Annotated in this window: 118 protein-coding genes (1 of these 118 running past the window's edge); 52 read left to right on the top strand and 66 right to left on the bottom strand. The window is 32.6% G+C overall.

Translation table 11 applies throughout. The annotated features are described in order from the left end of the window. Positions 1 to 120 precede the first annotated feature (120 nt). Both Q0739_RS10045 and Q0739_RS10050 read right to left on the bottom strand, forming a co-directional pair. Positions 121 to 870 (bottom strand): uroporphyrinogen-III synthase, encoded by a 750-nt coding sequence (locus Q0739_RS10045; RefSeq protein WP_298238596.1) that lies wholly within the window; start codon positions 868 to 870, stop codon positions 121 to 123. 22 nt (positions 871 to 892) lie between these two features. Then, complete coding sequence (locus Q0739_RS10050) at positions 893 to 1540, bottom strand: DUF4271 domain-containing protein (protein ID WP_298238597.1); 648 nt, start codon at positions 1538 to 1540, stop codon at positions 893 to 895. A gap of 116 nt (positions 1541 to 1656) precedes the next feature. On the opposite strand from Q0739_RS10050, the gene Q0739_RS10055 reads away from it, so the two are divergent. Genes Q0739_RS10055 through Q0739_RS10065 form a run of 3 tightly spaced genes read left to right on the top strand, consistent with a single transcriptional unit; the run spans position 1657 to position 4278 of the window. Beyond that, the gene (locus Q0739_RS10055) at positions 1657 to 2382 is read left to right on the top strand and encodes a polyprenol monophosphomannose synthase (protein WP_298238598.1); all 726 of its coding nucleotides are present in this window, start codon (positions 1657 to 1659) and stop codon (positions 2380 to 2382) included. A gap of 7 nt (positions 2383 to 2389) precedes the next feature. Next, entirely contained in the window at positions 2390 to 3736 is a 1347-nt protein-coding gene (locus Q0739_RS10060; RefSeq protein WP_298238599.1) for a dihydroorotase, read from the top strand. After that, complete coding sequence (locus tag Q0739_RS10065; protein ID WP_298238600.1) at positions 3733 to 4278, top strand: DUF4296 domain-containing protein; 546 nt, start codon at positions 3733 to 3735, stop codon at positions 4276 to 4278. Before Q0739_RS10060 ends, Q0739_RS10065 begins: the two co-directional genes overlap by 4 nt. On the opposite strand, the gene Q0739_RS10070 is transcribed toward Q0739_RS10065, so the two are convergent. Continuing rightward, a complete protein-coding gene (locus Q0739_RS10070; RefSeq protein ID WP_298238601.1) occupies positions 4238 to 5248 on the bottom strand; it encodes an NAD-dependent epimerase/dehydratase family protein in 1011 nt (336 codons plus the stop codon). The two genes, Q0739_RS10065 and Q0739_RS10070, sit on opposite strands and share 41 nt — an antisense overlap. An 87-nt stretch (positions 5249 to 5335) precedes the next feature. Here Q0739_RS10070 and tyrS point away from each other — a divergent pair, with 87 nt between their 5' ends. Next, positions 5336 to 6634, top strand: a complete 1299-nt coding sequence (tyrS, locus tag Q0739_RS10075) for a tyrosine--tRNA ligase (RefSeq protein WP_298238602.1) — start codon at positions 5336 to 5338, stop codon at positions 6632 to 6634. A gap of 104 nt (positions 6635 to 6738) precedes the next feature. Here tyrS and Q0739_RS10080 read toward each other — a convergent pair whose 3' ends face one another. The 3 genes from Q0739_RS10080 to Q0739_RS10090 all read right to left on the bottom strand — a co-directional run bounded on the left by Q0739_RS10080 (position 6739) and on the right by Q0739_RS10090 (position 9985). Further along, on the bottom strand, positions 6739 to 7719 hold the full coding sequence (locus tag Q0739_RS10080) for an acyl transferase (RefSeq protein ID WP_298238603.1): 981 nt from the start codon (positions 7717 to 7719) through the stop codon (positions 6739 to 6741). Positions 7720 to 7802: 83 nt separating this feature from the next. After that, the gene (locus Q0739_RS10085) at positions 7803 to 9530 is read right to left on the bottom strand and encodes a T9SS type A sorting domain-containing protein (protein ID WP_298238604.1); all 1728 of its coding nucleotides are present in this window, start codon (positions 9528 to 9530) and stop codon (positions 7803 to 7805) included. Positions 9531 to 9643: 113 nt separating this feature from the next. Next, entirely contained in the window at positions 9644 to 9985 is a 342-nt protein-coding gene (locus Q0739_RS10090; RefSeq protein ID WP_298238605.1) for a T9SS type A sorting domain-containing protein, read from the bottom strand. Positions 9986 to 10176: 191 nt separating this feature from the next. Here Q0739_RS10090 and Q0739_RS10095 point away from each other — a divergent pair, with 191 nt between their 5' ends. Then, positions 10177 to 10857, top strand: a complete 681-nt coding sequence (locus tag Q0739_RS10095) for a response regulator transcription factor (RefSeq protein ID WP_298238606.1) — start codon at positions 10177 to 10179, stop codon at positions 10855 to 10857. Next, entirely contained in the window at positions 10857 to 11900 is a 1044-nt protein-coding gene (locus Q0739_RS10100; protein WP_298238607.1) for an ATP-binding protein, read from the top strand. The genes Q0739_RS10095 and Q0739_RS10100 overlap by 1 nt, the downstream gene beginning before the upstream one ends. Here the strand turns inward: Q0739_RS10100 and Q0739_RS10105 are convergent. Then, complete coding sequence (locus tag Q0739_RS10105) at positions 11883 to 12929, bottom strand: glycosyltransferase (RefSeq protein WP_298238608.1); 1047 nt, start codon at positions 12927 to 12929, stop codon at positions 11883 to 11885. The genes Q0739_RS10100 and Q0739_RS10105 overlap by 18 nt on opposite strands. A 144-nt stretch (positions 12930 to 13073) precedes the next feature. On the opposite strand from Q0739_RS10105, the gene trmB reads away from it, so the two are divergent. The 3 genes from trmB to Q0739_RS10120 are packed head-to-tail and all read left to right on the top strand — an operon-like array spanning position 13074 to position 14722. Then, the gene (gene trmB, locus Q0739_RS10110; protein WP_298238609.1) at positions 13074 to 13748 is read left to right on the top strand and encodes a tRNA (guanosine(46)-N7)-methyltransferase TrmB; all 675 of its coding nucleotides are present in this window, start codon (positions 13074 to 13076) and stop codon (positions 13746 to 13748) included. Between the two features lie 3 nt (positions 13749 to 13751). Then, positions 13752 to 14381 (top strand): LysE family transporter, encoded by a 630-nt coding sequence (locus Q0739_RS10115; protein WP_298238610.1) that lies wholly within the window; start codon positions 13752 to 13754, stop codon positions 14379 to 14381. Between the two features lie 2 nt (positions 14382 to 14383). Continuing rightward, positions 14384 to 14722, top strand: coding sequence for an MGMT family protein (locus tag Q0739_RS10120; RefSeq protein WP_298238611.1), 339 nt, complete (start codon positions 14384 to 14386; stop codon positions 14720 to 14722). Here Q0739_RS10120 and Q0739_RS10125 read toward each other — a convergent pair. Further along, positions 14717 to 15106, bottom strand: coding sequence for a hypothetical protein (locus Q0739_RS10125; protein ID WP_298238612.1), 390 nt, complete (start codon positions 15104 to 15106; stop codon positions 14717 to 14719). The two genes, Q0739_RS10120 and Q0739_RS10125, sit on opposite strands and share 6 nt — an antisense overlap. Positions 15107 to 15405: 299 nt before the next feature. On the opposite strand from Q0739_RS10125, the gene Q0739_RS10130 reads away from it, so the two are divergent. The 4 genes from Q0739_RS10130 (at position 15406) to Q0739_RS10145 (ending at position 17638) form a co-directional block, all read left to right on the top strand. Then, positions 15406 to 16542, top strand: coding sequence for an Mrp/NBP35 family ATP-binding protein (locus Q0739_RS10130; RefSeq protein ID WP_298238613.1), 1137 nt, complete (start codon positions 15406 to 15408; stop codon positions 16540 to 16542). A gap of 3 nt (positions 16543 to 16545) precedes the next feature. Further along, positions 16546 to 16791, top strand: a complete 246-nt coding sequence (locus tag Q0739_RS10135) for a NifU family protein (protein WP_298238614.1) — start codon at positions 16546 to 16548, stop codon at positions 16789 to 16791. A gap of 120 nt (positions 16792 to 16911) precedes the next feature. After that, complete coding sequence (locus Q0739_RS10140) at positions 16912 to 17241, top strand: 2Fe-2S iron-sulfur cluster-binding protein (RefSeq protein ID WP_298238615.1); 330 nt, start codon at positions 16912 to 16914, stop codon at positions 17239 to 17241. A gap of 55 nt (positions 17242 to 17296) precedes the next feature. Further along, positions 17297 to 17638 (top strand): DUF1508 domain-containing protein, encoded by a 342-nt coding sequence (locus tag Q0739_RS10145; protein WP_298238616.1) that lies wholly within the window; start codon positions 17297 to 17299, stop codon positions 17636 to 17638. 7 nt (positions 17639 to 17645) lie between these two features. Here Q0739_RS10145 and Q0739_RS10150 read toward each other — a convergent pair whose 3' ends face one another. The 14 genes from Q0739_RS10150 to Q0739_RS10215 all read right to left on the bottom strand — a co-directional run bounded on the left by Q0739_RS10150 (position 17646) and on the right by Q0739_RS10215 (position 32203). Then, positions 17646 to 18545: a metallophosphoesterase family protein gene (locus tag Q0739_RS10150; RefSeq protein WP_298238617.1), complete on the bottom strand. Its 900-nt coding sequence runs from the start codon at positions 18543 to 18545 to the stop codon at positions 17646 to 17648. A 20-nt stretch (positions 18546 to 18565) separates the two neighbouring features. Continuing rightward, positions 18566 to 19372 (bottom strand): SGNH/GDSL hydrolase family protein, encoded by an 807-nt coding sequence (locus tag Q0739_RS10155; RefSeq protein ID WP_298238618.1) that lies wholly within the window; start codon positions 19370 to 19372, stop codon positions 18566 to 18568. A gap of 275 nt (positions 19373 to 19647) precedes the next feature. Then, complete coding sequence (locus Q0739_RS10160; RefSeq protein ID WP_298238619.1) at positions 19648 to 20691, bottom strand: transporter; 1044 nt, start codon at positions 20689 to 20691, stop codon at positions 19648 to 19650. 155 nt (positions 20692 to 20846) lie between these two features. Continuing rightward, complete coding sequence (locus Q0739_RS10165; protein ID WP_298238620.1) at positions 20847 to 21173, bottom strand: hypothetical protein; 327 nt, start codon at positions 21171 to 21173, stop codon at positions 20847 to 20849. A 138-nt stretch (positions 21174 to 21311) separates the two neighbouring features. Further along, a complete protein-coding gene (locus Q0739_RS10170) occupies positions 21312 to 22490 on the bottom strand; it encodes an acyl-CoA dehydrogenase family protein (RefSeq protein ID WP_298238621.1) in 1179 nt (392 codons plus the stop codon). A 108-nt stretch (positions 22491 to 22598) separates the two neighbouring features. Then, positions 22599 to 23312: a methyltransferase gene (locus tag Q0739_RS10175; protein WP_298238622.1), complete on the bottom strand. Its 714-nt coding sequence runs from the start codon at positions 23310 to 23312 to the stop codon at positions 22599 to 22601. A 142-nt stretch (positions 23313 to 23454) separates the two neighbouring features. Then, positions 23455 to 23979 (bottom strand): ribosome maturation factor RimM, encoded by a 525-nt coding sequence (rimM, locus tag Q0739_RS10180; protein ID WP_298238623.1) that lies wholly within the window; start codon positions 23977 to 23979, stop codon positions 23455 to 23457. 29 nt (positions 23980 to 24008) lie between these two features. Further along, a complete protein-coding gene (locus tag Q0739_RS10185) occupies positions 24009 to 25778 on the bottom strand; it encodes a DNA mismatch repair protein MutS (RefSeq protein WP_298238624.1) in 1770 nt (589 codons plus the stop codon). A 121-nt stretch (positions 25779 to 25899) separates the two neighbouring features. Further along, positions 25900 to 26865: a T9SS type A sorting domain-containing protein gene (locus Q0739_RS10190; protein ID WP_298238625.1), complete on the bottom strand. Its 966-nt coding sequence runs from the start codon at positions 26863 to 26865 to the stop codon at positions 25900 to 25902. A 63-nt stretch (positions 26866 to 26928) separates the two neighbouring features. Next, positions 26929 to 27504, bottom strand: coding sequence for a tail fiber protein (locus Q0739_RS10195; protein WP_298238626.1), 576 nt, complete (start codon positions 27502 to 27504; stop codon positions 26929 to 26931). A gap of 212 nt (positions 27505 to 27716) precedes the next feature. Then, positions 27717 to 28412, bottom strand: a complete 696-nt coding sequence (locus tag Q0739_RS10200; protein WP_298238627.1) for a zinc metallopeptidase — start codon at positions 28410 to 28412, stop codon at positions 27717 to 27719. 80 nt (positions 28413 to 28492) lie between these two features. Then, the gene (locus Q0739_RS10205) at positions 28493 to 28753 is read right to left on the bottom strand and encodes a SemiSWEET transporter (RefSeq protein ID WP_298238628.1); all 261 of its coding nucleotides are present in this window, start codon (positions 28751 to 28753) and stop codon (positions 28493 to 28495) included. An 18-nt stretch (positions 28754 to 28771) separates the two neighbouring features. Next, on the bottom strand, positions 28772 to 29263 hold the full coding sequence (locus Q0739_RS10210; protein WP_298238629.1) for a hypothetical protein: 492 nt from the start codon (positions 29261 to 29263) through the stop codon (positions 28772 to 28774). Positions 29264 to 29266: 3 nt separating this feature from the next. Next, positions 29267 to 32203, bottom strand: coding sequence for a class I tRNA ligase family protein (locus Q0739_RS10215; protein ID WP_298238630.1), 2937 nt, complete (start codon positions 32201 to 32203; stop codon positions 29267 to 29269). A gap of 342 nt (positions 32204 to 32545) precedes the next feature. Between Q0739_RS10215 and Q0739_RS10220 the strand changes: the two genes are divergently transcribed. From Q0739_RS10220 to Q0739_RS10240, 5 genes are all read left to right on the top strand, one after another. Next, positions 32546 to 33424 carry a permease-like cell division protein FtsX gene (locus Q0739_RS10220; RefSeq protein ID WP_298238631.1) on the top strand — a complete coding sequence of 293 codons (879 nt, stop codon included), beginning with the start codon at positions 32546 to 32548 and terminating at the stop codon, positions 33422 to 33424. A 69-nt stretch (positions 33425 to 33493) separates the two neighbouring features. After that, positions 33494 to 33748, top strand: coding sequence for a DUF3098 domain-containing protein (locus Q0739_RS10225; protein ID WP_298238632.1), 255 nt, complete (start codon positions 33494 to 33496; stop codon positions 33746 to 33748). Next, the gene (uppP, locus tag Q0739_RS10230) at positions 33748 to 34542 is read left to right on the top strand and encodes an undecaprenyl-diphosphatase UppP (protein ID WP_298238633.1); all 795 of its coding nucleotides are present in this window, start codon (positions 33748 to 33750) and stop codon (positions 34540 to 34542) included. Before Q0739_RS10225 ends, uppP begins: the two co-directional genes overlap by 1 nt. A 1-nt stretch (position 34543) precedes the next feature. Continuing rightward, a complete protein-coding gene (gene truB, locus Q0739_RS10235; protein WP_298238634.1) occupies positions 34544 to 35284 on the top strand; it encodes a tRNA pseudouridine(55) synthase TruB in 741 nt (246 codons plus the stop codon). A gap of 47 nt (positions 35285 to 35331) precedes the next feature. After that, entirely contained in the window at positions 35332 to 36060 is a 729-nt protein-coding gene (locus tag Q0739_RS10240; protein ID WP_298238635.1) for a hypothetical protein, read from the top strand. Here Q0739_RS10240 and Q0739_RS10245 read toward each other — a convergent pair. Further along, positions 36044 to 36661 carry a thioredoxin family protein gene (locus Q0739_RS10245; protein ID WP_298238636.1) on the bottom strand — a complete coding sequence of 206 codons (618 nt, stop codon included), beginning with the start codon at positions 36659 to 36661 and terminating at the stop codon, positions 36044 to 36046. The two genes, Q0739_RS10240 and Q0739_RS10245, sit on opposite strands and share 17 nt — an antisense overlap. Positions 36662 to 36791: 130 nt before the next feature. On the opposite strand from Q0739_RS10245, the gene Q0739_RS10250 reads away from it, so the two are divergent. Further along, positions 36792 to 37355: a DNA-3-methyladenine glycosylase I gene (locus Q0739_RS10250; RefSeq protein WP_298238637.1), complete on the top strand. Its 564-nt coding sequence runs from the start codon at positions 36792 to 36794 to the stop codon at positions 37353 to 37355. Between the two features lie 83 nt (positions 37356 to 37438). Here the strand turns inward: Q0739_RS10250 and aat are convergent, their stop codons facing one another. The 3 genes from aat to Q0739_RS10265 all read right to left on the bottom strand — a co-directional run bounded on the left by aat (position 37439) and on the right by Q0739_RS10265 (position 39455). Next, entirely contained in the window at positions 37439 to 38068 is a 630-nt protein-coding gene (gene aat / locus Q0739_RS10255; protein ID WP_298238638.1) for a leucyl/phenylalanyl-tRNA--protein transferase, read from the bottom strand. A 96-nt stretch (positions 38069 to 38164) separates the two neighbouring features. Then, positions 38165 to 38542, bottom strand: a complete 378-nt coding sequence (locus Q0739_RS10260; RefSeq protein ID WP_298238639.1) for a DUF3127 domain-containing protein — start codon at positions 38540 to 38542, stop codon at positions 38165 to 38167. 43 nt (positions 38543 to 38585) lie between these two features. Then, positions 38586 to 39455 (bottom strand): flavin reductase family protein, encoded by an 870-nt coding sequence (locus tag Q0739_RS10265; RefSeq protein WP_298238640.1) that lies wholly within the window; start codon positions 39453 to 39455, stop codon positions 38586 to 38588. A gap of 120 nt (positions 39456 to 39575) precedes the next feature. Between Q0739_RS10265 and Q0739_RS10270 the strand changes: the two genes are divergently transcribed. Beyond that, positions 39576 to 40730, top strand: coding sequence for a HAMP domain-containing sensor histidine kinase (locus Q0739_RS10270; RefSeq protein WP_298238641.1), 1155 nt, complete (start codon positions 39576 to 39578; stop codon positions 40728 to 40730). Positions 40731 to 40732: 2 nt separating this feature from the next. Further along, a complete protein-coding gene (locus Q0739_RS10275) occupies positions 40733 to 41083 on the top strand; it encodes a hypothetical protein (RefSeq protein WP_298238642.1) in 351 nt (116 codons plus the stop codon). Here the strand turns inward: Q0739_RS10275 and Q0739_RS10280 are convergent. After that, complete coding sequence (locus Q0739_RS10280) at positions 41078 to 41467, bottom strand: HIT family protein (RefSeq protein WP_298238643.1); 390 nt, start codon at positions 41465 to 41467, stop codon at positions 41078 to 41080. The two genes, Q0739_RS10275 and Q0739_RS10280, sit on opposite strands and share 6 nt — an antisense overlap. A 7-nt stretch (positions 41468 to 41474) precedes the next feature. Beyond that, positions 41475 to 41948 carry a transcription elongation factor GreA gene (gene greA / locus Q0739_RS10285; protein WP_298238644.1) on the bottom strand — a complete coding sequence of 158 codons (474 nt, stop codon included), beginning with the start codon at positions 41946 to 41948 and terminating at the stop codon, positions 41475 to 41477. 255 nt (positions 41949 to 42203) lie between these two features. On the opposite strand from greA, the gene Q0739_RS10290 reads away from it, so the two are divergent. After that, a complete protein-coding gene (locus tag Q0739_RS10290) occupies positions 42204 to 42626 on the top strand; it encodes a hypothetical protein (protein WP_298238645.1) in 423 nt (140 codons plus the stop codon). A gap of 51 nt (positions 42627 to 42677) precedes the next feature. Here the strand turns inward: Q0739_RS10290 and Q0739_RS10295 are convergent, their stop codons facing one another. The 8 genes from Q0739_RS10295 to Q0739_RS10330 form a co-directional block, all read right to left on the bottom strand. After that, positions 42678 to 44933, bottom strand: coding sequence for a TonB-dependent receptor (locus Q0739_RS10295; protein WP_298238646.1), 2256 nt, complete (start codon positions 44931 to 44933; stop codon positions 42678 to 42680). A gap of 299 nt (positions 44934 to 45232) precedes the next feature. Continuing rightward, positions 45233 to 45640, bottom strand: a complete 408-nt coding sequence (gene arfB / locus Q0739_RS10300) for an alternative ribosome rescue aminoacyl-tRNA hydrolase ArfB (RefSeq protein WP_298238647.1) — start codon at positions 45638 to 45640, stop codon at positions 45233 to 45235. After that, the gene (locus Q0739_RS10305; protein ID WP_298238648.1) at positions 45640 to 47193 is read right to left on the bottom strand and encodes a DUF4301 family protein; all 1554 of its coding nucleotides are present in this window, start codon (positions 47191 to 47193) and stop codon (positions 45640 to 45642) included. Before Q0739_RS10305 ends, arfB begins: the two co-directional genes overlap by 1 nt. 2 nt (positions 47194 to 47195) lie before the next feature. Continuing rightward, the gene (locus Q0739_RS10310; RefSeq protein ID WP_298238649.1) at positions 47196 to 47759 is read right to left on the bottom strand and encodes an ATP-binding protein; all 564 of its coding nucleotides are present in this window, start codon (positions 47757 to 47759) and stop codon (positions 47196 to 47198) included. Further along, a complete protein-coding gene (pnuC, locus tag Q0739_RS10315; protein ID WP_298238650.1) occupies positions 47720 to 48352 on the bottom strand; it encodes a nicotinamide riboside transporter PnuC in 633 nt (210 codons plus the stop codon). Before pnuC ends, Q0739_RS10310 begins: the two co-directional genes overlap by 40 nt. Next, positions 48336 to 48596, bottom strand: coding sequence for a hypothetical protein (locus Q0739_RS10320; RefSeq protein WP_298238651.1), 261 nt, complete (start codon positions 48594 to 48596; stop codon positions 48336 to 48338). Before Q0739_RS10320 ends, pnuC begins: the two co-directional genes overlap by 17 nt. 79 nt (positions 48597 to 48675) lie before the next feature. Then, positions 48676 to 49401, bottom strand: coding sequence for a geranylgeranylglyceryl/heptaprenylglyceryl phosphate synthase (locus tag Q0739_RS10325; RefSeq protein WP_298238652.1), 726 nt, complete (start codon positions 49399 to 49401; stop codon positions 48676 to 48678). Continuing rightward, positions 49402 to 50028: a 4'-phosphopantetheinyl transferase superfamily protein gene (locus Q0739_RS10330; protein ID WP_298238653.1), complete on the bottom strand. Its 627-nt coding sequence runs from the start codon at positions 50026 to 50028 to the stop codon at positions 49402 to 49404. It lies immediately after the preceding gene. 132 nt (positions 50029 to 50160) lie between these two features. Between Q0739_RS10330 and ahcY the strand changes: the two genes are divergently transcribed. The 3 genes from ahcY to Q0739_RS10345 all read left to right on the top strand — a co-directional run bounded on the left by ahcY (position 50161) and on the right by Q0739_RS10345 (position 53645). After that, positions 50161 to 51477 carry an adenosylhomocysteinase gene (ahcY, locus tag Q0739_RS10335; RefSeq protein ID WP_298238654.1) on the top strand — a complete coding sequence of 439 codons (1317 nt, stop codon included), beginning with the start codon at positions 50161 to 50163 and terminating at the stop codon, positions 51475 to 51477. 282 nt (positions 51478 to 51759) lie between these two features. Further along, entirely contained in the window at positions 51760 to 52899 is a 1140-nt protein-coding gene (tcmP, locus tag Q0739_RS10340) for a three-Cys-motif partner protein TcmP (protein WP_298238655.1), read from the top strand. A gap of 5 nt (positions 52900 to 52904) precedes the next feature. After that, the gene (locus Q0739_RS10345; protein ID WP_298238656.1) at positions 52905 to 53645 is read left to right on the top strand and encodes a phage Gp37/Gp68 family protein; all 741 of its coding nucleotides are present in this window, start codon (positions 52905 to 52907) and stop codon (positions 53643 to 53645) included. 2 nt (positions 53646 to 53647) lie between these two features. On the opposite strand, the gene Q0739_RS10350 is transcribed toward Q0739_RS10345, so the two are convergent. Continuing rightward, positions 53648 to 53917: a hypothetical protein gene (locus Q0739_RS10350; RefSeq protein WP_298238657.1), complete on the bottom strand. Its 270-nt coding sequence runs from the start codon at positions 53915 to 53917 to the stop codon at positions 53648 to 53650. 95 nt (positions 53918 to 54012) lie between these two features. Here Q0739_RS10350 and Q0739_RS10355 point away from each other — a divergent pair, with 95 nt between their 5' ends. Next, on the top strand, positions 54013 to 54486 hold the full coding sequence (locus Q0739_RS10355; protein ID WP_298238658.1) for a DUF1569 domain-containing protein: 474 nt from the start codon (positions 54013 to 54015) through the stop codon (positions 54484 to 54486). A gap of 74 nt (positions 54487 to 54560) precedes the next feature. On the opposite strand, the gene rpmA is transcribed toward Q0739_RS10355, so the two are convergent. The 3 genes from rpmA to Q0739_RS10370 all read right to left on the bottom strand — a co-directional run bounded on the left by rpmA (position 54561) and on the right by Q0739_RS10370 (position 55891). Then, the gene (gene rpmA, locus Q0739_RS10360; protein ID WP_054728409.1) at positions 54561 to 54821 is read right to left on the bottom strand and encodes a 50S ribosomal protein L27; all 261 of its coding nucleotides are present in this window, start codon (positions 54819 to 54821) and stop codon (positions 54561 to 54563) included. 24 nt (positions 54822 to 54845) lie between these two features. Further along, complete coding sequence (rplU, locus tag Q0739_RS10365; protein ID WP_298238659.1) at positions 54846 to 55361, bottom strand: 50S ribosomal protein L21; 516 nt, start codon at positions 55359 to 55361, stop codon at positions 54846 to 54848. 80 nt (positions 55362 to 55441) lie between these two features. Beyond that, positions 55442 to 55891, bottom strand: coding sequence for a DUF4199 domain-containing protein (locus Q0739_RS10370; protein ID WP_298238660.1), 450 nt, complete (start codon positions 55889 to 55891; stop codon positions 55442 to 55444). 234 nt (positions 55892 to 56125) lie between these two features. Between Q0739_RS10370 and Q0739_RS10375 the strand changes: the two genes are divergently transcribed. Further along, positions 56126 to 56656 carry a heavy metal-associated domain-containing protein gene (locus Q0739_RS10375; RefSeq protein WP_298238661.1) on the top strand — a complete coding sequence of 177 codons (531 nt, stop codon included), beginning with the start codon at positions 56126 to 56128 and terminating at the stop codon, positions 56654 to 56656. Between the two features lie 160 nt (positions 56657 to 56816). Here Q0739_RS10375 and gldD read toward each other — a convergent pair whose 3' ends face one another. The 4 genes from gldD to mutY all read right to left on the bottom strand — a co-directional run bounded on the left by gldD (position 56817) and on the right by mutY (position 60367). Then, a complete protein-coding gene (gene gldD, locus Q0739_RS10380) occupies positions 56817 to 57401 on the bottom strand; it encodes a gliding motility lipoprotein GldD (RefSeq protein WP_298238662.1) in 585 nt (194 codons plus the stop codon). Further along, positions 57401 to 58705, bottom strand: coding sequence for a gliding motility-associated protein GldE (locus Q0739_RS10385; protein ID WP_298238663.1), 1305 nt, complete (start codon positions 58703 to 58705; stop codon positions 57401 to 57403). Before Q0739_RS10385 ends, gldD begins: the two co-directional genes overlap by 1 nt. Before the next feature lie 82 nt (positions 58706 to 58787). Next, positions 58788 to 59234 carry a single-stranded DNA-binding protein gene (gene ssb, locus Q0739_RS10390; RefSeq protein WP_298238664.1) on the bottom strand — a complete coding sequence of 149 codons (447 nt, stop codon included), beginning with the start codon at positions 59232 to 59234 and terminating at the stop codon, positions 58788 to 58790. Positions 59235 to 59323: 89 nt separating this feature from the next. After that, a complete protein-coding gene (gene mutY, locus Q0739_RS10395) occupies positions 59324 to 60367 on the bottom strand; it encodes an A/G-specific adenine glycosylase (RefSeq protein ID WP_298238665.1) in 1044 nt (347 codons plus the stop codon). Between the two features lie 141 nt (positions 60368 to 60508). Between mutY and Q0739_RS10400 the strand changes: the two genes are divergently transcribed. Next, positions 60509 to 60799: an HU family DNA-binding protein gene (locus tag Q0739_RS10400; RefSeq protein WP_019386001.1), complete on the top strand. Its 291-nt coding sequence runs from the start codon at positions 60509 to 60511 to the stop codon at positions 60797 to 60799. A 317-nt stretch (positions 60800 to 61116) separates the two neighbouring features. Continuing rightward, positions 61117 to 62661: a ribonuclease E/G gene (locus tag Q0739_RS10405; protein ID WP_298238666.1), complete on the top strand. Its 1545-nt coding sequence runs from the start codon at positions 61117 to 61119 to the stop codon at positions 62659 to 62661. Between the two features lie 48 nt (positions 62662 to 62709). On the opposite strand, the gene Q0739_RS10410 is transcribed toward Q0739_RS10405, so the two are convergent. The 7 genes from Q0739_RS10410 to Q0739_RS10440 all read right to left on the bottom strand — a co-directional run bounded on the left by Q0739_RS10410 (position 62710) and on the right by Q0739_RS10440 (position 71362). After that, positions 62710 to 63519 (bottom strand): head GIN domain-containing protein, encoded by an 810-nt coding sequence (locus Q0739_RS10410; RefSeq protein ID WP_298238667.1) that lies wholly within the window; start codon positions 63517 to 63519, stop codon positions 62710 to 62712. 58 nt (positions 63520 to 63577) lie between these two features. After that, positions 63578 to 65923 (bottom strand): TonB-dependent receptor, encoded by a 2346-nt coding sequence (locus Q0739_RS10415; protein WP_298238668.1) that lies wholly within the window; start codon positions 65921 to 65923, stop codon positions 63578 to 63580. Then, entirely contained in the window at positions 65920 to 66750 is an 831-nt protein-coding gene (locus Q0739_RS10420) for a CPBP family intramembrane glutamic endopeptidase (protein WP_298238669.1), read from the bottom strand. Before Q0739_RS10420 ends, Q0739_RS10415 begins: the two co-directional genes overlap by 4 nt. 178 nt (positions 66751 to 66928) lie before the next feature. Next, a complete protein-coding gene (locus Q0739_RS10425) occupies positions 66929 to 68053 on the bottom strand; it encodes a helix-turn-helix domain-containing protein (protein WP_298238670.1) in 1125 nt (374 codons plus the stop codon). Positions 68054 to 68288: 235 nt separating this feature from the next. Further along, the gene (locus Q0739_RS10430) at positions 68289 to 69320 is read right to left on the bottom strand and encodes an aldo/keto reductase (protein ID WP_298238671.1); all 1032 of its coding nucleotides are present in this window, start codon (positions 69318 to 69320) and stop codon (positions 68289 to 68291) included. Positions 69321 to 69584: 264 nt separating this feature from the next. Beyond that, positions 69585 to 70541 carry an OmpA family protein gene (locus Q0739_RS10435; RefSeq protein WP_298238752.1) on the bottom strand — a complete coding sequence of 319 codons (957 nt, stop codon included), beginning with the start codon at positions 70539 to 70541 and terminating at the stop codon, positions 69585 to 69587. Positions 70542 to 70579: 38 nt separating this feature from the next. Further along, positions 70580 to 71362: an exodeoxyribonuclease III gene (locus Q0739_RS10440; RefSeq protein WP_298238672.1), complete on the bottom strand. Its 783-nt coding sequence runs from the start codon at positions 71360 to 71362 to the stop codon at positions 70580 to 70582. A 274-nt stretch (positions 71363 to 71636) separates the two neighbouring features. On the opposite strand from Q0739_RS10440, the gene Q0739_RS10445 reads away from it, so the two are divergent. After that, the gene (locus Q0739_RS10445) at positions 71637 to 75059 is read left to right on the top strand and encodes a hypothetical protein (RefSeq protein ID WP_298238673.1); all 3423 of its coding nucleotides are present in this window, start codon (positions 71637 to 71639) and stop codon (positions 75057 to 75059) included. On the opposite strand, the gene Q0739_RS10450 is transcribed toward Q0739_RS10445, so the two are convergent. From Q0739_RS10450 to Q0739_RS10470, 5 genes are all read right to left on the bottom strand, one after another. Further along, entirely contained in the window at positions 75056 to 75868 is an 813-nt protein-coding gene (locus Q0739_RS10450; RefSeq protein ID WP_298238674.1) for a M28 family peptidase, read from the bottom strand. The two genes, Q0739_RS10445 and Q0739_RS10450, sit on opposite strands and share 4 nt — an antisense overlap. 225 nt (positions 75869 to 76093) lie before the next feature. Beyond that, positions 76094 to 76834, bottom strand: coding sequence for a succinate dehydrogenase/fumarate reductase iron-sulfur subunit (locus Q0739_RS10455; protein ID WP_298238675.1), 741 nt, complete (start codon positions 76832 to 76834; stop codon positions 76094 to 76096). A gap of 10 nt (positions 76835 to 76844) precedes the next feature. Next, entirely contained in the window at positions 76845 to 78860 is a 2016-nt protein-coding gene (locus tag Q0739_RS10460; RefSeq protein ID WP_298238676.1) for a fumarate reductase/succinate dehydrogenase flavoprotein subunit, read from the bottom strand. Between the two features lie 3 nt (positions 78861 to 78863). After that, positions 78864 to 79550: a succinate dehydrogenase cytochrome b subunit gene (locus Q0739_RS10465; protein WP_298238677.1), complete on the bottom strand. Its 687-nt coding sequence runs from the start codon at positions 79548 to 79550 to the stop codon at positions 78864 to 78866. A gap of 114 nt (positions 79551 to 79664) precedes the next feature. Next, entirely contained in the window at positions 79665 to 80528 is an 864-nt protein-coding gene (locus Q0739_RS10470; RefSeq protein ID WP_298238678.1) for a hypothetical protein, read from the bottom strand. 164 nt (positions 80529 to 80692) lie between these two features. On the opposite strand from Q0739_RS10470, the gene Q0739_RS10475 reads away from it, so the two are divergent. Continuing rightward, positions 80693 to 81985: an aminopeptidase P family protein gene (locus Q0739_RS10475; RefSeq protein WP_298238679.1), complete on the top strand. Its 1293-nt coding sequence runs from the start codon at positions 80693 to 80695 to the stop codon at positions 81983 to 81985. Positions 81986 to 82059: 74 nt separating this feature from the next. Here the strand turns inward: Q0739_RS10475 and Q0739_RS10480 are convergent, their stop codons facing one another. Then, the gene (locus tag Q0739_RS10480; protein ID WP_298238680.1) at positions 82060 to 83382 is read right to left on the bottom strand and encodes an aspartate kinase; all 1323 of its coding nucleotides are present in this window, start codon (positions 83380 to 83382) and stop codon (positions 82060 to 82062) included. A gap of 97 nt (positions 83383 to 83479) precedes the next feature. Between Q0739_RS10480 and Q0739_RS10485 the strand changes: the two genes are divergently transcribed. The 3 genes from Q0739_RS10485 to Q0739_RS10495 all read left to right on the top strand — a co-directional run bounded on the left by Q0739_RS10485 (position 83480) and on the right by Q0739_RS10495 (position 85237). Then, positions 83480 to 84136, top strand: a complete 657-nt coding sequence (locus Q0739_RS10485; protein ID WP_298238681.1) for a hypothetical protein — start codon at positions 83480 to 83482, stop codon at positions 84134 to 84136. Beyond that, the gene (locus Q0739_RS10490) at positions 84133 to 84909 is read left to right on the top strand and encodes an alpha/beta hydrolase (RefSeq protein WP_298238682.1); all 777 of its coding nucleotides are present in this window, start codon (positions 84133 to 84135) and stop codon (positions 84907 to 84909) included. Before Q0739_RS10485 ends, Q0739_RS10490 begins: the two co-directional genes overlap by 4 nt. 61 nt (positions 84910 to 84970) lie before the next feature. Continuing rightward, complete coding sequence (locus tag Q0739_RS10495; protein ID WP_298238683.1) at positions 84971 to 85237, top strand: hypothetical protein; 267 nt, start codon at positions 84971 to 84973, stop codon at positions 85235 to 85237. Between the two features lie 285 nt (positions 85238 to 85522). Here the strand turns inward: Q0739_RS10495 and thiL are convergent, their stop codons facing one another. After that, positions 85523 to 86569, bottom strand: coding sequence for a thiamine-phosphate kinase (thiL, locus tag Q0739_RS10505; protein ID WP_298238685.1), 1047 nt, complete (start codon positions 86567 to 86569; stop codon positions 85523 to 85525). Between the two features lie 176 nt (positions 86570 to 86745). Between thiL and Q0739_RS10510 the strand changes: the two genes are divergently transcribed. The 16 genes from Q0739_RS10510 (at position 86746) to Q0739_RS10585 (ending at position 101909) form a co-directional block, all read left to right on the top strand. Continuing rightward, complete coding sequence (locus Q0739_RS10510) at positions 86746 to 87999, top strand: choice-of-anchor B family protein (protein WP_298238686.1); 1254 nt, start codon at positions 86746 to 86748, stop codon at positions 87997 to 87999. An 18-nt stretch (positions 88000 to 88017) separates the two neighbouring features. After that, entirely contained in the window at positions 88018 to 89355 is a 1338-nt protein-coding gene (locus Q0739_RS10515) for a hypothetical protein (RefSeq protein WP_298238687.1), read from the top strand. Then, positions 89348 to 90118, top strand: coding sequence for an MbnP family protein (locus Q0739_RS10520; protein WP_298238688.1), 771 nt, complete (start codon positions 89348 to 89350; stop codon positions 90116 to 90118). Before Q0739_RS10515 ends, Q0739_RS10520 begins: the two co-directional genes overlap by 8 nt. 7 nt (positions 90119 to 90125) lie before the next feature. Beyond that, the gene (locus tag Q0739_RS10525; RefSeq protein ID WP_298238689.1) at positions 90126 to 91193 is read left to right on the top strand and encodes a cytochrome c peroxidase; all 1068 of its coding nucleotides are present in this window, start codon (positions 90126 to 90128) and stop codon (positions 91191 to 91193) included. 140 nt (positions 91194 to 91333) lie between these two features. Continuing rightward, positions 91334 to 91663 (top strand): iron-sulfur cluster assembly accessory protein, encoded by a 330-nt coding sequence (locus Q0739_RS10530; protein WP_298238690.1) that lies wholly within the window; start codon positions 91334 to 91336, stop codon positions 91661 to 91663. A gap of 17 nt (positions 91664 to 91680) precedes the next feature. Further along, on the top strand, positions 91681 to 93129 hold the full coding sequence (gene sufB / locus Q0739_RS10535; protein ID WP_298238691.1) for a Fe-S cluster assembly protein SufB: 1449 nt from the start codon (positions 91681 to 91683) through the stop codon (positions 93127 to 93129). Between the two features lie 113 nt (positions 93130 to 93242). Next, positions 93243 to 93659 carry a hypothetical protein gene (locus tag Q0739_RS10540; protein ID WP_298238692.1) on the top strand — a complete coding sequence of 139 codons (417 nt, stop codon included), beginning with the start codon at positions 93243 to 93245 and terminating at the stop codon, positions 93657 to 93659. Positions 93660 to 93760: 101 nt separating this feature from the next. Then, positions 93761 to 94513: a Fe-S cluster assembly ATPase SufC gene (sufC, locus tag Q0739_RS10545; protein ID WP_298238693.1), complete on the top strand. Its 753-nt coding sequence runs from the start codon at positions 93761 to 93763 to the stop codon at positions 94511 to 94513. Positions 94514 to 94656: 143 nt separating this feature from the next. After that, on the top strand, positions 94657 to 95970 hold the full coding sequence (gene sufD, locus Q0739_RS10550) for a Fe-S cluster assembly protein SufD (protein ID WP_298238694.1): 1314 nt from the start codon (positions 94657 to 94659) through the stop codon (positions 95968 to 95970). Between the two features lie 165 nt (positions 95971 to 96135). After that, the gene (locus tag Q0739_RS10555) at positions 96136 to 97350 is read left to right on the top strand and encodes a cysteine desulfurase (RefSeq protein WP_298238695.1); all 1215 of its coding nucleotides are present in this window, start codon (positions 96136 to 96138) and stop codon (positions 97348 to 97350) included. Between the two features lie 176 nt (positions 97351 to 97526). After that, positions 97527 to 98588 carry a zinc metalloprotease gene (locus Q0739_RS10560; protein ID WP_298238696.1) on the top strand — a complete coding sequence of 354 codons (1062 nt, stop codon included), beginning with the start codon at positions 97527 to 97529 and terminating at the stop codon, positions 98586 to 98588. A gap of 79 nt (positions 98589 to 98667) precedes the next feature. Further along, complete coding sequence (locus Q0739_RS10565; RefSeq protein WP_298238697.1) at positions 98668 to 99459, top strand: META domain-containing protein; 792 nt, start codon at positions 98668 to 98670, stop codon at positions 99457 to 99459. 40 nt (positions 99460 to 99499) lie between these two features. After that, positions 99500 to 99922 (top strand): SufE family protein, encoded by a 423-nt coding sequence (locus Q0739_RS10570; protein WP_298238698.1) that lies wholly within the window; start codon positions 99500 to 99502, stop codon positions 99920 to 99922. 77 nt (positions 99923 to 99999) lie between these two features. Beyond that, on the top strand, positions 100000 to 100326 hold the full coding sequence (locus Q0739_RS10575; RefSeq protein ID WP_298238699.1) for an SUF system Fe-S cluster assembly protein: 327 nt from the start codon (positions 100000 to 100002) through the stop codon (positions 100324 to 100326). 62 nt (positions 100327 to 100388) lie between these two features. Beyond that, positions 100389 to 100895 carry a DUF2480 family protein gene (locus tag Q0739_RS10580; RefSeq protein WP_298238753.1) on the top strand — a complete coding sequence of 169 codons (507 nt, stop codon included), beginning with the start codon at positions 100389 to 100391 and terminating at the stop codon, positions 100893 to 100895. Between the two features lie 69 nt (positions 100896 to 100964). After that, positions 100965 to 101909 carry a DUF3078 domain-containing protein gene (locus tag Q0739_RS10585; protein ID WP_298238700.1) on the top strand — a complete coding sequence of 315 codons (945 nt, stop codon included), beginning with the start codon at positions 100965 to 100967 and terminating at the stop codon, positions 101907 to 101909. 154 nt (positions 101910 to 102063) lie between these two features. Here the strand turns inward: Q0739_RS10585 and hflX are convergent, their stop codons facing one another. Beyond that, positions 102064 to 103281 carry a GTPase HflX gene (hflX, locus tag Q0739_RS10590; RefSeq protein WP_298238701.1) on the bottom strand — a complete coding sequence of 406 codons (1218 nt, stop codon included), beginning with the start codon at positions 103279 to 103281 and terminating at the stop codon, positions 102064 to 102066. A gap of 74 nt (positions 103282 to 103355) precedes the next feature. On the opposite strand from hflX, the gene Q0739_RS10595 reads away from it, so the two are divergent. After that, a complete protein-coding gene (locus Q0739_RS10595; RefSeq protein WP_298238702.1) occupies positions 103356 to 104324 on the top strand; it encodes an endonuclease/exonuclease/phosphatase family protein in 969 nt (322 codons plus the stop codon). Between the two features lie 43 nt (positions 104325 to 104367). On the opposite strand, the gene Q0739_RS10600 is transcribed toward Q0739_RS10595, so the two are convergent. Genes Q0739_RS10600 through Q0739_RS10610 form a run of 3 tightly spaced genes read right to left on the bottom strand, consistent with a single transcriptional unit; the run spans position 104368 to position 109036 of the window. After that, positions 104368 to 104745: a hypothetical protein gene (locus Q0739_RS10600; protein ID WP_298238703.1), complete on the bottom strand. Its 378-nt coding sequence runs from the start codon at positions 104743 to 104745 to the stop codon at positions 104368 to 104370. Positions 104746 to 104805: 60 nt separating this feature from the next. Continuing rightward, positions 104806 to 106218, bottom strand: a complete 1413-nt coding sequence (locus Q0739_RS10605; protein WP_298238704.1) for a DUF5689 domain-containing protein — start codon at positions 106216 to 106218, stop codon at positions 104806 to 104808. A gap of 13 nt (positions 106219 to 106231) precedes the next feature. Continuing rightward, positions 106232 to 109036, bottom strand: a complete 2805-nt coding sequence (locus Q0739_RS10610) for a carboxypeptidase regulatory-like domain-containing protein (RefSeq protein ID WP_298238705.1) — start codon at positions 109034 to 109036, stop codon at positions 106232 to 106234. 125 nt (positions 109037 to 109161) lie between these two features. On the opposite strand from Q0739_RS10610, the gene Q0739_RS10615 reads away from it, so the two are divergent. Beyond that, positions 109162 to 110211, top strand: a complete 1050-nt coding sequence (locus Q0739_RS10615) for an endonuclease/exonuclease/phosphatase family protein (RefSeq protein WP_298238706.1) — start codon at positions 109162 to 109164, stop codon at positions 110209 to 110211. Positions 110212 to 110244: 33 nt separating this feature from the next. Here Q0739_RS10615 and Q0739_RS10620 read toward each other — a convergent pair whose 3' ends face one another. The 4 genes from Q0739_RS10620 to pgi form a co-directional block, all read right to left on the bottom strand. After that, positions 110245 to 110685 (bottom strand): hypothetical protein, encoded by a 441-nt coding sequence (locus Q0739_RS10620; RefSeq protein ID WP_298238707.1) that lies wholly within the window; start codon positions 110683 to 110685, stop codon positions 110245 to 110247. Positions 110686 to 110784: 99 nt separating this feature from the next. After that, entirely contained in the window at positions 110785 to 112455 is a 1671-nt protein-coding gene (locus Q0739_RS10625; RefSeq protein ID WP_298238708.1) for a choice-of-anchor J domain-containing protein, read from the bottom strand. 6 nt (positions 112456 to 112461) lie between these two features. Beyond that, complete coding sequence (locus tag Q0739_RS10630) at positions 112462 to 115011, bottom strand: carboxypeptidase-like regulatory domain-containing protein (RefSeq protein WP_298238709.1); 2550 nt, start codon at positions 115009 to 115011, stop codon at positions 112462 to 112464. 177 nt (positions 115012 to 115188) lie between these two features. After that, positions 115189 to 115343 carry the 3' end of a glucose-6-phosphate isomerase gene (gene pgi, locus Q0739_RS10635; RefSeq protein ID WP_298238710.1) on the bottom strand. The gene runs 1465 nt beyond the window's last position, so the window shows 155 of its 1620 coding nt (coding positions 1466-1620); its start codon lies beyond the right edge, outside the window; the stop codon is at positions 115189 to 115191.

Here is a 115343-nt window from a genome sequence, read left to right on the forward strand (position 1 = left end):
ACTCAGCTCGTTTTTGTAAAACTTTGCTGAGTTTTTTTATTCTATTTTTATAAATCAACTTACTTCTGAAAGTGCCTCAAAATTTTGAAATCGCTTTTTATATATTTTAAGTTAAAAGAATTACTTCCCTTTATTTACTTTATCAATATACTTTTTTAAAGCCATAGTCATTGATGGTGTTTCAGGTGTTGGTGCTGCAATATCAACACGCAAGCCTTTTTCCTTAACAGCTTTAATTGTTGTATTTCCAAATACTGCAATACGCGTTTCATTTTGTTGAAAATCTGGAAAATTCTGAAACAATGATTCAATACCAGAAGGGCTAAAGAACACCAAAACATCGTAATAAACATCGGCTAAATCAGACAAATCACTTACTACCGTTTTATAGAATGTGGCTTGTTTCCAATCTACACCAAGTCCATTTAATATTTCAGGAACTGCAGGCTTCACTTTATCTGTATTAGGTAATAAGAATTTTTCATCCTTGTATTTCTTAATTAAAGGAGAAAGTTCAGCAAAAGTACGTTTACCAACATAAATTTTTCGCTTTCTATATACTACGTATTTTTGCAAATAATAAGCAACCGCTTCAGACTGACAGAAATATTTCATTGAGTCTGGAACTTTAAAACGCATTTCTTCAGCAATTCTAAAAAAATGATCTACCGCATTTCTACTCGTCAAAATAATTGCTGAGTAGTTATTTAAATCTATTTTTTGATGTCTAATTTCTTTAGCAGAAACACCTTCAACATGAATAAATGGTCTAAAATCAATCTTCACCTTTTGTTTTTCTTGTAAATCGAAATAAGGAGAATTTTCTATTTTAGGCTCGGGTTGCGATACCAAAATCGTTTTCACTTTCATATGCAGCAAGTAGTTTGTTCAATTAATTCGAAACAAAAACCTTATATAAAATGATATAGGGCGCGATTTCGAGAGCGCAAAGATACAAAATAAAATAAAATAAGTTGTTTTTTATTAAACTTTGATGCGTTTTAAATGAAGTAATTAGCCCAATAATATTAACAGTTAATAATAGAACTCCCATTACATAAAATAAAATTAATGTTGGTTTTAATGTAAAGATTAATAGTGCATTAATTGGCAACAACAAAAGACCTAAATAATTTTTGTAAGTAATTTTTTGAAATAAATATTCATCAATTAATTTATCAATCTCAAAAAGGCTACCAACTAATCGTTCTACCAAAACTTTTATTAAAAAAAAGGCTCCGATACCAAATGTTAACTTAAACAAGAAGTTTATTGATACAACTGTAGTATCTGTTAGATATTGGAATATGATAAACACAAAAATCCCTGCAGAAACAATAAGGTTTGTAAACAATAAAGCATCAAACTTATCGAAAAATTTCTGCTCTCTCGCATATATTTTGAGGTATTTAGTACGTCCAAACACAAATACAAAATCGTAAAATCGCTTGGAAGAGACTAATTTTGCCATGGTAATTATCACTAAACTAGCAACAATTAATACCGTAAACAATTCATTTGAAGAGACAGCGCGAATCATGGGTTAAAATTATTATAAATATTTAATTCAGGCTTAATTATTAAGGAATATTTAAAATAAATAATCGCCTAATAGTTTACATTTGCTAAAATTATTGGTTTTAACCAAACAGACCCATGCAGAACACTGTTGTTATTATTCCAACATATAATGAAGTTGAAAACATAGAGGCTATTATAAAAGCAGTGTTTTCAGAATCTGATGAGATTCATATTCTGATAGTTGACGATAATTCTCCAGACCTAACAGCCTTAAAAGTAAAAGAGTTACAAAAGGATTTTCCTGACAGATTATTTTTAGAATCTCGTAACGAAAAATCTGGATTAGGCACAGCATATATTCATGGTTTTAAATGGAGTTTAAAAAGATTGTATCAGTACATATTTGAAATGGATGCCGATTTTTCGCATAACCCAAAAGATTTAATTCGTCTTTATAATGCATGTAAAAATGATGGCGCAGATTTAGCCATTGGGAGTCGTTACGTTACAGGTGTTAATGTAGTTAATTGGCCTATGAGTCGTGTTTTAATGTCTTATTTGGCTTCAAAATACGTACGCTTAATTACAGGAATGAAAATACACGATACGACTGCAGGATTTATTTGTTACAAACGAAAAGTTCTCGAATCACTTAATTTAGAAGCAATTAAATTTATTGGTTATGCATTTCAAATAGAAATGAAATTTAAAACCTATTTAAAAGAATTTAAAATTGTTGAAGTACCAGTTATATTTACAGATAGAACTAAAGGAGAATCTAAGTTAAGTTCTGGAATAATTTCTGAAGCTATTTTTGGCGTTATTTCAATGAAAATAAAAAGTATATTTAAGAAAAGCTGAAAAGAAGATGAAGTTAAAAACCACACTTATAAAAAATGCCAATATTGTTAATGAGGGTAAGGTTTTCAATGGTGATATATTAATTGAAGGTGAGTTTATAAAAGAAATTAGCGACTCCATAAGTGCTAAATCTGCCGATGTTTATGTAATTGATGCCGAAGGTAAATATTTATTACCTGGCGCCATAGACGATCAAGTTCATTTTAGGGAACCTGGATTAACACATAAGGCCAATATTAAAACAGAATCGAGAGCAGCTATAGCAGGTGGCATTACTTCGTTTATTGAAATGCCTAATACAAATCCACAGACCACAACTATTGAAAAACTAGAAGAAAAATTTGAAATAGCCTCTAAAACCTCAGCTGCCAATTACTCATTTATGTTTGGCGGCACCAACGATAATTTAGATGAAATATTAAAAGTTGACCCAAAATCTGTTGCGGGATTAAAGTTATTTTTAGGCTCTTCTACAGGTAACATGCTGGTTGATGACCCTGCAGTTCTTGAAAAAATATTTAAGAGTACCAATATGGTTATTTCGGTTCATTGTGAAGATGAAGCAACCATCAAAAAAAACCTCAAGGAACATATCGAAAAATACGGAGAAGATATTCCAATTAGCAAACACCCTATTATTCGAAGTGAAGAAGCTTGTTATTTATCTTCATCAAAAGCTATCGAGCTTGCGAAAAAAACAGGAGCGCGGTTACATGTTTTTCACTTATCTACTGGAAAAGAAACAAAGTTATTCTCTAATAAAATACCTTTAAAGGATAAAAAAATAACTGCCGAAGTTTGCATTCATCATTTATGGTTTTCGGACGCGGATTACGATAAAAAAGGCACATTTATTAAATGGAATCCTGCCGTAAAGACGAAAAAAGATAGAACTCAATTACTCGAAGCCTTATTGGATGATAGAATTGATGTTATTGCAACAGACCATGCCCCGCATACATTAGAGGAAAAAAATAATAATTACACAAAAGCTCCTTCTGGAGGGCCATTGGTACAACATGCGTTACCAGCTATCTTGGAAATGTTTCATAAAGACAAAATTTCAATAGAAAAAATTGTTGAAAAAATGTGCCATAATCCAGCTATTTTATTTGAAATTGAAAAAAGAGGATATTTAAAAGAGGGATATTATGCCGATATGGTATTAGTAGATTTAAATAACCCTTGGACAGTTACAAAAGAGAATATCCTATACAAATGTGGATGGTCTCCTTTTGAAGGTACTACCTTTAAATCTAGAATAACACATACTTTTATAAACGGTAGCATGGTTTACAATAACTTTAAGTTTTACAACACAAATGCTGCTAAGCGATTAACTTTTAATAGATGATTTTAAAACGATTTACCATACTTTTAGCTGTGCTTGTTATAGCATCAAGTTGTTATAATCTTAAAGGACCTAAAAAACCCAAGAATTTAATTTCTAAGGAGCAGATGATTAATATTTTAATAGATATTAGATTGTTGTCTTCTGCAACTGGTGCCAACAAAAAAGTATTAGATAATCATAATATTATTCCTGAAGCATACATTTACAAAAAATACAAAATTGATAGCTTACAATTTAACTTAAGCAATAATTATTATGCCTATCATGTTGAAGATTACGATGATATTTATGCCAAAATACAGGATAGTCTTAAATACTTAAAAGAATTTTTTACTGAGCTAGAGAAAAAAGAACTTAAAGAACAAAAAGAAAAAGATTCAATCAAAGCTCTTATGGTTAAAGATTCCATAATTCAAATTAAAAAATTAGATTCAATAAAAACTTTTCTAAAAAAAGATTCATTAAGACAACAATCAATACAAAAGAAACTTGATAAAGGGCTTATTCAACCTGTTTCAGATAGTGTAACCCAACAGCAGTAATAGTACTATCTATAGATTTAAAATTATAATTTAATCTCGATTTAATTTTTTCACTACTATAAAACCCTTCGGTTTGTAATGACCTTGCAATATGCCTTGTAAGTTTTCTTTGTTTTCCTGTTATTTTATGTTTCAACCAATCTAATTTCCAAACCAAATTTAACAACCAAGAAGCGGCTAATTTTTTAGGTGGTTTGGTATTCACAGAAATAGCAAGACCTTGTAAAAAATTTTTATAAGACCAATTCTCGGCAACTAGTAAAAAACGTTCGTTTTTAATATCGCTTTTCAAGAGTGTTACCATTATAGACACAACATCTTCAACAGCAACAAGTCCTAGTTTTCCACTAGTATAAAATTTTAATCCTTTATAAGCTCTTTTAAACAAACTTCCTGAGCCATCGGTCCAAATACCTCCACCTAAAATAACTCCTGGATTAACAATAACAACATCTAATCCTTCTTGGGTTGCACGCCAAACTTCCATTTCTGCACCGTATTTAGTTATAGCATAGACATTATTATCTTCATCTGGATTCCAATTTGTATCCTCTGTTATTGGTTTATTATTTAATTCTTTCCCTAAAGTAGCTACCGAGCTAACATAACACAGTTTCTTAACATTGTTGGCTAAACAAATATTAACGATATTGGCAGTACCTTCAATATTTGTACGTCTCAATAAATGATATTTATCTGGTTCAAAAGAAACAAAAGCGGCGCAATGATAGGCATAATCAATATTTTTAAAAGCTTCGGTCAATGCAGGAACATCTAAAATATCAGCTTTAACCCAATCTATTTTTTTAAATACACTTTCAACATCTTCAGTATAACAAGAAAAAACACTTTTAACATTCTTAAGTTTATTATCGTTCCTATAAATAGCTCTTACCTTTTCATTGGCTATAACTAGCTTATAAAGTAAATGCGCTCCAACTAAACCCGTGCTTCCTGTTACTAAAATCATACAACTAATGTAAAGAATTATTCAGAATGAGTGAGTAATTATACTTGTATTTTTATATTTGCCCTAGTTTATAAAAGATCCTATAAAATGATTAAGAATTTTGTTGAAGAATTAACTTGGAGAGGTATGATTCATACCGTAATGCCTGGAGCAGAAGAACATTTAATGGAAACTATGCGTAGCGCCTATATTGGGTTCGACCCTACTGCAGATTCTTTACATATTGGAAATCTTGTCCCTATTATGTTATTAGCGCATTACCAAAGGTGCGGACATAAACCCGTTGCATTGGTAGGCGGAGCTACTGGTATGATTGGCGATCCTTCGGGAAAATCTAACGAGCGTAATTTATTAGATGAAAAAACATTGCGTCACAACCAAGAAGCTATAAAAAATCAATTGGCTCATTTTTTAGATTTTGAAAGCAATTCTGAAAATGCAGCTGTTTTAGTGAATAATTACGATTGGATGAAAGACTTTTCGTTTCTTGAATTTATTCGCGATGTTGGAAAACACATTACTGTAAACTATATGATGGCCAAAGATTCTGTTAAAAATAGAATTTCTGCAGAAGAAACATCGGAAGGCATGAGTTTTACAGAATTCACTTATCAATTGGTTCAAGGCTACGATTTTCTTCATTTATATAAGGCCAACAATTGTACTATTCAAATGGGTGGTAGCGACCAATGGGGAAATATTACAACTGGAACCGAATTAATAAGGCGTATTGGCGGTGGCAAAGGATTTGCTATAACCTGTCCATTAATTACAAAATCTGATGGTTCTAAATTCGGAAAATCTGAAGGTGGTAATGTATGGCTAGATGCCAATAGGACATCTCCTTATAAATTTTATCAATATTGGTTAAATTCTAGCGATGAAGATGCTGAAAAGTACATTAAGATTTTTACATTTTTAAATGAAGAAGCTATTAATAGCTTAATTAAAGAGCATGCTGAAGCACCTCATTTAAGAGTTTTACAAAAACGTTTGGCAGAGGAGTTAACAACAATGGTACACTCTAAAGAAGATTTAAATAATGCAGTAAAAGCGAGTAGTATTCTATTTGGAAAATCAACTAGTGACGATTTAAAAGCGCTCAATGAGCAAACGTTTTTAGATGTATTTGATGGGGTACCTCAAACAGAAATCTCTAGCGCAGATATTGAAGAAGGATTAGACATTATAGCCGCATTAGCTGAAAAAGGCGGATTTTTAAAATCCAATGGAGAAGCGCGTCGCGCTTTAAAAGAAAACTCTATTTCTGTAAACAAGGAAAAAGTAAAAGAAGCCCATAAAATTACTGCAAAAGACTTGATTAATAATAAGTTTGTATTGTTACAGCGAGGAAAGAAAAACTACTTTGTATTATCTATAAAATAAAGAAAAGCCTGATTTAAAAATCAGGCTTTTAACTAACCAACCAACTAAAAAAATTAATTTTTCTTTTTCTTAGCGATTATATAGTCGTAATGTTTTTACAAACCTTACAACACCATTAAATTACATCCTCGAATATCTGAATTATCAAAGCGTCCAACAATTTCAAAAGAACCATCTTTATATACTTTGCCTAAATCTTGAGTAGCAATAAAAGAGCAAGAATTAATATTTGCTAAGTCAATAATATTAATGCCACCTGTTTGTTCATAATTCTGAATGCTTAAAGCATCCTCGGTATCTCGAGTTAAAACCCGCATCCATTTCGGGCAGTTAAAAGCACCCTCCCCCTTTGAATATGCCTGACTTAAAAGCTCTGTCATTCCATATTCACTATGGATAGTTTCAACACCAAAACCCTCTTTTAATTTATCATGAAGCTCTGCGCGAATTAATTCTTTCCGCCTTCCTTTCATTCCACCTGTTTCCATAATTATGGTGTTTTTTAAATTGAATTTATATGATTCAACTAAATCTAATAAGGCAAAAGAAACACCAATTAATAATATTTTTTTACCAATGGAATCAAGTTTCTTTAAAGTACTTGTTAACTCAGATAAATTATTCAAATAGAATCCGCTATTAGCAGAATGTGATTGTTTAATAAAATTATCGACCATGTAGATTAGTGACGAACCTTCTCTCTCTAAATATGAAGGCAAAAGCGCTAAAATGGTATAGTCTTCAATGTTGCCATAAAAATGTGCAAATCCTTCCGTAAAACTATGCTTGTATAACTCAAGGTTGGTTACATAGTGTTTACTTGTAGTACTTCCCGTTGTACCAGAACTAGTGAAAGTAGCCTCAATGGATTCTTTAGAACTTAAAACATTATGCGTTTTGAAAAATTGTATTGGTAAAAACGGAATGTCCTTTATTGTTTTTACATCACTTGGATCTCGATTAATTAAATCGCAGAAAGACCGATACACTTTGTTGTTTCTAAACTGAAATTTAAAAACCTCAAGAGCCATTTTCTCAAAGTCGCTTTTAGTTTTTATTTTGAATATGGCTTGGGTATCTATCATAAAATATACAATAACACAAAAGTAGCTAAATAAAAAAGCGTCGCCAATAGGCAACGCTTTTAAAATATTGATGAAAATTCTATTTATTGAATAACTAGTTTCTTAGTGGAGATAGAATTATCTTGAGATGCTTTTAAAATGTAAACTCCAGACTTTAATTTAGAAACGTCTAATCGATTATTTTCTAAAGATTCATTTATAACTTGCTTACCAAGAATGTCGTAAATTTTTACTACCATTTTAGAGTTGCTTTTGCTTGAAATGCTTACATATCCTAAACTTGTTGGGTTAGGATACATATTAAATGCCTCTATTTGGTTTTTATTGGTTGATAATGACGAGCAATCTGATAGCACTAAACTTCCAAGGTCTGGACAGCTAGTATCATAAATTCCAATATCAGATAATGTCCATGAAGAAAAGGTGTCACTATCTAAATATTGAATGCCTATATATACACTTGATCCTGCAGAAGGTATACTTATGTTATAATATCCTTCACTACCACTAGAAATAGTTTGTGCTAAAGACCAGGTAGTAATACTACTATCAGGGCAACCACCATATGCATTAGTATAATAAACTGATAAATCAGTACCACTAAACCCTTCATCTGAGTTAAGAACTAATTCTGTTCCAGCCGCACTTGACATATCTAAGGGTCCAAAAACTAACCAACTATCAGTTGTTACTTCTGTACAGCCACTACAGAAACCATTAATCGAATAAGATCCAGGATTAAAAAACCAGTTATCCCCATCTTCATTAGCCGTGATTTGAACAATTTCAAATTCATTGGGGCCTGTTAAATCATAACATGATGTAGGCAGACATTCTGTAACTGGAATAGCACCAGAAGATGTTCTCCCATCACAAAGACCGTTGTCTAACGTTACATCCCAGCTATCACCTTCAGAAAGTCCAGTAATTGTTATAGTCCCGTCTGAAACACTAGCTGGAGCATCACCTCCAATCGAACCTCCAGAAGTTGTAGATAATGTAATTGAGGCATCAGAACCAGTATAAGGAATATTTACTGTTACACTATCAGAATCTCCTGTTGTAGTAGCATTACAAGTATAAGTTGCGTCTCCAAAAGTGACACCACACGAAACAAATCCATCAACAATTCTAATGTTATCAATAGAAATATCTTCATCTCCTGCTCCTAAATCTTCAAAAACCAATCTGATGTCAACAACATTACCTGTTAATAGTGGCACAGCAAATTCTGAAAACACATCCGTTAATGCAGTCCCGTCTCCAATACCATCTAAGTCAGTATCTTGAAGAGGCGCTGAAACATTAGAGCCAGATGTTCCAGTAGTAGCAAATTGTAGTACTTTAGTGAATGACCCCGAATTATCGTAATCAACTTCAATATAAAATAAATCTCCTCCATCCCAATCGAAATTAGAATCACTCGGTTGATCTTCAGCCAAAAGAATAGCTAAGGTAAGGTCAGTATAAGTTGAAATATCAACATCATCAAAAAACAAAGTTTGTGTTGTAGACCCTCCACTGCCAGTACTATTCGCAGCGTCTAAATCCATAGCAGCAAAACCAAAATCATTATGCTGTCCTAAAACACTATAAAATGTACCAACAATTAAATCAGCAGCATCTTCTGCTGTATTATTAAAATTAGTTCTTCCAAAAAAATCTCCAGAACCGTCACTAAATTCAGGAATTGAAGTTGAATATCTGGATCCGTTACCATCAGTTTCAAAAGATTCTTCAAAAACTGTTGTCTGCCCAAAAGTAAGCCCCGATATTAAAAATGTAAAAAATAAAATGTAAAGTTTTTTCATGATTATAAAAATTATTTAAAGAATTAGTCACTCTAAAAATAATAATACTTTTTAATATAAAACTAAAAAAACAGCCAATTAGGCTGTTTTTTTAGAATGTAATAACTTTATCCTTACTTTATTACCAATTTTCTAGTTTCACTAATACTATTTTCTGTAATTTTTATAAAATACACACCTGTGGATAATCGAGAAATATTAAGTTCTCTACCATTTAAAACGGTTGCATAAATTTTCTTCCCAATAACATTAAAAAACTCTATTTGTTTTATACTATTATATCTTGTGGTAATATTAACAAACTGTCTATTGTTGGTTACTGGATTTGGATAAATAGAAAGTGCTTCTATTTTTTGTGTATCAGATTCTTTTCCATTAAAATCTTGTGCAAATACTTTGGGAATTGCAAAGAATGATAAAGTAAAAAATAAAATAAAAACGTAGTTTTTTATCATAGTAGGATTTTATAAGCTAAAGTTAATAAATAATTACAAAAGTTATATCAAAATAAATAATAAAATTATTCTTTTCCTTACAAAGGTTAATAGAGTGTTACCATATTGTTATTTGTTGTAACATTTCTAAAAATTAGCCTTATAAGTTTTATATTTACTTTTGCAATAGTTATAAACTATCAAATTTTATAATGGATAAAAAGGATATAAAAATATTATTAGTCGATGATGAAGCAGATATTCTGGAAATAGTAGGTTATAATCTATCAAGTGAAGGCTACCAGATTATTACTGCAGAAAATGGCTTAGAAGGTTTAAAAAAAGCTAAAAAAGAATTACCTCAATTAATAATTTTGGATGTTATGATGCCAGAAATGGATGGTATTGAAGCATGTGAGCAAATACGGAAAGTACCTAATTTAAAAGATACCATAATTACATTTTTAACGGCAAGAGGCGAAGATTATTCGCAAGTAGCTGGTTTTGATGCTGGCGCCGATGATTATATAACCAAACCTATAAAACCTAAAGTTTTAGTTAGTAAAGTAAAAGCACTATTAAGACGTTTTAAGGAAGATGCGGTTACTAGTACTGTAAAAATTGGAAATCTTGTTATTGACAGAGAAGAATATAAAATAAGCCTGAAAGGAGAAGAAATAATTTTGCCAAGAAAAGAGTTTGAGTTACTGTCTTTATTAACATCAAAACCAGGAAAAGTTTTTAAACGCGATGAAATTCTTGATAAGGTTTGGGGAAATGAAGTTATTGTTGGAGGAAGAACTATTGATGTACACATTAGAAAACTGCGCGAAAAAATTGGTGATAAAAGTTTTAAAACAGTAAAAGGAGTTGGCTATAAGTTTGTAGAATAATGCAACCTAAATTTAAGAAAACATATAGATTTGCGGCTAAAACGTCGTTATATATTACTTTGTGTGTAACACTCTTAATGAGTGTTTTTTTATATTATTTTTTTGAAATAGATTGGCAGCTTTTATCACTACTTACTATAATAATCTACCTAACTTCATTCATTCTTATCCAGTTCCGTATCGAGCGCTTTATTTATAGAAGAGTAAAAAAAATATACGACGATTTAACACTTTTAGAATCCACAACGCTATCTAAAAGCTCTATTACCACAGATATGGGTACACTTACCCAAGAAATAGACAGATTTGCTCGTGACAAAAAATTAGAGATTGAAACTTTAAAAGTACGCGAACAATATAGAAAAGAATTCTTTGGAAATGTATCTCATGAATTAAAAACGCCATTATTTACGGTTCAAGGTTATATCTTAACCCTTTTAGATGGCGCAATGAATGATGAAAAAATACGAGAGAAATATTTAAAACGAGCCAGTAAAGGTGTTGAAAGATTAAGCTACATAGTAAAAGACTTAGACATGATTACAAAACTTGAAGTAGGTGATTTAAGTTTAAAATTGGTGAAGTTTGACATAGTAGAACTTGTTAAAAATGTTTTCGAAATGTTTGAAATGAGCGCCAGTAAAAACAAGGTAACACTTACTTTCGATATGGATTATCCCAATCCTATTTTTGTAATAGCAGATAAAGAACGTATACAGCAAGTATTAACTAATCTCATAGTTAATTCAATAAAATATGGAAATCAAAAAGGTACTACAGAAGTAAGTATTGAAAACCTAATAAAAAACAAAGTTATTGTTAGAGTAACAGATAATGGCGAAGGCATCGAAAAAGCCAATATCCCACGCCTTTTCGAACGTTTTTATCGTGTAGATAAAAGTGGCGCACGTAGCGAAGGTGGCTCTGGCTTAGGACTATCGATTGTTAAGCATATTATTGAAGCACACGACGAAAAAATTTATGTAGAAAGTGAATATGGTGTAGGCAGTGAATTCTCATTCACTTTAGAAAAGGCTAAATAGCTCTTTAAAATTTAAATTAGCTTCTATTAATTCAAGCCCTTTAAAATCATCAACTTCTTTAAGTTTTTCTATTCGAAATTCATCTTGGGTACAACTAGGAACCAAACCTAATTCTGTTAATCGTTTTGCTAAATACTCCTGTTCAAATTGTCCTGGAGTTGGAATAAAAAAAGCTTTTTTTTCTAATTTGGCTAAATCCATTATAGTTGTATAACCCGACCTTGAAATAATAAGAGCACTTTCATTTATTGTTTTTTCTAATTCTTCAGAAGTCATAAAATTATAAATAATCATATTTCCTTTTACCTCATAAGTTTGTTCGTCTTGCATCATCCCTCTTATAAAAACAACTTTCCTTTTATATTTTTTTAGCTCTAGTAAAAGTTTTTCTTCTAACAAGGCACGCTGTGGTTCTGGTCCAGATAACAATACCAGTAAATCATTTTTAATAGGTAAACTAAATTTTGAAAACCGACTTAAAGGGCCTAAATATTTCGTTGGCATATCAAAACCATCAGTATGTCCTAGTTTACCACTTAAATTAATATCTCCTTCACTATCTGGAATCCAGCATTCATCAAACTTACTAATAAATTTTTGATGTATTTTTGTGCTTATCCAAGTGGTGTTTCCACTTAAAACATTTAATTGATGTGTAATAATTACCGATGGTATTTTATTACTGCAAACTCCTAACCTATTGTCCGAAATGATTGCTGAAATATTATAGGTCTCTATAATAACCTTAGTAGCTTTCTTTTCATTATTAATAGCCCTTAATAACTTAGGAGAATTTTTAAGTAATTTTAGTTTAAAATATTCTCCAGACCTTGTATAAGTAACATTATAAAACGGAAGCTCTATAGAAATTAGTTGCGGAAACTCCTTTTGCAAAAGCAATAAAGCAACACCATTGCTAGCAAGTATTGGCTCGAAACCACAATCAAGTAAAGCCTTAATAATAGGAATACAGCGTGTTGCATGACCCAAACCCCAATTAAGAGGCGCAACTAAAATTCTTTTCTTCATAAGCCTATATCTAGAACAAAATAAAAGGTTTTAAAACCAATAAATTAGTTTTCGATAAATTCAAAGGTAAGCATATAAGCACTCTTATATATTTCCTTAATTTTACCAAAAATATTATACATAACAAAAAGTAGTTAATATACATTGGGAAGCAAAAACAAACTTAGAAGATTTAAAGAAAATGAAACGTTTGCTAACGTATTTCAACCAACACGTGATGAATTAGTTAATGCTAATTTCAACTTTAAAGGTCATTGGCAAAAAAACGTTTTTAAAAATAATAACGCTTTAGTTTTAGAATTAGGTTGTGGAAAAGGCGAATATTCTGTGGCTTTGGCTAAAAGATATCCTCATAAAAATTTCATTGGCATCGATATTAAAGGTGCTCGTTTTTGGCGTGGTGCTAAAACTGCAATTGAAGAAAATATTCCAAATGTTGCTTTTCTTCGTACCCAAATTGAATTAATTGACCACGCATTTGCAGAAAATGAAGTAGATGAAATCTGGATTACTTTTCCAGATCCTCAAATAAAATACAAACGCACAAAACATCGCATGACAAATGCTGAATTTTTAAAACGCTATAAGAAGATTTTAAAATCTGATGGTGTTGTAAACTTAAAAACTGATAGTGAGTTTATGCACGGCTATACACTTGGGCTGCTTCATGGTGCTGGACACGAAGTGTTATACGCGAATCATAATGTTTACAAGCAAGAAGGAAGTCCAGAAGAAGTGACGAGTATTCAAACTTTTTATGAATCGCAATATTTAGAACAAAACAAACCAATTACTTATATTAGATTCAAAATTAAATAATAGGTGGACATAACTTTTATTTTCTTATTAGGTTTATTTTTTGCTTTTATAGGTGTTATTCCTCCTGGGTTGTTAAATATGACTGCTGCTAAAATAAGTTTAAAAGAAGGTCATTCTAGAGGCATCATGTTTTCAATAGGTGTTTGTGTTATTGTTTTTTTTCAAACTTATATTGCCTCTATTTTTGCACGTTATTTAAGTAAGCACCACGAGATTGTCGATATTCTGCAGCGAGTAGCTTTAATAATTTTCATTTTAATAACTGTTTATTATTTATTAATTGCAAAATCAAATCCTAAGCAACAGGTAGAACCTAAAATAAGAAGTAAACACAGTCGCTTTTTTCATGGTGTTTTCTTATCTGCAATAAATGTTTTTCCTATTCCATACCAAGCTTATATGACGATTACACTTGCGTCCGTTGGTTTGCTTTCTTTCGACCAAACAAGCATTATATCTTATGTTTCGGGAGCTACAATGGGTACATTTGTTATGCTATATATGTATATATTTTTCTTCGATAAAGTAAAAAGTAAATCCTTTACATCTCAAAAGAATATGAATCGAATTATTGGAGGTATAACAGGTATTATTTCTATTATTACCCTAGTTAATATTATAAGAGAATTCTAAAAATGAAACCTGAGACTCTTAATTTCTTTGATAAGGTATACGAAGTAGCAAAACAAATTCCTTATGGCCGTGTAACAAGCTACGGTGCCATTGCAAAATACCTTGGAGCAGCAAAAAGTGCTCGTATGGTTGGATATGCTATGAATGGTTCTGTAGGCAAAGATGTTCCAGCACATCGAATAGTTAATAGAAAAGGTTTGTTAACTGGAAAACATCATTTTAATGGTACAAACTTAATGCAACAACTTCTAGAAAGTGAAGGGATAAAGGTTGTTAATAATCAAGTTCAAGATTTGAATACTGTCTTTTGGGATCCAATTTCTCTACAAGAAAAATTATAAAGCTTTAAAAACAGGCTTAATAACCAAAGGCACTTTTTCGTCTGTAGATAGTTTTAAGATATTTGAAAGTAGATTTGTTTCATTTTTAAATAGTGATTTTTTTAACAATTGCATTTCTTCTTCCATATTCTCTCGTATTTGTTTTTTTAGCTTATCTGTAAAAGACAGATTAAATACTTTTTTATAAAGGAAAATATGATTTGAAAGAATGACCTCTTCATCGCTAATGCTAACAGCGACCTTATTTTTTTCATCTATTAAATAATACTCATCAGATATTGGAGAAATCAATTTTTTTATTTCTTTGTTTTTCGAAAAATTATTAACGATGTCAACAATATACTGAGCATCCTCTTTCAATGGTTTTTTCTTAAATGTAAACATGATATTCTAGTTTAATTGATCTGTATGAATCAATATGTTTATACCTTTAAGAAGCAACATGCATGCTAAAGTCACAAATATCAAGGGTTTTTCGTTGAAATCATTCAAATTATAGCTAAACAGCATGTTTGACTTGTATTATAGTTTTACCTGATTTTAAACAAAATACGCTAAAATAAGCTCTACAATCAGCATATAATTTACACCAATGTTTTCATAAATAAAAGTTGTTGGACCACCAAGAATAATATGGTTTTAATGTATATATTTGCATTTTAGAATGATTCTTAATAAATATAATGAAGCTCAATAAACAAGATATATTAAAGGCTCTAGAGTCTATTACAGTGCCTGGAGAAGGACAAAATATGGTTGAAAGTGGTGCCGTTAAAAATGTGATAACATTTGGTGATGAAGTTATTGTAGATATCACCATAAAAAATCCAAGTTTACAAGCAAAAAAACGCACAGAGGTTGATATTTTAAAAACTATTCATGAAAAAGTTTATGAAAAGGCTAAAATAACTGTGAATATAAAAGTTGATGCCCCTGCAAAACCTAAAGCAAATGTTATAAAAGGAAATCCAATACCAGGGATTCAAAATATTGTTGCTGTGGCTTCTGGAAAAGGAGGTGTTGGAAAATCAACAGTTACTGCAAATTTAGCAGTTACTTTAGCTAAAATGGGCTTTAAAGTTGGTGTTTTAGATGCCGATATTTATGGGCCATCAATTCCTATTATGTTCGATGTTGAAACTGAGAAACCTTTAGCTGTTAATATTGGTGGAAAATCTAAAATGAAACCCATAGAAAATTATGGTGTAAAAGTTTTGTCAATAGGATTCTTTACGCAGCCAAATCAAGCAGTAGTTTGGCGTGGTCCCATGGCAGCTAAGGCACTAAATCAAATGATTTTTGATGCTCATTGGGGAGAACTAGATTTCTTGTTACTCGATTTGCCTCCTGGAACGGGAGATATTCATTTAAGCATTATGCAATCGCTTCCTATTACGGGAGCTGTAATAGTAAGCACACCCCAAAATGTAGCTTTAGCCGATGCTAAAAAGGGGGTAGCCATGTTTCAACAAGAAAGTATTAATGTCCCTGTTTTAGGAATTATAGAAAACATGGCTTATTTTACACCAGATGAGCTTCCAGATAATAAATATTATATCTTTGGTGAAAAAGGTGCTAAAAATTTGGCTGAAGATTTAAAGGTTCCTTTCTTAGGAGAATTACCATTAGTACAAAGTATTCGTGAGGCAGGAGATATAGGTCGTCCTGCAGCATTGCAAACAGCAACAGCTTTAGAACATGCATTCGAAAAATTAACTCGAAATGTAGTAGAAGAAGTTGTAAGACGTAATGATGATTTGCCACCAACCGAGGCTATTAAAATAACAACTATGGCTGGATGTTCAGCAGTTAAAAAATAGAATATGACTTCAGAAGAATTAAAACTTAATGTTGAAAAAGCTTTGGATGAAATTCGCCCATTTCTTCAAAGTGATGGAGGTGATATTTCATTATTATCTATTGAAGAAAACAATACCCTAGTTAAAGTTCAATTACTAGGTGCATGTGTTGGCTGTAGCGTAAATCAAATGACTTTAAAATCTGGAGTAGAAATGACTATAAAAAAATACGCACCTCAAATAGAACAAGTTGTTAATATTGAAATCTAATTTCTTTTTTTAATTCCTACTAAAATAATAGACAATCTTATTTCTAAATAATTCAGAAAGCTTAAATTTGCGGCACGAATTATGACATGCATTTTATAGTAAATGCTCAAAACACAAATAATGCAGGATATAAACATAAAAATTACAGATAGAGATGGTGTAACCCACGATGTAGTTGCGCCAACAGATATGGCTATGAATTTAATGGAAGTTGTAAGGTCTTACGAACTTGCTCCCGAAGGAACTATTGGAGTATGTGGTGGTATGGCTATGTGTGCTTCTTGCCAATGCTATGTTTTGAGTGAAACTAAATTACCAGAAATGAGTGATGACGAAGAAGCGATGCTATCTGAAGCCTTTGATGTTAAAGATACCAGCCGATTAGGCTGCCAAATACAAATCACTCCAGACATGGAAGGTCTAGAAGTCGAACTCGCTCCAGAAAGCTAAATACAAGTGACATTTTAGATTAATTTGGGTCTAAAATTTAAACATATTTGTTTAAATGACTCAATTCAAAATATTCAGGGATAAATTAGGACGCTACAGGTTTTTGTTTAAACCAAATAGCGAGCTAATCACCTTGACTAGCGAGCCTTATAACTCCATTTCTCTTTGCCTTCAAAATATTCGTTTTTTTAAAAAACACGCTTTTAACGATAGCTATTTCGTAAGACAAAAAGCTAGTTGTGGTAGTCACTATTTTACTTTTGAAAAACTATCTAATAGTGAATTAATTGCAACAAGTGAAAGCTTCTTAACTTTTAATGCAATGGAAAATATGATTACTTTCGTAAAAACTAGCGCCAAAGCAACAAAAATTGACGACTTTGTTTATGCAATATAAAAGTCTATTAAGATGTTTGGTAATCAATTAACTTACTTGGCCCTTCTAGAAGAACTCTAACAATTTGAAGTGTGCCATCTTCTTTTGTCGCAATTTGCCATTTAATTAATGAAATAGCTCCATTTTCAATCTCAATACCAGTAATGCTTCGTGGGTGCACACAGCTACCATCATTAAAAAAAGCAATATCTCCAGGTTCAGGAAAACGTGGCCTGTGGGTGTGTCCAACAATAGTCATTAAATTATTGTTTTCGGAAATCCATTTTTTAGTTCTACGTTCCACTTTTATTAGTTCTTTGTAGTTTTTAGCAGGACTTGTAGGGTCTGCAATTCCCATAACATTTAAGGGTTTCCAAAGTACACGAACCATAAACCGACTCCATTTCCAAAACAAGAAATTCCACCAATCTGCTTGATGCCCGTGGGTTAAAAACAACTCCTGTCCCGTCATGCAATGTTTCAAAACAAGCCCTTCATGGTATTTTATATCGCCAAAAAGTTCAACATCTTCTCCAACTTTTGCATCAAAATAAGTGGATAAATGTTTTTTTACATAATCTGGATTGCGATACACCATATCATGATTTCCCCATATCATATGCAATCTATCGCCCTTATGAAATAACTTCATAAGCATATACACATTTTTATGGGCATTTAAAATAGATTCAAAGGATAGGTTTTCCCAAAGCTCATCGCCATCACCCAATTCGCAGTACTGAAAGCCTTCTGCGTAATAATGCTTTAAGGCATGGAAATAGATATTTCTGTTATTGGCAAAATCATCAGCAAAACTATTATCGCCTCTATGGCAATCGCTAAAGAGAATAAATTTACTATCGCCATCAAAATCGATGACTTTAGCATTCTTGTAGGCGTTATCTAATCTTTTTTTGGATGAGAGCATCTTTTTTAAGTTTTAAGCTACTAGTCCTTAAGTTTGTCTAGGGCTACAGGTAAAATACGTTCAACAAATTTTGAATATGCTAATTTAGATGGGTGTAATCCGTCGCTAGCAACAAGTGCTGTATTCTCTAAGCCCATTCTTGTTATATCTGTAATATTTATATAAGAGATATTATTTTCGGTACAATAATTTTTAGCAAAGGTGTTGTAGGTGTCAATTTCAGCAGAAATAATAGGGTTTCCTCTTCCAAAAGGCGTATAAGCATAGTCAGGTATAGAAATAACAAGGACTTTGCTTTTTCTGTTTGCAGCAATACTTATAGCGGTATTTACTAATTCTGGAAACTCAGTTTCATATAATGAAAAGGGTTTGCCTTGATACTGGTTATTTACACCAATTAAAAGGCTTACTAAATTGTAATCATTAACGATATTTTCGTTATCAATGGCATTAATTAAACTTGTAGTTGTCCAACCAGTACGCGCTATAACTTTTAATTCAAAGGAAGTGTCAGACTCAAATTTAGTAACTAAGCTGTCTTTTAGCTGCTCAGGAAATCTACAGGTATCACAAACACTTGCGCCAATAGTATAACTATCGCCTAAAGCCAGTATTTTATAAGTTATTTGGGTTTGTTCTTGGTCGTCTCCATCATCACTATCATCTCCTTCATTACCATCCCCATTGTTATCATCGTTTTCTTCCTCAGTATCTGTAGGAGGACTTTCTTCCTCTATCTGTTCTATAATATCAATTCTATTTTCATTAACGTTACAGGTAAATAGCAAGCTAAAAAGTAGAATGAAAATAGGTGTCTTGTTTTTCATCTTTTTGATATAAAGATACAACTTCAATTTATGAGAATCAAAATCATAAAAAACGCCCCTTAAAAAGAGGCGTTTTATAGTTTTTGGAACAAAAAGGCGATTAATCAAAAAGAATTCCTCGACGCTCTGCGTCGGGGTTTCCATTGAAATTGTCATTCCCGTGAAAACGGGAATCTAAATATAAAATTTCGATTTTTGACCATTAAAGGTCAAAATGAAACGAACGAAATAACCCTATGGCTCTGCCTCGGGGATAGTTCGTTTCAAGAAATTTTTTATTGAAAGGCGTACTGCATCCCAAATGTTAAATTATAATTCTGTTTAAGTTGAATACCATTTAAGTCTTGGTAAAACGGTGTGGTAATTTCGGTAGCAAACCTTAAACCTTTTAAGCTACCATTAGCTACTAAATAATTTAGCCCAAATCCAGAATTTACAAAAGTCCCTCCAGAGTTTGTAGTATCAGCTGTAGTAACCATCATTGGGTTTAGTAATGAACTAGAACCGTTAATTTCATCAATAATAACGCCTTCTAATCGTACTGAAACACTTAAGTTGTTTCCAGCTTTAGCAGCAATCCAGTTGTTTAATTTATAACGATTTCCAAATTTATAATCTTGGTCATTATCATTTATATTAATCATTCCTGTAATTTGGTGTCCCCAAGAAAACGTATCACATTGGCCTAAATATGTTAACCCTAAATTAGCACCAAAAGAACCAGTTCCTAGTTGCATAGGGTAAGGTAGTTGTACTGCATTACCCATAGAAACAGGAAGCACATTTTTTTCTTCAATACTGCCTGTTGGTATAGAAACACCTACTTGAGCATGCAATGCTTTTCTGTTCTTATTAAAAATGCTGTATAAAGCATTTACAGAAACATCCCCTAAGCCTGAAGTATTCGTTTTAAACTGATTGCCATTACGCATTTGTAAAGTCATATCGTTTTCTAAATAGTTAGCCATAACCATTAAAGTGATTTTATCTGAAGGGGCATACATAACACCTAACATATGCATATTCATTACCATGTCTAAAGGGGCTACCATATAATTAGCATGCGCATCAGTGGTTGCAGCATCATCTGTACCTTGTCTTAATTGGCGCATGTCCATAGTCATGTAACGGTAAGAGAACATTAATTCGCCTTTATGGTGCGTATGGTCTCCCATTACAGAAATTGGCGCATGTCCATCTGGTCTGCTAGATGACCATTGGTTTGATTCTGATTTCGATTTGTTTTGCTTGTGCTGCTCATGTTGCGCGTATGTAAATGTAGTTGCAATACACAGTATTGCAATGATTATATGTTTCATTGAGTATTTAAATTAATTGTAAGTGTAATTATTTGGGCGTTACCACAAGGGTCGCGCTATCCATTTGTAGTTTTGGCTCGATGCTCGCCTCGCCAAAAGCTATCATTACTATCGCTAACGCAAAGGCGTCATAAATATATAATGTAGTTGTAAAATTAAACTAAATCTGGTGGTTGAAACGCACTATTATTATAGCTGAAATCGTAGATTTTTTGATAAAAATAATTTTGATTTTTTACTGAAGCACTATATGATAAAGCATTTGGTATTTTTAAAATAGTAACAAAACCGATAGGATAATTTTCTAATGAAATTGATAAAGCAGATAAAGGCTCTTGTTCTTGTTGCTTTTTAATTTGTTTTACTAAGTGGCATTTACCATTACATTGTAGTTCGGGTTTGTCTTTATTAATACATAAAAACTCAGCTATATAGTCTTGATTAAGCACATATTCAACATATGGCTGAATAGGTCTTAACATGGCAATTAAGTATAAAAAAACTAATAATATAGCAGTTACTCTGTGCAACGATCTAATTTTGGGCAAATATAGATTAAGTTGATAAACTAAAAACCGACTTGTACTCTATTTTTTTGAGGATATTAAATAACTTTCTACTTACTTAAAAGCATTAAGCCCCGTAACATCCAATCCTGTAATTAATAAATGGATATCATGAGTGCCTTCATAAGTAATCACACTTTCTAAATTCATAGCGTGTCGCATGATAGAATACTCTCCTGTAATTCCCATACCTCCAAGCATTTGTCTCGCTTCTCGTGCAATATTAATAGCCATATCCACATTATTACGTTTTGCCATAGATATTTGAGCCGAAGTGGCGGTACCATTTTCTCGCATTACACCTAATCTCCAAGCTAAAAGTTGTGCTTTTGTAATTTCGGTAATCATTTCAGCAAGTTTTTTTTGTTGCAACTGAAACTGTCCAATAGGCTTCCCAAATTGCATACGCTCTTTGCTGTATCGTAAAGCAGTATCGTAACAATCCATAGCGGCGCCAATAGCACCCCAAGCAATACCGTATCTTGCAGAATCCAAACAACCTAAAGGCGCACCCAAACCAGATTTGTTTGGTAGCAAATTTTCCTTAGGAACTTTAACATTATCAAAAATAAGCTCGCCTGTTGCCGATGCACGAAGCGACCACTTATTATGTGTTTCTGGCGTAGAAAACCCTTCCATATTACGTTCAACAATTAATCCGTGTATTCTACCCTCTTCATTTTTAGCCCAAACCACAGCAATTTCACAAAAAGGCGCATTACTAATCCACATTTTAGCGCCATTTAATAAATAGTGGTCTCCTTTGTCTTTAAAATTGGTAGTCATGCCTCCTGGGTTGCTTCCGTGGTCAGGTTCTGTTAAACCAAAAGAACCAATCCATTCTCCAGATGCTAGTTTAGGTAAATATTTATTGCGTTGAGCTTCGTTGCCATATTTCCAAATAGGATACATGACTAAAGACGATTGTACAGATGCTGTACTACGTACTCCAGAATCCCCACGTTCAATCTCTTGCATAATCAACCCATAACTGATTTGGTCTAAACCTGCCCCACCATATTCCATAGGGATGTATGGTCCAAAAGCGCCAATCTCTGCTAATCCACCAATAATTTGCTTTGGGAATTCTGCTTTTTGAGCATATTCCTCAATGATAGGAGAAACATCGCGTTTCACCCATTCTCGGGCAGCATCACGCACTAATTTATGCTCGTCTGTAAGTAACTCGTCTAGGTTGTAATAATCGGGTGCTTCAAATAAGTCTGGACGCATAAAGATTGAATTTAAACGTGTTTTAAATAAAATAATTAATGAAATTAGATATTTATTATCAAATTATCATTTTTAACGCTCAAATTTAATTAATCTTTATTGATTTCATTACATTTTCAAATAGAAATCTTTAGTCAAATTGATGTAATCTTCAGTGTATTGATGTCTTTCGGTTTCAATTATTAAAGATTCAGTAATTATTTCACTTTCGTGGAAAGAGAACTCGATGAGACTTCGTTTTATTTCTGAAGTCGGATTGCCTTTAATATGAAGTTTTCTATTTTGGAATAACTTGTAGTTTGAAGCTAGGTTTGAAAAATGAGATTCTTCTTTAAAAGGAATAACAACAGTAAAAATACCATTTTTAGAAAGCAATTTAGAAACACTTTCTAAAAGATGTTCAAAAGGCATGGCGTCTTGAAAGCGTGCTAAATCTCTTTGTTCGTTGTCTGTTTTGTAATCTTCACTATAAAAAGGAGGGTTACAAACTATTAAATCATATTTATCTTCAATCTCATTTACAAATTCTTTTAAAGAAGCATGGTAACAGAATAATCTATCTCCCCAGGAGGATTTCTCAAAATTATCAACACACTGCTCATAGGTATTATCATCTATTTCAATTGCGTCAATTAGTTCAGCATGACTTCTTTGAGCTAACATTAAAGATAGAAGCCCTGTACCAGCACCAATATCTAAAACAGAAAACAGATTGTCCTTAACAGAAGCCCAAGCACCCAATAATACACCATCGGTGCCAATTTTCATGGCACATTGGTCTTGATTAATGGTGAATTGTTTGAATTTGAATGGTTTTATCATAGTAAATTCCAAATACGAAATTCCAAAATCCAAGTATCTCTAGGATTTGTTTGTTGTTGTCATTCCTGCGAAAGCAGGAATCCATATTTTTATTTTAAGTTCAATTTATAAGATTCCTGCCTTCGCAGGAATGACAAATAATTTACAGATATAAATCTATCAACCCCTCAGGTGTTTCAACAAAAATGGTTTTATTATTTCGATCAACTTTCAAAATAAATTCATCATTCATAGGAATTAATATTTCAACACCATCTCTATCAATCTCAAAAAGCGATTGTGCAGTAGCATCATTTATAGCTTTAATAACTCCTACTTTACCAAAGTTTTTATCCTCAACTTTAAAACCAATAACTTCATGAAAATAAAATTTATCGCCTTCTAACTTTGGTAATAAGTCTAATGGTAAATACAAACCACTCTTCATAATAGCATCGGCATCTGCTTCTGTATCTACATCTTCAAACTTGATACGTAATAACTCCGATTTATGCAATTGTGAGCTCTCAACAAAAAACGGCACCAGATTATTTCTTAGTTCTAAAAAAATAGCATCCAAGTGTTCGTATATATCTGGTTGATCGGTATCTAATTTAGCAAGTACTTCTCCCTTGAAACTATATTTTTTCACGATTTTACCTAAGTAAAAACAATCTTCTATTTTCATTTAATTAATCAATTAACTTTACAAAAGTATTAAACAATATTCATCTTCTTTAAAAGAAACGATGCATTCATATTTTGACAAATTCCTTTTTTTAATTTATAATCAAAATGAAGTTCATCGTTAATAATTTCGGCATCAAAATAATAATTCTTAACAGCATCTAACGCATTCTCAATTTCACACAAACTTAAATCGTGGGTTGCTATTATTCCTGTAGCATTTGAAGCCACTAATTTTTCAACAAATTTTTTAGAACCAATGGCCTTATCTGTGCTATTTGTTCCTTTTAGAATCTCGTCTAAAACAATGAAATAAGGTTCTTGCTCAATAGCATCTACAATATGTTTTAAACGCGTCAATTCTGAAAAGAAATACGAACTATCATCGGTCAAAGAATCTGAAGTTCGCATACTAGTTATTAATTTAACTGGTGTATAATTGCTCGTTTCTGCACAAATTGGCAAGCCCACATTAGACAAAACAATATGTAATGAAACTGTGCGTAAAAAAGTACTCTTCCCTGCCATATTAGCACCTGTAACTATAAAAAATTGTTCCTTGTTTATTAATAAGTCACTACTTATCCTTTTTTCTTTATCTAACAAAGGATGTCCTAAATTTTGAGCATTTATAACAGCTTGATTTTTGGCTATTTTTGGGAATACATAATCGGGATGATTAAATGCATAATTACCTAAGGAATTATATGCATCGAAAAAAGATACGACTTCAAACCAATCGGATACTTTATCTTCATATAGCGCAATCCAATTCTCAATTTGGTAGCTATTCTTGATATCGGTTAAAAACAATCCATTACCAAAAATGGCACCAATTAAATTATTTCTATTATCTAGCGCATCCAAAGCCTTTGAAAATTGCTTAAAAATATCTGATGCTTTTTTATCTCCAGATTGAATCTGTTGCTGTTTTTGATTCAATAAATCTGAAGAAAAAGATTCGTTTTCTATTAGGTCTAATAAATTGGCATATTGCCTAAAAGTATCTCGAACCTTATCTGTATTTGTAGCCAACAGGCTTATCTTTTTAAGATAAATACCCGTAATCCCTAAGCCAAGTAGTAGCCAATAAGCAATTAATGATGGTATGCTTATAACCTCTAATATTGTTAGTACGATAATGATGATTGATGCTACCCCAAAAGCCGTTGGCATCCAAGACATGGCTTTAGGCAAAAATGTTTTATGTGCTTTTAACCAACTAATAATTTGCTTTGCGGGTGTTTCAACAATAACCAAATTAGAGGTTGCCGAATAATATTGTCGCCATTGAGGTTTTGAAGCCAATTCCTTTATAGCGCTTTGTCGTAAATCAATATCATTAATGTTATTAGCTTTTAACGCTTTGGCTAAAACGTTAGTTCCTTCTTTAATGGTTGTTCTATTTATAAACTGAAAAAACGACCCACGACCAAACAAATCGATATCTAAGGAATAAAAGTGGTTAGGGTCTTGAAATTGCAAACCCTGATCTCTGTCAAGAAAATTACCAGACGCCACTTTAATTTCATCTTTATTTATATCCACAAGCGCTTTATTAAAAGCTCTTAGTCTTTTAATATCGGTGTATTTTGATAATAAATAAATAAATACTGAAACCCCTACAACTCCTATTATTAAAGCAATTTGCCACCATTGAAAAAGTAGATAAACACCAAACCCTGTAACTATAAAAACACTCAAACGAAGGAAACTTAGTACTGTCATTTTTTTATAAAGACGCTGCGCTTCAGATTGGTATTTTTCTAAATGCTTATGGTAATAGTCTATAAAATTCATTCTGATGATGATTGGGTGTAAAGAAACAAAAAAGCCCTGAAATACTTCAGAGCCTATTTAAAATTATACTTATTGTTTTTAATGCCTTGGCAAAAAACAGTTAATTCAAGTGCCTTAAAAATTAACTTTTAATAAACTTTTTAGTGATTATGCGATTACCTCCTTCTATTTGTAAGAGATACAAGCCGTTGCTTAAAGATTCAACATTGATAGGAAAGTTAAAGTTTTCTTTAACTTCTTTAATCATTTTCCCTCTAATATCCACAATCTTGATAGAAGCTAGATTAATGTTCTGTGAAAATTTAATTTTTAACTGACTGGATACTGGATTTGGATATACAGTAATAGCTTGTACTAAACTATTTAGGTCTTCAACCCCAAGTATTTGCACAAAGTCACAAACAGGCGTAGATTGATTATAAGCGGTATCGTTATTTGTTTCCCAGTTACTAGCTGTGTTTAAAAGTGTTCTTAAAGTAGCAACATCTGTAAAATTACTGCAATTCCCTGTAGATACCCTAGCATTATCTACTTCTGGGTTTATTGAAATTGAATTTGTCCCATCTGTAAATACAGAAGGCTTAGCAGAAGTTGTTGCCGATGTGGCATCAGCGTCCCAACTACCATTCATATGAATGGCTGCTATAAAACCTGATTGATTAGCGTTAGATGTTGGTATATTAGCAGGATTATAAGCAAATATTTGGTCTCCACCTGTTGCCAAACTTAAAGCCGAACCTGTTAAATTTCCTGCTAGCAGACCATCTTGATCCCTTGCTTCAAAAGGGTCGGCACTTATAATAATCTGAGTGCCTTCTGCATAATTACTAGTAAATTCTAAAGTACATGTGTTTTCTCCAGACCTAAATCCTCCCGTTGAAAACCATCCATTTTCTGTAAAGGCAATTTGCTCTTTATCTAATACATTTCGCAAAAGCACAATAGTAAAAGCATCCACTGGACCTGAAGGGGTATTAGTACTCGTTTCACAACCATAAGCTGAAAATGCGATATCTCCAAGTGACCATTGTGCATTTAGGTTAAAGGTTAAAGTAAAAATAAATAGAAAAAATATTTTTTTAATCATGATATAAAAGTTTAAAGGTTAAAAAATAAAAGATGCATTTTAATACATTTTTTATTTATTAAATTAGTTTCGAGGAGGATAAATACCGTTTATACAAATGCAGTAATTAAGCGCTAAAAATGGTTGCATATTGTTTATAGGTTCACCTACCCCTGTATTGCTTGTTAGCATACTTCCGCTAACTGGTGCGTTAAATGCAGAAAGTGACGTATCTGCTGCACTACTAGCTGCGTAAGCTCCCGAATTATTTGCCAAAATATTCCCTTCTGACTCATCAGTAGTACCATCATCATTTACAGCAGGAATACTAACACCTGCATTAATGTTTTTCCCAGTAAAATCTATATTATGACTATGTGTAGGCATTTGTGTTATATTTAACACATTAGTTTCACTGCCTCCTTTAGCACCCAGCTTATGATTTGACAAACCTGGACCTGTACCCTGATTTATAGGTGTACGCCCTCTTAAGTCTGGTAACCCAAATGTGGTTCTTCCGTCTCCACCATATGTGGTTCCTAATAAAGAAAATAGTGTTTGATATTGCGATATTGGTAATAATTGCCCATTACAAGGCAACCAATCTCTAGGCGTAAAACCAAATGCAAATGCTTGAACAGTTCCAATGTACTCTTCCATAAAATTAGATTTTAAGTTAAACAAAAAATCTATTAAATAGCATTAGGGAGGAGAGAAGTCACTAATATAGCTTTTTTATTTCACAGTTCAAAAGTTTTTCTTACAAATTACAAAAAATACTAAATATAGTCTATGTTTGTAAACAGCGTAACTCTTTTAAACAAAAAAAGCCCTGAAATACTTCAGAGCTTATATGTTTTATCAATTAGTTTTTAATCTCTTCCTCCAAATACTTGAAGTGCCCAATACACTAGAGATGCCAGTGCACCTAAAGCTGCTACAAGATATGTTCTTGCCGCCCATTTAAGCGCATCTTCGGATCCAGCATATTCTTGCTGAGATACCATGTTTTTATTTTTTAACCAAGCTAGAGCACGATTACTAGCATCGTATTCTACAGGCAATGTGATAAAACTAAATAAGGTTGCAAAACCCATCATGACTAAACCTGCAACAGCTACGTAATAACCAAAACCAAGTCCTGCAGCGGCTCCTAACATTAATCCACCTATAACGACCCATTGAGACATTCCCGAAGTTACGCTTACTACTGGCACTAATGCAGAACGCATCTTTAACCATTCGTAAGCTTGAGCGTGTTGCACTGCATGTCCGCACTCGTGAGCCGCCACTGCTGCTGCTGCTGCGTTACGTTGATTGTAAACCGACTCACTTAAATTAACTGTTTTGTTTTTTGGGTTATAATGGTCTGTTAATTGACCTGGTGTAGAAATAACCTCAACATCATTAATACCATGATCTGCTAACATTTTTTCGGCAATTTCTGCCCCACTCATGCCATTACGTAGCTGAACTTGTGAATACTTTTTAAACTTACGCTTTAAAGTGCTACTCACTAACCAGCTAACTAAGGTAATAGCTCCAATTAATATATAATATCCTATCATTTTTTAAATTTTTAATTCTGAAATAAATATAGCAATAATTACACCAATATTTAACGCTGAAAGTTTGTCAGTCGTATTAATTAATTCTTACCGTATTTAATTTTAAAATAAAGCAATAGAAAAGAAGAGACAACTGTTATAATATTTGCAAAAATCATAGATGGGCTTTCCAATAAAATACCATATACCAACCATGCTACTATACCAATAAAAAAGATTATAAGCATGGGTAATGACAAGCTAGAAACGTCTTTTGTTTTCCAAGTTTTATAAACTTGTGGTAAAAATGCTCCTGTGGTTAAAATGGCTGCAATAAAGCCTATAATTTCTGTATAATCCATACTATATAAATATGGTATCTAACCAAATTCATTATATGGGTCGTAAGGTACACCAGTAAATTCTAAAACATCTATGTCGCCATCATCATCATAATCTACTTCAACTTGATAAATAAACTTAGCACTATCAACATCTATAATTTTATAAATAAGCACCAGTACCTCCCCAAAATAGAGACTTATTTCATCCCCATTTAACTCCCATTCTAAACCGGTTGATGACAATGCACACTCCGCGCAAATATCGCAATTTGTAACAACCCGTTCTTCAAAATCAAATTCTTTCCCTTCAGAATTATAGAACTGAAACAAGTCTTTTTCACAACCATCAGTATGTTGGTATTGAAATACCTGATCGTTTATTTTTACAGTATCATAAGCCCATGAGCCAATTATAGCTTCCAGAAAATAAGCTTCTCTTGGATCTGTTTCCTGTTCATTACTAGTATCATCACTAGACGAGCAAGCTAAAAAACTAAAAACAATAAAGTAATATGCTATTTTTCTCATTTGTTATCCTACAATATTTACAATCTTCCCAGGCACCACAATCACCTTTTTAGGGGTTCGACCTGCTAATTGTTCCTTTGTTTTTTCGTGTTCTAATACTGCTTCTTCAATGGCGTCTTTACTCATATCTAAAGGCAGTTCCATAGTAAAACGCATTTTTCCATTAAATGAAATCGGGTAATTCTTGCTGCTTTCTACCAAATGGCTTGCATCAAACTCTGGGAATGGTGCTGTTGAAATAGACTCGTTATACCCCAACTGACTCCATAACTCCTCAGCAATATGTGGCGCATAAGGCGAAATTAAAACCAATAAGGGTTCTAAAATATCCTTTGATGTGCATTTTTGAGCTGTTAATTCATTAACTGCAATCATAAAAGTGGACACCGATGTGTTAAACGAAAAGTTCTCAATATCCTCTTGAACTTTTTTAATGGTTTTGTGTAATGTCTTTAGATTGTCTTTTGTTGGTGTAGCGTCTGAAACTTTCAATCCGTTATCATCGGCATATAATTTCCAAAGCTTTTTAAGGAAACTGTGCACGCCAGTAATACCTGCGGTATTCCAAGGTTTGTATTGTTCTAAAGGGCCTAAAAACATTTCGTAAAGACGCAAACTGTCTGCACCATAATCTGTGACAATGTTGTCTGGATTGACAACGTTGTATTTGGATTTGGACATTTTTTCGACTTCGCGCTTTACTTTGAAAGTGCCATCTTCTTCACAAATAAACTCAGCATTTTTATATTCTTCTCTCCAGTTTTTGAAAGCTTCAATATCTAATTCATCGGATGAATTTACAAATGACACATCTGTATGAATTGAATTAAATCCGATTATGAGGTCTGGTTTTCCTATTTTATCTACAATCAAATTCACTGAATCAACAACTTTATTAGTATCCTTAGAACTAGAAATAATATCAGCTACCCCTTTCGAAACATAAACATTGGGATAATCATTAACTCTATAAACAAAAGCACTAGTCCCCAAAATCATTCCTTGGTTAATCAGTTTTTTAGCATACTCATCAACAGGGACAACGCCTTTATCAAACAAGAATTTTTGCCAAAACCGCGAGTATAATAAATGCCCTGTGGCATGCTCGCTTCCGCCTATATATAAATCTACATCTTGCCAATAGTCCATCGCTTCTTTTGAAGCCATTTCATTTTGGTTATCAGGATCCATATAGCGGTTAAAATACCACGAACTTCCTGCCCACCCTGGCATGGTGTTTAACTCTAATGGAAAAATCGTTTCGTTATCAATCAAATCATTTGAAACCACTTTATTATTTATGGTATCCCATGCCCAAACAGTGGCATTCCCTAATGGCGGTTCGCCAGTTTCGGTTGGCAAATACTTTTCAACTTCTGGGAGTTTTATTGGTAAATGTTCTGCATCAATCATTTGTGGCATCCCATTTACATAATACACAGGAAAAGGTTCTCCCCAATAACGCTGACGACTAAATACGGCATCACGCAAACGGTAATTGGTTTTTCCTTCACCTTGCCCCATTTGCTCCAATTCGTAAATAGCACGTTTGGTGGCTTTTTTATAATTCATCCCGTTAAGAAAATCACTATTTGCAATAACGGTTTTGTCTTTATCGGCAAAGGCTTCTTCAGAAATATCTACCCCTTCAAAAATATTAGGAATTGGAATATTAAAATGTTTTGCAAAATCATAATCACGTTGATCTCCAGATGGTACAGACATAACAGCTCCAGTTCCATACCCAGCCAATACGTAATCGCCTATCCAAATAGGGATAGGTGCTTTTGTAAACGGATGTTCTGCATAAGCCCCAGTAAAAGCTCCTGTTATGGTTTTTACATCTGCCATTCTATCGCGTTCGCTTCGTTTTGCTGTAGCTGCTATATAAGCTTCAACTTCGGCTTTTTGTTCTGGTGTTGTAATTTTTGAAACTAGATCGTGCTCTGGTGCTAAAGTCATAAAACTAACACCAAAAATTGTATCAGGGCGGGTTGTAAAAACTTCTATTTTATGAGATGCTTCGACAAGCTCAGCATGACTATCGTTTTCATTGTTGGCTAAAACATTAAACGATACACTAGCTCCTACCGATTTCCCAATCCAGTTACGCTGGCTCTCCTTTAAAGAATCGGTCCAATCAATTTTATCTAAACCTTGAAGTAAACGTTCTGCATAGGCAGAAATTCGCATACTCCATTGGGTCATTTTTTTTCTAATTACAGGATGCCCACCACGTTCTGAAACGCCATTTACTATTTCATCGTTTGCTAAAACCGTTCCTAAAGCTGGACACCAGTTTACCTCCGTTTCAGCCAAATAGGTTAAACGGTATTGCAATAAAATTTGTTGTTGCTTTACCGAGTCAAAACCGTTCCATGCTTCAGCAGAAAATGGTTCAATATTATCGTCACAAACAGCATTCACATTTGCATTCCCTTCCGAAGAAAAAATACGTTCTAATTCTGAAATATCTTCCGCTTTATCACTTTCATTATTATACCACGAGTTGAACAATTGAATAAAAATCCACTGCGTCCATTTATAATAACTTGGGTCTGAGGTACGCACCTCACGAGACCAATCGAATGAAAATCCTATTTGATCCAATTGACGACGATAGGTTTTAATATTTTCAGCGGTAGTAATTGCAGGGTGTTGCCCTGTTTGAATAGCATACTGTTCAGCTGGCAACCCAAAACTATCGTAACCTTGTGGATGCAACACATTAAATCCTTGATGACGTTTATAACGCGCATAAATATCGGAAGCAATATACCCCAACGGATGCCCAACATGCAAGCCCGCACCACTTGGATAAGGAAACATATCCAAAACATAATATTTTGGTTTATCGCTATTATTTTCGGCTTTAAATGTTTGGTTCTCTGCCCAATATTTTTGCCATTTGGCTTCTATCTCGTTGAAATGGTATTTCATTATAGTATTAATAAAGGTTCTTGTCATTGCGAAGGAGGTACGACTGTGGCAATCTTTTAGTTAAAAATTCAATAGAAAAGATTCCCGCGCTTCGCTCGGAATGACAGATTTTAAAAGCGCAAATTTAAACTTATTATAACAATGTTGAAAGTTTAAACGTTGTAATCCTGAAACATCAGTAATTATTTTAAATTTTGTATTTGAAAACAAAAAATTGCATTTAAATAAAAGGATTCCCGCTTTCACGGGAATAACAAATTCAATTGAAACCAAAAGACTTATGCCTTTTGAAGTTTCTTTTCATATACTTTATTATTTTTACAGCATTAATCCAACAACTTTATGAGTTCATCCTTTGAAAAGCACCAAAAACGAAAACTTGTTTCTTCATACTTTTCGGTTGTTTTAAGTATTGCCTTAGTATTATTCTTATTAGGATTATTGGGTCTTTTGGTACTTAATGCTAAAAAAGTGTCGGATCATTTTAAGGAGCAGGTAGTCGTAACTATCTATTTAAAAGATTCTGCTAAGGATGTTGAAAAAAAACAGCTTGAGAAAAGTTTAGCGATGTCTGATTATGTGAAGTCTACAGAATACGTGTCTAAAGAACAGGCTGCTGAATTTATGAAAGCTGAAAATGGTGAAGATTTTATGGATTTTGTTGGTTATAATCCGCTTCAAAACTCAATAGACGTGCATCTAAAAGCAGATTTTGTAACCTCTGAACAACTTGAAAAAATTTCTGCCGAAGCCCTTAGCAAAAACTTTGTAGATGAAGTTTCTTATGACAATGATTTAGTTAACCTTATGAACGATAACGTTAAAAAAATAAGCTTTTGGGTATTATTTATTAGTGCCATATTTACTTTAATAGCTGTTTTATTAATTAATAGTTCCATAAGGCTAGCGGTGTATTCTAAAAGATTTACCATTAAAACTATGCAAATGGTTGGTGCAACAAAGCAGTTTATTAGAAGACCTTTTGTTTGGAAAAGCATCAAACTTGGCATTATTGGTGCTGTTTTAGCACTTATTGGGATGGCTTTTGTACTATACTATTTAAACCGCACTTTCCCTGAGTTAGGTTTATTAAACAAACCTTTTTTGGTTGTTCTACTTTTTGTGTTCGTTTTTGGATTGGGTATTATTATTACTTGGATAAGCACACATTTTGCAACCCAACGCTTCTTGAATTTAAAAACAGACCAGTTGTATTATTGATTTTATAAAAACCTTAAGATTATCATATAAATAAATTGAGTTAATTTGCACTGTTGAATATCATATAAAATGGGAGAGAAAAAACGTAAAGAAAACACAAAACCAGTTTTTGTTTTTGGAAAGAAAAACTACAAATTTATGTTTATTGGTTTAGCTTGTATTGCCATTGGTTTTATATTAATGTCTGGAGGAGGAAGTGACGACCCAAATGTTTTTAACCCTGAAATATTTTCTTGGACACGTATTCGTTTAGCACCAACTTTAGTGTTGATTGGCTTTGGTATTCAGATCTATGCTATTTTATTGAATCCAGATAAGAAGTAATGGATATTTTAGACGCAATCATTCTTGGTATAATTCAAGGACTTACCGAATTTTTACCAGTCTCTTCTAGTGGGCATTTAGAATTAGGTAAAGCAATTCTGGGTGATAATTCTGTACCAGAAGAAAGCTTACTATTTACAGTAGTGCTTCATTTTGCAACAGCATTAAGTACTATTGTTGTTTTTAGAAAAGATATTTTAGATTTAATTAAAGGCGCTCTTAAGTTTAAATGGAATGATGATTTACAGTTTATTTCTAAAATTGCAGTTTCTATGATTCCAGCTGTTATTGTTGGTTTATTTTTTGAAGAACAATTGGAAGCACTTTTTGGCGGTAATATTCTATTGGTAGGCTGTATGCTAATTGTTACAGCCATTTTATTATACTTAGCAGACAAAGCAAAAGATACCAATAAAAAAGTATCGTTTAAAAATGCTTTTGTAATTGGAATTTCTCAAGCCATAGCTATGCTACCTGGAATTTCGCGTTCTGGAGCTACCATTTCAACATCGGTTTTATTAGGAAACGATAAAACTAAGGCTGCCCGTTTTTCATTCTTAATGGTTGTCCCATTAATTTTTGGAAAAATTGCTAAAGATGTATTAAGTGGTGATTTAACTTATGATTCAGGAAACTTTACAGCATTATCTATTGGTTTTATAGCCGCTTTTATTGCGGGTTTGTTTGCTTGTACTTGGATGATCGCACTTGTTAAAAAAAGCAAGCTCACTTATTTTGCTATCTATTGTGTTATTGTTGGTCTTGTTGCTATTTTATTTTCATTATTAAATTAACATGAAAACACTAGAAGACTACCAATCTGGTCAAGTTCTTTTAATAGATAAACCATTAAACTGGACCTCCTTTCAAGTTGTAAATAAACTGCGTTGGGAAATAAAACAAGCTTTTAAAATTAAAAAGATAAAAGTTGGGCATGCTGGTACCCTAGACCCATTAGCAACAGGATTATTAGTGCTTTGTACTGGTAAAATGACCAAACAAATAGATTCCTTCCAAGCACAGATTAAAGAATATACAGGCACTTTTGTAATAGGCAGTACGACACCTTCTTTTGATCTAGAAACAGAAATAAATGAACGCTTTCCAACAGAACATATTACAGAAGATTTAATAAAAAAGACCACAAAACAGTTTACTGGTGAAATACAACAATTTCCACCAATATTTTCTGCTATTAAAAAAGATGGCAAACGCTTGTACGAATTCGCTAGAGCTGGCGAAGATGTTGAAATAAAACCAAGAACGGTTCATATTTCAGAATTTGAAATTATTAAAATTGACACTTCGACGCAGTCTATCTTGAGCAAAGTCGAAGGGCTCAGTACTAGTTTAATAAATATTGAATTTAGAGTAATCTGTAGTAAAGGGACTTACATTCGTTCTTTAGCCAACGATTTTGGAAAAGCACTAAAATCTGGTGCACACTTATCTGCTCTTAGACGTACAAAAATTGGCAGCTTTAATCTCGATGAAGCCCTTAGTATAGAAGACTTTATAAGGACGCTAAAAGTCTAGATTCTATAATTTTACGTATATTTCGTGAAGAATTGCTATAAATAAACTTGGATTTGCACCTAACAGATCAACATAAAGCCCTACTTATAACGCTCCTAATATCGGGAACCGTTGTCATGTCTGTTTTTAATTTAAGTCTTAAAAAACAGAGTGAATTCCTTTCTGAAAGTTATTATGAAGTCGAGCCTGAGGAAGAATTAACAGAAGAAGAAGTTAAACTACTTGAAGCACTAGAAAAATTAAATGCTAGTAAAGCTGAAACCAACAATGCTTTTAATGAAACACAACAAAGCAAGCAGTTCGCCCAAGCATACAAACCCATTGCGCCTCCTGAAGACTACGAATATCCTAAATCGAACGCAGATAATTTAAGCGACGGTAGCAATCAAGAAACTAAAAAGCATGAACCTATAGAACCTAGCATAGATAAGGATAAGTTATCTTCTTTTGATAAGGTAAACGATTTGCTTAAAAAACAGCAAGACGATGGTAACAATGCTAAAAGTACTATTAGTTTTTCTTTAAAAGACAGAACAAAAGTTCATATACCTATTCCAATTTATCTGTGCGAAGTCGATGGTAAAATTGTTGTAAATATTACTGTAAATGCAAAAGGTGGTGTTACAGATGCTTATGTTAATACCTCCTCTACTTCTTCGAACGAATGTTTAATTGAGCATGCCTTGGAATATGCTAAAGAGTCTTTATTTAGTGCCGACCCTTCCAAAACATCCCAAATTGGCTCAATTACCTTTTATTTTATTGGCAAACATTAGGTTTTAGCTCACACAACATCTCTGTAACGTCTTCAATTATATTTTGACCTTTATCTTTATTATACCAATGCTGTAAATCCTCCTTAAACTCTGGAGTCAATTTGCCATACATAACCTTAAATCGATTAACATAACTTGTTGCTTCGCTTGGTCTTGGCCCGAAAGTATTTATAACCTCTCCCGAGGCATCATCAATCATAAGAAGTTTTGGAATAGCTCTATTACCATTAGTTAAAAAGGCTTCCATTAACTCTGGATTTTCATCTCTTAGAACTAATCTTAAATCAATATTACCTTTAAACTCAGCTAGCTTATTTAACACCGGAATTACATGTGCTGCATCACCACACCAGCTTTCAGTAATCACTAACCAGGTTACTTTTTCATCAAATACATTTAAACGAGCTTTTATTTCCTCAGAAAGTTTTACTGTTTTATCCCAACGCTTCATACGTCTATTGTTAAGCTTTGTGTAATTTGCTAAAGCCTCTGTTTTCTCTAAACCTGTAGTAGAATTTTCTTCGGCTAATTGCTTAACTAAATCTCGATATGCTTGATAAGATATACTTTTCTGCAAGCTATTTTTAACAATTGAACTCATAATCTTATTTTTTGACCATACAAAATTAGTATCTTGGTATTTCAATTAAGATGATATTTGTCATACTTAGTAATTAATACTTACTTTATTTAGATAACTGTTTTAAATGAGCTTATAACTTTTACTTATAATGAAAAAATATAGATGTAATTGGTGTATTGGCGACCCTTTATATGAAGCATACCACGATCAAGAATGGGGTGTTCCAGTTTACGATGATGCTACTCTTTTTGAATTCTTAATTTTAGAAACATTCCAAGCAGGTTTAAGTTGGATTACTGTATTACGAAAGCGCGAAAACTTTAGAAATGCATTTGATAATTTTGATTACAAAAAAATAGCCAATTACAACCAAGATAAAATTGATACCTTATTGCAAGATGCTGGTATTATTAGAAATAAACTCAAGGTAAAAGCGACTATCACCAATGCGCAATCGTTTATGAATATACAAGATGAATTTGGTTCTTTCAGCAAATATATTTGGGCGTTTGTAGATGGGAAGCCTATAAAAAATGCATTCAAAAATTTAAGTGACATTCCCGCAAATACACCCTTAAGCGACACCATTAGTAAAGATTTAAAAAAACGCGGATTTAAATTTGTTGGTACTACCGTAATTTATGCGCACATGCAAGCCACAGGTATGGTGAATGACCATGAAACTAGTTGTTTTAGATATGAAGAAATTTAATCTATTTAATATGCCTTTATAATTTAAACCCATTGAATGTTATATCGTAAAAGCTAAACCAAATCGTTATTTCTTAGACAATATCAAACTGATAAGTTCTCCAAAAATTCATCTCTAGAAATCTCCTCTGCCCCTAAACTCTCAAGATGATTGGTATAAACTTGACAATCTATTAATTTATAATTTGTATTTTTAATGAAAGTTATGAATCCAACTTTACTAGCATTACTTTCTTTTGTAAACATACTTTCACCACTAAATACATTATTGCCTAAATCTATGCCGTAGAGTCCTGCAACTAGCAAATCTTCTTTCCAAACCTCAACAGACTTTGCAAATCCTAGTTCATGCATTTTTACATAGGCTTCTATCATGTTTTCAGTTATCCAGGTACCAGTTTGTCCTTGTCTATTAACTTTAGAACATTCGGTTATAACCTCTTTAAAAGCTTTATTAATAGTTACTTTATAATCTTTAATTCGAAGCACTTGTTTCATACTTTTAGAAACTTTTAGTTTTTCTGGAAACAAAACAAAACGCGGGTCGGGAGACCACCACAAAATAGGCTCTTCTACTTCAAACCACGGAAAAATACCATTCTTATATGCTAGCAATAATCTTTCAATAGATAAATCACCACCAATAGCTAATAAACCATCTGGAGAAGCATTGTTAACGTGGGGAAACCATATATCTTTATCTAAATAGTGCAATTTCTAGTAAAATAAAAACCTCAATGTTTTTTGAATACAATGAGGTTTGATTTATTAGACCCTTCGACTACGCTCAGGGCGACATCTTTAAACTTATTAAAAAGGTAAATCGTCGTGATCTTCTTCTTTTAAATCACCTGCAGGTTCAAAAGCATCCATTGGTGGTACAGGTGGTAAATTATCAGCTCCAGCTTCTGCTTGTAAGGCCTCAATTCTCCAACCTTGAATCGAGTTAAAATACTTAGTTTCACCCTGTGGGTTAACCCATTCTCTACCTCTTAAATTAATATTGACTTTAACTTGTTGACCAACTTGATAGCTGTTTAATAAGTCTGTTTTATCTTGAACAAATTCCACCATTATATGCTGTGGGTATTGCTCCTCTGTTGTTACTACCAATTCCCTTTTTCTGAAACCATTTGCTCCAAACGTTTGCGTTTCACCAATTACTTTAATTCTTCCTTGAACTTCCATTTAATCTATTATTTAATCTTTATTTATACTGTTCGCTTATTTTTCAACTTAACAAAATATTCCAAGCATTTTCTACATCACCAAAACTTAAATAATTCTGCGCTAATTTATGTTTTTCTCTTTGTGTTGCATTTTTAATATTCGGGTAGTTACTAACAACATTTTCTAAAAAAGCATCAACTTTGTCTTGCTTTGGCAAAGCTTCAACATTTGCCAACATTCCCAAATCGTTCCCTGTTAGTATCATACTATTTCTAACATGCTCTGGCAAATTATCTACTCCTATTCCTAAAGTCGATAATGGCTTTGGAATTTCAAAAAACCCCTTATTGGCACGACTGTAATAACTACCTCCTGCTCTTGACACCAAATCTAATTTCTCTTGATTAATTACGCCGTTTGCGTCTAAAACGTCATTATCTATATGAAACTTTACAACTTCGCAAATTATTAAATTTCCGGCGCCACCCTGGGCTCCTAGTTTAATAATATCATTAACCTTACATTCAAACTGAACTGGCGATTCTGCTACTCGAAAAGGTTTTACCACATCCGATTCTAACATGGTTAGACCTGCTTTTTCAAATTCATTTACGCCCTCAGCATATTCTGTACTACTTAAAGACATTTGATGCACCAAATCATAATTAACAACATTTATAACGACCTCCTTAGTTATTTCGGCATTAAGTAATGTATGCTTTACCGTATTATCTTTTACTCGACGCGCTGGTGAAAAAATCATCACAGGCGGATTTGCACTAAACACATTAAAGAAACTAAACGGCGATAAATTAGGATTTCCATCAACATCCATGGTACTTGCAAAAGCTATGGGTCTTGGCGCCACAGAACTTAACAAATAACTATGTAATTTCCCCGTCGCTAATGCTTTAGGGTCGAATGATGTCATACCAATTTTTAATTTGAACAAATGTAACTAATATGCCATGTAACTAAAAACCGATTTACTAACAACTTGCACAATAATATTAACAGATTTGCATTATATTACATGTAAAAATTAATATTCATGATTTTCATAAAGTACAAAAACTCTTTACGTTGGGTAATGATAGCAATTTCATTTGTTATTGTATCGCTTATTTTATGGAATACGTATGAGTTCTTTCAGAATTTTAAGGCTGAAGAACGTGTGAAAATGCAAAATTGGTCTTTTGCTCAAAAAGAATTAAATAAAACCTCAAATTTAAATACTGATATTGGTGAACTTCCTATAGAAATTCTACAAAGCAATAAAACCACCCCAATGATTATAGTAAATCAAGATGGGGGCTATGACACTAAAAACATTGATGAAAAAGTTGCAAACGACTCTATTAAAATTCAAAAGCTTATTGATAAGTTTAAGAACGAATACAACCCCATTAAAGTAACTTATGACAATAAAGTACTGCAAACCATATACTATGGAAACTCTCCCTTGTTAAATAAGTTAAAATATTATCCTTTAGCATTACTGCTTATCATATTTCTTTTTGGTGCTGTTATTTATTTCTTTTACACGAGTAACAAAAATGCCATTCAAAACAAATTATGGTCTGGAATGGCAAAGGAAACAGCTCATCAAATAGGTACACCACTATCTTCTCTAATTGGTTGGACAGAAATATTAAAAAGCGAAAATGTTAACCCCAACTATATAACCGAAATTGAAAAAGACATTGATAGACTACAAACTATCACCGAACGTTTCAGTAAAATAGGCTCTGTAACAGCCCTAGAACCCATAGATATTGTAAAAGAAACTATTGATTCTTACGATTATTTAAAAACGAGATCTTCCAAATTAATTGAGTTTAATCTACTAACACCCAATGAAGAAATAAAAGTAAACCTCAACAAACAACTATACAGTTGGACTATAGAAAATTTAGTAAAGAATGCCATTGATGCTATGAAAGGTCGTGGAAAACTTACAGTTGAAATTGCTCAACTTGAAGACAATGTAAAAATTAATGTAACAGATACCGGTAAAGGTATTTTAAAAAAGAACTTTAATAAAATATTCGAACCTGGTTACACTACTAAAAAGCGAGGCTGGGGCTTAGGTTTATCTTTAACTAAGCGGATTATAGAAGATTTTCATAATGGTAAAATAAAAGTTTTACGGTCTGAAAAAAATAAAGGAAGTACTTTCCAAATCAGTCTTAAACGTGCAAATTAGTTATGTCTGAAAGGCTTATAAACATAAAAGAAGTTACTCTGAAAAATAACTGTCCCGAGTGCTACAGCAGTGATGGATTACGCTTAAATTTTAAGCAAAAAATAAAAGAAACTAAATTCTACAAATCCATTACTCCCGAAGTTATTAATGAACTTAATTGTATAACTTGCGACTCTGTTATTTACCCTGTACAATGGACAAATGATATTGAACGTGTAGTTGCCTATCAAAAAAGAGCTTTTACACCTAAGAAAGCTTCAACCTATCTAAAGAAAATGACTTGGATTGCTTTTTTAACTATTTTTATTGCCATAGCTTTAATAGTCTTTCTAATTCTCTATGTAGAATTATAAATGCGATTTAATTGTATCTGCAATTTGTTGAAACTCTTGCATACTCAATGTTACTTTTTGAATGAATCGAGCATCTTCCATAGATTGTAATGGAATTAAATGCACATGCGCGTGGGGTACTTCTAAGCCAATAACACTTATACCTATTCGTTTACAAGGAACTGCCTTTTCTAAGGCTATTGCTACTTTTCGAGAAAATGCCATCAACCCATTATAAGCAGTTTCATTTAAATCGAAAATTTTATCAACCTCCTTTTTAGGAATGCAAAGTGTATGTCCTTTAGCATTGGGGTTAACATCTAAAAATGCCAAAAAGTCCTCTGTTTCTGCAACTTTATAACAAGGAATTTCTCCGTTTACTATTTTAGTAAAAATAGACCCCATAATTTAATTATCTTGAAATTTCAATAATATCAAATTTCATCACGCCATTAGGCACTTGAATTTCAGCAACATCACCAACCGATTTCCCCAGCAATCCTTTTCCAATTGGGGAATTAACAGAAATTTTACCAGATGCTAAATCGGCTTCACCATCTGCAACCAAGGTATAATTCATTTCCATACCATTGGTTTGATTCTTTATTTTTACTTTAGATAGTACTAATATTTTAGAATTATCCATTTGAGATTCATCAATAACTCGTGCTCCTGCTAAGGCATCCTCAAGTTTAGAAATGCGCATTTCTAACATTCCTTGTGCTTCCTTAGCTGCATCGTACTCTGCATTTTCACTTAAATCGCCTTTATCTCTTGCTTCTGCAATGGCTCTAGACGCTTTTACGCGTTCTACATCTTTTAATTGCTTTAGCTCGTCTCTTAATTTTTTTAATCCCTCAGGTGTATAGTAAGATACTTTACTCATAACTTCATCGTTTACTTAATAAAAAGATTCCGAAACACACTTCAGTTAATTGTAGTGAAGAATTCGGAATAAAAAAATCCCGCTTACACGAGATTGTATAACAAAAGTACAAAATTTTAATGACATATTTAAGAATAGAAAAAAGTACTTTAGCTGCATTATCATAGAAGCGAAAAATGATATTAAGAAATAAACTTAACATTAATACCAATTTACTTTTTGTTGTAAATTGCACATTAAATTTTAAATAGCTAAATGAAATACTTTACTGTAATATTTGGAATAACATTTCTACTTTCATGCAGTAGTAATAGAGAAGAAAATGAAAATTGTAAATTTCTCTTTGATATTCCGATAAACGAAGTTATTAATTTAAACTTCTATCAAGAATTACTATTTTCAGGCAACTCTGTTAGAATTCCTAATGTAGGTAATGGAGGTATTATTATTGCATTCACTGGTGCCGATTATTTAGCTTGGGATGCTAGTGACCCAAATCATGCACAAAGTGCTTGTTCTGTACTTGAACCCTCTGGTTTAAATGCAACCTGTGGTTGTGAAGATAAGAATGAGTACAGCCTAGTAAACGGGCAACCCTTAAAAGATGGCACCTTACGATGTGTATTAAGAAATTACCGTGTGGAACAGAGCGGAAACACGCTTATAATATCTAATTAAAAAAGCGCAGTTAATTTTATAACTGCGCCTTAAATCCCTTCAAAATAAAGTTTAAAATTTTAGTGTCGCTCCAACCAAAAAGTTTGTTGTTGCTTGTGGGTAGTAAAAATTTTCGGTTATAGGCGCATCAAATGATCCTTCTGCTCTATAATAATAACTATAAGTATAACCATTAGACACGTATTCTGAATTAAACAAGTTATTTACTAACAGGTTTACCGCTATTTCTTTAATCCACTTAGGCTTAAATTTGTATGATAGGTTTAAGTTGTTTACAAAATAAGCATCAATACTTTTGCTATCATTAGAAGTGTTATCTAAATATTGTTTCCCCACATACTTAGACAATAACACAATGTTTCCGTTCTTAATTGGTGAAAAAGTTAATGTACTCCCAAAAATAACATTTGGCGAAAAAGAGATATCTGTATCTTCAAATTGGGTAACTACTGGTTCATAAGAAACCGTATTAAAGGTACTAGAATCATATTGAGTGTCATAAATTATATAATTAAATGCCTTAATTTTATTTTGACTAAAGGTAGCGTTTGCATCAATTCTAAATTGCTTAGAAACTTTATAACCTGCTTGCAATTCAATTCCAGCTCTATAACTCTTATCTACATTTTGTCTAATAGCATCACCAACATCATCCAACTCACCAGTTAAAACCAATTGATTATCATAATTCATATAATACAAATTGGCTGTAGTATAAAAAGTTGGTGTTTTAAGTTTGTAACCAAACTCAAAATCATGCAGTTTTTCTGATTTAGGGCGTATTGGGTTTTTAGTTAAATCGTCTCTATTTGGTTCTCTATTAGCAACAGCATAAGACCCATAAATACTATTATAATTATCTATCTTATAAGTTAAACCTAACTTAGGATTAAAAAAGTTATAAGATTCCTTTACATCAATGTTTAATAAATCTGAACTTGTCCCAACCGATTTATAATCTACTTTTCTGTATTGTAAATCTATTAATACGAATAAATTAGAACTCATATTATATTCAGCTTTTAAATATGTATTATAATCTTTTTTATCGCCAAAACTGAAATAATAATTACTTCTAACTGGAATTTCTGAAGGAAATGAATCCCAAATTACTTCTCCAAAATGATCTCCTTTATAAGTGTTGTAACCTCCACCAAGATAAAGGCTTAAATCATTTTTTCTATAGTTAAGTGAATACACTAATGCATAAAAATCATTATCAAGCCATCGCCTTCTTATAACATCACCTTCGTCTGAAGCGTTAGTACTATTTGGAAAATAATCCCCTAGATTTTCATCATCTTTATACTGCTCAAAATATCCTTTCCCTCTGGTATAATTTCCTGAAATATTAGCTGAAAAATGAGAGCTAAACTGATGAGAAGCGTGTAACTGATAATGTGTTTGCTGGTAGCTATCTACCTCATTATCATAAGTATAAAAATTATACGTTCTTCCAGAGTTTAATAAATTTTGAGTCTCAGTATTAGAGGGGAAATTTCTGTCGATAAATGCCTGAATTCCTGCTCTATCATTATTAACAACAGCTTCAGGTGTACCGTACCACGACTGGTAAGTCTCTTCTTTTCCACCAAACACAATAGCTTTTAATGATGTTTTTTTACTTAAAAACCCAGCTTCAAGATAATAGGAATTTAAGTCTGCTCTTGCTCTATCTATATAGCCATCACTTTGAATATTTGATAGTCTTCCTTCAGCATAAAAATTATTTTTAATTCCTGAACCGATACTAATATTATGCTTTCTAGTGCCAAAACTACCAACAGCATTGGTGGTGGTTGCATATCCATTAGTTGAAGGGTTTAAGGTTTTTAAATTCAAACTTGCTCCAAAAGCAGCCGACCCATTAGTTGATGTTCCTACTCCTCTTTGTAATTGTATATCTTCTACTGAAGATACAAAGTCTGGCATATTCACCCAAAATGTGCCTTGGCTTTCTGCATCATTATAGGGTATTCCATTAATTGTTACATTTACTCTGGTGGCATCGCTACCTCGCACACGGATTCCAGTGTAACCAACTCCAGCACCAGCATCACTTGTTGTAACCACAGATGGCAATTGGTCTAATAAAATAGGTAAGTCTTGACCTAAATTGATAGATTCCAGTTCTTCCTTGGTAATGTTTGTAAATGCAACAGGTGTTTTATCTTTAGCTCTAGTAGCAGAGAGTAAAACTTCATCAAGTTTTTCCGTTTTAGTTGAATCTTGTACTGTTTGATTTTGTTGTGCCTGAGCACTGACTGATAACACCAAAAGTGTTAAAAAAAGAAAAATGTTTTTCATTACGATTATGTTTATAATCGAATAAAAAGAGGTAATTATTCTTTGTTGTTAATAATTAGTTTTGAAGCAAAATGCTTCGTTTTCCTAGAGCCAATTGTAAAATCATCAAATTTGAAAATTCTTTGATTATAACTAAAAATGCTTATTAAAACACTTTTTTTGACTCGTATCCCTAAACAGCATTACCTGTTCTAGGTTCGTTGGGTATGATCTCAGCCGATAATAGGCACCCCTTTTTTGAGAACGCTGCAAATGTAATAACCAATTATCAATTATCAATTGTTAATTGGCAATTATTTTCAATCGATATCTGGTTTTTTCCTATTTGCCTTTCTCTGGGATAAAGATTTTTTATTCTTAAGTCGTTTCTCAATTATCGCCCTAGGTATTTTGGTTTTTTTACGCTTTTTAGGAATTATTAAAGATGTTCTTATTAATTCTAAAAAACGATTAATTACAATTTCTTTGTTTTTATGTTGACTTCTACTTTCTTGACATTGTAAAAGGAGAACACCTTCCTTTGTCAATCTACTTTGAAGGTTCTTATAAATGCGTTCTTTTTGTTCTTCATTAAAAACAATAGAATTAGTTAAATCGAACAAAAGTTCGATTTTTGAAGATACTTTATTAACATGTTGCCCACCGCTTCCTGAACTTCTTACAGCTTTAAATGTGAGTTCTTGCAATAAGGCTTCTTCATTAATCATTATAAAAATTGATGTGGTGCTTTTAGCAAATCGTTAACCGTTTTAACTGGGTTAAAAGTCATGAGCGGTACTTCAATAAAAATTGAATTCCAGTGCGCCATACTTCCATTCCATAAACCAGGGCGTTCAAGAGCTTTTATGTCTTGATCGAAAATGGATTTCTGAGTAATAAAATTGGCATTAGTATCTATAAATTCTTTTAAATCGAACAATTCGCCTTTATAGTTTTTTATACCACAAACAAAATCGGTGGGATTAAAATGGGTAGCATTTCTAACTATATTTTTTTGCGCTTCATTACTAAAATCCATTTGAGCAAATTCAACAACTTGCAAAGAAACATTTCCTTTTTTATCCTTTACCCAAAATGGTCCTCCACCAGGTTCTTTTTCATTTTTTACAATTCCTCCCACTCTAATAGGCCGATTAAGCTTATTTCTTAGATATTCTGCTTTCTTTTCTAATGAATATGATTGAAATTCATTTGAAATAATATGATTAAATCTATTAATTAAAAACTCTGATATTAAACTACATATTTCCTCATTTACACTCTCTTTATCAAGTTGATGTAAAAATTGGAAAACCTCCTTTTGGGCTTCAATTAAAACACCTGCTAATATTTTCTTATACTTGGCTAATTCTTTATGGTGCTTTGAAACTATAACATTATCAATGTTTTTAATAAAAATTAAATCATAATCTAATGCATTAAGATTTTCTAACAAGGAACCATGACCCGCAGCTCTAAATAATAACTCACCGCTAGAATCTCTATAAAGTTTATTATCTAAAGTAAGCGCAATAGTATCTGTCGATTTTTTTTGGTTTGAAAATGAAATATTAAAGCTCGTTCGTGTGTGTTCTTCTACATCTTCTTCAATATATTTAAATTCCTTATTAAACTCCTTACTATGATTTGGAGAAATAGTAAAATGAACATTTGCTATATTATTTGATGACGCATATAATGAAGCTTCATATAAGTGTTCTTCAAATGCAGTTGCTATATGATATTTATATCTGTGAAATGGCAATAATCCTTTTGGTAAAACGCTAAAATTTAAGCGATCTTGATTAATCATTGTTTTAATAAATTCCACACGTTTTTCATCATGCGAAAGGGTGTTAAAATTAGGAACATTCTCATGTATCTTATGAACGACCTCTTCAAAAAATGGCAATTTTTCTAAACCCGCAAAAAACACAGCAAGTCCAGAACCTTTATTTTTGTTTATATATCCATTGATGGTATCTTTAGTAATATCATAATCATTTAAAAACTTAAATAAAAACTTAAACATTCTTGTAGCAGCACCAGACGCAGGTACAAATTTTATTAAGGACAAACTATTTCGTTTGTCTTCAAAAACTTTAATATAATGATCCTGCTCATTGGTATCAAGCCTAAGAATGCCATTTCCAATTGAAGCTGCTTCAATTAAATGGGTAAAAGCCATTCCTCTTTTAATAATCTCTATCTGTTCATAAACCTGTTCTAAGGTTAAATCGTGATTCTGAATTTGTGCAATGTCGTTATCTGTAAAATTCAATACTAAATTTTTAAAAGCTTGTTAATATGATAAATAGCCGTTTCTAAACGTTCATTTTTACTTCCTCTTAGCAAAATGTAAGGTCTTTTGTTATTTATTAAAGTAGCCTCAAAAGCATCGAACATTCGTTGTCTGTCATGAGGTTTATCCCTTAAATCATCTGCTTCCCAAGGGGTATCAATATAAGTTAAAAAATATAAATTGTAGGTATTTTTTAGTGCATATTTTTCGAGAATTGGATTGCAACTTCCCAAATAATACGCTTCAGAATACACCTTGGTTTCGAGTAAATCTGTATCACAAATTAATACACTATCTGTCTTTTTACTCAATTCGTTTTCTAGTCGAATTTGCCCCTCTGCTATTGGTAGTAAATCTTTTGGCTCGCAAGTTTTACGCTCATTATTCCATTTGTTTTGCAAATATTCACGAGCATATTCAGGCACCCAAACCGAATTATAATGTCGTGCTAATTGCCTTGACAATGTTGTTTTTCCAGTAGATTCTGGCCCAAACAAAACAACCTTTATGCAGTTTGCAGGTTGTTGTTTATACTTTTCTTCCATGCAATATATCCTTGAACAGCTAATATAGTAAAGATTAAATATTGAAGTGATAACATTCCTAAACCTCGATATGCATAAAGTGGAATGGTAATTAAATTTCCAATAATCCATAAGGTCCAATTCTCTAGCTTTTTATTTGCCATATACCACATAGCGGTAAAGAAAATACCTGAGGTAAAAATATCTATGTAGTTTGGAATTTCTATGTTGTAATTAAACCCTTTATATACTAAATAAGTAACAAGCATAGTAAACAAAAACAATAGAAATCCAACTTTCTTCTCTTTTGCTGTGGTTCTAGAAATTGGAATTATATATTTATCTTCTTTCTTTCTAGACCAATTCCACCAACCATAAATACTCATTACTGAGTAATAAAAGTTCATCATCATGTCTCCAAAATATTGGTTTATATATAGAAGGTACACTGTAATAACCGTACAAATAATTCCTGTTGGATACACCAAAATGTTTTCCTGTTTCGCAAACCAAACGCTTAAAATTCCAAACACAAAAGCTATTGCCTCAAGTATTATTTGACTCGTCGGGGTATTGCGATAAGCATCAACGAAAAAATCAAAAATGTGGTTCATAATTGTATCTATCTGTTTTTACAATTTTCATAAGGAGTAAGCCATTTTCAATGAGATTAAAAGCCTCTTTTATTTCTGAAGTTAATAGTGACATAACTTCATCATAATCTCCGTAAACCTGAGTGCTTAAAGGATTTTCTATAACCTTAAGGTTTGATGCCCTCAATTTTTTAATTAAATGAATAATTGCTGGTTCGAAGTCATCTTGTAAAGGTGTCAACGTTAATTCTACTGATATTTTCATGTTTTATTTTTGTCATTCCCACGAAGGTGGAAATCTTTATCAAATTTATTAGATGCTGAAACAAGTTAAGCATGACAAATTACTTTCGCAATTCATCAAAAAACGATTCATCTTCCTCAAAAGCTGTACCTATAACAACTAAATCTGCCCCAGCATTATAAGCCATTTCCAACTGCTGCTTATTCTTAATTCCTCCACCAACTATTAATGGAATATTCAATTCATTTTTAACCGCAGAAATTATACCAGTAGTAATTGGCTGCAATGCGCCACTACCCGCTTCCAAATAAATTAATTTCATTCCTAAAAGTTCGCCAGCTTTAGCGGTATCTTTAATACTTAAAATATTGTTTCTTGAAATTGGTTTTGTATTTGTTACTTTCTCGACAGCAGTTATTTTTCCATTCTCAATTAAAATATAACCTGTTGGAATGACCTCAAGCTTCATTTTACTTAACTTTGAAACTGCTTGCACATGCTTCCCTATTAAATAATCTGGATTTCTTCCTGAAAGCAGTGATAAAAACAACAACCCATCTGCTTCACTTGTTAGTTGTGTAATATCTCCTGGGAAAAGTAAAATAGGTAGCTGCGTATACTTTTTTATTTCGCCTATCAAAACACCTGTTTCACTTTCATCAACATAACTTCCTCCAACAAAAATATGTGTTGCAATAGATACATTGACTTTCTGTATAAAGGTGTCTATATTTGCAATAACAAACTTATCAGGATCAATTAAAACGGCAAGTAATTTTTCGTTTTTTAAGATTGAAGATTCTATGTTCTGGTATATTTTTCCCATTTATACTGTGGCGTATGCGCAAGTAAATCCTTCAAATTCAAGACTCTGAATGTTAAACCTAGATTTCATACTATTATAATCAATCCAAGCCGTAGTTTCAGCAGAATTATCAGAAAAAGGGATTACCAAACAATGCTCTTTAAAGCTTAATCCTGGAGTTGCAAAAAGTTTATATAATGATTCTTTTACGCACCAAATAGTGGTAAGTTTCTTAATATAATCTGGGGCATTTTCATCTAAATAATTAAATTCATAGTCTATAAACTTATGTGCTATTACAGTTATCTTGTTTCGCTGTTTTTCAATGTCAATCCCAACAGGTTTGTCACTAATTATAACCGAAGAAAAATTAAACGAATGTGTTATAGAAATATGTTTTCCGTTTTTTAAATGAGGTTTCCCATTTTCATCATAAAACAAATCTGAATCTTGATAACCAAAAGCTCGCAATAAATATCTAATGCTTAAAAAACCCCTTCGATGTAGCTCACTTTTCATACCTAAAACGCGATCTAAACTTTCTGGTTTTAGTTCAAGTTCACTTAACAGAACATCAAAAGGTTCTGTTATTTTCCAGATTTTAACAGTTGTTTGTGAATTTGGGCTAATAGTTTTATAAAGTGGCATTTAATATTCTGAAAGTTATTGATTACCTTTGCACTTCCTAAACAATACAGTGCTTTTTGATAAGCGAATTTAAGTATTTTAAAGTACTAATCACAATGAAGTTTAGGTTTTAAAGACATAAGAAAAATTGATATGAGTACAAAAACAATTCCTTACGTAGCTAATAAAGTAAAAGATATTTCTCTTGCTGAATGGGGACGAAAAGAAATAGAATTGGCCGAAGCAGAAATGCCTGGACTAATGAGTCTTCGTGAAGAATATAAAAACGAGCAGCCATTAAAAGGCGCAAGAATAGCTGGATGTTTACACATGACGATCCAAACAGCGGTTTTAATTGAAACACTGCAAGCTTTAGGCGCAGAAGTTACATGGAGTTCGTGTAACATTTTCTCAACTCAAGATCAAGCTGCTGCTGCTATAGCTGCTGTTGGAACTGCAGTTTATGCATGGAAAGACATGACCGAGAAAGAATTTGATTGGTGTATCGAGCAAACCTTATTCTTCGGAGAAGACAGAAAACCATTAAACATGATTCTTGATGATGGTGGCGATTTAACAAACATGGTTTTAGATAAATATCCAGAATTAGCTGCTGGAATCAATGGTTTATCTGAAGAAACAACAACAGGAGTTCACAGACTTTATGAGCGTGTAAAAAACGGAACATTACCAATGCCTGCTATTAACGTTAACGATTCTGTAACCAAATCTAAATTCGATAACAAATACGGTTGTAAAGAAAGTGCAGTAGATGCCATTAGAAGAGCTACAGATATTATGTTAGCTGGAAAACGTGTAACCGTTTGCGGTTATGGCGATGTTGGAAAAGGAACTGCAGCCTCTTTTAAAGGTGCTGGAAGTATTGTAACTGTTACAGAAATTGACCCTATTTGTGCGCTACAAGCAGCTATGGATGGTTTTGAAGTTAAAAAACTAGAAACGGTTATCGGCAATACAGATATAGTAATAACAACAACAGGAAATAAAGATATTGTTCAAGGACGCCATTTTGAAGCTTTAAAAGACAAAGCTATTGTTTGTAATATTGGGCATTTCGATAACGAAATTGATATGGCTTGGTTAAACAAAAACCACGGACATACAAAAAACACCATCAAACCTCAAGTAGATAAATATACGGTTAACGGAAAAGACGTTATTATACTTGCCGAAGGGCGCTTAGTAAACTTAGGTTGTGCAACAGGCCACCCAAGTTTTGTAATGAGTAACTCTTTTACCAACCAAACTTTAGCGCAAATCGAGCTTTGGAATAATGCCGATGCATACGGAAACGATGTATATATGCTACCTAAAGCACTAGACGAAAAAGTAGCAAAATTACACTTAGCAAAAATTGGTGTAGAGCTTACAGAGCTTCGCGAAGACCAAGCAAGTTATATAGGTGTAACTGTTGATGGGCCTTATAAGCCAGAACATTACAGGTATTAATTAATTTTGTCATTCCCACGAAGGTGGGAATCTCATTAATTGAAACTAAATTATTATAAATCCAAATCCCAAGCATTAATGTTTGGGATTTTTTTATTAGGGCGTTACCACAAGGGTCGGGCTTTCGCCACTCGCTCCCTCCTACTTCGGGGATTTCAAACATGCCGTTCAATCCCTAACGCAGAAAATTCGTTTTATTAAAGTAGAATTATTCTTATATTTATGATTTATCTCTTCTTTTTCTATTAGGAAATTGACAGGTCTTAATTTTTAAAGTTTATTATGAAAACATCTACTAGAACTGAGCTACTTGAACACTCAAGAGCTAAGGTTGAATTATTTAAAACCTATTTATCAACTTATCTAAATATAATTTCAAGAGTCAAGCACATCAAAAAAATACATATTTATGACTTGCTTTGTGGTGAGGGTGTATATAGCGACAATTCTGAAGGTAGCCCGATAGCCATATTAAAAACAATTAAAGATCACTATTTTTCAAATAATAAATCTTGTCCAAATATAGACCTTTGGTTAAACGACAATGGACTATCTGATATTGAATCTAATAAATCAAAAATTCAAAGAGTTAAAGAACACTCAAAAGATATTTACAAACCTTCTAATTTAAATATTCAGTTTACAGAAATAGATTATTCAAAAATTTATAAATCAGTTTTAGATAAAGTAGAGTCATTTTCTGAAGACAAACATATAATTTTTATTGATCCTCACGGATATAAGAACATAAAACTAAGTCAAATAACTCAATTACTCAACTTTGGGAATTCTGAAGTTATACTTTTTTTGCCATTATTTGATATGTACCGTTTTGCAAATAAAAGTTATGATAAAAATTTTAAAGGAGGAAAATCTTTAAATTCTTTTTTAAATGACTGCTTCTATAATAAGCAAATGAACTTCACTACTGTTTTTGATTTTACTGAAAAATTAAAAGGTGCTTTTGTTAATCATAATACTAAATGTTTTGTAGATACGTTTCTATTAGAAAAAGAAAAGAGTAATTACTATGGTCTTTTCTTTTTTACTCCAAATGCTCTTGGTTTTGAAAAAATGCTTGAAGCTAAATGGAAAGTTGATACTGATCAAGGTCGCGGATTTAGCATTAGAATTGAAAATCAAAGTTCATTGTTTCAAGTATTAGAGACATCTAGTTATCCAACTGAACTTATTACTTTTCTAAAAAACGGACATAAAACTAACAGTGAATTGTATATTTTTGGTTTAAAAAAAGGATATTTACCAAAACATACTATTGAAATTTTAAAACCTCTTAGAAAAACAAACAAGTTATTAGTTAAAGATTTAGCTGGTATAATTATGCCAAAAAACGGTTATTATTTAGCTTATGAAAATTACAAAACTAATCCTGTTAAGATAGTTAAATACTTTTTAAATTAAGTACTATGAAAAAGACAAAAATAGAGTGGACTGAAGCTACATGGAATCCGACTACTGGTTGTACTAAAGTTTCTGCTGGTTGTAAACATTGTTATGCTGAAACTATGTCTTTTCGTTTAAAAGCGATGGGTACTGCTGGTTATGAAAATGGATTTGAATTCTCATTAATGCCAGAACGTCTAACTCAACCATTAAATATTAAAAAGCCAACTCGTTTTTTCGTGAACTCAATGAGTGACTTGTTTCATGAAGACATGCCATATGACTATTTAGATAGAGTTTTTGATGTAATGGAACAAACACCTAGACATCAGTATCAAATATTAACAAAACGAGAAACTATACTAGCAGATTATTGTAAAACCAGAAAAATACCTGATAATGTTTGGTTGGGAGTTTCAGTTGAAAACCAAAAAACTAAAAACAGAATAGATGTTTTAAGAAACATTGACGCTAAGATTCGTTTTCTCTCATTAGAACCATTATTGGAAGATTTAGGCAAACTTAACTTGTCAAATATTCATTGGGCTATAGTTGGTGGAGAAAGTGGTCCGAAAGCGAGACCAATGAAAGCTGGATGGGCAATTAATATTAGAAATCAGTGTTTAGAACAAGACGTACATTTCTTCTTCAAACAGTGGGGTACATGGGGAGCAGATAATGTAAGAAGAAGCAAAAAAGCTAATGGAAGACTTTTAGAAGGCACAGAATGGAATCAGTATCCAGCAGTGCTAGAAAGTCTTTAAATTCAATCCACTAAATCTTCCTCAAAATACCACCAAAGGCTAGAATCGATTGATTGTTTCATTTTATTAATATCAATACCTTCTTTCAAGAATACGGTAATGTTTTCGCCTACACGATTCTGTCCAATACTTTCTCTTAACTCTATCTCTTCTATTTCTTTGAAATGTCCTAGATGCTTTTTAATTCGTTCGTCTAACGATTCATCACTTAAGAAGATTTTGATGGTAGCTTGCGTTGGGGAATTTCTAATTTCAGATCTAAATGGAAGCATAAGCATAAATTTTAAATAAGACAATCGATAATTGCAAATGCAATAGCCTAAAGTTAATGATTTAATTAATATCTTTTGAAATTAAATTACTAATTATGAGTCATCAAAGAATTAACACCATAAAAAAACTACTAACTGAAATAGAAAAAAACATTCCACTTAAAGACAAAAGAAACCCATCAATTACGAAAACTGATATTGGTTGGCAACTAGATCATAGTCTAAAAGCAATAAACGGTATTTCAACTATTTTAGCTAAAACAGATCCAAAGGAATATAAAAAAGATTTCAATTTCAAGCGCATGGTTCTCTTTACCCTATCCTTTATACCTAGAGGTCTTGGAAAAGCTCCAAAAACAGTAATACCTCCAGACAACATAACTACAGAAGATTTGCAAGCACAATTACATAGCGCCAAAAACCATATTGATAGCCTAAACCAAGTTCATGAAAAAGCCTATTTCAATCATCATATATTCGGAACCTTAAACAAAGCTAAAACATTACGCTTTTTAGAAGTGCATACAAAACATCATTTAAAAATTGTAAATGATATTTTGAAGCAATAAAAAACCCTTTCTGTTTCCAGAAAAGGTTTAATTCCCTTCGACTTGCTCAGGGTAAATTTTAAAGAAATTATTTCTTAAACCTCAAAAGGCTCTATAGAAACATACGATTTGTTATCTTTTTTCTTAGTGAATTTTACAACACCATCAACATAAGCGTGTAATGTATGATCTTTTGAAGAATACACATTTTCACCTGGATGATGTGTATTTCCTCTTTGTCTTACGATAATATTTCCAGCTAATGCAGCTTGACCACCAAATATCTTAACACCTAAGCGTTTCGATTCTGATTCTCTACCGTTTTTCGAACTTCCGACTCCTTTTTTATGTGCCATTTTATTTCGATTTTAATTTTATTATTAACTTAAAGCAGCTATTAAATCGGCCTTCTTCATAGAAGAAATTCCTTCAATCCCTTTAGCTTTAGCCATGGTCTTTAATTCAGCAACTGTTAATTTGCTTAAATCTTGAGTAGCTTCTGCAGTTTTTGTTTCAGCTTTTGGAGCCTCAACTTGTGGTTCTGCTTTTTTAACTTCTTTCTTTGGTGCAGCTTTTTTAGCTCCACTTGCAACAATGCTTTCAATTACAATTTCAGATAAAGACTGTCTGTGTCCGTTTTTTACACGGTAACCTTTACGTCTTTTCTTCTTGAAAACTATTACTTTATCACCTTTAAGGTGCTTTAAGACTTTTGCTCCTACTTGAGCTCCGTCTATAGCCGGGGCGCCTACAGTTATATTGTCACCATCTCCTACTAAAAGAACATTATCGAAAGAAACTTTCTTACCTTCTTCAGTTTGTAAACGGTTAACAAAAACTTTTTGGTCTTTTTCAACTTTAAATTGATGCCCTGCTATCTCTACAATTGCGTACATAGCGTAACGTTTTTATTAATTAATTTTGTTCAAAAATGAGTGCAAATATACTCCTAATTAATTAAACTACAAACGTTTTTTTAATTTTGAATAATATTTCTACTGTTTTTAAAAAGCTGCATTACCGATAGCACACAAACTACTGTTGTAGCTAGACCCATAACCAAAACCACAAATGTTACCATTCCAATATCGGCATTAAAACCACCATTTATTATTTGAAGTAATTCTGGCAAAAAGGAGGCATTAATTTCGGTAGCATAAAACAGAAAAAAAACGGTAAATATTAAGGTTGCTATAAACCCTGTAATAATACCTGTTTTAAATCCTTCCCCATAAGAAAAATTATTAGGGTCTTCAAGCTTTTTTAAGCGTATCACTTCATAAATCCCGAAAGCCGTTATAATAGCATTAAAAAAACTAAAAGCAGGATTGGTATGCTTATTAAATAATGCTAGAATTAAAAAATATGCAATTAATACAACACTGGTTACTAAACCAAAACGAATAGGAAGCGATAAATTTTTCATAATTAAACGGAATTGATTGTCTTAAATTTCGTGAAAAATTGCCTATTAAAATAATTTAGGGTTAATTATTTAAGCTCGCTAACTGTTTTTGAAGCGCGTTTATGTGATAAATAAACCCATTTAGCATAAATATCTTTCATAAACTCTTAACTAATCAGTACTAAAAACTGTTAAATTCAATGTAATAAACGCCTTTATTTAGTAATTTTACACAGAACTTAATACTTAATAATAATGAAGACATTTAGAAACATTATATCTATTATGGTTTTAACTTTATTTTTAGTGAATTGTAAAAATGAAGCTAAGCCAGTAATTAAAACTGTTGAAACTGAAACTGCTGCTGTAAAAGAATTAGATCCTAATGCATCATATGCAAAAGCAGAATTCACTATTGATGGTATGACCTGCGAAATAGGCTGTGCAAAAACAATTGAAAAGAAAATCTCTAAAATGGAAGGCGTTAAATCTGCAACTGTAGATTTTGGAAGAAAACTAGCCATGGTTGAATATAATGAAGCTAAAGTAACCACAGCTTCGCTAGAAAACACTGTTACCAATGTTGCTGATGTTTATAAAGTAAGCAACATGCAAACTGTTGATTCATTTTCTACAAGTAAATCTTGTGATAAAGAATGTTGCGCTGGAAAAACAGATGAAGAAAAAGCAAATTGCAAGAAAGCTTGTTGTGCAAATAAAACAGACGCAGAAAAAAAAGCCTGTGCTGCAGATTGCAAAAAAGAATGCTGTGCTAAAAAAGCTTAAAAACTCAGTTTAAAAATAAACAAAAAGAGGTTGTCTAAAAAGGTATCATTCCGAACAAAGTGAAGGAATCTTTCAAACTCAAGTTGTTGATTATGAGATTACTTCGAAATCAAAATTTCTCGTAATGATTTATAATTGTTACTTTTTAGACAGTCTCTTTTTATTTCCACTTAACAGTTTCCATGATATGCTGAATGTCTTTCTGTAAATAATGTGCAGCAGGAAGAATTGAATCATAATTAGGCTTAGCATAAAAATACAAAGAGCCTGTTAAAAAATGATTCACGCTATCGGTTACATAAAACTGAGATTGCGAAGCTGCATTACCTCCTATTTCATATAGCATTCCGTAAACTTTATCTTGCTTATTGGCATATTCTTTCTCTTTAATTTCATCTGCTTTAACAGTATGTTTTTGAGTGAAATTTTGAGCATCACGTAAAAAATCTATGAGATTTTTTTCGTCTTTTTCAATTGCTTTATAAGTTAAAAAAATGGTTCCTCTTAAAGTTGGATATTCTAAATTAACACCAAAACTTTCAGTGGTTGCTATAACTTTTTTAGAACTTATTTTTGTTGCTAACATGTTATTTTCAAACGAAAAAGGTAAGTCTAAATTCGCTTTAACATATTTTGCCGCTGGATAATCTAAGCGTAAATATGCTTTTGGCTTTGGCACAACATCTTCACCACAAGAAACACACATAGCTAGAACAAATAATACCAAATAAATATTGTATTTCATTAAGTAATAGTGAATTTAACAAGCTTAATACGTTTTTTATCTAAAGCTTCTATAGTGAAAACGTAATTCTGGAAATTTATTTTACTACTTAACTTAGGAAAGCTTCCTGATATTTCTAAAACAAACCCAGCAATAGTTTCAGCTTCTCCTTTATTTTCTTCAAAAATAGATTCGTCTTCAGTTCTAATTACCTTATAAAAATCCTTTAAAGCTGTTTTGCCTTCAAAGACATAATTATGTTCATCTAATTTTGAATACATTAGGTCTTCATCATCAAATTCATCACTTATATCTCCAACAATTTCTTCAATAATATCTTCTAAAGAAATAAGCCCTGAAGTTCCGCCATATTCATCTACTACAACTGCTAAATGGACTTTCTTTTCTTGGAATTCTGCCATTAAATCATCCAATTTTTTATTCTCTGGCACAAAAAATGGTTCGCGTATTAAGCTTACCCAATCAAATTGTTTCCTGTCTATATATGGCAGCAAGTCTTTTACATAAAGAATCCCTTTTATAGTATCAATATTGTCCTCAAATACGGGGATTCTTGAATACCCGTTTGAGATAATCTCAGGCATAATATCGGTATACTTTTGATCAATATTAAGAGCAAAAATATCTATACGCGGTCGCATAACTTGCTTTGTATCTGTGTTTCCAAAAGAGACAATCCCTTGCAAAATTTTCTGTTCTTCCTTTGTTGTATCCTCTTCACTTGTTAGCTCTAAAGCTTGCGACAATTGATTTACACTAAGATTAGATTTTTGCTTGCCTAATTTATTATGAATCCCTAAAGTAATGCTTCGCATTGGTAAGCTTATTGGGGATAGCACCACGTCTAAAACCCGCAATGGTAAGGCCAAAAATGAGACGAATTTTAATTTATTTCTACTAGCATAAATCTTTGGTAAAATTTCACCGAATAATAAAATTAAAAACGTAACTATTATAACCTCTAAAGTGAATCTGAGAATTGAATTCGATATACTTTCGAACATACTAGTCCCTAAATAAGCAAACAATATAACAATAGCAATATTTATAAAATTGTTAGCTACTAAGATTGTTGCTAATAATTTTTTAGGGCGTTCTAAAAGTTTGGAAATTATCTCTATGCGTTTAGAATCTTGTTCTAAGCCTTCATCAATATCTGTTCTTGTAAGAGAAAACAAAGCCACTTCTGCTCCAGATATTAATGCCGAACATATTAAAAGCAAAAATAATAACGCAAATCCACCTGCAATTGAGAAATCAACTGTCATTATTAACGATATAATACTCGAAGGGTCAGGATCCAAATAAATGGGTATTAATTAAACAAAAAAATAAATTTTCTAGTTTACTTATTCTAAATATTAAAGTTTGAAAAATCCATTTAAATTAAAACGGGAGATCATCATTATCTTCTCCAACTGACTCAGCATTTACTTCTGGCTTTACAACTGGGGTTGGTTCTGCAACTTTATTGGAAGCATTTGCATCACTTTCTTTTTTGGTCGATAAAAAAGTAAAATCTGTACATTGAACTTCGGTAGAATACCTGTCATTCCCTTTATCGTCTTGCCACTTTCTTGTTTTTAATCGCCCTTCTATATATACTTTATCTCCCTTACTTAAATACTTTTCACAAATTTCGGCGCCTTTATTTCTAACAACAATATTATGCCATTCTGTATTTGAAATTCGCTCGTTAGTTTGCTTATTTGTGTAAGTTTCGTTTGTAGCTAATGGGAAACGGCCAACACAACCACCTCCTTCAAAATAATGCATTTTCACCTCATCACCCAAATGCCCAATTAGCATCACTTTATTTAATGTTCCAGACATAATTTATTTTATTTAAAAAAGCAAAATTAACTAATTGCTTATCATTTTTTTAAAATTAGTAAAAAAATATGATTGTTATAACTAAACTATTAAAAATTAAAGCTTTCTATAAAATTCCCTATTAAAATAGGAACTGCAAAATCTCTAATTTTATTAATACTTACTTTATTACTAGTATGTAGCGTTGGAACATTTACAATCCAAAATTTTGTGTATAAATGTTGATGAGACAATTTATGTACAATAACATCTTCATTATATAAAGATAGACTATATGAAATATGCCTCAATAAATCATGATTTTTAACACAGTCTTTAAATCCTTCAATGCCTATATTTTTATTCGTTTCTACTAATGGGAATTGATATAGATTTTGCCATATCCCCTTACCTTCTCTTTTCTCTAAGATTGTTTTTCCGTCTTCAGTAATAAACACTAGAAAATTAAAATATTTCTTTTTTGCTTTAGTTGGTTTTATCTTAACGGGTAATTTTGATATCCTATTTTTATTAAATGCTATACACTTGCTATTAAAAGGACATGTAATACAATCTGGATTATTAGGCGTACATTTAATTGCCCCAAACTCCATAATTGCCTGGTTAAAATTAGCAGGTTGCTTTTTATCAATAAGTTCTTGTGCTATTTTTTTAAATTCCTTAGCGCCTTTTGTGGAGTTAATTGGTGTATCAATTCCAAAAAAACGAGAAAGGACTCTATATACATTACCATCGACTACTGCTGTTTCTTCACTAAAACAAATTGAGGCAATGGCACTTGCTGTATAATCGCCAACACCCTTTAATTTTAATAGGTCTTTATAATTGTCTGGAAACTTGCCATCTAGATTTTCAACAATATGCTTTGCAGTTGCATGTAAATTTCGTGCTCTTGAATAATATCCTAGTCCTTGCCATAATTTAAGCACCTCACTTTCATCTGCACTTGCAAGATAAAAAACCGATGGGTATCTATCTAGAAACGATTTATAATATGGCAACCCTTGTTTTACTTGTGTTTGCTGTAAAATAATTTCGGATAACCAAATACAATAAGGATCTTTCGTTTGCCGCCAAGGCAAAATACGCTTATTAATTGAATACCAATTGATTATAATTTTCGAAAAATGCATTAATAGAAATTAATATGCACGCAAAAATAAACCTTTATAATCTTAAATTTTAATGAATTAGGTTTGAAATATTGAATTTTAAATTCCTATATTTGCATCCCTTTAAAAACTTATATAATAACTAAAAATAAAATATAAAAAATGACGAAGGCTGATTTAGTAGCAAAAATTTCTGAAAAATTAGGAATTGAAAAAGGAGATGTTCAAGCAACTGTTGAAACATTTATGGAAGAAGTAAAAACTTCTTTAGAAAGTGGCGATAATGTATACTTAAGAGGTTTTGGAAGCTTCATAATTAAAACTAGAGCCGAAAAAACTGGTAGAAATATTTCTAAGAATACCACTATTAAAATTCCTGCACATAATATTCCTGCATTTAAGCCAGCAAAAGTTTTTGTAGAGGGCGTTAAAACAAATGTAGACGTTAAATAAGCATTAAAAATAAATTATTAATTTAAAAGACACTATTTATGCCAAGTGGTAAAAAACGTAAAAGACATAAGGTTGCTACGCATAAGCGTAAAAAACGTAGACGCGCTAATCGTCACAAAAAGAAAAAATAAATCAAAAAAGTAGTTAAACTAACTACTTTTTTAGGTTTTAAAAACAACAAGTTCTTTGAAATGAGTTCAATAATTTTTTAGCACCTTTTGGGTGTATTTTGAACTCCACGGATTAAAATCCTGTGATAAAAAATAATGTATAATCCATCTGTCATGTTTAATACGTGATGGAATAAAATTAACTAAATGGATAAAGAATTGATTATTCGATCTAGTTCCGAGCATGTTGATTTTGCCTTATTAAAAGATGGAAAACTTATTGAATTACAAAAAGATGAAGATGATAATAACTTCTCGGTTGGCGATGTGTTTATAGCCAAAATTCGAAAAGCTGTTCCTGGACTAAATGCTGCATTTGTTAATGTAGGTTATGAAAAAGATGCGTTTTTGCATTATCATGATTTAGGTCCAAAATTACCTTCTCTTTTAAAATTCACAAAACGTGTAAGCACAGGTAAACTAAAAGATTTTTCTTTAAAAAACTTCCCATTTGAAAAAGATATTGAGAAAGATGGCAAAATTGCCGACGTCTTAAAATCTAATCAGTCGCTATTAGTACAAATAGTAAAAGAACCAATATCAACTAAAGGCCCTAGAATAAGCTCCGAGCTTTCTATTGCTGGTAGATATATTGTTTTAGTTCCTTTTTCTAGCCGCATTTCTATTTCACAAAAAATAGAAGACCGCGAAGAAAAAGACCGATTAAAACGATTGGTTAAAAGTATCACACCGCAAGGTTTTGGTATTATTGTTCGTACAGTAGCACAAGGCAAAAAAGTAGCAGAGCTAGATAAAGATTTACAAAATTTGCTTAGTCGTTGGACGGCAATGTGTAAAAAGCTACACAAAGCGCATCACCCTAGTAAAGTATTAGGAGAAATGAATAAAGCCTCGTCAATTTTACGAGATATATTTAATGACTCTTTTACAGGAATTACTGTCGATGATGAAGAGCTCTATTATCAAATTAAAGATTACGTGCAAGAAATTGCACCAGAAAAAGAATCAATAGTTAAATTGTATCAGTCTAAAAATCCAATTTTTGAAAAATTTGGAATTGAAAGACAAATTAAAACCTCCTTTGGTAAAACCGTTTCTATGGCAAAAGGCGCCTATTTGGTAATTGAACATACCGAAGCACTGCATGTTATAGATGTAAACAGCGGTAATAGATCTAACAAAGCAAACAACCAAGAGGACACAGCATTAGAAGTTAATTTAATTGCAGCAACAGAAATGGCGCGCCAATTGCGATTACGCGATATGGGTGGTATTATAGTTGTTGATTTTATTGATATGACCAATGCTGCAAACAGGCAAAAATTGTTTAACCACCTTCGTGATGAAATGAAGGATGACAGAGCTAAACATAAAATATTGCCTCCAAGTAAATTTGGATTGATACAAATAACAAGACAACGTGTACGACCAGAAATGAACATTAAAACCAGAGAGGAAAACCCTAATGGCATTAATGGTTCTGAGGTTGAAGCACCCATAGGATTGGTGCAAAAAATAAATCACGATCTTGAGGGACTATTAAAAAAAGACTATAAAAAGTTGACTTTAAACACACATCCTTTTATAGCAGCCTTTTTAACAAAAGGTTTTCCATCTGTACGTTCAAAATGGTTTTTTGAACACAAAAAATGGGTTAAAGTTTTACCAAGAGATGCTTACACATACCTTGAATATCATTTTTTCGATAAAAATGGTAAACAAATTAAATAATTAAAAACCCGCTACTTTTAATGTTTGCGGGTTTTTTTGTTTTTTAACTTAATTGGAATTAATTATTTTTCCTGACCCAGAAATATTAGCCTCTATAACTGGTGCTCCTATGTAATACACATCTCCACTTCCTTCAATACGAACATTTAAATTATTAGTGCAATTGACTTTACAATCACCACTTCCAATGATATTTACATTACAATCATTTATTGTAAATAAAAGTCCTTCAAAATTTCCACTACCCTCATTTTTTAAAGTAAGGCTTTTGGCACCCCCTTCAATACTAATATCTCCTGTGCCAGAATTATAAACATAAAAATCCCCAATAGTGTCAACATCTATTATTGTAATATTTCCAATACCAGAATTCTTAATACTATTAATGCTTGGAACAATAATATTGACTTTTAGACTAATGCCTCGATAATTATAATCATCATCAAGATAAAGTTTTAACTCATCATCTTCAACGTTGGTTTTTACTTCGTTAATTATATTATCATCTGCAATTACTTCTATAGATTGAGAAGCTCCTTGTGTAATTATTACATTAAAAACACCTTCACTATCAACTTTAGTGAAATTTGCAACATTTCTAAACTCTGAAGTAAGACTACCTGAACCAGTAATGGTATCTCTTGAGCATGAAGATAGAAAGGTCAATAATAAGGCTATGGGTAAAATAACTAGGTTTTTCATTTTGTTTGTAATTATATTTAATTCATTATTTAGTTTTACTGTAGGAATCCAATGGAAATTAATAGGAGACCATCCTTCTTTGTGATTTTTCAAATAAACTGTACTCTCTTTCTTTCCTGAATACACATGTTTCGTTTTAATAGTTTTTGTTTTCATTTATATTAAAATTTATTGTTTTTATTTATCTGTAATTATAGTGAATGCTGTTTATTGGCTAGAACTCAATTTTATAACTTAAATTTGGGATAACGACTTTACTGAATTTAGTTTCTACTAGACCAGTATTTAAATTGTATATATCTTTATCAAACTCCTTAGTTTGTCCTGAATTTAAAACTTGTAATGACCAAACAGACGCATGTTTTTTCTTATTTTTTCTGAAAGAAACTGAGAAAGAAGTTATTGGCACATCATTAAATTTTTTTGCAAATGAAAGCTCACCATTTGTTTCTCCATAAACAACATCTTGTTTATCTATTGACCTTTGCTCATCTATAGATTCGATTCGGTTTCCGCCAAGGTAATTAAGTCTAATATTGGCACTTAATAAGTTGTTCTTACTTTTGCCTACTTGCCACTCTTTACCAATCAATGCATTTATAACATAGTTTTTATTGAATATGGTGTTTCTTTCTACTCCATCAATAGCAGTATATTTTGAATCAAAAAAGGAAGCCGATAATACATAATAAAGCCCTTTGTTTAAATAACGCTCAAGCGATAAATCGACACCTATATTTCTTCCTTTACCAGAGCTTAATAACTCATAATCAAAAAATAGACTGTTTTCAAGATTAAGCGTTGATATATAACCCGTTGGAGCTACAGGAACATCTGTTAAAGATTGATAATAAGGCTCTATAATTATTTTTAAATTGTTAGTAGGCATATAATCATATGAAATCACAAAATGATTAGATTTCATTAGCTTTAAATCTTTGTTAGGCTGACTACCGTTTACATTTACAAAATATATTGGTAGCGATTCAATTCTACTATGTCTTCCATACGCAAATGATAAATTTTGTTTTTGATTTAGGTTATATTTTAATGCTATACGTGGTTCAAGAGAATGATCTTTGTTTAATTCGAAATATTGGAAATGTAGACCTGCATTTAATACTAGTTTTTGGTTTAGCTTAAATTTTGATTGACTAAAAAATTGATATAACATTGAATTCCCTTTTCCATCTACAATAGTCTTGAGAGTTGAATCTAGTGTTTCAAATCCGTTTTTGATTTCCAAATCATAGCCTAAACGATTTACATAAAACCCTGTTCTATTGTAATGATTATTATTAAAATATGTATTAATCTGTGATTGAAATGTCAACTTATAAGTGCTTTTTTTAGAATCTGAAGGAAATGTTTCTTCAAGATCATCCTCCAAGTATTGCTCTTTAAAGGTTATCCCATTTCCAGAAAAAGCTAAAGTTGAATTAAGAAATGATTTATCACCTATTGATAGTTTATGATTTAAACCTGAACCTAATAAATACTGACTCAATTGAGAACTCCATCTATCATCATCCGACTCCCATTTTTCTTGCTCTAAGGCCTCAGAATCAATACTATCATATGCCCCAATTCCCCAAATAGAAAACGTTCCTGTATTTTTTGTTGGAAGCTTAATTTTGTATGATAAATCCTGATACTTAAGTATTCCTGCATCACTTGGTAAAAAAGGCGTTATAAGTGCTAATGTTGAGTAACGATAATTAACCAAATAAGTAGCATCTTTCCCTTTTGTAAAAGGACCCTCAGTAGCAAAATCAATACCTAGAATTCCAGCTTGAGCAGTGTACTCTCGTTTCGATTCGTTTCCTGATCGTAGATTAATATCGAACACTCCAGATGTAGCATTTCCATATTCTGCTGGAAAAGCACCCGTATAAAAATCACTATTACCCATTACTTGACTACTCAATACGGTTAAAGCGCCTGCACCTGCAATTTCTAAATCGGCAAAGTGATTTGGGCTGGGTATTTCTACACCTTCAATTCTCCATAATAGCCCTGAAGGACTATTCCCTCTTACCGAAATACCATTACTACTAATAGAAGGTGCCGCTACTCCAGCAAACGAAGAAACCAAACGTGCCGGATCATTTAATCCTCCTGCAAAGCGCTCTGATTCTTCAACAGTAAATTGTCGACTGCTTAAAGTTGCCATCGTGTTAAGAGGTTTTTCTTTCTGTCTTTTTGGTGTTAACACAATCTCATTTAATTGTGTTGCAACTTCTTGAAGTTTAACGTTAAATAAAACTTGTTTTCCTGAACTTACTAGAATATCATTAATATGAATAGTTTCATAACCAAGCATTGAGACTTTAAAGCTTCGTCTACCAACAGGCACATTTTTCATAAGAAAACCACCATCGAGGTTAGACATAGTTCCTATTAATGGTTGAGAGTCAATAAGGGTAATATTTGCTCCAACTATTGGTTCTTGAGTAATTTTGTTAAAAACCTTGCCTTTAACTGTTTGTGTGATGTCTTGTGAAAAAGACAACCCGAAAAACCCTATTACACATACAAGTGTTAATAATATTTTTTTCATGATATATTGTTTGTTTGATTAAAAAAGAATGCTTTATCGTTTAGAATGATATAAAGTGCAAACACTATTAATAAACAGGTTTGAATAACCTTACTCATTGGATGTGTTGCAAATATTTCGTTAAAAAAACCTGCTGCTATATGAAAAAGAATAGGCAGAATAATGTTACGGTTGGCTTTATAATAAATCCAATTCATTATGATTACAAAAGGAAAAAGACTTACAATAAAATTCAGAGAATAAATCCAACCCTCTTCAACTAGATTGCTATGGTAATAATTATTGATGCTTGCTAGTGGTAAATGCCAAATCCCCCAGAATAAAGCAAACAGAATAGATGTTTTTAAAAGATTGTGTCGTGAACGTAAAGAATCTGTTCCGTATGAGTGCCATGCCAATTCTTCAAGAAGTGGAGCAATAATGAGCATAAACCAAACTGGGAAAACGCCTGACGTAAAAGAAAATGAGTTTGCAAGTTGGAACTGCTCTATACTATAACCAAATAAAAGGGAAACTGCTTGTGCTATTAAAATGCTAAATGGCATCAGAATAATTGTAAGTATAATGTAAACTGAATTGATGCCTTTAAAATTAAAGAAACGCTTCTTTAAATCATGTACCATTTGTTTATTGCCTTTGGCAAGAAAAAGGGTAATAATAACTGGAGCTAATAATCCCAAAAAGGCTACAATACTAGACCATAATTGAGGTGCTTTACTTCTGGTTTCAATATGGCTTATATAACCAGCGATAAACCACAATACCCATGGTATTAAAGTTGATAAGCCAAAAAATAATCCTGATTTTTTGTAAATATGGATATTCATAACGTTTCACTTTTGAAATGTTTATGATGCAAAGATTCATCATAAACAAAGGGGAATCGCCCGAACGTGAAAGACTGAACTTTTTTAAAGTGCGAACGTAAAGGATAGGACTAGAAATAGATTATTTTACGGAGTACGACACACAAAAAATTATTTATTTTTGAATGATAGGAATTATTTATTGTTCCTTTAAATTGGTAATATACTGGGAAGGTGTAACAGATTTAAACTTTTTAAAAACACTATTAAATGTAGATTTAGAATTAAACCCAGAGTCATAAGCATGACCAAGTAAACTGAAGCTTTTGTTTCTCTGTGCTTTTAATATAAATTCTTCTACTCTGTACTTATTTACAAAATCATGAAAGTTTACTTCTTCATACTGATTGATAATTTGGGATAAATGGTTGTTTGATATGGATAATCTTTTTGCAAGTTCAGTTAACGTAAGTTTCGGGTTTAAAAAAGGCTTATCATCATTCATCAACTGTAATAATTTATCATGCTTCTCTTTAGCTACCTCAATCTTTAAGCTTGATTTTTTATACAAACTCACTGTTTTAACAAGCTCTTCTTCGTTTAACTTTGTATTCGAAAATAAATCTTGTTGCCGTATTCCCGAATATCCAACAAAAACGACAAAACCAACAATAATTGAATAAAACAAAATATCGGCATTGAACGGAAACTGAAAACCAACTACTTCACGCAAAATAGACACTAAAGCAGCAGTTATAAAAATAGATACAATTCCCAAAATAGCATAGCGCAACCAGTTCAAATTAATACGGTTACTATATGAAAAATTCTCTTCTACAACCCGCTCGCGTTGCACAAGTTTTCGATAAGACAATACCGAATAGCCTATTCCTGATAAAATAAAACCAAGAAGAAGAAGATTAGAAAAAAGGTTATGATCATTAACCAAACCTTTATCAACTTGTACTTTTTCTTCGGCTGTATAGAAAAAATAAAATGGTATCATGTACAAATAGGAAAGCAATGCTGGAGCAAAGTGTAAATAATCTGTTTTTCGTAAACGATTTTTACTTTTTATGGAATACGAAACATATAAATATAGAAACGGTCCATACAAAAACGGTAATGGTGCAGTAATTCCAATTAGGTGTGGGTAAATCTCCCAATACCCTTTGTTGTATATATAGGTGCTTGTTAAATGAATGCCGATAGCAACCAACCAAAGCGATAAAATATTATCAGTAAGGACTTTGTCCTTTTTTGAAAATAAAAGAACCCCTAAAAAGAAAGATAGTACAATACCAATATTTAATACAATTGCCATACTAAAGTTATCTTATAATAATCATGTTTTTTATTCAGATTTTACATTTAGACACCTATCTAAAGATACTTATAATTTGTATTTAATTTTATGTAATATGTTATAAATAGATAAAAAGGGTTTTCATAAAGTCAACAATCAACTAGCTGGATTAGGTATAGTCTCATGAACCGCCCCACCACCACTAAGTGGAGCAAGCAGTAGCATAATTGGAAATTAATTCAGTATGAAATAGTTATGGTGCCGGATTAGGAATTACATTATGTACTGCGTTTATTTGAGCCAATACATCATCACTTAATGTAATATTTATACTGTCAATATTCTCCTTAAGTTGCTCTAAATTAGTAGCGCCAATAATATTACTAGTTACAAAAGGTTGCTGGTTTACAAATGCTAAACTCATTTGTGCTAAAGACATATTATTATCCTCTGCTATTTTTAAGTAGTGTTTTGCTGCTTCAGTGGCTGTATCTCCGCTATATCTAGCAAACCTTGGAAATAATTTTAGGCGTGCATTATCTTCTGCAGTTCCTTTTATATATTTTCCAGAAAGTACCCCAAAAGCCATTGGGGAATAGGCTAACAGGCCAACATTTTCTCTTAAAGATACTTCTGCTAAATCAGTTTCAAAAGTTCTTGTTAGCATGGAGTAGGCATTTTGTATCGTTGCTACTCTTGGTAGATTATGGTTTTTAGATTCTTCTAAATAACGCATGGTTCCCCATGAGTTTTCATTCGAGATTCCTATGTTTCTTATTCTACCTGCTTTAATTTCAGCATCTAAACTGTGTAGTACTTCGTTAAAATTATCTTCCCATTTGGTGTCAAGCTTAAAATCTCTAATTCCAAATCTATTGGTATCTCGCTCTGGCCAATGGAGTTGATATAAATCTATATAATTGGTTTGTAATCTTTTTAGTTCTAAATCAATCGCTTCTTTTATGGAAGCTGGACTAAATCCTGTGGTTCTGATGTGTGCTGTATAATCTCCTCCGCCTGCAATTTTAGAGGCGATAATAACTTTATCCCTATTCCCCGATTTTTTTAACCATGTCCCAATTATTTTACTGGTTCGACCACTTATTTCGGCTGTGGCAGGAACAGGATATAATTCGGCAGTATCAATAAAATTAACACCTTGGTCTATGGCATAGTCCATTTGCTCGTGTCCTTCGGCCTCGGTATTTTGATTTCCCCAAGTCATAGAACCTAAACATATTTTGCTAACTTTTATGTTGGTGTTTGGGATGGTTGTGTATTTCATATTTTATTTTTATTATTCTCGCGAAGGCGGGAATCTTTTTAATTGGAACTTAAAACTTAATTGTGGAATCCTGCCTGCGCAGGAATGACAAATCGATTTTCTTTTACAAGAAACGTAAAGATAAAAAACCTTTAAAAGCTAATTAGCTTTTAAAGGTTTTTTATGCGTTAGGGATTGAACGATCTGTTTGAGCTCGCCGACGTAGGAGGAAGCGAGTAGTGAAAGCCCGACCCTTGTGGTAACGCCCTAATACTTTTTCTTATTCTACTCGCTTAACAGCTTAGAAAGTTCATCTAACTTTGGTGTTAAAATAACTTCAATACGTCTGTTTTTGGCTTTACCATTAGCAGTATCGTTTGAAGCAATTGGTGCAAATTCGCCTCGACCAGCAGCTGTTAGATTTTCTGGATTAATAGTCGCATTTTCTCGTAATATGTTTACAATAGCTGTAGCTCGTTTGGTCGATAAATCCCAGTTACCACTTAATTGACCCGAACCTTTGTATGGAACATTATCTGTATGTCCTTCAATTAACACTGCGATATCTGGATTATCTCCTAATACATTGCCCAATTGTTCAACTGCTCTTCGACCTTCACTGCCTACTGCCCAACTACCAGAACTGAACAATAACTTATTTTCCATAGAAACGTAGACTTTCCCATCGCGTTGTTCTACGGTTAAACCCTTGCCTTCAAAATCGGTTAGTGCTCTAGAAATAGCATCTTTTAAAGCTGTCATTGCCGCATCTTTAGAGGCAATAACGTTTTCTAATTCTGCTACGCGGTTAGAACGGTCTTCTAATTCTTTTTTAAGCTTTTCTAAGCGTGCGTTTTCTGCTGCTAAAGCTTGTTCTTTTGCTTCAAGTTGCGCCAATAACTCTCTATTTTTTTTCGAGTTCTCTGCTATAGCTGCAGAACTGTTAGCTTCTAATGCATTGTAAGATGATTTTAAATTATCATAATTTGCCTTGATTGCGCTATAATCGGCTTGTAACTTATCGCGATTTGCAAGTGCCTCCTCATAAGCTGCTTGAATTTGTTTTAATTCGTTTTCTGCTGCATTTTTTGCGCTTAATAAGGTTTCATTTTCATTAGAAAGTTTTCTGTTTTCGTTTTTTAGATTGGCATATTTCGCCTCTAATTCTTTATATACTTTTGGAGAAACACAAGATGCTAAAACGACAAGTGCTAATAATGTGAATACGCTTTTTTTAATCATTTTATTCGGGTTCATTTGTTATTGTTTTATAAATACTATTAATTTTCAATTTCTACTAGAATAGGGCAATGGTCGCTATGTTTTGCTTCAGACAGTATAACGGCTCTTGTAATACTTTCTTGTAATGGTTTAGACACCATGGCATAATCTAATCGCCAACCTTTATTATTTGCTCTGGCATTGGCACGATAACTCCACCAACTATACTGTTGTAATTCAGGGTTTATATAACGAAAAGAATCAATAAACCCGCTTTTAATAAAACTACCTATCCACTCGCGTTCTACAGGTAGAAAGCCTGAGACGCCTTTCATTTTAGGGTTATGTATATCCATTTCTTCATGGCAAATATTATAATCGCCACAAATTACTAAGTTTGGAATATCTGCTTTTAGATTGTTAATATAGTCCTGAAACATATCCATATACTCTAACTTATGATTCAACCTTGCATCATTTGTTCCAGATGGTAAGTATAAGCTCATAACAGATACACTATCACCGCCTGCGGAACGGGCAGGAAAATCGGCACGTATATTACGCCCTTCAAAATCCATAGATTCTATTCCTGTACCATATTCAACGTGGTTAGGTTCTATCTTGCTTAAAATAGCTACGCCACTGTACCCTTTTTTTTGTGCACTAAACCAATAATGGAATTTATAGCCTGCCTCTTCAAAAAGACTCAAATCTAACTGTTCTTTTAACGCCTTAATTTCTTGTAAACATATTACGTCTGGGTTGGCGCTAATTAACCAATCGATAAAACCCTTATTAATGGCTGCACGAATACCGTTTACGTTATAGGATATTATTTTCATTTTTTAGTTAAATTTTTAGAATCAGACTGTCTAAAAAGTAAGATTCTATATAATATTGAGCTTGTCGAAATATTTTAACTCACTAATAAATCAAAACCCGTTTCGATAAGCTCAACTTGACATATTAAATTCAATGTCTTTAACTTTCTTTTTAATCAAGAAGTTAATTTCAGCTAAAATAAATAATGCGTTACATTTACACTATTAAATATATCAGGAGTTTTAACGAAGCTATCAACAAAATATTTTAAACGAAATACAGTTTAAGTATCAAATGAAATTTATAGTTACTTTTTTTCTTTTTCTACTTAGTTTTTGTGTTTCTGCTCAAAGTAAAACTTCAAACTATAAAACCAAGAAAATTGCTGTAAAGGATTCGATTAAAATAGATAGTGTTAGTATTAACTCCAATTATTTTGAACTTAAAACCAAACAAGGCACTATAATCGACACTTCATTTTATCATGTTGATTTTACTAAAAGTATTTTAACCTTTAAAAAACCTTTAGAGACAGATTCTTTAACAATAAATTATTTAAAATTTCCAGATTTTCTTACCAAAACTTATAAGCAATTGGATGAGAATATTATTGTTGAGAATACCGATAATCTTCAAAAGCTTTACAAACTTTCTGAATCTAATATTTCCAAGAGTTTCATTCCTTTTGATGGCTTAACTACCTCTGGAAGTATCTCGCGTGGTGTTACCGTTGGTAATAATCAAAATTCTGTTTTAAATAGCGAACTTGACCTTCAAATTACAGGAAAGCTTAACGACAAAGTATCCCTTAGGGCTTCAATTCAAGATGCTAATATACCCCTACAAGAAAGTGGCTATTCGCAACGGTTAGATGAATTCGATCAAGTATTTATAGAACTTTTTAGCAACCGCTGGAACATTCGTGCTGGAGACATCGATTTACAAAACTCAAATTCCTATTTTGCCGAGTTTTCTAAACGTGTTCAAGGGCTTTTTATTAATGCCAAATTAGGTAGTGAGCAACAAACCAATGTGTTTGCTGCTGGCGCATTAGTTAGAGGTCAATTTACTACAAGTCAATTTACAGCTCAAGAAGGAAACCAAGGTCCTTATAAGCTGCAAGGACAAAACGGCGAATTATTTGTACTTATAGTATCTGGTAGTGAAACCGTTTACGTAAATGGTGTTACTGTTGAAAGAGGCGAGGACAAAGACTATATTATCGATTATAACGCTGGAGAAATTATTTTTAATTCTACCTTTCCTATTACTTCCGAGATGCGTATTACGGTAGATTATCAATTTAGTGATCGCAATTATTCTCGTTTGGTAGCTTATGGTGGTGGGAATTATGAAACCGAAAAGCTGAAAATTGGTGTTTCTGTATATTCTGAAAACGATTCTAAAAATCAACCATTACAGCAGAATCTTTCAGAAGAACAAGTGCAAATATTGTCTGAAGCAGGAGATGACAGAAACTTAATGGTAGCCCCTTCTGAAGTTTTAGAGACACTAAACGAAAACAGAATATTATACAAAAAAGAGCTCATTAATGGCGCTGAAGCTTTTGTTTTTTCTAATAACCCAGAAGATGACCTTTATAGAGTAACATTTACTTTCGTTGGCGATAATCAAGGCGACTATAACTTAAGTAGTATTAATGCCATTAATAATATATTCGAATATGCTGGCGTTTCACAAGGTAATTATGCACCTGTTGTACAGCTAGTTGCTCCAACACAACTTCAAATTGCAGTTTTAAATGGTGAATACAAACCAAATGATAAAACCAATATTAGCTTTGAAGCTTCCGGAAGTAAAAACGACCTAAATTTATTTTCTGATATTGGTGATGATGACAATGAAGGTTTTGCTGGAAAACTTAAAGTTGAACAAGCCATTGTTAAGCAAGATAGTTCTTGGATATTAAAAGCTTTTATTGACAGTGATTTTATTGAGTCTAATTATAGAAATATCCAAGGCTTATATAATCCAGAATTTAATAGAGATTGGAATTTAGACCAACAGCCAACAAGTAATCAAATAGCTATTGGTTTAGGAAATCAAAAATTAATCTATTCTGGTTTACAAGCTTATCATCCAAAAAAAGGCAATTTGACTTACCAATTTGAACATTTGAATTTTTCTGAAGGCTTCAATGGTAATAGACATGTCGCTAGTGCTAATTTGATTTTAAATAAATTTTTATTTCGATCTAATTCTAGTTTTTTATCTGCAAAATCAAATCAAAATACTTCCACTTTCTTAAGATCTGAAAACATATTATCCTACAGTTTTAAAAAATCATGGGTTGGCACAAAATTGGCTATTGAAGATAATGAACAAGAAGATATTGCTACGCAAACATTAACGCCTCTTAGTCAAAAATTCAAATCCTATGAGGTTTTTTCTGGTGTTGGAGATAGCACTAAAGTTTTTGTTCAAGTAGGCTACAAAAACCGTGTAAATGATAGTATAAGAAATAACGAACTTAAAAAAGTAAATACTTCTAACACCTTTTATTTAGATTCTAGATTAATAAAAAATAAGCAAACCAATCTTTCATTATATGCTAACTACAGGAATTTACAAAGTGCGGATGCTGGTGTAAACGACGAACAATCTATAAATTCTAGGCTACAGTATAACCAAAAACTTTTTAATCAAATTATCATTTGGAATACCATTTTCGAAACCAATTCTGGCACACTTCCACAACAAGATTTCACCTATGTTGAAGTAGAAACTGGACAGGGTATTTATACTTGGATAGATTATAACAACAATGGCATACAAGAATTAGAAGAATTTGAAATAGCACAATTTCAAGATGAAGGTAAATATATACGTGTGTTGTTACCTAATCGTGTTTTTATAAAAACACACCAAAATAGGTTAAGTCAAACGCTTACAATTAATCCAACCCAATGGTCCGGAAGTGAAAAAAAATCTCAAAAATTCTGGTCTCATTTTTATAGCCAAACAAGTTATTTAATTGATAGAAAGTTAAAGCGTGAGGGTACAAGTTTTAATTTGAATCCTTTTGAAAACAATCCAGATAATCAATTGGCACTTCAATTAAATTTTAGAAATGTTCTTTTTTATAATCGTGGAAAACAACGCTATACAACGTCTTACACATATCTATCCAATAAATCAAGAAATGTTTTATCTATTGGCTTTATTGAAAACAATTTAAAAAGTCATCAATTTAATTTTAACCATAAAATAGCTGAAAGTTGGCTCATTACGCTAACATCAAGTTTTGATAATAATGAAAGTGTCAGCGAAAATTTTGCCAGTAGAAACTATAATTTTGATGAAACTAGATTGAACCCAAAACTTTCTTATTTATTTAGTGATAATTCAAGGTTCGATGTATTCTATGAACACGCAAACAAAGACAATACCATTGGTAATCTAGAGTCACTAACTCAACAAAAATATGGTGTTTCGTTTAATTTTTCGAAAAATGAAAAAGGCGCTATAAATGGAGAAGTTAATTATTTTTCAAACAACTTTTCTGGTAACGCTAACACACCTGTTGCCTACCAAATGTTAGAAGGATTGCAACCAGGAAAAAACTTTACTTGGACTTTATTGGCTCAAAAAAAGCTAACAAATTTCTTAGATCTTAATATTAGCTATTTTGGAAGAAAAACGGAAACCAGTAAAACAATACATACAGGTTCAATACAGTTGAAAGCTTATTTTTAAAATGATGAATTATCTATTTTCTTGAAAACAGAGATAATAACATTAACAGCTTCGGTATAAAACTCTGGATGAATATTTTCATAATCATCGGTAGGTTTATGATAATCTTCATGATCTTCAACACCAAAATAAAGAAAAGGGATACCCGCTTTATAAAATGATGCATGGTCTGAAGAATATGTCCAATTATCTAAGCCATCGTATCCATCATGTCCAGCTATAAGTTTAACTTTCCCACAGGTTGATTTATAACTTTTAACGATACTTTTTAAATTTTCATTAAATGAAGTACCAACCGCAAACAATTCATTTTTATCACTTCTACTAATCATATCCATATTAACATTAGCAATAATTTGTTTCGATGGAACTACAGGATGTTTTACATAATACTTCGAACCTTGTAGCCCTAATTCTTCAGCATCAAAAGCAGCTAATATTACTGAATGCTTAGGTGGATGCTCTTGAAAATGCTCCGCAAAACTAAATAAGGCAGATACGCCAGAAGCATTATCATCTGCACCATTATAAATACGCTCATGTTTAACACCCTCGTGGTCATAATGTGCGCTTATAACAATATACTTTTCTGGTTTTAAAGTTCCCTTAATAAACCCTAAAACATTAACACCTTTATAGTCCCTTCTATGTTGTGAGAACGAAAATGATTGCTCAAAGGTCTTGCCTAATGGCTTAACTTTTAAACTATAAAACTGATTTATGATATATTTTTTTGTTTTAATAGCACCTTCAGTTCCTGTCCTTCTTCCTTCAAAACTATCAGATGATAATGTCTTAACATGTTGCAACAAAGATGATTTACTGAAACAACTTTGAGAGGAACTAAAATTCACAGATAAAAAACAAGCCAGTAAGAGGTAATATATTTTAGGCATTTATAAGTATTCTAATGAATTGCCCAAGATACATTTTTTTTAAAAAACTTATTAGTAATTTAGTATTACTATGAATTTAAAAAACGAAAAGCTCATACCACAAAATGATATGAGCTTTTCAATTTATAAAATTTTGTTTTAAATAGAAGCCTTCATAAGCTCTCTATTCATACGTGCAATATTATCTAACGAAATTCCTTTAGGACATTCTACCTCGCAAGCCCCTGTATTGGTGCAGTTTCCAAATCCTTCTAAGTCCATTTGCGCTACCATGTTTTTAACACGGTCTGCGGCTTCAACCTGTCCTTGTGGTAATAATGCATATTGAGAGACTTTAGCTCCAACAAATAACATAGCACTTGAATTTTTACAAGTGGCTACACAAGCTCCACAACCAATGCAAGTTGCAGCGTCCATAGCTTCGTCTGCTGCATGTTTTGAAATAGGGAGCGAATTAGCATCTTGAGTATTTCCTGAGGTATTAACAGAAATATACCCTCCAGCTTGCTGAATACGCTCAAAAGCCATTCTATCTACAACTAAATCTTTAATTACAGGAAATGCTGCTGCTCTAAAAGGCTCGATAGTAATGGTATCACCATCTTTAAACATACGCATATGCAATTGACAAGTTGTAATGCCTCTATCTGGTCCGTGAGCTTCTCCATTAATATATAAAGAACACATCCCACAGATCCCTTCTCTACAGTCATGATCAAAAGCTACTGGCTCTTCCCCAGAGTTTACCAATTGCTCATTTAAAACATCCATCATTTCAAGAAAGGACATATGCTCTGAGATATCATTAACTTTATAATCGACCATTTGACCCTTAGCAGAAGCGTCTTTTTGTCTCCAAATTTTAAGTGTTAAATTCATAATGTCAATCTTATTTGTATGAACGTTGTTTTAGTTCAATATCTTTAAATTCTAATTCTTCTTTATGTAATACTGCATCAGCAGGTTCTCCTTTGTATTCCCAAGCTGAAACAAATGCAAAATCTTTGTCATTTCGTTTTGCTTCTCCTTTTTGTGGTCCATCCAATTCTGCAGATTCTTCTCTAAAGTGCCCTCCACAAGATTCTTCTCTAGTTAAAGCATCTTTAGCGAATAACTCACCTAACTCTAAGAAATCAGCAACACGACCCGCTTTTTCTAATTCTGGATTCATTTCATTTGCTGTTCCAGGAACAGAAACTTCTTTCCAGAATTCTTCACGAATGGTTTTAATCTCAGCCATGGCTTCTTTTAAGCCTTTTTCGTTCCTAGACATTCCACATTTATCCCACATCACTTTACCAAGTTTTTTATGGAAGTAATCAACAGACTTTGTTCCTTTATTAGTGACAAAGAAATCTATTTTAGCTTTTACTTCTTTTTCAGCTTCATCAAATTCTTTTGTATCCGTTGGAATTTTTCCTGTCCTAATATCATCAGCCAAATAATCTCCAATAGTATATGGTAACACAAAATACCCATCAGCCAAACCTTGCATTAAGGCTGAAGCTCCAAGTCTATTAGCACCATGATCAGAGAAATTAGCTTCACCAATACAATACAATCCAGGAACCGTAGTCATTAAATTATAATCAACCCAAACACCTCCCATTGTATAATGTACTGCAGGGTAAATCATCATTGGAGTTTTGTATGGATTTTGATCTACAATTTTCTCATACATTTGGAATAAGTTTCCATATTTAGCTTCAACAATAGCTTGACCTAACTCGTATATTTTTGCATCTGAAGCATTTTCAATATTATGAATTTTAGCTTGCTCTTTTCCATAACGTTCAATCGCTGCAGCAAAATCTAAATATACAGCTTCACCTGTCGCATTTACACCATAGCCAGCATCACAACGCTCTTTGGCTGCACGAGATGCTACATCTCGAGGTACTAAGTTACCAAAGGCAGGGTAACGACGTTCTAAGTAATAATCTCTTTCGTCTTCTGATAAATCTGTTGGTTTTTTACGTCCTTCACGAATTGCTTTTACATCCTCTAAACTTTTTGGCACCCAAATACGTCCATCATTACGTAACGATTCAGACATCAAGGTTAATTTAGATTGATAATCTCCCGAACGTGGAATGCATGTTGGGTGAATTTGAGTATAACAAGGGTTTGCAAAATATGCCCCTTTTTTATGAATTTTCCACGCAGCAGTAACATTACTACCCATGGCATTTGTTGATAAGAAATAAACGTTACCATAACCCCCAGTCGCTACAACTACCGCATGAGCTGAATGGCGTTCAATTTCTCCTGTAATTAAGTTTCTTGCAATAATACCTCTTGCTTTTCCATCAACTTTTACAACATCAAGCATCTCGTGACGATTGAACATTTCAATCTTACCGCGAGCAATTTGACGGTTCATTGCTGAATATGCTCCAAGTAGTAATTGTTGTCCTGTTTGCCCTTTAGCATAAAACGTTCTAGATACTAATACCCCACCAAATGAACGATTATCTAACAATCCGCCATAATCACGTGCAAAAGGCACACCTTGAGCTACGCATTGATCGATGATATTTGCAGACACCTCAGCTAAACGGTAAACGTTAGCTTCACGCGAACGGTAATCGCCTCCTTTTACAGTATCATAAAATAATCTATATGTAGAATCTCCATCACCTTGATAGTTTTTTGCAGCATTAATACCTCCTTGTGCAGCAATAGAGTGTGCACGTCTAGGAGAATCTTGATAAGCAAAAGCTTTTACATTATACCCTAACTCTGCTAGCGTTGCGGCTGCAGAACCTCCAGCCAAACCTGTACCCACAACTATAATATCTATGTGACGTTTATTAGCTGGGTTAACTAGGTTAATTTTATTTTTATAATCTGTCCACTTATCTTTAATTGGACCCTTAGGTACTTTTGAATCTAAAGTTGCCATATGCTATGATAATACGTGTTTAAGATGATGAAATAAAGCAATAATAATAAACCCTAACGGAATTAATATAGAATATGCTTTACCTATATTTTGAAGTCTCTTTTTACGACCTGCTGTAACTCCCATTGATTGGAATGCAGATGTAAATCCATGTGCCAAATGCAGTCCTAAAAGAATGAACGAAACAACGTATGCAATTGTCCTTAAATGACTGTGAAACTTATGCGTAAGTTCTTCAAAATATCTAAAATTTTGAGTTCCCTCTATAAGTCCAGACATATCGCCAGCTACATATTTAACGCTTAATTCTGGAATCCAGAAATCAATAAAATGTAACACGATAAAAGCTAGAATAACCAAGCCACTATAAATCATATTTCTACTCATCCAAGTAGAATTAGCAGCACCATTATTTTTAGCATAACTAACACCGTTAGCTTTTTTATTTTTGACTTCTAATACAAATCCCATAACAAAATGGAATACTACGCCAAATATTAAAACTGGTTGTAATGCAAATTGCACTAGCGGATTTGTTCCCATAAAATGAGATAAATCGTTAAATAATTCTTCACTAAAAAGTGAAGTAATATTTACCGCCAAATGAATTATTAAGAAAAACATGAGGAAGAATGCAGAAAGCGCCATGGCTACCTTTCTTCCAATCGAAGATTTAAAAAATCCGCTCATTTTTAAGAAGTTATTTTAAGATTCTTACAAAGGTAGGTTAGCGACGAGTTATAGACAAATAACAAATGTCATGTTTTCACTATTTAGAATGAGTTTAATTAAATAAAGAATTAATTAATTTACTATAGGAATAAGTCCTCTTAAGCCCATGTCAACAAGCATTTCTCCTGCATTAGGTTCAAACTTCCCATCAGCGTTTACTTCGATCCATTCAAAACTATTGTTAACAGAAAAGGACAATATCACTTCTACATCTTCAGTTTCATTACCAGAGATGAGTAACCCATTTTCAAATTCTCCTGTTACTACACAGGATCCTTGAGGTATTGGCGAGGTATTAAATAATGGGTTTGGAACCGTAGTTGCACCTTCTGGTGCTTGCCCCGAAGAAGAAAAGCCTAAAGATTCAAACGCCCAAAAACCTTGTTTTTTATTTTCGTTTACTACAATAGAACTTCCATTTAAATCGAAAGAGGTAATATAATTATTGTAGCCTACAAAACTTGCTAGAGTGCCATTAAAATTGGTTCCATTTAGAAGAAAATCAATATTTCCTTCTTGGTAAGCTAAAGAAACTCTTACCCATTTGTAGTTTCCAACAGATACTTCATTTAAAGGGATTGTTATAAACATTTCGTTGTTTCCAGCAAATTTTGCTTTCTGAAAATCGATTGCTTTACTTCCACCTGCTTCTGTTTCTTCCCCATTAAAAATAATTTCCCCTTCACCTAAAAGCGTAGTTGCTGTTTGGGCAAACTCAATATAATTCGCGCTCATTTTAGCAAACGAAGGCGATTGCGCTGCATTGCCACTTGCTATATTTGCTGGTTGTCCTAAATTATTTAAGCGCTCTTGAGTAGGATCGAATTTAAATTTAATAACAAGATTGTTTTGGCTTGTATTGTTAGCATCATTGTTGTCTTTACTGCAAGAAGTTAATACAATTAGTAAAACTATAATTGAGCTAAATGATTTCATGATATTGGGTTTGTGTTCACATATTTAACAGAAAAAAACACAATTTCTTATATGCTCACAAAACAAAATTTTTAAAATTGAATCTATTTGATATAGAAATAAAGAAATTCTCAGTATAGTATTATTCTGTTTGCTTAATTTTAGGGAATTAAAAATTTAATAATATGAAGTACCATTCCATAAGCAAAGAGCTTTTTATAAAAAACCGTAAAAATTTCGCTTCTAAAATGAAAGCTAATAGTTTGGCGGTATTTAATTCGAATGACATATATCCTATTAGCGCAGACAGCACTATGCCTTTCGAACAACATCGAGATATTTTTTACTTAAGTGGTGTTGACCAAGAGGAAAGTATTCTGGTGTTATTCCCCGATTGTCCAAAGGAAAAACACCAAGAAATACTATTTTTAAAAGAAACTAACGAGCATATTGCTATTTGGGAAGGCGAAAAACTAACTAAAGAAAAAGCATTTGAAACTAGCGGTGTGAAAACAATATATTGGTTGCAGGACATGGAGAAAATTATGTTTGAAATTATGACCCAATGCGATACTGTTTATGTTAATACCAATGAACATTATCGAGCCAATGTTGAAACAGAAACACGTGAAGACCGTTTCACCAAATGGCTTAAAAATAAATACCCAGCACATAGTGTTGCCAAAAGCAATCCTATATTACAAAGATTACGTTCTGTAAAAGACGCTATTGAAATTGAATTAATACAGCAAGCTTGCAATATTACCGAAAAAGGGTTTCGACGTATTTTAAATTTTGTGAAACCAAAAGTTTGGGAATATAATATTGAGGCAGAATTTATGCATGAATTTTTAAATAACCGCTCAAAAGGGTTTGCTTATACACCTATTGTAGCCTCTGGAAATAATGCCAATGTACTGCACTACATAGAAAACAACCAACAGTGTAAATCTGGCGACCTAATATTAATGGATGTTGGAGCAGAGTATGCAAATTACTCAAGCGACATGACACGAACTATTCCTGTTTCTGGTAAGTTTTCTAAAAGGCAAAAAGCCGTTTATAATGCTGTAAATAGAGTTAAAAATGAAGCCACTAAAATGCTGATTCCCGGAACAGATTGGGCAGCATATCATATTGAAGTTGGCAAAATAATGACCAACGAATTGTTAGGTCTTGGTTTATTAGATAAAGCCGATGTACAAAATGAAAACGCCAACTGGCCTGCTTATAAAAAGTACTTCATGCATGGTACTTCGCATCATATGGGACTCGACACACATGACTATGGTATTTTAACAGAGCCTATGCAAGCTAATATGGTTTTTACTGTAGAACCTGGAATTTATATTCCTGATGAAGGCTTTGGTATTCGATTGGAAGATGATGTTGTTATTCAAGAAAAAGGAGAGCCTTTTAATTTAATGCGCAATATTCCCATTGAAGCAGACGAAATTGAGGAAATAATGAATAGTTAAAAAATAATCTCTTATAATATAAAAGGGTCGTTTAAAAAAACGACCCTTTTGCTAACAATACTAAATTTTGCAATTTAAAGAGTGACTAATTCAAATAAATAATTGTTTAGTTTGTTCAGCGAAGTAACTTTACCTTTTGAGTTTATTAAGAGTGAAATATTATTTTTGCTTCCGCCATAAGAAATCATTCTAATTTTTACATCTTTTAAAATTTGAAATAGCTTAAAAGTACTTTCATGATTCACAATTGAATGCCCTACTAGACATACAATGGTTTGTCCTTTATCGACTTCTATGGTTCCAAATTCTTCTAATTCAGTAATAATTTTATCTAAATTTCTATCGTCATCAATAGTAAGTGACACAGCAACTTCAGAAGTTGTAATCATGTCTATCGACGTTTCATAAACTTCAAAAATCTCAAATACTTTCTTCAAGAAACCATGCGCTTGCAACATGCGCCCTGATTTAATTTTTATAGCTGTAATATTATCTTTGGCTGCAATTGCTTTAATACCATTTTCAGATGTTTGGCTAGATATTAAAGTCCCATGAGCTTCTGGAGCCATTGTATTTTTTAAACGTACTGGAATGCCGTCTTCCCTAACAGGCAATATGGTTTGAGGGTGTAATATTTTTGCGCCAAAATAAGCAAGTTCGGCAGCCTCATCGAACGACAAGTTTGAAATAGGATTTGTGTTTTCTACATATCTAGGATCATTGTTATGCATCCCGTCTATGTCTGTCCAAATTTCTACTTCTTGCGCTTTTATGGCAGCACCTATAATAGTTGCGGTATAATCACTTCCACCACGTTGTAAATTAGAAACATCTCCCTTTTGATCTAAACAAATAAACCCTTGTGTTATATAAATATTGGTCTCTGGAGCAGAAGCCATTACATTTTTCAACTGCTTTTTAATATAGAAATGATCAGGTTCTTTTACACCATTTATACGCATAAATTCTAATGCTGGTAATAGGGTCGAACTAATTCCTTCTTGATTTAAATAAGCGTTAAACATATAAGTTGAAAGCAACTCGCCTTGAGCTACAATATTATTCTCTAATTTTTTTGAATAGCCTTCATAGGTACATGTTACTAAAAAATTAAATATACCTGTTACGTATGCTTTGGTTTCATCTTTTAACTGTGTGTTAGAAAGAAGTGCATCAATGGTTTTAAAATAAGATTCATGCAATGTATTAATTGCATCAATGGCTTTGTTTGGCGTCTTTTCAAAAATATAATTTGCAATTTCTACTAAAGCATTAGTAGTACCAGACATAGCAGATAACACTACGACTTTCTTTGTGCCATCATTTATAATGTTCTTCACATTACACATGTTTTTAACTGACCCAACAGAAGTACCTCCAAATTTTAATACTTTCATCCTACTTAATTTGATTACGAAATTATAATCATTTGATACAATAACCGCATTTTTAAAAAAAATAGATTATTTTTACACAAATTGTTAAATAGTTAACATGAAAACTGTAAGTAATTGTGTTGAAGACATATTAATAACCCAACCTTACTTGGAAGAAGCCCTTTCAAGAAACATTATAAACTTTAGTGCTTTAGCGGTAGAATTGACTGAGCCAATAAGTAAAATGCTTAAAAAAGATGTAAAACCAGGTGCGATTATGATGGCTTTAAGACGCTATAGTCCGCCTCCTACTTTATCGAATTCGGTTAAAATGAAGAAGGTAATTAAGAATTTAGGCGATATTACCGTGCGTTCTAACCTTACAGATTTTACAGTTAAAAATTCGGAAACCTTAATAGATAATCATGCCAAGATTCTGGAAAAAATAAATTCGGAATCTAAATTATTTTATACGTTTACGCGTGGTATTCATGAAAGTAATATTATTATTTCAAGTAGTTTAAAAGATTTTATTTTAGAACATTTAAAGCTCGAAACATTTTTGGCTGTTCAAGATGGTCTTACCGCTATAAGCATCAATTTACCTGAAGACAACTCGAAAATAGCAGGGTTATATTATCACTTTTTTAAACGTTTAGCTTGGGAAGGTGTCGTACTATACGAAGTTATTTCTACAACAAACGAGTTTACTATTTTAGTTGAAGACGATTTTGTAGACAAAGCCTTCACTGCTATTAAGAAGGTGAAATCATGATTTTAGAGTACAAAGGTGTAAACATTTTTTACACCGATAACGGTCATGGGAAAACAGTCGTTTTCCTTCACGGTTTTTTAGAAAACAGCTCTATATGGAATCCTTTTATTCCTGAATTAGCAAAAAATAACCGAATTATTTGTATTGATTTATTAGGCCATGGTAAAACTGAATGCATGGGATATATTCATACTATGGAAACCATGGCAGAAGCTGTTCAAGCGGTTTTAGAACATTTAAAAATTAAGGAAGCCATATTGGTTGGTCATTCTATGGGTGGTTATGTCGCATTAGCTTTTGCTGAAAAATATTTAAACCTTACAAAAGGTATAGCATTGGTTAATTCTACATCTAAAGCAGATAGTGCAGAGAAGAAAACTAATAGAGATCGTGCTATTGCAGCTGTAAAGCATGACTATAAAACATTTGTTAGAATTGCTATTTCTAATCTTTTTAATCCAGATAAAAAAAGCAGTCTAAAAAAAGAAATTACAACCATTATTAATAACGCTTTAAAAACACCATTACAGGGAATTATTGCTGCACTTGAAGGCATGAAAATACGCAAAGAAAGAACAGACATTCTTCAAAATTTTAAGCACAGAAAGATGCTTATTGCCAGCAGAGAAGATCCAGTATTAAATTACAAATCTCTTTTAGAAGAAGCCAAAAAAACAGGAGTAAAAGTGGTAAAATTTCCAGATGGACATATGTCGTTAATCGAAAACGAAGCCTTATTCTTTCAAAATATTATGTATTTCATCGAAAATTAATTACTTTTCAACGATTATTTGATTTTTTTTACTATGTTTATCAAGCCTTAAATCAAATATCATGGAAAAAACTACACAAAAACCTACCATTGCATCCAAAATGTACTGCAATTTTTTTGGTCATGATTATCACGTAACTAAAAAAGTAACACAGCATGTTAAAGAGTATCAATGTAGCCATTGTAAAAAGGAATTAACCACAAATAGCAACGGCAAACTAACAGAATTAACTGCAACTTTTAAGGAAATAAACGACATCTTAGAATTTATGTATCGTAAAAAACTTATGAGAATGCGAGAAAGAATGTACGGAACAAATGCTGCTTAATGAGTTTTTGCTTTTCTAATAATATTTTATACCTTTAACTCCCTTATAATTAGTTAATAGCATAAAATATGAAGAGCATTTATTGTTCGCTTTTTGGTCATGATTTTAAAGTGACCAAACAAATTACATATCACGTAAAAGAATTTAAGTGTGTCCAGTGTCAAGAACAGTTCACTACAGATGAGTCTGGACATTTAACTAAGCTTACCCCTAAATATAGAGAGATTAATTTGGTGCTAGAAAAAATTCACAATAAAAAGTTGCGCCGTAAATCTTATCAAGCAGTTAGCTAGAAAAGTTTTTCCACCCTTGTGCTTTCAAAGGAATTTTAGAACCCGCCCTTGTTACTAAATGCATTCCTGAGTTTTTATCAGCCATATATCCAATTATCGTAAAATTTGGATTTGCCTTAATCTTTGGAAAATCCTCTTGCGAAATAGAGAAAAGTAATTCGTAATCTTCACCTCCATTTAAAGCAACCGTTGTACTATCAATATTAAACTCTTCACAAGTTGCAATTACTTGTGGATCTAAAGGAATTTTTTCTTCATAAACATCACAACCTACATTACTCTGTTTGCATAGGTGCAAAATTTCAGAAGATAACCCATCACTTACATCAATCATCGAGGTTGGTTTTACATCTAAATCTTTTAATAATTTAATAATATCTTTCCTAGCTTCAGGTTTTAATTGTCGCTCAATTATATAAGAATAAGATTCTAAATCTGGCTGGCTATTAGGATTTACTTTATAAACTTCCTTCTCACGCTCAAGTACTTGCAATCCCATATAAGCTGCCCCTAAATCTCCAGAAACAACCAATAAATCATTTGGTTTTGCACCAGACCTGTACACCTCATTATCACTTTCTACTTCACCAATAGCAGTAACAGAAATTAATAATCCAGTTGTTGAGGATGTTGTGTCACCACCAATTAAATCTACATTATATATTTTTGCAGCCGTTTGTATTCCTGAGTATAAATCTTCAAGTGCTTCTAAAGGAAACCTGTTAGACACAGCTATAGATACGGTTACTTGAGTTGCTGTTGCATTCATTGCATACACATCGGATAAGTTTACCATAATGGCTTTATAGCCTAAATGTTTTAACGGCATATAACTTAAATCGAAATGAACATTTTCGACTAACAGATCTGTTGTAACAACTATTTTTTTATTTTCAAAATTCAAGACAGCTGCGTCATCTCCAATTCCTTTAACCGTAGACACTTGTTTAATTTCAAATTGCTTTGTTAAATGCTCTATAAGAGCAAACTCTCCTAACTCGCTTAATGGTGTTCGCTGTTGATTTTTATCTTCTATCATGCCGCAAAAATAAGAAGCTATTTTATAACCATATCATTTCTACTAAGGAAAAACACCTTAATAAGTTCGTTTAATGAAAATTTTATACACATTTAGACGTTAAAATGATAAAGTCCTATGGCTTATAACTATATATCTGTTAAATTTGATAGAAAAAGTATTAAAAAAATTACGCTATGAATTTCTTTAAAAATAACATCAAATATATTACTATCCTGTTTTCTGGACTTTTTGTTTTATTCGGATTAATTGCATGCGATAATGAAGATAATAATAATTCAACTATAATAGAATCGGATGCATTGTTTCCATGCGAAAATGGATTTGCCGATATTTATCCCTGTAACGGTTATGAATTAATGGCTCAAATACCATTAAGTACTTTCGCGGCTTCTGCTGGAAATGATTCTTGGGGTTGGACCGACCCAACAACTGGTAAAGAATATGCCTTAATGGGATTAGATAACGGGACAGCTTTTGTTGATATTACAGACCCATTAGAAACTATTTACTTAGGAAAACTACCTACAGAAACAATAAGTAATAGTTGGAGAGATATAAAAGTTTTTAATAATCATGCATTTATAGTAGCAGATGTTGCTGGAAACCATGGCATGCAAGTATTTGATTTAACAAGATTGCGAAATGTAGCAAACCCACCTGAAACATTCACTACTGATGCTTTATATACAGGTGTTGATAGCTGCCATAACGTTGTAATTAATGAAAATGAAAGTATCGCTTATTTAGTTGGTTGCTCGAACAATGGTGGAGGGCCAATTTTTATAGATATATCTTCCCCTACAAACCCAACATTTTTAGGAGAATATACAGCCGAGGGATATTCGCATGATGCACAAGTTGTAACCTATAATGGTCCTGACGTAGAACACCAAGGCAAGCAAATTTATATAGGCAGCAACGGTTATAGTAATAACGTCGTTATTTTAGATGTTACAGATAAAAGCAATATAATTCCAATAAGCAGTCTTAGCTATCCACAAGAAGAATTTGCTCATCAGGGTTGGTTTACTGAAGATCAACGTTATTTTATTCTCGGAGATGAGCTTGACGAAGGAGCATTTGGATTTAATACCAAAACAATTATTTTTGATTTTAATGATTTGGATAACCCTGTTTTGTCCTCAACATTTTTCGGCCCAACCCTAGCAGTCGATCATAATGGCTATGTAAAAGACAATACTTATTATTTATCGAATTACAGAGCTGGTATGCGAGTTTTAGATATTTCGAATATTTCTGATTCTAGCAACCCTATGACAGAAATAGGCTTTTTCGACACATACCCAGAAAATAATAACGCAGGCACTGTTGGTGCGTGGAACGTTTACCCTTATTTTGAAAGTGGAAATATAATTATAAGCGATATTATTCGAGGTCTGTTTGTCGTTAGAAAAAGTAATTTATAATATTCTGAAAGTTCCATAATGAAAATAATAAAATACAATTATCGCTTTTGTATTCTTATAGTATTTATAGGCATTTTTAATTGTTCTTCAGATGAAAGTACCGAAAAAACGACTCCTTTATTTGGTGTTAAAGTTCTGGGAGGCTCGCTAAACGATAGCGCCCAAGCTATTACAAGCACAATAGATGGAGGTTACGCTGTTTTAGGGTTTTCGCAAAGTGATGATGGCGATGTAACTTCTAAACAAAACAAAACATTTGACTATTGGTTGCTAAAATTCGATTCTAATAACGCACTAAGTTGGCAAAAAACTTATGGAGGGAGTGGCGACGACAGAGGTAATGATATTATTCAAACTAACGATAATGGTTATATCATTTTTGGCCAAAGTTCAAGTAGCGATGGCAATATAACCAACAATGCTGGTTCTTTAGATTTTTGGCTATCTAAAATAGATAGTTCTGGTAATATAATTTGGAATAACTCCTTTGGTTTTTCTGGGGTAGATAATGGCATCTCACTAATTGAGACAAAAGACAATGGTTATCTATTAACAGGAGTTTTAGACGTTACTGCATCAGGAGGTGAAGGAAATAGTAAGTTTTCAACTTCAAAAAGGCATGCTGGAGGAGATTATTGGGCTATCAAATTAAATTCTAACGGAGACAAACAATGGAGTAAATTCTATGGTGGTACATTTACCGATACACCAAATGATGTCATTCAAACTACAGATAATGGCTATTTAATTATTGGTTCATCCGACAGTAATGATGTTGACATTAGTGACAATAAAGGTTCCTATGATATGTGGATTATTAAAATTTCGGAAACTGGAAATCTTCTTTGGGAAAAATCTTTTGGCGGTTCAGAAATTGATGAAGCTTACAACATAACAAGCACTAACGATGGAAATTATTTAATAGTTGGTAACACTAGAAGTAGCGACAACGACGTTTCTTTTAATAATGGTGCAGCCGATTTATGGATGATAAAAATTTCGGAAACTGGTAATATGCTATGGGAAAAAACTTTGGGCGGAAACAATTTTGACTCCGGAAGTGCTGTTTCAAAAACACAAGATGGCGGGTTTATTTTAAGCGGTAATTCAAGAAGTTTAAATGGAAATCTTATAGAAAACAAAAGTCAGAATGATGCTTGGCTTATCAAAATAGATGCAAATGCTAATATAGAATGGCAAAAAACAATTGGCGGAACTGAAATCGATTTTGCTAACGATATCACCCAATTGAATGATGGCACTTATGTTGCAGTTGGAGAAACTAGTAGTTCCAATGAAGATATTACAGAAAACAAAGGGTTTGCAGACCTATTAATTATCACAATAAATGAATAAAGTAGCTTCAATATTTCTGTTTGTTTTTATTACGCTTGTTTCATGCCATAAAGACAATGATGACAACGTTTCAAACGTAAATATCTCACTCCATTTTACTCATAATTGGGATGGCATTCCTGTTTCTAATTCAGATTTTAACGCTCTTAAATTCACTAATGAAAATGGAGAAATGTTGAGCATAGAACGCTTACGTTATTTAATATCAGACATAACATTAACTAACTCCACAGGAGAGTCTTTAACAATTGACGCATACAATTTGGTTGATGTAACAAATAACGGAAATTTAGAATTTTCACCAGAAGTATTAATCCCAACTGATGCATACACCAACATTTCATTTACTTTCGGCTTTACTAACGAAAAAAATATTGATGCTGCATACCAAGATTTAAATTCTGCTTCTTGGTTTGTTCCAGCCATGTTAGGTGGCGGTTATCATTACATACAGTTTGATGGAAAATTTTTAAATAGTTCTAACATCGAACAAGGGTTTAATTATCATGCCATAAGAGCGGTGGATAATCCTGGAGCAAACCCAACCTTTCCACAAGACACTTTTATAACCGTTAATTTAGGCGCAGTCACTATTACAAGTAATATCGTTTTTAATATTGAAATGAATATTGCCGAATGGTTTAAAACTCCTAACATATGGGATTTAAATGTATTCAACCAATCGCTTATGCCAAATTCTACCGCGCAAATTATGATGTTTGAAAACGGGCAAAATGTATTTAGTTTAAAATCAACAAAATAATTAAAATTTGAAACGTTGGACATTACATATCTTAATTATTGTTGCTTTTATTATAACATCTTGTTCTAATAAAAGTGTAGAAGTCTATACCTCTACTCCAAGCCCACTAAATATACCGCAGCTTTTTCAAGACAAAATTCTAAACCCCGTAATTCCAATTGATAATCCACAAACAGTTGAAGGAATCGCTTTGGGTAAAAAATTATTTTTTGACCCCATTTTATCTGCAGATAATTCTCAAGCCTGCGCCGATTGTCATGCTCCAGAAAATGCCTTCTCGGATTCTGATAGGTTTAGTGATGGTATTGATGGAAGTTTAGGAAACCGAAACTCCATGCCACTTTTTAACTTGGCTTGGAATTACGATGAAAAATTCTTTTGGGATGGTAACACATTTAGTCTAGAACATCAGGCTTTTGTTCCTGTTACAGACCCTACTGAAATGGCAAGCAATTGGACTCAGGTTGAAGAAAAATTACAACAGCATTCAGAATATCCAAATCTTTTTAATCAAGCTTTTGGCACTTCAGCTATAGACTCTACTTTGGTAACAAAAGCCATCGCTCAGTTTGAACGTACGTTAATTTCATCAAATTCAAAATTCGATAAATTTTTACTAGGGGTAGCCACTTTAACCCCAGAAGAACAAAATGGCTTTAATATTTTTATGGATGAAAACAAAGGTGACTGCTTTCATTGCCACGGTAGTGAAAATAATCCACTATGGACAGATAATATTTTTCATAACAATGGCTTAGATAACACATTTACCGATTTAGGTTTAGGAGCAGTTACTGGAGACCCAGCAGATAATGGAAAATTCAAATCCCCTTCCCTCAGGAATTTAGCATTCACAGCACCTTATATGCACGATGGTAGATTTGCTACTTTAGAAGAAGTTATCAATCATTACAGTGAAGGGCTAAAACAATCATCAACCATCGACCCATTAATGAAAAAAGTAGCCCAAGGTGGTGTGCAACTTTCAGTACAAGACAAAGCCGATTTAAAAACCTTTCTTTTATCCCTTTCAGATTATGAATTTATAAATAATTCTGCCTTTAACAATCAATAACAAAAAACTATAAAACCATATATTAATATAATGTTAGGTTATATGGAAATCGATGACTTATATTGTATATTTGCTCTCTATTTAGAAACTGTCTTAATAAAATATTATTAATTTATTTCTAAATTTAATAAAAAATAAATATGATAAAAGTCTCTGAAACAGCTAAAAAGAAGGTCGTAGAACTTATGACTGACGATGGCTATAATGCTACTACTGACTATGTACGCGTGGGTGTAAAAAGTGGAGGATGTTCTGGATTATCTTACGATTTAAAGTTTGATAAAGAACAACAAGATGGCGATAAAGTATTTGAAGATAATGGTGTTAAAATTATAGTTGACAAAAAGAGCTTTTTATACCTTATAGGAACTACTCTAGAATATTCGGGAGGTTTAAACGGAACAGGTTTCGTGTTTAATAATCCTAACGCTAACCGTACTTGTGGTTGTGGCGAATCATTTTCATTATAACAAAATAAGAAAGCATTATGTCGAAGTACACCGAGGATGATTTACGCGAAGAGCTAAAAACCAAAGAATATGAGTATGGGTTTTATACTGATATTGAGTCTGATACATTTCCAAACGGTTTAAATGAAGATATTGTTCGTGCCATTTCTAAAAAGAAAGAAGAGCCTGAATGGATGACTGAATGGCGCCTAGAAGCATTTCGTGTTTGGAAAAACATGGACGAACCAGATTGGGCAAACGTAAATTACGTAAAACCAGATTTTCAAGGCATCTCTTACTACTCTGCACCAAATAGCAAACCTAAATACGACAGTATTGATGAGGTTGATCCAGAATTATTAGCAACTTTTGAAAAGCTAGGTATTTCTCTTGACGAACAAAAGAAACTTGCTGGTGTAGCTATGGATGTGGTTGTAGATTCTGTTTCGGTAGCAACAACCTTTAAGAAAACTTTAGGTGAAAAGGGTATTATTTTTATGAGTATCTCCGAAGCTATTAAAGAGCATCCAGAACTTGTAAAAAAACATCTAGGAACCGTAGTTCCAACAAAGGATAATTTTTATGCCGCTTTAAATTCAGCTGTGTTTAGTGATGGCTCTTTCTGTTATATTCCAAAAGGCGTAAAATGTCCAATGGAATTATCAACATACTTTAGAATTAATCAAGCAGGAACTGGTCAATTTGAAAGAACTTTGGTAATTGCTGATGAAGGTAGTTATGTAAGTTATTTAGAAGGCTGTACAGCTCCTAGTCGTGATGAAAACCAACTACATGCAGCCGTTGTAGAGCTTATTGCTTTAGATGATGCTGAAATAAAATACTCCACAGTACAAAACTGGTATCCAGGAAATGCTGAAGGTAAAGGTGGTGTTTACAACTTTGTAACCAAGCGCGGTTTGTGTGAAAAAAATGCAAAAATCTCTTGGACACAAGTAGAAACTGGTTCTGCTGTTACTTGGAAATATCCAAGCTGCGTATTAAAAGGTGATAATTCAGTTGGCGAATTTTACTCTATTGCTGTTACCAATAATTATCAGCAAGCAGATACGGGAACAAAAATGATTCACTTAGGAAAGAATACGAAGTCCACTATTATTTCAAAAGGTATTTCTGCTGGAAAATCTCAAAATAGTTACCGTGGTTTAGTACAAATTAGTTCTAGAGCAGAAAATGCACGTAACTTTTCGCAATGTGATAGTTTATTAATGGGTAATGACTGTGGTGCACACACCTTCCCATATATAGAAGCTAAAAATAAAACAGCAAAAATAGAGCACGAAGCAACAACTAGTAAAATTGGTGAAGACCAAATTTTCTATTGCAATCAACGTGGTATAGATACAGAAAAAGCCATTGCCCTTATTGTAAATGGCTTTAGCAAAGAAGTATTAAATAAATTACCAATGGAGTTTGCTGTTGAAGCTCAAAAACTATTAGAAATAAGTTTAGAAGGATCTGTAGGATAGATAAATTTTAACGAAATGTCACACTAAGCATTACCGAAATGAAAATATATTTTCATTGAAAGTACCGAAGCAGAGCTTCACTAAGTGTCTCATCAATTAAAACTTTAATTTAAATGAAAAAAATACTTTTATTCTCTTTAGCGCTAACAGTATTTGTTAGTTGTAAAAAAGAAACCAAATCTGAAAAAACAGAAGAAACAATTTCTGCTGATAGTACAGAAAAAACAGCAAAGCAAAGCGATGGGTTAACTTTATTAAAAGGTGATTTTGTTTATTATGATGGTGCTGCTGTATTACAAACACATGCCGATATTTATGGTGTTTTTGTAACCGATAAAATGTTGGAATTAAACACGCAAGCTGAATCTTTTAAAAAAGTACCAACCGATATGGTACAAGTTGAAATAAGAGGAAAGATTACCAATAAAAAAGACGAAAAAATTCTTTGGGAACGCAAAGTAGAAATTGTAGAAATTTTAAAAGTTTCTGCTCCAAAAGAAGATAACGACGTTGTAAAACTAGGAAATTAATCAAAATATAAGAATCAAATTCCAAATTCCAAACCTAAAAGAACAGATTAAACAAACCATTATAATTTGGTGCTTTAAATTTGGGATTTTAAATATTTAATATGTTAAAAATAAACAACTTACACGCAAGTGTTGAAGATAAAAGTATCTTAAAAGGTATTAACCTTGAAGTGAAACCAGGTGAAGTACATGCAATCATGGGACCCAATGGGTCTGGAAAAAGCACTCTAGCATCTGTTATTGCTGGGAAAGAAGAATACGAAGTAACCAAAGGTAATATTGAATTTGATGGCGAAGATATTGACGAACTAGCTGCCGAAGAACGCGCTCATAAAGGTGTGTTTTTATCATTCCAATATCCTGTTGAAATTCCAGGAGTGTCGGTAACTAATTTTATTAAAACGGCTATTAACGAATCTCGTAAAGCCAAAGGCTTAGATGATATGCCAGCTAAGGAAATGTTGAAATTAATTCGTGATAAAGCCGATTTATTAGAAATAGATCGAAAATTCTTATCGCGTTCTCTTAACGAAGGGTTTTCTGGTGGCGAGAAAAAGAGAAACGAGATTTTCCAAATGGCTATGTTAGAACCTAAATTAGCAATTCTTGATGAAACCGACTCAGGTTTAGATATCGATGCCTTAAGAATTGTTGCAAATGGTGTAAATAAACTAAAAAACAAGGACAACGCAGTAGTTGTTATAACGCATTATCAACGATTGTTAGACCATATCGTCCCAGATTTTGTTCATGTATTACACAATGGTAAAATTGTAAAATCGGGAACAAAAGAATTAGCGCACGAACTCGAGAAAAAAGGATACGACTGGATTAAAGAAGAAGTTGGCGCTTAACACGAATAAGCAGTATTCTGTTACTGTTAGCAGTCTGCTTACTTGTAACCGAACACTAAAAAAGTTTAAAAAAATAGTAAACAGTTTTTTTGTTTTATTCTCATTATCTGAATACTGAACACTGCAACTGAAAACTGAAAAGAATGGAATTAAAAGAAAAATTATTATCATCATTCATGGTCTTCGAAGACAAAGTAGATATAGATACTTATGTTCACGATATTAGAAATGAGGCAATAAAAACATTTGAAGAAAAAGGTTTCCCTACAAAAAAGGAAGAAGCTTGGAAATACACATCTTTAAACAAACTATTGAAAGAAGATTATAGTGTTTTTCCTAAACAAGAGAACGCTATTGAATATCGTGATGTAAAAAAATATTTTATTTACGATATTGATACTTATAAAATAGTATTTATAGATGGTAAATATTCTTCTCACCTGTCACAAACTACACATGATGGAATGGATGTTTGCCTTATGTCTGCAGCACTTACTAAACCAAAATACCGTTTAGTAATTGAAAATTATTTTAATAAAGCAGCCACAAAAGATAGCTTACCATCTCTTAATACTGCATTTTCAAGTGAGGGTGCTTATATCCATATTCCTAAGAATAAATTAGTAGAAAAGCCTATTCAAATAATTCACTTTTCTACAGGAAATGAATCTGCAACCATGTTACAACCTCGTAACTTGATTGTCGTTGAAGAAAACTCACATGTTCAAATAATTGAACGTCACCAAAGTTTAACAAGTAACCCAGTACTAACCAATAGTGTTACCGAGGTATTTGCAAAAAAACGCGCTATAGTCGATTATTATAAAATACAAAACGACAACCTTAAAGCATCACTTATAGACAATACCTTTCTTAAACAAAAACAAGAAAGTATTTGCTCGGTTCACACGTTTGCATTTGGAGGAAAGTTAATACGTAATAATCTTAATTTTTATCAAGAAGGTCAACGTATTGATTCTATTTTGAAAGGGGTTACCATTATTGGAAATAAGCAACACGTAGATCATAATACACTTGTACATCATATCGAACCTAATTGCGAAAGTCATCAAGATTATAAAGGTATTTTTGGCGAAAACTCTACAGGTGTTTTTAACGGAAAAATTGTTGTTGAAAAAGAAGCGCAAAAAACAAATGCTTTCCAATCGAACAATAATATTTTAATAAGCGACAAAGCCACAATTAACACCAAACCACAATTAGAAATTTTTGCAGACGATGTTAAATGCTCACACGGTTGCACCATCGGTCAATTAGACGAAAGTGCCATGTTCTATATGCGATCGCGAGGTATTCCAGAAAAAGAAGCCAAGGCGCTTTTAATGTATGCATTTAGTAACGATGTTATGAATTCTGTTAAAATTCCAGAATTAAAACAGCGCATCACCAAAATTATAGCCAATAAACTAGGTGTAAATCTTGGATTCGATTTATAATCCATTATGTCATTCCTTCAAAAGGAAGGAATCTCATAATACTAATTAAAACATTATTAATTTGAAGCTATTTCCCGCTATCCGCTGTATCTTTTTCTCGTTCCTCAAAAAAGATTAAGACTATAAAAATAGTCGAACGGCGACTACGGGGCTAAACTATCTGCCATGTTCAATGTAGAAGACATAAGAAAGGACTTTCCTATACTATCCCGTAAAGTAAACGGCAAATCTTTGGTGTATTTAGATAATGCTGCTACTTCGCAAACACCACAACAGGTAATTGATGCAATAGTCGATTATTATTCAAATTATAACGCGAATATCCATAGAGGTGTACATACCCTAAGTCAAGAAGCAACTGATTTATACGAGCAAGCTCGTCAAAAAATTCAAGCACATTTTAATGCAAAATTTTCGCATGAAATAATTTTTACCTCTGGAACAACCCATAGTATTAATTTAGTAGCAAACGGGTTTTCCTCATTACTAAAAAAAGGTGATAACATTATAGTTTCTGCACTAGAACACCATAGCAATATTGTGCCATGGCAAATGTTATGTGAACGAACAGGAGCAACATTACAAGTTATTCCTATGAACGAGGATGGTGAATTGGTAATAACAGAATACAACAAGCTACTTTCTAAAAACACAAAGTTAGTTTTTGTAAATCACGTTTCTAATGCATTAGGAACTGTTAACCCTATCCAATATATTATTGAAAAAGCGCATAACGTAGGCGCAGCAGTATTAATAGATGGTGCCCAATCGAGTCCGCATATTAAAGCAGATGTGCAAAACCTAGATGCCGATTTCTATGTGGCTTCAGCACATAAAATGTGTGGTCCAACAGGCGTTGGTATGCTCTACGGAAAAGAGTCATGGTTAAAAAAATTACCGCCCTATCAAGGCGGTGGTGAAATGATTGCAGAAGTAACTTTTGAAAAAACCACATACGCCGATTTACCCCATAAATTTGAAGCTGGCACACCAAATATCGCTGGAGGTATTGTTTTTGGTGCAGCAATAGATTATATGAACTCAATAGGCTTCGAAAACATTGCTACCTACGAAAACGAATTACTAGAATACGCCACAGAAAAACTTTTGCAAATAGAAGGCTTAAAAATCTATGGGACTTCTAAACATAAAACGGCTGTTATTTCTTTTAATCTTAAAGGAATACACCCTTATGATATTGGCACAATACTAGATAAATTAGGAATTGCTGTCCGCACTGGGCATCATTGCGCCCAACCCATTATGGATTTCTACAAAATACCTGGAACTGTTAGAGCCTCATTTTCATTCTATAATACAAAAGCAGAAATAGATTCGCTGGTAGATAGTATTAAGAAAGCTAAAATGATGCTATCCTAAGTATTATTAATTTTCACAATTCAATCAAAAAAACATCTTCCAACTTACATTTTTACTGTTAATTATCTAACAGTTGAATGCTGTTTGTCGAATAATTAACAGTTTTTTTAATAAATTTTTAATTATTTAACAAAAAAAACTATCTTCCCCGTCGACTAATTCAAATAATTTTTAAAATGAGAAAAGTACTTTTAAGTATGGCTGCTGTAGCCCTATTATTTACAGCGTGTAATGATGATTCTAAAGCAATAAATCAAGAACAAGAAATCGACATGAGCGATTTTTATGTTTATACTGATGGCGATGATGGATCAGCTTCCAAATCTGCAAATTCAAAGAACAAATTAAAAACCTGTCATACTATGAATATATTGAACAGGCAACTAAACGAAAACCCTGGGCTTGCCAAAAAAATGTATGATATTGAATATCAAACAAGAGCATTCATCGCTGGAAAAAAAGGTGGCAATGGCAATGGCAACGGTGGTGGTGGAAACGGAGGAGGTGGAGAACCTACACCAGATAATTTAGGAATAATAAATATTCCCGTTTATGTACATGTTGTGTATAGCAATTCTAATGAAAACATAAGTGATCAGCAAATTGCTTCGCAAATAACTGTTTTAAATAAGGATTTTAGAAAAACAAATAATGATATTACTCTTGTACCTTCAGAATTTGATGCAGTAGTAGCCGATAGTGAAATTACATTTTCATTAGCGCAAACTTTCAGACATTCTAATTCTAGAGCCTCTTGGGGAACAAACAATGATGTTAAAAGCACCTACCCACCAGTATCTCCATCTACTCATTTAAATATTTGGGTTTGCAATATCGGAGGTGGAATTTTAGGTTATGCTCAATTTCCAGGTGGTAGCCCATCTACAGACGGTGTAGTTATATCACCTCAATATTTTGGAACCCAAGGTTATGTTTCTGCTCCTTTTAATGGAGGTAGAACTGCTACTCATGAAGTTGGTCACTATTTGAACCTTCGTCATATTTGGGGAGATGGAAGATGTCGTCAAGACGATTTCGTTTCAGACACACCTTCATCTGATAGACCAAATTACGGATGTCCATCTTATCCAACAGCACATTGTAGAAGTAATGATATGACTATGAATTACATGGATTATGTTGATGATGCTTGTATGTATATGTTCTCTGAAGGTCAAAAATCAAGAATGCGTGCTATTTTTGCTTCAGGTGGTCCTCGTGAGAGTATGGCTCCATAAATAATACTTTAAATAATATTAAAAAGACGCCAACTTTGGCGTCTTTTTTGTACATTAAATTGAAAACAAAATTACTTCAATGAAATTCATCATAGCTATTCTAAGTATAATTATACTTCGTTGTTGTTGGGGACCCTCTGAATATCAAGTCATGCAAAGTTTACAACTCAACGATTCAATTATGAAAGAACTAAACGGAACCTATAAAATCACAAACTTGCATAACGCAGATGTTTCATCATTTGAATTGAATATAACATTCAACAAAGACACGAAGGGAGTAAATGGTTTTTCTGGGTGTAATCGCTTCTTTGGTTCATATACACTAGATAATGAAAAACTCAAATTTGACTCATTGGGGTCTACAAGAATGTCCTGTCAAGATGATGCCAATAACATTGAAGCGCAACTGCTAAAAGCACTAGAAAGTGCGAATACTATTCTGTTTAATGAAGAAGGTTTTTCATTATTTAAAAATAAAATCTTACTTCTTTCCGCTATAAAAGAAACACAAATCATACTGAATTTTGAATACACTGCTAGCTCTCGTGGCTACTATAAGAACATAAAAATTAACAAAAAGCAAATTTTAGTCTCTAATAAAAGAGGAAACGAGCCAAAAAGTAATGTGTGTTCAAAATCTAATTATAATAAGCTTATTGAGTTTGCAAAAAAGATTGAAATCAATAATCTTCCAAACTTAGAACCGCCATCTAAAAACCATCAATTTGATGGAGCTCCCTTAGCTAGACTAAACATTACTTACAATGGAGATACATATGAAACTCAAAGTTTCGATCATGGCAATCCTCATATAACAATAGCATCACTTGTTAAAGAAATCTTATCAATAGCCGAAAACATTGAATAGCAACTTTTGATGTTGTATTTTTGCATTAAAATTTGTGATTGTGACTATTAAAAACATCCAAGACGAAATAATAGACGAATTCTCAATGTTTGAAGATTGGGAAGAACGTTATCAATATATGATTGATTTAGGGAAAGAATTACCCCTAATAAACGACCAATATAAAACGGAAAGCAACATCATAAAAGGTTGTCAAAGTAAAGTATGGGTGCATGCAGAAATGAAAGATGATAAAATTATATTTACTGCCGATAGTGATGCCATTATTACTAAAGGTATTATAGCAATTTTGATTCGCACGTTTTCAAATCAACACCCAAAAGATATTATTGATGCCAACACCGATTTTATTGATAAAATAGGATTAAAAGAACATCTATCGCCTACCCGAGCAAACGGATTGGTAAGTATGGTAAAGCAACTAAAAATGTATGCAATAGCATATCAAACACAGTTGAATTAAGCTAATGGTTTGCTGTGGAGTCGTTTAGAGCCTTCTCGACTTAACATCAAACAACTTAACAACAAACAATTTAGATTATGAGTGAAGCAACAATAGATACCGCCGAATTAGGTGAAAAAATAGTAAACGTTTTAAAAACAATTTACGACCCAGAAATACCTGTTGATATATACGAACTTGGGCTAATCTACGACGTTTTTGTAAACGAAGATTACGATGTTAAAATATTAATGACCTTAACAACACCTAACTGTCCCGTAGCAGAAACATTACCTTTAGAGGTTGAAGAAAAAGTAAAATCGTTAAACGATGTAAAAGATGCCGAAGTTGAAATTACTTTTGACCCACCTTGGACACAAGATTTAATGAGTGAAGAAGCAAAACTTGAATTGGGAATGCTTTAATTTAGTTATAATTGTCCTTATACCTAACTGGTTAACTACAAAAATTGAAACACCATATTTCCATGCCAGACGAAATTATAAATCGCGTTGCGAATAGCAAATTAGCAACTATTGATTTGGAAGATTTTTATCCAGAAGGAAAACGCATTCTATTCGATATTAAAGATTGGTTGTTTGAAGGTTTTGTGCTCCGTGAAAAAGACTTTAGAGATCAAGTATCAAATCATGACTGGAGTCAATATAAAGACGCTTATGTTGCATTAACATGTAGCACCGATGCCATTATTCCAGGATGGGCCTATATGCTATTAAGCATACATTTAGAACCGTATACTAATCGGGTGATAACTGGTGATTTAGAACAACTAGAAACTTCCATTTACCAAGATATTATTAATAATCTTGATGTTTCAGATTATAAAAATAAACCTATTATTATTAAAGGCTGTGCTAACAAGCCCGTACCACAGAATGCCTACATTATGCTTACCAACAAGCTTAAACCTTTTGCAAAATCAATTATGTATGGGGAAGCCTGCTCTTCGGTACCCTTATACAAGAAAAAATAATTGTTAGTGACCAATATATATTACAGTGTCTAAACCTTATATTTGCACAAATTTTATACCCAAATGAAAATGAAAAAATTATTACTCGTGTGTGCCTTTTTTATTGGAATTATTTCAATGCATGCACAAACAAAGGAAGAATTACAAGCTCAAAAAGCCGAAAAGCAAGCCGAAGCCGATGCTGCTCAAGCTGAAGCTAACGCATTGCAAGCCCAAATTGACGCTCTTCCAGGGTGGCGCACAGGTGCATTTGGAACCATTGGTGGTAGCTTGTCTAATTTTAATAATTGGTATGCACAAGGAACTCCTAACAACTCCTCTGGAAACATTGGATTTACATTTAATGGTTACGCCAATTTAATCCAAGAAAAATTCTTTTGGAGAAACGCTTTAACCACCAACCTAAACTGGGTAAAGCTTGATAACAAAGATGATCCTAATGACGATGATAGTTTTAACCCTACAACTGATGTCTTTAATTTGTCTTCGCTTTACGGAAGAAATATTACCAAAACATTAGCTATCTCTGGGTTAATGGAATATAGAACTACCTTACTCGATAACTTTAACGACCCAGGCTATTTAGATCTTGGTGTTGGAGCAACTTGGACACCTATTGAAAACTTGATAGTGGTTATTCATCCATTAAACTACAACTTTGTATTTAGTAGTGGAGATACTGTGTTCGAATCTTCACTTGGCGCAAAAATAGTGGCAGATTACACCAGACAAATTGGAGCTATTAACTTTAAAACGAACTTATCTATGTTTCAAAGTTATAAAAGCTCAGATTTTTCAAATTGGACCTGGACCAACTCTTTTAGCTATACTCTGTGGAAAATGATTGGTGTTGGTTTTGATTTTGGATTAAGAAGCAATAAACAAGAAGCCTTAAATTACGTATTAGGACAATTTGATCCTTTGGCAGTGCCTGCTCAAACAGAACCAACTTTTGAAAATATAGATAACGACTTACAAACCTATTATACAGTTGGTTTAAGTTATAAATTCTAAACATCAATTATAACTACTATTAAAAAATGTGCTTTCTTGAAAAAAGGAAGCGCATTTTTTGCGTTAGGGATAGAAGTGGTAGCTTTTTGTCCCGCTAGGGCGGGAAGCCAAAACTATTAACGGATAGCCCGACCCTTGTGGTAACGCCATAACACTACTCCATGTCTTCGTAATTATAATCTGGATATAAGAAATGGTTATATGGAAAACGGGTGATATGAATCTGCCTAACCTCATCGTAAACCCGCTTTTTAAAATCTTCAAGATTTTGCTTGTTCAATGCAGAAATAAACAAAGCGTTATTACCCACTTTGCTCATCCAGGTACTTTTCCATTCGTCAAGAGAATAATGTTTTTCTGTACGTTCTGTTTCTAAATCATCTTCATCTAGTGGTTCTGCTTCATAAGCATCAATTTTATTAAACACCATAATGGTTGGTTTATCCCCACTTTTAATTTCGCCTAAAATTTTCTCTACAGAAGCAATATGCTCTTCGAAATTAGGATGCGAAATATCTACAACGTGCAGTAACAAATCGGCTTCTCTAACTTCATCTAAAGTACTTTTAAAACTATCTACCAATTGGGTTGGTAACTTTCTAATAAACCCAACCGTGTCGCTTAATAAAAATGGTAAGTTTTGAATAACAACTTTCCTAACGGTTGTATCAAGTGTTGCAAATAGTTTATTCTCGGCAAATACTTCGCTCTTACTAATAGTATTCATTAAGGTAGATTTACCAACATTTGTATAGCCTACCAAAGCAACCCTAACCATTTTTCCTCGGTTACCGCGCTGCACTGCCATTTGTTTATCGATGGTTTTAATACGTGCCTTTAACAATGCTATTTTATCTCGAACAATACGTCTATCTGTTTCAATTTCTGTTTCACCTGGTCCGCGCATTCCAATACCCCCTTTTTGACGTTCAAGGTGTGTCCACATTCCTCTTAATCGTGGTAACAAATATTCGCATTGGGCTAATTCTACCTGTGTTCTGGCATAGCTTGTTTGTGCGCGTTGCGCAAAAATATCAAGTATTAGATTTGTTCTGTCCAGCACCTTAACATTTAGTATTTTACTAATGTTACGTTCTTGTGCTGCAGATAATTCGTCATCAAAAATGGCTGTACTAATATCATGTTCTTCAATATATTCTCGTACATCTTCCATCTTACCTGTTCCTATAAATGTTTTAGGGTTAGGCATCTCCATTTTCTGTGTAAAACGTTTCATGGCATATCCCCCAGCGGTAAAAGTTAGAAACTCTAACTCATCTAAATATTCTTTAGATTTTTCTTCGTTCTGATCTTTAGTAATAACACCAATTAACACTGCTTTTTCTAATGCACTATCTTTCTTTTCAATCATATAATTAAATATGTTGCAAAGTTACATAATTGAACTCATTTTCGTTTTTATATTTTTAAGCCTATTTTTGATTTATGACAAACACCTTCGACGATATACCCGTACGCCACAATATGCAAACCGTGGCGTTTTACAATCTTGAAAACTTATTCGACCTTAATGATGACCCGCATACAAATGACAACGACTTTCTGCATACATCTGTGAAAAAGTGGACACCTAAACGCTATAAAAATAAATTAAGAAAATTAGGCTTTGCTATTTCTAATATTGGAAGAAGAGAAACAGGAAAGCATCCTGCTATTGTTGGACTAGCCGAAGTTGAAAATGCCAAAGTAATTGAAGATTTAATCGCATCGAAACATCTAGAAAATTGTAATTATAGCTACATTCATTATGATTCTTTAGATGAGCGTGGTATTGATGTTGCTCTTTTATATGATAGCACAGCCTTTGTTGTGCAGCATTCTGAAACATTTACAATTCAATTAACAGATGATGATGGGACTCCTGACTACACACGAGACATCTTGCTCGTATCTGGATTACTTGATAATGAATATATTCATGTTATAGTTAATCATTGGTCATCAAGACGTGAAGGCGAAAAAGAGACAGAACATAAACGAATTGCTTCTTCTGATAAAGCTGGAGAAATAATATCGTCCATACGAGCTAATAATCCTGATGCTAAAATTATAGTAATTGGCGATTTTAATGATGACCCATCTAACAATAGCATTAAACGTTTAGTAGAAGGTTTTGATTTGCACAACCCAATGGAAACTCTGCGTTCTTTTAATCGAGGCACCACAAACCATAACCGCCAATGGAATTTATTTGATCAAATATTTTTTTCAACTAACTTTTTTAAAAGTACTCGCGATAAGTTTGAATTTAGCTCTGCTAATATTTTTGATGAAGATTTTTTAAAGCTATTTAACGGCAAATATAAGGGCACACCGTTTAGAACTTATGTAGGTAAAAGATATAAGGGTGGTTATAGTGATCATTTCCCTGTATATGCCATTTTTAAGAAGTAACATTAGACCTGTCAGGTTTAAAAACCTAACAGGCCTGTAACAATTAAACTGCTTGATATACTATATATGTTAAACCCAAAACAGCAAAGGGTAATAACCAAAGGAGGTATATGTTGTGTGTTTTAGATTTCTTTTTAATCATTTTTGTATTTATCATCATACGTCTTTTGCCGGTGTATTGCATCCAGTTTTTAAAATAAATAAAAACCATGGCTAAGACAAATAAACCCCATGCTTTGGTCGACGACATAGTAACCATATTCATTTGCCTAAAAAACCCAGCAAAAAATACGCCTAAAAGTAGAAGCAATGTTCCTTGCAAAAAGGAAATATATACAATGGCAATACTATTGGCTTTTTGTTTATGGTTATTTTTATAAAATGAAAATACGGTATAAAAAAATTCATCAAAGACTGTCATGGGCTAAAAATATAAAAGCCTGCTAGATTAGCAGGCTTTATGTTTGAAAATATTAAATATTTATGGAACAGAAATTTTAACCAAACTAATATCAATGTTGGTAGAAACTGTAGCATCAGCACTATCATAAACAAATGCAATTACAGCATTTCCAGATATACCTGACATGTCTATTGGGTTTGTGCGTTCATAAATATTATCATAAAAACCTGTATTGTCTTCTAATGCATCAATTTCAGATGAGCCTATCTCAACCCAAGTAGCAATAGAAGGATCCTGACCAGCACTGTAGTCTTCTGAGTAATATGCCTTTAATGGCTGACCATTACTAAACGCATCGCCTATTTCTAGTATCATTTCTTCATTTTCTTGAGCATCAAAATCTATTGATGGTGAAATTAACCAACTTACCATTTGTACAATATTTCCAGATGAAAACGCAGTTCCCCTAGCATAAGAAACTCCTCCAAAACCAGCAGCTCTCCAGCTTTGAGTGCCTACAGTATTGGTCACTTCCCACCCATCTAAGCCATCGTTAAAGTTTTCTTCAAAAACAGGGTCGCAACGTTGTCCGTTATCAAAACTTATATCTCCAGCACTATTAGTTATTAGAACACTAAAGTCGTCTCTAAAATCTCTACTGTAGATTCCTTTAATAGATCCCCTGTCTTGTGGAATCTGCAAAGATTTAAAATCTGCAAAAGTACTTGTTTGCAACTCAATTTCTCCTGTTGCATCACAACTTAAAATAGTTCTAAAACCATCAAAATTATCACTAGGTTCACCTGCAAAAGTTAATGGTAACTCTCCTAAACCAAACTGAACATTGTCTAATTGAATATAAGTGTTTTCGTCATCCTCAGTTAAATCTTCAATAGCAGAAATTTTAGGTGTAATTTCAGAAACCTCAGAACTTCTTATAACTATATCTTTGTATTCAAATTCTTGAATTTGTTCTAAGTCTTCCCCTTCTCCTTTTGCAATAACTAATACCCCATTTGAAACTCCAATTGTTAGTCCACTTAACTTTACATATACTTTACGACCAAACTCATATGTGTTATATAAACTACCAACATTTACTTCTACTTTAAAACCTAGTCTTGGATCTTCAGTTGGGTCGCTATCATCTATTTTATTTTGAATGATTAACTCTTCAAAAAAGTTACTTGCTTTATCGCTTGATACTACATATCCTTCAATATATAACTCTTCATCTAAACCTATTATTGCCGTAGGATCTCCATTAGCTTGAGCTTGTTCTAATCTCGATTGGATAGCTTTAAATGTTGTTATTTTATCTGTTGGAATATCTGGTTCGTTAATGGTTAAATTTGGCGTGTCATAATCGTCGTCGTGCACACATGATGCTAAAACAATTATAAATGCAAATACACTTAAAAGGGATATAATTTTATTCACTTTATTCATAATTAGGTTTTTTTCTGATTCTGGAAATGCTAAGCATTTCATATATGTTTTATTATTAAAATCTAAAGTTTACGTTTACAAAATATGTTGTTCCGCGTCCATACCAATATTTAGATCCAAATACAGGTGTATCCAAAGCTTTATCGTCTCGTAACTGTCTATAGTTGGCATTTCTACCTTGTTCAAACCCTCCAGTTTTATATACTTCATCTAATAGGTTATTAACACTAGCAAATATGCTAATGTACTTATCGCCTAATTTCCAGGATTTACCTCCAATAAGATTAACGACCATATAATCATTAAAACGCTCTTGTTCTAACAACTCTCTTGCTAAGTCTTCATCGTAGTCATTAAACGTGTTTCCATCAAAATCTGAAGTGAAATTTTCAGATCTGGTTAATGGACTAACATCAATATATGTGTTGGTGAAAAAATTAGCCGTTGCTCCAACCCACCAGTAATCTGGATCTCGATATTCGAACCCAACAGAATATGCTCTATGTGGTCCAGCAGCCAATTTATAATCTTTTAAGTTAGCTTGTCCAAAATCCTTAAATCCTTCAACAAAACCTGCTGCTATTGACTCATCATCAGCTTCAGTTGTTAGAAATAGGTTTGGATTATTATCGTAAGTATATTGACCTACCGAAGCAACTCCTTTTAATTTAATAGTAGGTGTTACTTGTGCTTCAATCGCTAATTCACTACCAATGTGTCTTTTATCAATGCCTTGCAATATTTCTTGAACAAATGCGGTATTATCTCCACCTATACCATCTGCAAAAAAGAAAGATATCTCGCTCGCATCTTCAATTTTAGTATAATACCCTGTTAATTTAGCCTTCACGATAGGAGAGCGAAAAATATAGCTCGCATCAACCGATGCTATTTTTTCTTCTGTTATATTAGGAACGACATTATGATTTTCTCTAGAATTAGAATAGGTGTTTCTTAGTGATGGCGCACGTGTTATATAGCCCGCATTAACATCAAATAAATGCTTACCAGTAAGTTTATATGTTAAACCTCCTTTTGCTCCAATACCAGTAAAACTAAGTTTGTCTCCTTTACCTACTGAATTATCTGGAAAGCCTCCATTTTGGTAAATACCTTCTCTTTGATATTGGGTACTTGTAACGCTACCAGACAAGTAAAAGTCTACTTTGTTATATTTAAATTGGGCTTGGGCATAACCGTTAATAATATTTGCAAATAAATTATAATTATATGCGAATCTATCGCCCTCACCTACTAATCGGTTAGGATTTAATAGATCGTTTTGAGCTTCATCAATATCGGTTGCAAAGCCATCTACATCTAAATAAGTTGTCGCTCCTAATAAATCAATTATCTCAGCAAAATTTTCAGATTTTAGCGATTTATAATTTAAAGCCGCATTGATTATAATATTTTCATTCAACTCGGTATTAAATATTGTATTAACGGTAAGTTGTTTGTCGTCTACTCGGTCTTCATATAGCGCAAAAATAGCATTACCACCATTTTGTGCGTTTGAAATATTTGCTTGATACAAAGCATTCCAATCTATTTGACCATCATTAATAAATTTTTGTTGAGCACCAAAAGCAAACTCTAAATCATCTGGAAAGTTCCTAACTAAATAACTTGGTAATTTTTGATAATATGCTGGACTTGGATTTTGCGCTCCTCCTTCTGGAAAACCATTAACTAAATCTGTGCCGTTATTATTTAAACGGCTGTTTCCAATTTTTCCGAATTGATATCCAATATTTGTATTTAATGATGTTTTGCTATTTATATCCCAATAATGATTAAGCATAACAATAGGCTCCTCCACTTCTTTTATACGTGAATTACGCTTTTCTCCATCTTGCCAACCCCAATACTCATTGTATCTAATATCTTTTAAATCATATATTTCTTGAGTATTAGGCGAAGATTTTCCTCTTCTATTAGGTGTGTAAATAGACGTAAAACTTAAACTATGCTTATCATTAAACTTCTTCTCAACAGAAGCAAAAAAGGAATTAGAATTGTAAAGTGTGGCATCTTGATAACCTTCATCACCCCAACGACGCGCAACAGAAAAAGTGTATGCAAAACCATTTTTTAACAATCCAGATGCATATGTAGCCATTAGTCTATTAGTATAACTTCTATTTGAAGATGAATACGTAACGCGACCTCCAGGTCTTGCCTGAGATGCACGAACATTAATGTTTGTAGTCCCTAGAATACCTCCAAAATTATAACTAGAAGGTGTTAACCCGACTGTTAGCTCTTGGTTTCTTACCACATCATTTAATCCACCCCAATTACTCCATTGTGGTCTTCCGTTATAGAGCTTATTCATTTCTATACCGTTAATAAGCACTGACCCATTATCGGAGTCTAAACCTCGAACTCTAAAGAATGACGAGCTAAACTCGAATGCAGCGGTTCTTTGAAATAAATCTAGTGAAGATGCTAGTAAACCTGAAATATTATCGGCTCCACTTTCATCATTATCCAATTGGTCATCGGAGAGTGTGATTGTAAATAATTCATCGGAAGATGAATTATCAACTTCTAGAGTCATATCCGTAATATTTACTGTTTGATTTTCGTTGACAATAATAGGATACCTCTTAGTAGCATAACCAATTTTTGAAATTCTTAAAATCTGCTCTCCTAAAGGCACATTCTGTGTAAATTGAAACTCTCCAAGTTCATTTGTTTGAGTTGTTTGTTCAGTTTCTTCAATAGTAACTAAAACGTCCACTATAGGTTCGAAAGATAAAGCCTCTTTTACACTTCCTTTTATTAGTGTTTGTTGTGAAAATGCTGTGAAAATTGAAAAAAAACCGAATAAAAAAATAAGTAATTTTTTCTTCATACTTGAATTTATAATTAATACCTTCATCATGTATTTAAGGAACACAAATTTACATTTTTTCTAGATAATTCATAATTTTGGCTCAAGATTTGTAGTCAAAATAACGATAAATTAATATTCTGCTAATGAGAACATCAATACCTCTTCTACTTATAGCTTTTTTTTGTTTGTTTTTTAATGCTGAAGCACAGCAAAAAAAATATAAAATTCACACCATTGCATTTTATAATCTCGAAAATTTATTCGACACTATAAATGACATTACTAAATTTGATGAAGCGAGCCCCATGATGGAATTAAAAGGAAATCGTGATGTCGTTTATAAGAAAAAAGTTAAAAATATGGCTCGCGTTATTGCCGATATTGGAAGTGACGTTACTAATAACACGCCTGCTATTATTGGTGTATCCGAAATTGAAAACCGAGAGGTGCTTGAAGATGTTGTTAATGATTCTTCATTGATTTCTAAAGATTATGGTATTATTCATTACCATTCTCCAGATGCTAGAGGAATAGATGTTGCCTTATTATATCAAAAGAAATTATTTACCCCTATTTCTACTAGCAGTCATGAATTAAAAATTTATGATGACTTGTCCAGAAAACGAGTTTATACTAGAGATCAGCTATTAGTTACGGGTAAACTAGAAGGAGACCTGATACATGTTATAGTCAATCATTGGCCTTCTAGAAGTGGTGGTGAAGCGCGTAGCAGACCAAAACGTGTCGCTGCTGCCAAATTGAGTAAATATTTAGTCGATTCTTTACAAGTTATAGATCCATATGCAAAGGTTTTTATTATGGGCGATTTCAATGATGACCCAACCAACAATAGCGTAAAAGATGTATTAAAAGCTCAAAAAAACAGAAAAAAGGTTGGTCTTAAAGGTATTTACAATCCTTATGAAAACTTCTTTAAAGATGGTTTGGGCACGACAGCCTATAGAGACGCATGGAGTTTGTTTGACCAAATACTTATTACAAAACCATTACTTGAAAAAGACTATTCGTCCTTTCGTTTTTACAAAGCAGGAATTTTTAACAAAAACTATTTGATTAATAAAAAAGGGCAATATAAAGGATACCCTTTTAGAAGTTTTTCTAACGGTGGTTTTACCGATGGTTTTAGCGATCACTTTCCTGTATATACGTTCGTTATAAGGGAAGTGAAATAAAAAAGGGAGCTAATTAATTAGCTCCCTTTTTTATTAACCTAACCAAGCATTCCATGGAATTCTCGATAAAAACAATGCCAAAGCTATACTATAGAAAATAGCAATTGTTTTTAACTTGCCTTTAGAGGTTAATTTCTTTTTATGCTTTGAATACCCAATGGTTATTAAAGCAACAGCGATAATGTTTATTAATGGGTGTTCAACTAAATACAATCTATTTACCGCATCTTTCATTATTTCTCCCATACCAAGCTCGCTAAACAAACTTAAACGCGGCGATACAAAATATAATACGAGTCCAATTAACAATTGAATGTGCGAAACAATTAAGGTAAACAATGATATTCTAAAATCTTTTGCTTCGTATTCTTTTCCTCCTATTGATTTAATTATGGCATTACCTGTTGCTAATATTAAAATTAATAAAACTAAATATGCCCAATATGAGTGTAATATTTGAACGCTACTATACATTGTATTTGATTAATTAGTTATGTTGCACAAATGTAATAATTTAAAGTATAAAAAAACCGCTTCAATTGAAGCGGTTTTTAAGTTATTTAAAAGCAAAATTTAATTGGCTACCCATTCACCTCCTGTTTTTATAAGCGAAAAATCTTCGGTTGAATCACCTGGAGCCCATGTTGCAATTGTAATAATATATTTTTGCCCTTCTGCAGCACTTGGATCCAAACTTTCTAATACAATAGCAAGACCAGTAACTACCATTTCGTCACTCCAGTTTGTACTTCCTCCAGATCTATTAAAGTTTCCAAAGCTATTTAAGTTACCTGCAGCATCCTCAAATCCAGGTTCTGTAAGTAATGCAGTTGCCACTAAATCATAATCTGATGCGACCAAAGTATATCTAATTGTGTTGTCTGGCACCCAAACTCCGTCTTCTAAACCAAATTGTAAACTTGTACGTATTACTTGCTCATGTCCAACCCAATTGCCATCAGTAAACGTATATCTATTACCTCTAATTTGAGCTCCACTAAAACTAGAAAAATAGTCGTATACCATTATAACTTCGTCTTCTTCCTGCCCATAAGCCCATGGTTCTGTGAGTCTTAAAAAGGTTGGCAAATAATCTTCTGCTGGAGTTGAACTTCCAAAATTATTAAATCGTCCTGGTTGACCAGATTCTTCACCCATTGAATCAAAATCTGAAGCACTTAAAAAATACACTCCATCTACAACTTCCCATTCACCTCCATCATAAACAAAATGCGTACCTTTTTTATCGGTACTTCCGGTAACACCTATAGTTTTTATTGCAAAAGATTCTACACGCCATCGTGGAGAGTCTGAGTCAGTAGAACTGTATTTAAGTGCAACATGAATAGTAGCTCCTCCATACGGGAAGTCTATGTCTTCGGAAAGTGACATATCTCCAAACAATGATTTATCAAAACTTACAGCCGTCCAAGTTGCTGCCATAGGATCACCTCCTGTTGTATAGTCAGTTGAAATTAATACATCAAATAATGAAGGATCCCCTAAGAAATCAATTTCCTGATTTATCTGAAATTTTAAATTGGTCATTCCAGTTAAATCAATTTCAGGAGAAATTAACCAATCTTCATTGGCTAAAGCTCCTCCATTAAATCCTGACCCTTGAGCATATCCAGATTGCGAGGTCCAACCTTCTGCTCCTAAAACATCAATATTCTCAAAATCACCAAAATTAGCAGGGAACGATGCTTGGTATACGTTAGCCAAACCAACTTCTGGATTTTCAAAATATTGCTCGTATTTAGCTAACACAATATCTCCTTCTGTAGCACCTGTAATAGCTGCATCTAAAACAGCAGGAATTTCTTCGTTTGCATAAACGTTAGGATAAAACCCAAAAGCATCACTACCTGTTGAAGCATAGTCGGCATTGGTTAACTGATAAATATCTGCCCCTGAATAATCGCTAACTCCTTCTGCATTACCAATAAATAAATTATAATTTACAGTTACAGAAGACCCATCACCTAAAAATGGATATAACTCTGCTAAAAAATCTGGTAACATAGTTTTAGCATCGTCTTCAGAATCAAATCTTGTACGATCTAAGCCCAAACCTCCATCATCTATGTCTTCAGTATAATCATCATCAGTAAGTGTAAGTTCCACTGCCTCAATAACACCAGGTTTATTTGCATTAATTTCATTATTAATATCTTCCAAAGGATTGCAACCAATCATGATTGATCCTAATATAATTACGTATAAATAATATATTCTTTTCATCTTTTTTTAAAAATTAACTGTTAATCCTACACTATATGTTCTACCTGGACCATAGTATACTAAGGCTGTTGCTGAAGTTCCATCTACATCATTTGCATCTGCTACATATTCTGTATTAAATACATTATTAATTTTAGCATTTAATATTGCTTCAAATGAACCCATGCTAAAGGCATGACTTATTCCTGTATCAAATAAACCAAACTCTGGAACTTTCCATGTATCTGGAAGGCCAGCAGTTCCTCTATTTGTAACTTGATATGACGCATACATATCTCCTGCATAATTATAATCTACATAAAAACTAGATTTTGTAGCAAATTTATAATTTGCCCCTAATGCAAATGTTGTTTGAGCCGCATCACCAACTTTTAAATCTTCGGCAAATACATCTACTTCGCCAACTGGAGTTCCATCTTGTGTTCTAACAATAGCAGAAACGTTACTTTTCCATTTCCAATCACCAATAGAAGCCATTCCTGTAAAAGTTAACTCATCGGAAAACTTATATCTAAAATCAATTTCAATACCTTGGTGTAGTGCATCCATACCAAGTAGGTTATATAAAACTCTTTCATCTCCTGGATTCACACCTGGAAGTGAGCCATTTATACCTTTATCTAACCAAGTTGTTCTATAAAGGTTAACATTAGCAGAAAGCTTTTCGCCTCTATAACCGTAACCCAATTCGACACTAAATACTTTTTCGTTTTCTGCTTCCTCATTTGGGTCTAATAAATCGTCATCTTGAAAAGCAACACCATCTAAAAATGGTGCTTTTGAAAAATATCCTACATTAACAAATACATTATTATTTATATCTAGGTTATAATTACCACCTCCTTTAATACCAAAGCCAAAGAAATTAATCGCATCCGACTCTCTATCATTAATAGGTATATCGGAATTCATAAATTCTTTCTTTTTATAATTTGTATTTGAAATGTCTGCAGCCATAAATAAATTTAAAGACTCATTAACCTGATATTCTGCCTGACCAAAAATACCCGATCTTAAAACAATACCATCATAATCTTTATTATAGCGATCTCCGACTCTTAAAGGTTTTCCAAAGGCAAACGTATCATCTTCATTATCTAAGAAAAATTGCCCTCCTAATAAATCTTCTACTTCATACCAGTGATGACCTACATAATAACGCGCATCTAATCCTCCTGAAATGGTTAACTTATCATTAATTGTATTCTTATAAGTAGACAAAATTCCATACCATTCATGAGAATTTCTTGAAGCAGAAATAATATCGGTAGAGCCTGCTGCTCCATTAGCTATATTCTCGGAAACAATTCTATCAAAATCGATTGGTTGTAATCCTGAACTACCAATTCTATAATCGCTTGAACCAATCTTAGAACCTTCATCTCTTCTTCCACCACCTGATCCAAAAGATGTATACAATGCAGTAGACAAAACAGAATTATCATTTATTTCCCATAAATGATTTAAAGAGATTTGAGGTTTATGATAAAAATTATAGGATGCATGATACACTTCACCATTTTTATAACCCCAGTCTTTATTTGCCTTTTGTGGTCCAGAATCTGTATCTAATAATTCTGCAATAGTTGAGCGATTAAAACGTTGTCCATGAGTTTGCTGAGCTCCAAATGCCGTAAACGTAAGTCTATTTCTTTCATTTAATTGTTTTGATAAACTTAAAAAATAATTGTATCCTGAAAATTCTCCACCATCAATATAACCATCACCAGAAATTTTTGATGCACTAACAGTTGCCGCAAATCCTTTATCTGATAATCCCGTAGAATATGTCATTCCATATTTAAAATAGCCATCATTAGCAATACCAGTATTAATAATACCGCCTTGTGTTGCATCTGTACTTTTAGTTATAATGTTTATTGTTCCACCAATTGATGGTACAGCAACCTTAGAAGCTCCTAGGCCTCTTTGCACTTGCATTGTGCTCGTAACATCTCCAAGACCAGCCCAGTTAGACCAAAATATTCGTCCATTCTCCATATCATTTACCGGAACACCATTAATCATTACAGCAATGTTTTCGGAACTAAAACCTCTGAGGTTAATTCTTCCATCTCCATAACCACCACCCGCTCTAGTAGCATACACACCAGGTGTAGATTTTAAAATTTCAGGAAATTCTTGTGTACTTAATTTTAAGGAAATGTCAGCCGCTTTTATCGTAGAAACTGCAACAGGTGTTTTTCTGTCTACAGCAACAGATGCAATAATTTGCACCTCTTCTAGACCAACTTGGCTAGACTCTAGCACTACATTTCCCAATGCTATATCTCCAGTAAAGGCTATAGTTTTGCTAGTGTACCCTATATAAGTAATAACAATTTCTCCTGATGATGTTTGGGTTTTAATAGTAAAGTTCCCATCAAAGTCTGATGTAACTCCATTAGTAGTCCCTTTTTCAATAACGTTAGCTCCAGGGAGTGGCAGACCTGTTCCAGTCTCCAATACTGTACCAGAAATAGTACTTTGAGCCATAGCAGAAATGGTAAATAATAAAACCATAGCTACCATTAAAAAATGAGTAGTTTTTTTCATAATTTTAGAAAAGAATTAATTAATTATTTGAAATTAGTCAAGCCAAAAATAAGCATAAAGCACTGATTATCATTAAGCAAATGTTAAGAAATTTAACAATTGTTAATAACTAAAAAAGCTGTTAACATTTCCATATTAACAGCTTTTTTCGAATATTGTAATGATATTGTTACGTTTCTAACTCTTACTCTTATAATAACTCAACAAATTACTGGTTGATGAATCATGTTTATTAACAGCATCACTGTTAAATTCATGTAAAATTTTGTTCGCCAATTGCTTTCCAAGTTCGACCCCAAATTGATCATAGCTAAAGATATTCCAAATAATAC

Origin of the sequence: uncultured Algibacter sp. (assembly GCF_947487605.1) — a bacterium.
In the GTDB taxonomy this organism is placed as follows: Bacteria; Bacteroidota; Bacteroidia; order Flavobacteriales; family Flavobacteriaceae; genus Algibacter_D.

Bases quoted from the DNA above. Each gene is read 5' to 3' on its own strand.
- Q0739_RS10220 (WP_298238631.1), top strand. From the start codon at position 32,546: ATGAGTTCATCCTTTGAAAAGCACCAAAAACGAAAACTTGTTTCTTCA.
- Q0739_RS10615 (WP_298238706.1), top strand. From the start codon at position 109,162: ATGAGAACATCAATACCTCTTCTACTTATAGCTTTTTTTTGTTTGTTT.
- Q0739_RS10215 (WP_298238630.1), bottom strand. From the start codon at position 32,203: ATGAAATACCATTTCAACGAGATAGAAGCCAAATGGCAAAAATATTGG.
- Q0739_RS10265 (WP_298238640.1), bottom strand. From the start codon at position 39,455: ATGACATCATTCGACCCTAAAGCATTAGCGACGGGGAAATTACATAGT.
- Q0739_RS10375 (WP_298238661.1), top strand. From the start codon at position 56,126: ATGAAGACATTTAGAAACATTATATCTATTATGGTTTTAACTTTATTT.
- Q0739_RS10195 (WP_298238626.1), bottom strand. From the start codon at position 27,504: ATGGAAGAGTACATTGGAACTGTTCAAGCATTTGCATTTGGTTTTACG.
- thiL (WP_298238685.1), bottom strand. From the start codon at position 86,569: ATGATAGAAGATAAAAATCAACAGCGAACACCATTAAGCGAGTTAGGA.
- Q0739_RS10565 (WP_298238697.1), top strand. From the start codon at position 98,668: ATGAAATTCATCATAGCTATTCTAAGTATAATTATACTTCGTTGTTGT.
- mutY (WP_298238665.1), bottom strand. From the start codon at position 60,367: ATGCATTTTTCGAAAATTATAATCAATTGGTATTCAATTAATAAGCGT.
- ssb (WP_298238664.1), bottom strand. From the start codon at position 59,234: ATGTCTGGAACATTAAATAAAGTGATGCTAATTGGGCATTTGGGTGAT.
- Q0739_RS10430 (WP_298238671.1), bottom strand. From the start codon at position 69,320: ATGAAATACACAACCATCCCAAACACCAACATAAAAGTTAGCAAAATA.
- Q0739_RS10415 (WP_298238668.1), bottom strand. From the start codon at position 65,923: ATGAAAAAAATATTATTAACACTTGTATGTGTAATAGGGTTTTTCGGG.
- Q0739_RS10490 (WP_298238682.1), top strand. From the start codon at position 84,133: ATGATTTTAGAGTACAAAGGTGTAAACATTTTTTACACCGATAACGGT.
- Q0739_RS10145 (WP_298238616.1), top strand. From the start codon at position 17,297: ATGACTCAATTCAAAATATTCAGGGATAAATTAGGACGCTACAGGTTT.
- Q0739_RS10205 (WP_298238628.1), bottom strand. From the start codon at position 28,753: ATGGATTATACAGAAATTATAGGCTTTATTGCAGCCATTTTAACCACA.
- Q0739_RS10435 (WP_298238752.1), bottom strand. From the start codon at position 70,541: ATGATTAAAAAAAGCGTATTCACATTATTAGCACTTGTCGTTTTAGCA.
- Q0739_RS10475 (WP_298238679.1), top strand. From the start codon at position 80,693: ATGAAGTACCATTCCATAAGCAAAGAGCTTTTTATAAAAAACCGTAAA.
- Q0739_RS10160 (WP_298238619.1), bottom strand. From the start codon at position 20,691: ATGAAACATATAATCATTGCAATACTGTGTATTGCAACTACATTTACA.
- Q0739_RS10155 (WP_298238618.1), bottom strand. From the start codon at position 19,372: ATGAAAAACAAGACACCTATTTTCATTCTACTTTTTAGCTTGCTATTT.
- Q0739_RS10320 (WP_298238651.1), bottom strand. From the start codon at position 48,596: ATGAAAATATCAGTAGAATTAACGTTGACACCTTTACAAGATGACTTC.
- Q0739_RS10105 (WP_298238608.1), bottom strand. From the start codon at position 12,929: ATGAAGAAAAGAATTTTAGTTGCGCCTCTTAATTGGGGTTTGGGTCAT.
- Q0739_RS10610 (WP_298238705.1), bottom strand. From the start codon at position 109,036: ATGAAGAAAAAATTACTTATTTTTTTATTCGGTTTTTTTTCAATTTTC.
- Q0739_RS10355 (WP_298238658.1), top strand. From the start codon at position 54,013: ATGAGTCATCAAAGAATTAACACCATAAAAAAACTACTAACTGAAATA.
- Q0739_RS10170 (WP_298238621.1), bottom strand. From the start codon at position 22,490: ATGCGTCCAGACTTATTTGAAGCACCCGATTATTACAACCTAGACGAG.
- uppP (WP_298238633.1), top strand. From the start codon at position 33,748: ATGGATATTTTAGACGCAATCATTCTTGGTATAATTCAAGGACTTACC.
- Q0739_RS10410 (WP_298238667.1), bottom strand. From the start codon at position 63,519: ATGAAAACAAAAACTATTAAAACGAAACATGTGTATTCAGGAAAGAAA.
- Q0739_RS10465 (WP_298238677.1), bottom strand. From the start codon at position 79,550: ATGAGCGGATTTTTTAAATCTTCGATTGGAAGAAAGGTAGCCATGGCG.
- Q0739_RS10445 (WP_298238673.1), top strand. From the start codon at position 71,637: ATGAAATTTATAGTTACTTTTTTTCTTTTTCTACTTAGTTTTTGTGTT.
- Q0739_RS10270 (WP_298238641.1), top strand. From the start codon at position 39,576: ATGATTTTCATAAAGTACAAAAACTCTTTACGTTGGGTAATGATAGCA.
- ahcY (WP_298238654.1), top strand. From the start codon at position 50,161: ATGAGTACAAAAACAATTCCTTACGTAGCTAATAAAGTAAAAGATATT.
- Q0739_RS10070 (WP_298238601.1), bottom strand. From the start codon at position 5,248: ATGATTTTAGTAACAGGAAGCACGGGTTTAGTTGGAGCGCATTTACTT.
- Q0739_RS10065 (WP_298238600.1), top strand. From the start codon at position 3,733: ATGATTTTAAAACGATTTACCATACTTTTAGCTGTGCTTGTTATAGCA.
- Q0739_RS10425 (WP_298238670.1), bottom strand. From the start codon at position 68,053: ATGGCAATTGTATTAAATATTGGTATTGTACTATCTTTCTTTTTAGGG.
- sufD (WP_298238694.1), top strand. From the start codon at position 94,657: ATGGAATTAAAAGAAAAATTATTATCATCATTCATGGTCTTCGAAGAC.
- Q0739_RS10600 (WP_298238703.1), bottom strand. From the start codon at position 104,745: ATGACAGTCTTTGATGAATTTTTTTATACCGTATTTTCATTTTATAAA.
- Q0739_RS10405 (WP_298238666.1), top strand. From the start codon at position 61,117: ATGGATAAAGAATTGATTATTCGATCTAGTTCCGAGCATGTTGATTTT.
- Q0739_RS10605 (WP_298238704.1), bottom strand. From the start codon at position 106,218: ATGAAATGCTTAGCATTTCCAGAATCAGAAAAAAACCTAATTATGAAT.
- Q0739_RS10045 (WP_298238596.1), bottom strand. From the start codon at position 870: ATGAAAGTGAAAACGATTTTGGTATCGCAACCCGAGCCTAAAATAGAA.
- Q0739_RS10310 (WP_298238649.1), bottom strand. From the start codon at position 47,759: ATGGAAGAAAAGTATAAACAACAACCTGCAAACTGCATAAAGGTTGTT.
- Q0739_RS10595 (WP_298238702.1), top strand. From the start codon at position 103,356: ATGACAAACACCTTCGACGATATACCCGTACGCCACAATATGCAAACC.
- Q0739_RS10560 (WP_298238696.1), top strand. From the start codon at position 97,527: ATGAGAAAAGTACTTTTAAGTATGGCTGCTGTAGCCCTATTATTTACA.
- Q0739_RS10400 (WP_019386001.1), top strand. From the start codon at position 60,509: ATGACGAAGGCTGATTTAGTAGCAAAAATTTCTGAAAAATTAGGAATT.
- Q0739_RS10060 (WP_298238599.1), top strand. From the start codon at position 2,390: ATGAAGTTAAAAACCACACTTATAAAAAATGCCAATATTGTTAATGAG.
- Q0739_RS10580 (WP_298238753.1), top strand. From the start codon at position 100,389: ATGCCAGACGAAATTATAAATCGCGTTGCGAATAGCAAATTAGCAACT.
- Q0739_RS10190 (WP_298238625.1), bottom strand. From the start codon at position 26,865: ATGATTAAAAAAATATTTTTTCTATTTATTTTTACTTTAACCTTTAAC.
- Q0739_RS10225 (WP_298238632.1), top strand. From the start codon at position 33,494: ATGGGAGAGAAAAAACGTAAAGAAAACACAAAACCAGTTTTTGTTTTT.
- Q0739_RS10125 (WP_298238612.1), bottom strand. From the start codon at position 15,106: ATGTTTACATTTAAGAAAAAACCATTGAAAGAGGATGCTCAGTATATT.
- Q0739_RS10540 (WP_298238692.1), top strand. From the start codon at position 93,243: ATGAAAAAAATACTTTTATTCTCTTTAGCGCTAACAGTATTTGTTAGT.
- Q0739_RS10585 (WP_298238700.1), top strand. From the start codon at position 100,965: ATGAAAAAATTATTACTCGTGTGTGCCTTTTTTATTGGAATTATTTCA.
- tcmP (WP_298238655.1), top strand. From the start codon at position 51,760: ATGAAAACATCTACTAGAACTGAGCTACTTGAACACTCAAGAGCTAAG.
- Q0739_RS10370 (WP_298238660.1), bottom strand. From the start codon at position 55,891: ATGAAAAATTTATCGCTTCCTATTCGTTTTGGTTTAGTAACCAGTGTT.
- Q0739_RS10290 (WP_298238645.1), top strand. From the start codon at position 42,204: ATGAAATACTTTACTGTAATATTTGGAATAACATTTCTACTTTCATGC.
- Q0739_RS10510 (WP_298238686.1), top strand. From the start codon at position 86,746: ATGAATTTCTTTAAAAATAACATCAAATATATTACTATCCTGTTTTCT.
- rimM (WP_298238623.1), bottom strand. From the start codon at position 23,979: ATGAAAATAGAAGATTGTTTTTACTTAGGTAAAATCGTGAAAAAATAT.
- Q0739_RS10530 (WP_298238690.1), top strand. From the start codon at position 91,334: ATGATAAAAGTCTCTGAAACAGCTAAAAAGAAGGTCGTAGAACTTATG.
- Q0739_RS10280 (WP_298238643.1), bottom strand. From the start codon at position 41,467: ATGGGGTCTATTTTTACTAAAATAGTAAACGGAGAAATTCCTTGTTAT.
- Q0739_RS10080 (WP_298238603.1), bottom strand. From the start codon at position 7,719: ATGATAGATACCCAAGCCATATTCAAAATAAAAACTAAAAGCGACTTT.
- Q0739_RS10130 (WP_298238613.1), top strand. From the start codon at position 15,406: ATGAAGCTCAATAAACAAGATATATTAAAGGCTCTAGAGTCTATTACA.
- Q0739_RS10345 (WP_298238656.1), top strand. From the start codon at position 52,905: ATGAAAAAGACAAAAATAGAGTGGACTGAAGCTACATGGAATCCGACT.
- Q0739_RS10050 (WP_298238597.1), bottom strand. From the start codon at position 1,540: ATGATTCGCGCTGTCTCTTCAAATGAATTGTTTACGGTATTAATTGTT.
- truB (WP_298238634.1), top strand. From the start codon at position 34,544: ATGAAAACACTAGAAGACTACCAATCTGGTCAAGTTCTTTTAATAGAT.
- rplU (WP_298238659.1), bottom strand. From the start codon at position 55,361: ATGTACGCAATTGTAGAGATAGCAGGGCATCAATTTAAAGTTGAAAAA.
- Q0739_RS10440 (WP_298238672.1), bottom strand. From the start codon at position 71,362: ATGAAAATAATATCCTATAACGTAAACGGTATTCGTGCAGCCATTAAT.
- Q0739_RS10140 (WP_298238615.1), top strand. From the start codon at position 16,912: ATGCAGGATATAAACATAAAAATTACAGATAGAGATGGTGTAACCCAC.
- Q0739_RS10325 (WP_298238652.1), bottom strand. From the start codon at position 49,401: ATGGGAAAAATATACCAGAACATAGAATCTTCAATCTTAAAAAACGAA.
- Q0739_RS10245 (WP_298238636.1), bottom strand. From the start codon at position 36,661: ATGAGTTCAATTGTTAAAAATAGCTTGCAGAAAAGTATATCTTATCAA.
- Q0739_RS10470 (WP_298238678.1), bottom strand. From the start codon at position 80,528: ATGAAATCATTTAGCTCAATTATAGTTTTACTAATTGTATTAACTTCT.
- Q0739_RS10095 (WP_298238606.1), top strand. From the start codon at position 10,177: ATGGATAAAAAGGATATAAAAATATTATTAGTCGATGATGAAGCAGAT.
- Q0739_RS10350 (WP_298238657.1), bottom strand. From the start codon at position 53,917: ATGCTTCCATTTAGATCTGAAATTAGAAATTCCCCAACGCAAGCTACC.
- Q0739_RS10150 (WP_298238617.1), bottom strand. From the start codon at position 18,545: ATGCTCTCATCCAAAAAAAGATTAGATAACGCCTACAAGAATGCTAAA.
- sufB (WP_298238691.1), top strand. From the start codon at position 91,681: ATGTCGAAGTACACCGAGGATGATTTACGCGAAGAGCTAAAAACCAAA.
- Q0739_RS10210 (WP_298238629.1), bottom strand. From the start codon at position 29,263: ATGAGAAAAATAGCATATTACTTTATTGTTTTTAGTTTTTTAGCTTGC.
- rpmA (WP_054728409.1), bottom strand. From the start codon at position 54,821: ATGGCACATAAAAAAGGAGTCGGAAGTTCGAAAAACGGTAGAGAATCA.
- Q0739_RS10200 (WP_298238627.1), bottom strand. From the start codon at position 28,412: ATGATAGGATATTATATATTAATTGGAGCTATTACCTTAGTTAGCTGG.
- Q0739_RS10620 (WP_298238707.1), bottom strand. From the start codon at position 110,685: ATGTATAGTAGCGTTCAAATATTACACTCATATTGGGCATATTTAGTT.
- Q0739_RS10295 (WP_298238646.1), bottom strand. From the start codon at position 44,933: ATGAAAAACATTTTTCTTTTTTTAACACTTTTGGTGTTATCAGTCAGT.
- Q0739_RS10455 (WP_298238675.1), bottom strand. From the start codon at position 76,834: ATGAATTTAACACTTAAAATTTGGAGACAAAAAGACGCTTCTGCTAAG.
- Q0739_RS10100 (WP_298238607.1), top strand. From the start codon at position 10,857: ATGCAACCTAAATTTAAGAAAACATATAGATTTGCGGCTAAAACGTCG.
- Q0739_RS10515 (WP_298238687.1), top strand. From the start codon at position 88,018: ATGAAAATAATAAAATACAATTATCGCTTTTGTATTCTTATAGTATTT.
- hflX (WP_298238701.1), bottom strand. From the start codon at position 103,281: ATGATTGAAAAGAAAGATAGTGCATTAGAAAAAGCAGTGTTAATTGGT.
- Q0739_RS10120 (WP_298238611.1), top strand. From the start codon at position 14,384: ATGAAACCTGAGACTCTTAATTTCTTTGATAAGGTATACGAAGTAGCA.
- greA (WP_298238644.1), bottom strand. From the start codon at position 41,948: ATGAGTAAAGTATCTTACTATACACCTGAGGGATTAAAAAAATTAAGA.
- Q0739_RS10330 (WP_298238653.1), bottom strand. From the start codon at position 50,028: ATGCCACTTTATAAAACTATTAGCCCAAATTCACAAACAACTGTTAAA.
- Q0739_RS10575 (WP_298238699.1), top strand. From the start codon at position 100,000: ATGAGTGAAGCAACAATAGATACCGCCGAATTAGGTGAAAAAATAGTA.
- Q0739_RS10555 (WP_298238695.1), top strand. From the start codon at position 96,136: ATGTTCAATGTAGAAGACATAAGAAAGGACTTTCCTATACTATCCCGT.
- Q0739_RS10520 (WP_298238688.1), top strand. From the start codon at position 89,348: ATGAATAAAGTAGCTTCAATATTTCTGTTTGTTTTTATTACGCTTGTT.
- Q0739_RS10260 (WP_298238639.1), bottom strand. From the start codon at position 38,542: ATGGAAGTTCAAGGAAGAATTAAAGTAATTGGTGAAACGCAAACGTTT.
- Q0739_RS10090 (WP_298238605.1), bottom strand. From the start codon at position 9,985: ATGATAAAAAACTACGTTTTTATTTTATTTTTTACTTTATCATTCTTT.
- Q0739_RS10460 (WP_298238676.1), bottom strand. From the start codon at position 78,860: ATGGCAACTTTAGATTCAAAAGTACCTAAGGGTCCAATTAAAGATAAG.
- Q0739_RS10625 (WP_298238708.1), bottom strand. From the start codon at position 112,455: ATGAAAAGAATATATTATTTATACGTAATTATATTAGGATCAATCATG.
- arfB (WP_298238647.1), bottom strand. From the start codon at position 45,640: ATGATTAATGAAGAAGCCTTATTGCAAGAACTCACATTTAAAGCTGTA.
- Q0739_RS10480 (WP_298238680.1), bottom strand. From the start codon at position 83,382: ATGAAAGTATTAAAATTTGGAGGTACTTCTGTTGGGTCAGTTAAAAAC.
- Q0739_RS10630 (WP_298238709.1), bottom strand. From the start codon at position 115,011: ATGAAAAAAACTACTCATTTTTTAATGGTAGCTATGGTTTTATTATTT.
- sufC (WP_298238693.1), top strand. From the start codon at position 93,761: ATGTTAAAAATAAACAACTTACACGCAAGTGTTGAAGATAAAAGTATC.
- Q0739_RS10165 (WP_298238620.1), bottom strand. From the start codon at position 21,173: ATGTTAAGACCTATTCAGCCATATGTTGAATATGTGCTTAATCAAGAC.
- tyrS (WP_298238602.1), top strand. From the start codon at position 5,336: ATGATTAAGAATTTTGTTGAAGAATTAACTTGGAGAGGTATGATTCAT.
- Q0739_RS10055 (WP_298238598.1), top strand. From the start codon at position 1,657: ATGCAGAACACTGTTGTTATTATTCCAACATATAATGAAGTTGAAAAC.
- Q0739_RS10135 (WP_298238614.1), top strand. From the start codon at position 16,546: ATGACTTCAGAAGAATTAAAACTTAATGTTGAAAAAGCTTTGGATGAA.
- Q0739_RS10175 (WP_298238622.1), bottom strand. From the start codon at position 23,312: ATGATAAAACCATTCAAATTCAAACAATTCACCATTAATCAAGACCAA.
- Q0739_RS10185 (WP_298238624.1), bottom strand. From the start codon at position 25,778: ATGAATTTTATAGACTATTACCATAAGCATTTAGAAAAATACCAATCT.
- Q0739_RS10275 (WP_298238642.1), top strand. From the start codon at position 40,733: ATGTCTGAAAGGCTTATAAACATAAAAGAAGTTACTCTGAAAAATAAC.
- gldD (WP_298238662.1), bottom strand. From the start codon at position 57,401: ATGAAATACAATATTTATTTGGTATTATTTGTTCTAGCTATGTGTGTT.
- Q0739_RS10250 (WP_298238637.1), top strand. From the start codon at position 36,792: ATGAAAAAATATAGATGTAATTGGTGTATTGGCGACCCTTTATATGAA.
- Q0739_RS10420 (WP_298238669.1), bottom strand. From the start codon at position 66,750: ATGAATATCCATATTTACAAAAAATCAGGATTATTTTTTGGCTTATCA.
- Q0739_RS10085 (WP_298238604.1), bottom strand. From the start codon at position 9,530: ATGAAAAAACTTTACATTTTATTTTTTACATTTTTAATATCGGGGCTT.
- Q0739_RS10485 (WP_298238681.1), top strand. From the start codon at position 83,480: ATGAAAACTGTAAGTAATTGTGTTGAAGACATATTAATAACCCAACCT.
- pnuC (WP_298238650.1), bottom strand. From the start codon at position 48,352: ATGAACCACATTTTTGATTTTTTCGTTGATGCTTATCGCAATACCCCG.
- Q0739_RS10495 (WP_298238683.1), top strand. From the start codon at position 84,971: ATGGAAAAAACTACACAAAAACCTACCATTGCATCCAAAATGTACTGC.